General features: G+C 41.6%; 83 protein-coding genes, 2 tRNA genes, 1 other RNA gene and 1 riboswitch (1 of these 87 cut by a window edge). Of the genes, 38 read left to right on the top strand and 48 right to left on the bottom strand.

Annotated elements, in window-relative coordinates; all coding sequences use genetic code 11:
- Positions 1-1,715: 1,715 nt before the first annotated feature.
- The 4 genes from ACEN9X_RS27585 to ACEN9X_RS27600 form a co-directional block, all read right to left on the bottom strand.
- Positions 1,716-2,714 (bottom strand): hypothetical protein, encoded by a 999-nt coding sequence (locus ACEN9X_RS27585; protein WP_413668192.1) that lies wholly within the window; start codon positions 2,712-2,714, stop codon positions 1,716-1,718.
- A 107-nt stretch (positions 2,715-2,821) separates the two neighbouring features.
- Positions 2,822-3,013 (bottom strand): hypothetical protein, encoded by a 192-nt coding sequence (locus ACEN9X_RS27590; protein WP_413668193.1) that lies wholly within the window; start codon positions 3,011-3,013, stop codon positions 2,822-2,824.
- Positions 3,014-3,277: 264 nt separating this feature from the next.
- Complete coding sequence (locus ACEN9X_RS27595; RefSeq protein ID WP_413668194.1) at positions 3,278-4,033, bottom strand: SDR family oxidoreductase; 756 nt, start codon at positions 4,031-4,033, stop codon at positions 3,278-3,280.
- Between the two features lie 178 nt (positions 4,034-4,211).
- Positions 4,212-6,839, bottom strand: coding sequence for a sigma 54-interacting transcriptional regulator (locus ACEN9X_RS27600; RefSeq protein ID WP_413668195.1), 2,628 nt, complete (start codon positions 6,837-6,839; stop codon positions 4,212-4,214).
- A gap of 494 nt (positions 6,840-7,333) precedes the next feature.
- Here ACEN9X_RS27600 and ACEN9X_RS27605 point away from each other — a divergent pair, with 494 nt between their 5' ends.
- The 13 genes from ACEN9X_RS27605 (at position 7,334) to ACEN9X_RS27665 (ending at position 24,539) form a co-directional block, all read left to right on the top strand.
- Positions 7,334-9,007 carry a capsule assembly Wzi family protein gene (locus ACEN9X_RS27605; protein ID WP_413668196.1) on the top strand — a complete coding sequence of 558 codons (1,674 nt, stop codon included), beginning with the start codon at positions 7,334-7,336 and terminating at the stop codon, positions 9,005-9,007.
- Positions 9,008-9,171: 164 nt separating this feature from the next.
- Positions 9,172-11,655 carry an SLBB domain-containing protein gene (locus ACEN9X_RS27610; RefSeq protein WP_413668197.1) on the top strand — a complete coding sequence of 828 codons (2,484 nt, stop codon included), beginning with the start codon at positions 9,172-9,174 and terminating at the stop codon, positions 11,653-11,655.
- Between the two features lie 20 nt (positions 11,656-11,675).
- Entirely contained in the window at positions 11,676-12,770 is a 1,095-nt protein-coding gene (locus ACEN9X_RS27615) for a lipopolysaccharide biosynthesis protein (RefSeq protein ID WP_413668198.1), read from the top strand.
- Complete coding sequence (locus ACEN9X_RS27620) at positions 12,760-13,815, top strand: glycosyltransferase family 4 protein (protein WP_413668199.1); 1,056 nt, start codon at positions 12,760-12,762, stop codon at positions 13,813-13,815. The genes ACEN9X_RS27615 and ACEN9X_RS27620 overlap by 11 nt, the downstream gene beginning before the upstream one ends.
- A 78-nt stretch (positions 13,816-13,893) precedes the next feature.
- Entirely contained in the window at positions 13,894-15,450 is a 1,557-nt protein-coding gene (murJ, locus tag ACEN9X_RS27625) for a murein biosynthesis integral membrane protein MurJ (RefSeq protein WP_413668200.1), read from the top strand.
- 64 nt (positions 15,451-15,514) lie between these two features.
- On the top strand, positions 15,515-17,050 hold the full coding sequence (locus ACEN9X_RS27630; protein WP_413668201.1) for a hypothetical protein: 1,536 nt from the start codon (positions 15,515-15,517) through the stop codon (positions 17,048-17,050).
- Positions 17,043-18,059: a glycosyltransferase gene (locus ACEN9X_RS27635; RefSeq protein ID WP_413668202.1), complete on the top strand. Its 1,017-nt coding sequence runs from the start codon at positions 17,043-17,045 to the stop codon at positions 18,057-18,059. Before ACEN9X_RS27630 ends, ACEN9X_RS27635 begins: the two co-directional genes overlap by 8 nt.
- 39 nt (positions 18,060-18,098) lie before the next feature.
- The gene (locus ACEN9X_RS27640) at positions 18,099-19,361 is read left to right on the top strand and encodes an O-antigen polymerase (protein ID WP_413668203.1); all 1,263 of its coding nucleotides are present in this window, start codon (positions 18,099-18,101) and stop codon (positions 19,359-19,361) included.
- Positions 19,362-19,392: 31 nt separating this feature from the next.
- A complete protein-coding gene (locus ACEN9X_RS27645; RefSeq protein ID WP_413668204.1) occupies positions 19,393-20,436 on the top strand; it encodes a glycosyltransferase family 4 protein in 1,044 nt (347 codons plus the stop codon).
- Positions 20,423-20,956 (top strand): serine O-acetyltransferase, encoded by a 534-nt coding sequence (locus ACEN9X_RS27650; RefSeq protein ID WP_413668205.1) that lies wholly within the window; start codon positions 20,423-20,425, stop codon positions 20,954-20,956. The genes ACEN9X_RS27645 and ACEN9X_RS27650 overlap by 14 nt, the downstream gene beginning before the upstream one ends.
- 30 nt (positions 20,957-20,986) lie before the next feature.
- Positions 20,987-22,096 carry a glycosyltransferase family 4 protein gene (locus ACEN9X_RS27655; RefSeq protein WP_413668206.1) on the top strand — a complete coding sequence of 370 codons (1,110 nt, stop codon included), beginning with the start codon at positions 20,987-20,989 and terminating at the stop codon, positions 22,094-22,096.
- Positions 22,097-22,228: 132 nt separating this feature from the next.
- Entirely contained in the window at positions 22,229-23,572 is a 1,344-nt protein-coding gene (locus ACEN9X_RS27660) for a sugar transferase (RefSeq protein ID WP_413668207.1), read from the top strand.
- 328 nt (positions 23,573-23,900) lie between these two features.
- Complete coding sequence (locus tag ACEN9X_RS27665) at positions 23,901-24,539, top strand: MgtC/SapB family protein (protein WP_413668208.1); 639 nt, start codon at positions 23,901-23,903, stop codon at positions 24,537-24,539.
- A 48-nt stretch (positions 24,540-24,587) separates the two neighbouring features.
- Here the strand turns inward: ACEN9X_RS27665 and ACEN9X_RS27670 are convergent, their stop codons facing one another.
- From ACEN9X_RS27670 to kdsA, 8 genes are all read right to left on the bottom strand, one after another.
- Positions 24,588-25,985 carry an alpha/beta hydrolase-fold protein gene (locus ACEN9X_RS27670; protein WP_413668209.1) on the bottom strand — a complete coding sequence of 466 codons (1,398 nt, stop codon included), beginning with the start codon at positions 25,983-25,985 and terminating at the stop codon, positions 24,588-24,590.
- 78 nt (positions 25,986-26,063) lie between these two features.
- Positions 26,064-26,846 carry a helix-turn-helix transcriptional regulator gene (locus ACEN9X_RS27675; protein WP_413668210.1) on the bottom strand — a complete coding sequence of 261 codons (783 nt, stop codon included), beginning with the start codon at positions 26,844-26,846 and terminating at the stop codon, positions 26,064-26,066.
- A 349-nt stretch (positions 26,847-27,195) separates the two neighbouring features.
- Positions 27,196-27,277: transfer RNA gene (locus ACEN9X_RS27680), tRNA-Leu, on the bottom strand.
- A gap of 93 nt (positions 27,278-27,370) precedes the next feature.
- Positions 27,371-28,159: a helical backbone metal receptor gene (locus tag ACEN9X_RS27685; RefSeq protein WP_413668211.1), complete on the bottom strand. Its 789-nt coding sequence runs from the start codon at positions 28,157-28,159 to the stop codon at positions 27,371-27,373.
- Between the two features lies 1 nt (position 28,160).
- The gene (locus tag ACEN9X_RS27690) at positions 28,161-29,564 is read right to left on the bottom strand and encodes an undecaprenyl-phosphate glucose phosphotransferase (RefSeq protein ID WP_413668212.1); all 1,404 of its coding nucleotides are present in this window, start codon (positions 29,562-29,564) and stop codon (positions 28,161-28,163) included.
- A 209-nt stretch (positions 29,565-29,773) separates the two neighbouring features.
- A complete protein-coding gene (locus ACEN9X_RS27695) occupies positions 29,774-31,105 on the bottom strand; it encodes a nucleotide sugar dehydrogenase (RefSeq protein WP_413668213.1) in 1,332 nt (443 codons plus the stop codon).
- A gap of 110 nt (positions 31,106-31,215) precedes the next feature.
- Positions 31,216-32,151: a KpsF/GutQ family sugar-phosphate isomerase gene (locus ACEN9X_RS27700; RefSeq protein WP_413668214.1), complete on the bottom strand. Its 936-nt coding sequence runs from the start codon at positions 32,149-32,151 to the stop codon at positions 31,216-31,218.
- A gap of 24 nt (positions 32,152-32,175) precedes the next feature.
- On the bottom strand, positions 32,176-32,952 hold the full coding sequence (gene kdsA, locus ACEN9X_RS27705; protein WP_413668215.1) for a 3-deoxy-8-phosphooctulonate synthase: 777 nt from the start codon (positions 32,950-32,952) through the stop codon (positions 32,176-32,178).
- A gap of 344 nt (positions 32,953-33,296) precedes the next feature.
- Here kdsA and ACEN9X_RS27710 point away from each other — a divergent pair, with 344 nt between their 5' ends.
- The 4 genes from ACEN9X_RS27710 to ACEN9X_RS27725 all read left to right on the top strand — a co-directional run bounded on the left by ACEN9X_RS27710 (position 33,297) and on the right by ACEN9X_RS27725 (position 35,186).
- Positions 33,297-33,626 carry an ArsR/SmtB family transcription factor gene (locus tag ACEN9X_RS27710; protein ID WP_413668216.1) on the top strand — a complete coding sequence of 110 codons (330 nt, stop codon included), beginning with the start codon at positions 33,297-33,299 and terminating at the stop codon, positions 33,624-33,626.
- A 6-nt stretch (positions 33,627-33,632) separates the two neighbouring features.
- A complete protein-coding gene (locus ACEN9X_RS27715; RefSeq protein WP_413668217.1) occupies positions 33,633-34,052 on the top strand; it encodes a VOC family protein in 420 nt (139 codons plus the stop codon).
- 120 nt (positions 34,053-34,172) lie between these two features.
- A complete protein-coding gene (locus ACEN9X_RS27720; RefSeq protein WP_413668218.1) occupies positions 34,173-34,661 on the top strand; it encodes a VOC family protein in 489 nt (162 codons plus the stop codon).
- 24 nt (positions 34,662-34,685) lie between these two features.
- Positions 34,686-35,186, top strand: a complete 501-nt coding sequence (locus tag ACEN9X_RS27725) for an SRPBCC family protein (RefSeq protein ID WP_413668219.1) — start codon at positions 34,686-34,688, stop codon at positions 35,184-35,186.
- Between the two features lie 37 nt (positions 35,187-35,223).
- Here ACEN9X_RS27725 and ACEN9X_RS27730 read toward each other — a convergent pair whose 3' ends face one another.
- Both ACEN9X_RS27730 and metE read right to left on the bottom strand, forming a co-directional pair.
- A complete protein-coding gene (locus ACEN9X_RS27730; RefSeq protein ID WP_413668220.1) occupies positions 35,224-35,472 on the bottom strand; it encodes a cysteine-rich CWC family protein in 249 nt (82 codons plus the stop codon).
- A 53-nt stretch (positions 35,473-35,525) separates the two neighbouring features.
- Positions 35,526-37,850, bottom strand: a complete 2,325-nt coding sequence (metE, locus tag ACEN9X_RS27735; RefSeq protein ID WP_413668221.1) for a 5-methyltetrahydropteroyltriglutamate--homocysteine S-methyltransferase — start codon at positions 37,848-37,850, stop codon at positions 35,526-35,528.
- Between the two features lie 172 nt (positions 37,851-38,022).
- Positions 38,023-38,215, bottom strand: a riboswitch (cobalamin riboswitch).
- A 224-nt stretch (positions 38,216-38,439) separates the two neighbouring features.
- On the opposite strand from metE, the gene ACEN9X_RS27740 reads away from it, so the two are divergent.
- Positions 38,440-39,804, top strand: coding sequence for an MFS transporter (locus ACEN9X_RS27740; protein ID WP_413668222.1), 1,365 nt, complete (start codon positions 38,440-38,442; stop codon positions 39,802-39,804).
- A gap of 7 nt (positions 39,805-39,811) precedes the next feature.
- On the opposite strand, the gene ACEN9X_RS27745 is transcribed toward ACEN9X_RS27740, so the two are convergent.
- Positions 39,812-41,257: a TlpA family protein disulfide reductase gene (locus ACEN9X_RS27745; protein WP_413668223.1), complete on the bottom strand. Its 1,446-nt coding sequence runs from the start codon at positions 41,255-41,257 to the stop codon at positions 39,812-39,814.
- Between the two features lie 278 nt (positions 41,258-41,535).
- Between ACEN9X_RS27745 and ACEN9X_RS27750 the strand changes: the two genes are divergently transcribed.
- On the top strand, positions 41,536-43,899 hold the full coding sequence (locus ACEN9X_RS27750) for an alpha-L-rhamnosidase C-terminal domain-containing protein (protein WP_413668224.1): 2,364 nt from the start codon (positions 41,536-41,538) through the stop codon (positions 43,897-43,899).
- Between the two features lie 67 nt (positions 43,900-43,966).
- Here ACEN9X_RS27750 and ACEN9X_RS27755 read toward each other — a convergent pair whose 3' ends face one another.
- The 23 genes from ACEN9X_RS27755 to ACEN9X_RS27865 form a co-directional block, all read right to left on the bottom strand.
- A complete protein-coding gene (locus tag ACEN9X_RS27755) occupies positions 43,967-44,578 on the bottom strand; it encodes an MCP four helix bundle domain-containing protein (RefSeq protein ID WP_413668225.1) in 612 nt (203 codons plus the stop codon).
- Between the two features lie 107 nt (positions 44,579-44,685).
- Complete coding sequence (locus tag ACEN9X_RS27760; protein ID WP_413668226.1) at positions 44,686-45,708, bottom strand: LacI family DNA-binding transcriptional regulator; 1,023 nt, start codon at positions 45,706-45,708, stop codon at positions 44,686-44,688.
- Positions 45,709-45,818: 110 nt separating this feature from the next.
- Positions 45,819-47,054, bottom strand: a complete 1,236-nt coding sequence (gene fucP, locus ACEN9X_RS27765; protein ID WP_413668227.1) for an L-fucose:H+ symporter permease — start codon at positions 47,052-47,054, stop codon at positions 45,819-45,821.
- Positions 47,055-47,170: 116 nt separating this feature from the next.
- The gene (locus tag ACEN9X_RS27770) at positions 47,171-50,089 is read right to left on the bottom strand and encodes a discoidin domain-containing protein (RefSeq protein ID WP_413668228.1); all 2,919 of its coding nucleotides are present in this window, start codon (positions 50,087-50,089) and stop codon (positions 47,171-47,173) included.
- 140 nt (positions 50,090-50,229) lie between these two features.
- The gene (locus tag ACEN9X_RS27775) at positions 50,230-52,506 is read right to left on the bottom strand and encodes a GH92 family glycosyl hydrolase (RefSeq protein ID WP_413668229.1); all 2,277 of its coding nucleotides are present in this window, start codon (positions 52,504-52,506) and stop codon (positions 50,230-50,232) included.
- A gap of 142 nt (positions 52,507-52,648) precedes the next feature.
- Entirely contained in the window at positions 52,649-53,839 is a 1,191-nt protein-coding gene (locus ACEN9X_RS27780) for a hypothetical protein (protein ID WP_413668230.1), read from the bottom strand.
- An 8-nt stretch (positions 53,840-53,847) separates the two neighbouring features.
- The gene (locus ACEN9X_RS27785; RefSeq protein WP_413668231.1) at positions 53,848-55,023 is read right to left on the bottom strand and encodes a prolipoprotein diacylglyceryl transferase; all 1,176 of its coding nucleotides are present in this window, start codon (positions 55,021-55,023) and stop codon (positions 53,848-53,850) included.
- 85 nt (positions 55,024-55,108) lie between these two features.
- Positions 55,109-58,201, bottom strand: a complete 3,093-nt coding sequence (locus ACEN9X_RS27790; RefSeq protein WP_413668232.1) for a SusC/RagA family TonB-linked outer membrane protein — start codon at positions 58,199-58,201, stop codon at positions 55,109-55,111.
- A 40-nt stretch (positions 58,202-58,241) separates the two neighbouring features.
- Positions 58,242-59,948: a RagB/SusD family nutrient uptake outer membrane protein gene (locus ACEN9X_RS27795; RefSeq protein ID WP_413668233.1), complete on the bottom strand. Its 1,707-nt coding sequence runs from the start codon at positions 59,946-59,948 to the stop codon at positions 58,242-58,244.
- Between the two features lie 27 nt (positions 59,949-59,975).
- The gene (locus ACEN9X_RS27800; protein WP_413668234.1) at positions 59,976-63,074 is read right to left on the bottom strand and encodes a SusC/RagA family TonB-linked outer membrane protein; all 3,099 of its coding nucleotides are present in this window, start codon (positions 63,072-63,074) and stop codon (positions 59,976-59,978) included.
- 95 nt (positions 63,075-63,169) lie between these two features.
- A complete protein-coding gene (locus ACEN9X_RS27805; RefSeq protein WP_413668235.1) occupies positions 63,170-64,177 on the bottom strand; it encodes a DUF4961 domain-containing protein in 1,008 nt (335 codons plus the stop codon).
- Positions 64,178-64,201: 24 nt separating this feature from the next.
- Positions 64,202-64,645 carry a DUF5004 domain-containing protein gene (locus ACEN9X_RS27810; protein ID WP_413668236.1) on the bottom strand — a complete coding sequence of 148 codons (444 nt, stop codon included), beginning with the start codon at positions 64,643-64,645 and terminating at the stop codon, positions 64,202-64,204.
- A gap of 27 nt (positions 64,646-64,672) precedes the next feature.
- Positions 64,673-66,424, bottom strand: coding sequence for a RagB/SusD family nutrient uptake outer membrane protein (locus ACEN9X_RS27815; RefSeq protein ID WP_413668237.1), 1,752 nt, complete (start codon positions 66,422-66,424; stop codon positions 64,673-64,675).
- A gap of 285 nt (positions 66,425-66,709) precedes the next feature.
- Complete coding sequence (locus ACEN9X_RS27820; protein ID WP_413668238.1) at positions 66,710-67,540, bottom strand: alpha/beta hydrolase; 831 nt, start codon at positions 67,538-67,540, stop codon at positions 66,710-66,712.
- Positions 67,541-67,555: 15 nt separating this feature from the next.
- On the bottom strand, positions 67,556-68,941 hold the full coding sequence (locus tag ACEN9X_RS27825) for a GDSL-type esterase/lipase family protein (protein WP_413668239.1): 1,386 nt from the start codon (positions 68,939-68,941) through the stop codon (positions 67,556-67,558).
- A gap of 42 nt (positions 68,942-68,983) precedes the next feature.
- A complete protein-coding gene (locus tag ACEN9X_RS27830; RefSeq protein ID WP_413668240.1) occupies positions 68,984-70,678 on the bottom strand; it encodes an RICIN domain-containing protein in 1,695 nt (564 codons plus the stop codon).
- 126 nt (positions 70,679-70,804) lie between these two features.
- Entirely contained in the window at positions 70,805-73,144 is a 2,340-nt protein-coding gene (locus ACEN9X_RS27835; protein ID WP_413668241.1) for a GH92 family glycosyl hydrolase, read from the bottom strand.
- 254 nt (positions 73,145-73,398) lie between these two features.
- Positions 73,399-74,457, bottom strand: coding sequence for an alpha/beta fold hydrolase (locus ACEN9X_RS27840; RefSeq protein WP_413668242.1), 1,059 nt, complete (start codon positions 74,455-74,457; stop codon positions 73,399-73,401).
- Positions 74,458-74,617: 160 nt separating this feature from the next.
- Positions 74,618-75,031, bottom strand: coding sequence for an SRPBCC family protein (locus ACEN9X_RS27845; protein WP_413668243.1), 414 nt, complete (start codon positions 75,029-75,031; stop codon positions 74,618-74,620).
- A gap of 1 nt (position 75,032) precedes the next feature.
- Positions 75,033-75,536, bottom strand: coding sequence for an SRPBCC family protein (locus ACEN9X_RS27850; RefSeq protein WP_413668244.1), 504 nt, complete (start codon positions 75,534-75,536; stop codon positions 75,033-75,035).
- On the bottom strand, positions 75,533-75,853 hold the full coding sequence (locus tag ACEN9X_RS27855; RefSeq protein WP_413668245.1) for an ArsR/SmtB family transcription factor: 321 nt from the start codon (positions 75,851-75,853) through the stop codon (positions 75,533-75,535). Before ACEN9X_RS27855 ends, ACEN9X_RS27850 begins: the two co-directional genes overlap by 4 nt.
- A gap of 55 nt (positions 75,854-75,908) precedes the next feature.
- Positions 75,909-76,289: a DoxX family membrane protein gene (locus tag ACEN9X_RS27860; RefSeq protein ID WP_413668246.1), complete on the bottom strand. Its 381-nt coding sequence runs from the start codon at positions 76,287-76,289 to the stop codon at positions 75,909-75,911.
- Between the two features lie 148 nt (positions 76,290-76,437).
- A complete protein-coding gene (locus tag ACEN9X_RS27865; protein WP_413668247.1) occupies positions 76,438-80,094 on the bottom strand; it encodes an ABC transporter permease in 3,657 nt (1,218 codons plus the stop codon).
- Between the two features lie 361 nt (positions 80,095-80,455).
- Between ACEN9X_RS27865 and ACEN9X_RS27870 the strand changes: the two genes are divergently transcribed.
- Together ACEN9X_RS27870 and ACEN9X_RS27875 are read left to right on the top strand one after the other, a co-directional pair.
- On the top strand, positions 80,456-81,898 hold the full coding sequence (locus ACEN9X_RS27870) for a sensor histidine kinase (RefSeq protein ID WP_413668248.1): 1,443 nt from the start codon (positions 80,456-80,458) through the stop codon (positions 81,896-81,898).
- A 9-nt stretch (positions 81,899-81,907) separates the two neighbouring features.
- The gene (locus ACEN9X_RS27875; RefSeq protein ID WP_413668249.1) at positions 81,908-82,591 is read left to right on the top strand and encodes a LytR/AlgR family response regulator transcription factor; all 684 of its coding nucleotides are present in this window, start codon (positions 81,908-81,910) and stop codon (positions 82,589-82,591) included.
- Between the two features lie 202 nt (positions 82,592-82,793).
- On the opposite strand, the gene ACEN9X_RS27880 is transcribed toward ACEN9X_RS27875, so the two are convergent.
- Entirely contained in the window at positions 82,794-83,324 is a 531-nt protein-coding gene (locus tag ACEN9X_RS27880; protein ID WP_413668250.1) for a hypothetical protein, read from the bottom strand.
- A gap of 375 nt (positions 83,325-83,699) precedes the next feature.
- On the opposite strand from ACEN9X_RS27880, the gene ACEN9X_RS27885 reads away from it, so the two are divergent.
- Positions 83,700-84,524: a hypothetical protein gene (locus ACEN9X_RS27885; RefSeq protein WP_413668251.1), complete on the top strand. Its 825-nt coding sequence runs from the start codon at positions 83,700-83,702 to the stop codon at positions 84,522-84,524.
- A gap of 215 nt (positions 84,525-84,739) precedes the next feature.
- Here ACEN9X_RS27885 and ACEN9X_RS27890 read toward each other — a convergent pair.
- Positions 84,740-84,813 (bottom strand) — tRNA-Ile (locus ACEN9X_RS27890).
- A gap of 64 nt (positions 84,814-84,877) precedes the next feature.
- Here ACEN9X_RS27890 and ACEN9X_RS27895 point away from each other — a divergent pair.
- Positions 84,878-85,510, top strand: coding sequence for an HAD family hydrolase (locus tag ACEN9X_RS27895; protein WP_413668252.1), 633 nt, complete (start codon positions 84,878-84,880; stop codon positions 85,508-85,510).
- 29 nt (positions 85,511-85,539) lie between these two features.
- Here ACEN9X_RS27895 and ACEN9X_RS27900 read toward each other — a convergent pair whose 3' ends face one another.
- Entirely contained in the window at positions 85,540-86,742 is a 1,203-nt protein-coding gene (locus ACEN9X_RS27900) for a proline dehydrogenase family protein (protein WP_413668253.1), read from the bottom strand.
- 58 nt (positions 86,743-86,800) lie between these two features.
- On the opposite strand from ACEN9X_RS27900, the gene ACEN9X_RS27905 reads away from it, so the two are divergent.
- From ACEN9X_RS27905 to ACEN9X_RS27950, 10 genes are all read left to right on the top strand, one after another.
- On the top strand, positions 86,801-87,007 hold the full coding sequence (locus ACEN9X_RS27905) for an RNA-binding S4 domain-containing protein (protein WP_091207471.1): 207 nt from the start codon (positions 86,801-86,803) through the stop codon (positions 87,005-87,007).
- 2 nt (positions 87,008-87,009) lie between these two features.
- Positions 87,010-88,068 (top strand): 3-dehydroquinate synthase, encoded by a 1,059-nt coding sequence (gene aroB / locus ACEN9X_RS27910; protein WP_413668254.1) that lies wholly within the window; start codon positions 87,010-87,012, stop codon positions 88,066-88,068.
- 1 nt (position 88,069) lies between these two features.
- Complete coding sequence (locus tag ACEN9X_RS27915; RefSeq protein ID WP_413668255.1) at positions 88,070-88,996, top strand: sterol desaturase family protein; 927 nt, start codon at positions 88,070-88,072, stop codon at positions 88,994-88,996.
- Positions 88,997-89,038: 42 nt separating this feature from the next.
- Positions 89,039-89,896 (top strand): hypothetical protein, encoded by an 858-nt coding sequence (locus ACEN9X_RS27920; RefSeq protein WP_413668256.1) that lies wholly within the window; start codon positions 89,039-89,041, stop codon positions 89,894-89,896.
- A gap of 260 nt (positions 89,897-90,156) precedes the next feature.
- Complete coding sequence (locus ACEN9X_RS27925; protein ID WP_413668257.1) at positions 90,157-91,065, top strand: prephenate dehydratase; 909 nt, start codon at positions 90,157-90,159, stop codon at positions 91,063-91,065.
- 98 nt (positions 91,066-91,163) lie between these two features.
- Positions 91,164-92,294 (top strand): chorismate mutase, encoded by a 1,131-nt coding sequence (locus ACEN9X_RS27930; protein WP_413668258.1) that lies wholly within the window; start codon positions 91,164-91,166, stop codon positions 92,292-92,294.
- A 7-nt stretch (positions 92,295-92,301) separates the two neighbouring features.
- Positions 92,302-93,615, top strand: a complete 1,314-nt coding sequence (gene aroA / locus ACEN9X_RS27935; protein WP_413668259.1) for a 3-phosphoshikimate 1-carboxyvinyltransferase — start codon at positions 92,302-92,304, stop codon at positions 93,613-93,615.
- Between the two features lie 208 nt (positions 93,616-93,823).
- The gene (gene aroC / locus ACEN9X_RS27940) at positions 93,824-94,918 is read left to right on the top strand and encodes a chorismate synthase (RefSeq protein WP_413668260.1); all 1,095 of its coding nucleotides are present in this window, start codon (positions 93,824-93,826) and stop codon (positions 94,916-94,918) included.
- A gap of 104 nt (positions 94,919-95,022) precedes the next feature.
- Positions 95,023-96,255, top strand: a complete 1,233-nt coding sequence (locus ACEN9X_RS27945; RefSeq protein ID WP_413668261.1) for an MFS transporter — start codon at positions 95,023-95,025, stop codon at positions 96,253-96,255.
- Between the two features lie 11 nt (positions 96,256-96,266).
- Positions 96,267-96,896 (top strand): HAD family hydrolase, encoded by a 630-nt coding sequence (locus ACEN9X_RS27950; protein WP_413668262.1) that lies wholly within the window; start codon positions 96,267-96,269, stop codon positions 96,894-96,896.
- A gap of 77 nt (positions 96,897-96,973) precedes the next feature.
- Here ACEN9X_RS27950 and ACEN9X_RS27955 read toward each other — a convergent pair whose 3' ends face one another.
- Both ACEN9X_RS27955 and ACEN9X_RS27960 read right to left on the bottom strand, forming a co-directional pair.
- The gene (locus ACEN9X_RS27955; protein ID WP_413668263.1) at positions 96,974-97,492 is read right to left on the bottom strand and encodes a DinB family protein; all 519 of its coding nucleotides are present in this window, start codon (positions 97,490-97,492) and stop codon (positions 96,974-96,976) included.
- The gene (locus ACEN9X_RS27960; protein ID WP_413668264.1) at positions 97,492-98,502 is read right to left on the bottom strand and encodes a glycosyl hydrolase; all 1,011 of its coding nucleotides are present in this window, start codon (positions 98,500-98,502) and stop codon (positions 97,492-97,494) included. Before ACEN9X_RS27960 ends, ACEN9X_RS27955 begins: the two co-directional genes overlap by 1 nt.
- Before the next feature lie 226 nt (positions 98,503-98,728).
- Between ACEN9X_RS27960 and ACEN9X_RS27965 the strand changes: the two genes are divergently transcribed.
- A complete protein-coding gene (locus ACEN9X_RS27965) occupies positions 98,729-100,171 on the top strand; it encodes a L,D-transpeptidase family protein (RefSeq protein ID WP_413668265.1) in 1,443 nt (480 codons plus the stop codon).
- 69 nt (positions 100,172-100,240) lie between these two features.
- Here the strand turns inward: ACEN9X_RS27965 and ACEN9X_RS27970 are convergent, their stop codons facing one another.
- The 3 genes from ACEN9X_RS27970 to ACEN9X_RS27980 form a co-directional block, all read right to left on the bottom strand.
- The gene (locus tag ACEN9X_RS27970; RefSeq protein WP_413668266.1) at positions 100,241-100,942 is read right to left on the bottom strand and encodes a murein L,D-transpeptidase catalytic domain family protein; all 702 of its coding nucleotides are present in this window, start codon (positions 100,940-100,942) and stop codon (positions 100,241-100,243) included.
- Between the two features lie 313 nt (positions 100,943-101,255).
- Positions 101,256-101,834: a nitroreductase gene (locus ACEN9X_RS27975; protein WP_413668267.1), complete on the bottom strand. Its 579-nt coding sequence runs from the start codon at positions 101,832-101,834 to the stop codon at positions 101,256-101,258.
- A gap of 75 nt (positions 101,835-101,909) precedes the next feature.
- Positions 101,910-104,345: a thiamine pyrophosphate-dependent enzyme gene (locus ACEN9X_RS27980; protein WP_413668268.1), complete on the bottom strand. Its 2,436-nt coding sequence runs from the start codon at positions 104,343-104,345 to the stop codon at positions 101,910-101,912.
- 136 nt (positions 104,346-104,481) lie between these two features.
- On the opposite strand from ACEN9X_RS27980, the gene ACEN9X_RS27985 reads away from it, so the two are divergent.
- The 4 genes from ACEN9X_RS27985 (at position 104,482) to ssrA (ending at position 107,895) form a co-directional block, all read left to right on the top strand.
- Complete coding sequence (locus ACEN9X_RS27985) at positions 104,482-104,880, top strand: DUF1573 domain-containing protein (RefSeq protein WP_091207513.1); 399 nt, start codon at positions 104,482-104,484, stop codon at positions 104,878-104,880.
- 132 nt (positions 104,881-105,012) lie between these two features.
- On the top strand, positions 105,013-106,239 hold the full coding sequence (locus tag ACEN9X_RS27990) for a pyridoxal phosphate-dependent aminotransferase (protein ID WP_413668269.1): 1,227 nt from the start codon (positions 105,013-105,015) through the stop codon (positions 106,237-106,239).
- Between the two features lie 104 nt (positions 106,240-106,343).
- The gene (locus ACEN9X_RS27995; RefSeq protein WP_413668270.1) at positions 106,344-107,405 is read left to right on the top strand and encodes an acyltransferase; all 1,062 of its coding nucleotides are present in this window, start codon (positions 106,344-106,346) and stop codon (positions 107,403-107,405) included.
- Between the two features lie 121 nt (positions 107,406-107,526).
- Positions 107,527-107,895, top strand: a transfer-messenger RNA (tmRNA) gene (gene ssrA, locus ACEN9X_RS28000).
- A gap of 700 nt (positions 107,896-108,595) precedes the next feature.
- Here the strand turns inward: ssrA and purL are convergent.
- Positions 108,596-112,252 carry a phosphoribosylformylglycinamidine synthase gene (purL, locus tag ACEN9X_RS28005; protein WP_413668271.1) on the bottom strand — a complete coding sequence of 1,219 codons (3,657 nt, stop codon included), beginning with the start codon at positions 112,250-112,252 and terminating at the stop codon, positions 108,596-108,598.
- Between the two features lie 435 nt (positions 112,253-112,687).
- A protein-coding gene (locus ACEN9X_RS28010) for a glycosyl hydrolase (protein WP_413668272.1) crosses the window boundary here: on the bottom strand, positions 112,688-115,343 show its 3' portion. The gene runs 722 nt beyond the window's last position; 2,656 of the gene's 3,378 nt are visible here — the last part of the coding sequence; its start codon lies off the right edge, out of view; it ends in the stop codon at positions 112,688-112,690.

Consider the following 115,343-nt stretch of genomic DNA (forward strand, 5'->3'; position numbering starts at 1 on the left):
GATTTCATAAAGTATAAATTAGATAAATGATTAACAAATAGTTATCACGGAACAACCGGCATTATGAATAAGGAAATGCATCCTACTTTGCAAAGTGCTTTTTTCAAAATCGAATTCAAAAAAACTAAGGTCCTGAAATTGACATAACTAATAAATTCAATCTACCTAACCATATAATGAAAGACCTGATGTCCAAGATTACCATTTTCATCTATTCCCTCAATAGCAATTCTATATCTTCCTTCGCCGTCAGCGTTAAAATATCTAAAGCTTGCTTGGCCATCTCTATTCGTTTGCAATTCAGGTTCCCGGAAAATAGTACTACGCAGGTCCGGACGGCTGCCGCTCTGACCTGACGTCAAATAGAACGCATGCATAACAGCAGACCGGCGGTGGACCGCCCGTATCAATGCCTCCAATGCCACATGCTACATATGTAACACAGCCACCACCTCTACTACCAGCCATAATTTTTTCATCTCTGATCTACTCAGAAAATTGGCGATGTTTTTCAAACTTAGTTGCTGATTTTTCATAAAATTTCAATTAAGGTTTAAGCTAACTTAGCTATCACGTAGCAACTGGCAGGCAATAGGTGCATACAGCCTCTCTTTGCAAAGTATTTTTACGGGCGAGCAATAGTACCTATGAATCAATACCTGCGTGATAACTCATGATGTATACCATCAAAATCATCAACTGGTAAACACTCACCAGATCATTTCTTTATTCCAAAAATTTGTAATTTCAGTTCTTTAACCAGAACTAATGATAATTTTAGATATTTTCAATTCAGTGTAAGGTATTTGGTTTAAATAATTGGTTGTTATAAAAGTAAAGATTATTTTTTTATCATAAAAACTATCAATCAAAAAACAATAATAAATATCCATATCTTCTCTCAATTTTTAAACCAACAAGATAACAATCACTATCAAGTAACCTAAAACCGTTTTACTTGATCCGTTTATAGTTGCGCACGCTCTCCAGTTATGATCGTGTCCATGCTTGTATTGCCTTTTAACAGCCTTTTCCGGAAAATAGGCCCTGGTATAAAATTCCCCTCATAAAAAACAAAACGACAATTATAGGGAATCAATGTCGGCAGTGGGTTGATGACCTGCACATGGCCGAACAAGATATAGTACTCGATCATTGATTAGATACCCATCCGTGTGTAATAACTATTATCCAGGTAGCCCTCCCATGACGGGCGGATATCCAAAGCTGTTTATTCATTCATTAACATGAGCCCCGTGAGAGGACAGCATATCTACTTTCCTCGATCTCAGCTTTTTGCAAATTATCAAACAAATACACATACTAATATTTTTAGTACACATTATAAATATAAACAGAATAGCCGCGGGATACGAGATCATTGGAACGGGAGAGAAAACCCTAATCAGAGCGGCAGATATGCAGGTGAAGGTGAGCGTCGATCCCAGAAAACTCGGGGTCGGCTTGTGCATTGAGATATCAATACAGGGAGAGAGGCGAGTTATAGCGGAAATCAAACTGGTTATCGAATCCCTAACTCTCCGCCAGAAAAAGTTCGGTAGCACCAAAAACTACCGAACTTTTTTTATAAATTTCATATGTGATTTCATTCCTGTTCGTTTGATCTGCTTAAAAGAAGGAAAGAATACAATAATAAACCTGCCTTTTTTAAGCAAAGTTGCAGAACAGCATAAGCTTTGGTCCCAACGGAAATCCTATTGATATAAACTTATGATATCTTCCTGATTAAGGTCGCTGACCCACTTTTCAATGTAAGCGATCATGTCATCCTTATCAGGATTTGAATTATTTTCTCCGCGTGAGGCAAAAACAATTAATCCAAGGGCAATGCAATACCTGATGTCAAGCTGCAGTATCAGACCTATAGCAAAGCCGGCAACGAAATTGTCCCTGGCGTCATCCGTAACCTCAAGGTTTTTGTCTACTACCTTTCGTGTTAGCACAAATTGTTGCTCTTCGGAATATACTATCGCGTCATTTGCAGACCAGATTAGCAACCGGTCCACGGCCATTGTCCTGAATATGGAAAAGTATTTCCTTTTTAAATCTCCTGGTGTGAAAGTCCTTAATCCCGAACCTGGACTCTCCCCATTTAGAACCATCCACAATTTAACAGCTTCACTTTCGTCCAGGCAAAAGGTAACACGGCCATGTTTTGAAAACGCACTTATAATGTCGAGGATCTCATCCACCTGGAAAAACAGCTTTTTAGCAGGATCTCCGAGATAAAAAATAAAATCTAAATTCTTTTCCGTTAAAGGCCGGATAACATCTGAAAGTAAACCGCGCCATAAGTCAGAAGAATTGGCAATATTTGCCCAATCATCAAAAGCAATCGTACGACATCCCCGGAACAGTTCTGAAAGATCAGCAACCAGTTTTTCGCTTTTAATTTCAGACCATTTATCGCTTTTATTACCTGCCTCTTCAACATCAGAGAGGCACCTGGAAAGTACATCTTCGACATATGGCGAGCTCAAAGTTAAGCTACGGATGCCCAAATGGGTAAAAAAATCAGGCAATTTACGCTCTTTAATTCCAAATCCCTTTTTAAGGATTCCCGACTCAGGTGTGCTGTTATCATATGTACGGCTCAGGTAAATATTTTGAGGGGCATTAAAACTCCTGATGGTTTCAACCAGGTCCGTTAATATGAGAAGCACATTTTTGATTTCGATATCAAATACTTGCATGGCTTAATTTTTTAATTTTTCAATTCAACTTAGATTACATTACAAGGTGATATTATTCAGGCGTAAAAGGCAAAATAGCTTCATTTACTGCTCTGCCTTGGGGAGTACTACAATAAATTATGGTTGCGCCAGGTATCAATTTTATCTTCGCTAAACATTAACGGCAAATCTTTCATACGAAGCGCATCATCCAAAAACTCACCGCCTTCGCTAAGCGGAGCTCCGTCAATGGTTAAGTCGGGCTTATCTGATTGATCTTTCAGATCTTCATCAGCTGGATATAAAAAAGTGGGATTCATAATCTTACGTGTTAGTTTGTTTTTCTTTTAACACCAGCCGGTCTGGTTAACCAGACCGGCTGGATGATTGTTGTTAAAAAAATAGGTAAAAGCACAATCTGCTGCCTGCTGACTTGCCGTGTTGCTGACCGGTTTGCGTAAGGATAAATACGCCGGCGTAGGGATATCCTGGTGCACGAACTGGTGGAAAGTGCATTCCCGTTACAACAGCCTCGGCAAACTGCCACCCGTCATCTTCGTTTCAACAGGGTACAGATACTACTATCAGGCCTTTTGTAATTGGCTGCTCCACCATTGCTCAAAGTTAATGGTACCCAGTTCTGCCTGGCCAGCCGGCACCAGTGCTTTATGGCTGATTTCTCCACCGTAGTAAGAGGGCTTGCCGTCTGATAACACCTTGCGCTGATCATTTGCATGCCGCAGATAACGGGCCACTACTTCATATAAAGCAAAGCGTTCCGGCCCGGCTATTTCAGTTGTGCCATTAACAGGGGCCATCAGGGCGTACCTGGCCACAAAAGTAGCTACGTCTTCTGCGGCAATAGGCTGGAACCGAACATCTGAGAGGTGCACTTCATTGCCTACGGTAGCCTGATCAGCAATACCTTTCAGAAACTCAAAAAATTGGGTGCTCCTTACAATGGTATATGGCACTCCCGATTTTTTGATCAGATCTTCCTGAACTTTTTTAGCCCGCATATAACCGATGTTCTGCATAAGGTCGGTTCCAACAATGGAAAGTGCTACGTGATGTTTTACTCCTGCGTTAATTTCTGCTGCCAATAAATTGCGGCCGGCTGTCTGAAAGAATTCAAGGACTGCCTGGTCTTCAAAAGACGGAGAGTTTGCCAGGTCGATAACAATATCCGTATTGCTCATGGCTTCTGCAAGTCCTGCTCCGGTAATGGTGTTGATCCCAGTATCGGGCGAAGCGGCGATGACCTGATGTCCATGCTGACGAAGTTTTGCAACTACTTTAGATCCGATGAGGCCAGTGCCTCCAATAACTACGATTTTCATAATGTTGATTTTTTTAATGATTTGTTTCTAAAAAGGCAAAGCCGATGCCAAACATTGCAAATCACTAACAATCAACAAGATACATAATTACAGCAATAAAACTTTTCACTATATAAAGTGAAAGCACTATGTATCTCACTATATAAGAGGAACAATGAGAAAATACGTGGAGATATTATCAGACAAAATAATCCCTTTTTGCAATGCCTAATTTTTTTATTTTGGAGTGCAGGGTATTGCCGGGGATTTTCAAAATATCAGCAGCGCCACCCACACCTGAAATTTTACCGTCGCACCGTTTCAACGCTTCAATAATATAACTGCGTTCAACTTCTTCCAGCGACCGGTTAAAAAGATATGCCTGGTCCTGTTGTCCCTGGTTCGTTTTTTCGGGTATATATACATCTTGCAAGATATCACCGATTGTCAATATGATGCTGCGTTCCAGTAAGTGTTCTAACTCCCGTACATTACCAGGCCATGCGTAGGCGCGTAATTGCTGTATTACTTTTGTCGCAACCTTCCTGATTTTGCGGCCGGTGTTCCTGCTGTATTTCTGTACAAAGAAATGGGTAAGCGGCTCAATATCTTCCGGCCGCTCACGTAACGGAGGCAGGTTGATGGGAAATACATTCAGGCGAAAAAACAGGTCTGCACGAAAGCGGCCCGCATTTACTTCTTCTTCCAGGTTGCGATTGGTGGCTACAATCAGCCTTACATCAATCTTTATAGTCTGTTTACCGCCAATTCGCTCCAGTTCTCGCTCTTGTATCACACGTAACAACTTAGCCTGCGCTTCAAGTGGCAGTTCGCCCACTTCATCAAGAAAGAGCGTACTGTTGTTAGCCAGCTCAAATTTACCTATACGCCGGTCGATAGCCCCCGTAAATGCACCTTTTTCATGACCAAACAATTCGCTTTCGATAAGATTTGCCGGCAATGCAGCGCAATTAACTTTTACCATTAATTTATCTCTGCGGGGCGAAGCATTATGAATACCTCTCGCAATTAGTTCCTTTCCCGTGCCCGTTTCGCCGGAGATCAGCACGGTAGTATTGGAATCGGCTACCAATGACATCAGGCGATATACTTTTTGCATCTGCTCGCCCTTCCCTATTATTTCCGAGAAATTATAAATGGTTTTTATCTGTTCTTTCAGATAATCGTTTTCAACCTCCAGCTGTTTTTTATAGTCAAGCAATTTCTCGTTAGCTCTAATATTATCAACCGCTATAGATATTTGAGCACATATCCCTTTTAGCAGTAACGGGCTCAACCGGTTTGCGAGCAGCCAAATGGTGCCGATGTTTTTTTCCCCTACCCGTAGCGGCAGGGCATACATATTTTTCAGCCCTGTTGTTTTCCATAGCTTTGCGTAAGAATTACCGGTTTTTAATTCCTCTTCCACATTAAACACCAATCCATCCCTACTGGCAAGCACCTGTGCCGTATAGGTTTCATCAATGGTAATCCGGTCGCTCTGCTTTTTATCATAAGTTGTTTTGGCCTTATTAAACAATGTTTCGTCATACATAAATGAGGATAAGTGGACACCATCGTCATCTATCACGCGTAGCATTGCGAGCTTGGTATGCATTGTTTTATCCAATACCCTGAAAATCGCATTCTGCAAATCGAGCTTAGTTCTTGACCGTGAAATATCGTTACTGAAATCCAACAAAAAAGCTTGCTCTTCCTGTTTTTTATTGATTTTCTCGTGGGCGAAAATATTGGCCAGGGCTATGGATATTTGCGCACAGATACCCTGCAGCAGTTGAACGTTGATCTCTCCTATGTCTAAAAACAAAATTCCGTGGTTTGTTTCTGCATTGCGCAGCCGGATACCCACAATATCTTTAAATCCCATCTTCTTCCAATATTGCAGATAGGTGGAGGTGATACCCCGTTGTATTTCCCTGTCAACATTAAACAATAAAGGGATGGAGCTATTCAACACGCGGTTTTGAAGTCCGTCATTGATGGGGTACCGGGCATTCTCCAGCGCAATTACAACTTTTGGATCTTGTGCCTTGCTAAGATCATACACGTAGGGGCTCATGGTTGTTTTGTCTTCATTGATGCGGCGAATAACAAAACCGCCCGGTGGGTTTAACTTGCTTAAACCGGCGCGAACTGCACGGATAAGTTCATCTTTTGTTCTTACCGTTACAATATCACTGCTAAACTCCAGGAGAAATGATTTTTCATTTTCGTTATTAAGCAGATCCTCATTTTTGATAATGTTGGATACAGCACTCGACAATTGTGGCGCAATGCCTTTTATTATATTTCGAAATTCACTGCTAAAGCTGCCCTGTTTATCCGAATAAATATGAATAAACCCCATTGGCTTTCCCTCTTTCATCAGCCGGGTCATCAGGATTTCCTTTACACCTTTTTCGTAATTAACACGAAGAAAAGCCGGGCTTTGCGGCTTGTCCATTATATCTTTTAGCAAAAAAGATATAGGTTCTTCTGACTGCAATACCAACTGAATAAAGGGTTCATTTAACGAAAAATGTGATTTCACCATTTCGTCGTATCTTAGATGCGACCGGATTGGGGAGCCCTCATTGTCCAACAGGAAAGGAACATAGGTTTCGTCCTTATAATCAATCAGGGTAACAATTGTATGCGTGAAATAAAATAAGCTTTTAATCCTTTTTTTAAAAAGCGTGATAAGGTCGTTCTTATCCCGAACCCGGGTTATGTCATTTCCCAGGTCTAACAATATCTGCCTTTCCTGTTCAAGTGTAGCCAGCAAGGGAGATGACAGATCAGATCCGGAAATACCCTTTTTTTTCATGCTGGCAATTTATGGAAAATACGGGGGGATTGAAAGCCGGGTTTATGTCAGGCGGTCTTGTTGTTCTCATTTTCCTTTTTTAACGCCTACTCGATCTACTGCTAAAATGCCAAAGATGTTTTCGCATCCGTGAAATTTGCGGGCACCACGATTGTGAACTAACGGCCCACCAAACTTCAGGCATGGCATTACCGTTACATAGTCTTTGGCCAAACCGACTATCCCGCGCGCCAGGATACAAAAATTAAAATACCGTTGTAATGTTTTACTTCGTACTAACGTATGGTAATTAAATTGTAGTTTTTTTATTAAACTTTAAAAAACGTTTTGGAATTTTAAAAAAAACCCGATAATTGTTGTTATAAATATCAGTCAATTCAAAATATTGATCTAAGATTAGTACACAAGGACCTAAGCCTTTAATTAATATTAAAAAAATGATATTTTAATATTACCGTTGGGTTAATTATTAATTTCCTAAACCTTTCTTTTTGATGAGCATTAATATAACTATCCGATCCGTATATATCTTTGTTTTGCTAAGCCTAATTGCTTCGTTAAAAAGCTACAGTCAAACAGTGCCTGTTGGGAGTTATACTGAAGAATTATTGCGCCGCGAGCAGGTAGCAGGAAATAGTGATAATAAATCATCGTTTGTTATCCGGCCTTTAACTTCTATTGTGGCTGATTCTGCCCTTGAACCGCTAATTGCAAGCCGCGAATACGTTAAATTTAATTTCATGGGGATGCCTTCGGGCTTGCGTGTTCTTCCGGTTAACTGGTTAAACGAGTACAATGTAAAGCGCCCTTATGGTTACAATAATTCTTCATTATACCCTAACGCCGGTTATCAAAGTATGCTTAGCGGTGGTTTTTTATTAAAAGCTGGAATCCTTAACATACAAATAAAACCAGAGTTGGTTTATGCGCAAAACAAAAGCTTTTCGACTTTTGCCGATGTTCAGGCCCAAAATAACTCGCAGGCTTTAATGAGTGCCTACTTTACCCAAATCAACGGAATAGACGCACCCGAACGATTTGGCACATCATCATTGAAACATGTTTATCCGGGGCAATCAAAAATCACTTTGGCATATAAAAGCATAGAAGCAGGTGTATCTACCGAAAACCTATGGTGGGGGCCCGGAATAAGAAATTCTATCATGATGAGCAATTCGGCGCCGGGCTTCTTTCACTGGACATTCAATTCAACCAAGCCTGTTAATACAATAATTGGTTCGTTTGAATGGCAAATTATAGGCGGTAACCTGAAACAATCTGGTTTTGCTCCAGACGATGTAAGCAAACTTATATACGGAAGTAATCTATATATCCCGAAACCTAAAGTTTCGAGATATATTTCGGCTTATAGTATTAATTGGCAACCTAAATGGTTAAAAGGGTTGTATCTTGGCCTTTCTGCTTATGATTATCTTGACAAAGACTCTGTTTATCATAACAAAAATATTATCCGCAAAATAATCCCGGTTATTACCGGCTCTTCAAACAAGGCCAATAACATTAATAATGGGCAAAACGGAGATCAGCAAGACTTTGCGTACTCACTTAACATCCGGCAGCTTTTGCCCTTATACAAGGCTGAAATTTATTTTGAATGGGCTCGAAATGACCGCACCGGAAGCCTTTCTGATCTGTTAGAAGAACCTGAGCATTCAGCGGCATATACTCTTGGCGGGCGCAAATTATTTGAACTTAGCCGGGGAGGGTTTATACAGATCAAATCCGAAATAACGCAGTTACAACGATCGCCAACTTATTTACTTCGTGATGAACCTATATGGTATGTCCATTCGGAAAGCCCGAGAGACGGATATACTAATGATGGCAGGTACGTGGGTGCAGGTATTGGCCCCGGAAGCAATAGCTTTATTTTTGATATTAGCTACCTTAAAAACTACAATTCATACGGCCTTACATTGGAAAGGCTATTGCATAACAATGATTTGTATTACCAGGCTTTTACTGAAGCCCGGATAGGTAATTTACATTGGGTGGATATTGCAGGTACATTTTATGCTAATCATAAATTTGAAAACTATTTGATCTCGGCCGAGGTTACACCTGTTTACACACTGAATTATGAATACAGAAATGGCTCGAGTTTTAATTTGCATGCCAGGGTTAACTTTACTTATTTTTTTAATTAACGAACAATTTCAGACAGCTTTTTTCAGTTTATCGGTCATTACAACAGTTATACTACAAATTAAAAAAAAATACTTTATCCCCGACAACGGGAAATTGGTTTACTTTTGCAGAAAATAATATCATTTATTAGAGTGTTATTTTTATGCTCTGATAACTTTTACATATGAACAGACTTCGCTTTTTTATATTTTTAATTGCCGTGCTAAGCTTTGGAGCAGTTACTAATATCACCGCCCAAACCAACTTACAAAACATTTCTTCAATTAATGTTGACGATCTTTCGGATCAGCAGGTGATACAACTGCTGCAACAAGCTGAAAAGGCAAACTTAACCGATACGGATGTACTGCAACAGGCTCAAAGCCGCGGCATGTCGGCTGCACAAGTTCAAAAATTAGAGCTTCGCATAAAAAAGCTAAGGACCAAAAACAACGGATCATCCAATACTCAACCTGATTCAACACAAACACAACAGGGAAGGCAGTTAAACTATAAACGAGATACAACGGACACCGTTTACACCAACAAAGACCTTTTTGAAAGCCTAAAACCTAAAATTTTTGGTGCAGACATTTTTAAAAACAAAAACAGCTCATTTGAACCCAACCTTAAACTTGCAACCCCGCTGAATTATATTGTTGGTCCTAATGACCAGCTGAATATTAGTGTATATGGCAGCTCGTTAGTAAACTGGAAACTGGATGTATCACCCGAAGGAAATATAAACATTCCGGGCGTTGGTATTTTAAACGTAGGCAGTAAAACTATTGAACAAGCTACAGTATTAATAAAAAGCAAGCTTGCCGCAAACAATTACGCTATTGGCCGTGGCACAAGCGTGCAGGTTACGCTCGGCAACATCCGCAGTATCCAGGTAATTATTATAGGCCAGGTGGCTAAACCGGGCACCTATACCCTACCATCGCTTGCTACCGTCTTTAATGCTTTATATACAGCAGGTGGCCCTTCCGATAACGGAAGTTTAAGGCAGATTGAGATTATCAGAAACAATCGCATTATCAGGCACCTGGATGTTTATGACTTCTTACTAAAAGGCGATCAAAAAAATAACATCACCCTTCAGGATCAGGACATTGTGCGCGTACCAACGTACCGCACCAGGGTACAACTTGTTGGCGAGATTAAAATACCGGCACTATTTGAAGTTTTACCAGGGGAAAGCCTGGATAATATTATAACCTATGCCGGCGGCTTTACCGACAGCGCATATACCGCAAGGATCAAAGTATCGCAGGTAAGTGATCAACAGCGCAAAATAACCGATGTGCTGGAAGCCGACTATAAAAACTACATTCCCTTAAGAGGGGATAAATATACCATTGAACCTATCATTTATAGGTTTGAAAACCGGGTTGTAATAAAAGGAGCCGTTTTTAGACCTGGCGATTATGAACTTCAAAACGGGTTAACATTACTGCAATTAATTGACAAAGCAGCAGGACTAAAAGAAGATGCCTTTACGGAGCGCGGTACCATTACCCGCTTAAAACCTGACAACAGCACCGAAATAATAGGATTTAACGTTAAAGATGTTATTAATAAGACCCAGAACATACCGTTGCAGCGTGAAGATATCGTTAACATCTCATCTATATTTGATTTAAGGGATAAGTACACTGTTACCATTAATGGAAATGTCAGAAAACCGGGAAAGTTTGCATTTTCAGAAAACATGAAAGTGGAAGACCTGATTTTAAAAGCTGGTGGCTTTGCCGAAGGTGCCAGTACAAATCGTATTGAAGTGGCAAGAAGAGTGACAGACGCCGATCCATCGTCTAAAAACAGTTCGGTATCACAGGTTTTTAGTGTTAATATTGATGGGAACCTGAAACCTGCCGATGCAAACTTTGTGCTTACGCCTTTTGACATTGTTTCTGTTTATAGCCTCCCCGGATATGAAAAACAAAAAACTGTAAAAGTGGAGGGTGAAGTGTTGTATCCCGGATCCTATACAATTAAAAATAAGAACGAAAAAATATCGGACCTGATTACAAGAGCGGGCGGACTTACCGCATCTGCAGATGCCGCGGGTGGCTCGCTGAAACGTGACAATTTTGCGATACTTGGTATTGATAAAAATAAAACAGATACAGTATCAATTAATGCAGAACGTTCTGCACGGATCAACAGGCTGAAAAGGTCTTACAAAGACTCTACAAACACAACTACCGATACTACGCAGCTTAGAAATAACTATGTGGGCATTGAATTGGACAAGATCTTGAAATCGCCGGGTTCAAAAACGGATCTGCTTTTGGAGAACGGTGACGTTATCAGGGTGCCTAAGCAACAACAGGTTGTACGCGTTAACGGACAAGTGCTTTACCCTAGCGCTGTTGTGTATGACAAATCGAAATCATTTAATGATTTTGTTTCAAATGCCGGTGGTTATGGCCCTGATGCCTTAAGACGCGGAGCCTATGTGGTTTATCCAAACGGAACTGTAAAAGGCACACGCAAGTTCCTGTTCTTCAACAACCACCCTTCGGTTAAACCTGGTAGCGAAATATATGTTCCTAAAAAATCAGAAAGCAAGGGCAATACCGCCCAAACTATCTTAGGGTTTACAACGGGGTTAGCTTCCTTGGGGGCTATCATTTTAGGTATATTAAGTTTGAATAAATAAGTATAGCTTCAAACGTATCCATGACTCAGACAACCAAACATAGCCCCGATGAAATATCGGTAACCGATGTTTTAAATAAAATCCGTTCAAGGGTTTCTTATCTTAAAAGCAAGTTGGTCCTTCTATTAATCGTTAGTATTACAGGAGGAGCACTGGGATTAACATATGCAATAATTAAAAAACCACTTTATACAGCGTCATCTACTTTTGTATTGGATGATGGAAACAAATCTGGCGCGCTAAGTCAATATGCAGGTCTGGCATCCATCGCCGGAATAGATATTGGCGGCGGGAGTGGCGGCGGAATATTTCAGAATGATAATATTCTTGAATTGTACAAATCACGGTTAATGATTAAAAAAACGTTATTAAGCGAAGCTGTATTTAACGGAAAAAAACAATTGATAATCGATAGATATATTGAGTTCAACAACTTCAGGGAGGATTGGAAAGATGAAGGCGATGGTAGTAATATTTCGTTCAACGGCAATCCTGATAATTTTAGCCGCAAACAAGATAGCATTATTACCAAATTTGTTGAATTACTTAACAAACAGTCACTTACAGTTAGTAAGCCAGATAAAAAACTGAGCATTATAAGGGTTGATGTTACTAATAAAGATGAGTTATTTGCAAAAGAATTTAATTTAAAGCTTGTTGCAAACGTCAATGAATTTTACAAGGTAACTAAAACAAAAAAAAGCAATCAAAATATACAGATACTTCAATTTCAGGCAGATAGTGTCAAAAAAGTTTTGAATAATTCAATTAATGGAGTGGCATCAGCAATAGATGCTGCCCCTAATGCTAATCCGGGTTTACAAATATTAAGGGTTCCGTCGCAACGCAGGCAAATTGACGTTCAGGCAAGCACTGCTATTTATGGTGAAATTGTAAAAAATCTTGAGCTTTCAAAAATGTCGTTAAGGCAGGAAACACCTTTAATCCAGCTGATTGATAGTCCTGTACTACCGCTTGAAAAGACCAAACTCAATAAAGTGGCTGGATTTCTTGCCGGCTTTGCATTAGCATTCGTATCTATTGCGATAATACTTTTGTTATCCAGGCAAAAACAATCCGGAGTAGTTCTAAAATCCAACGGGTATGAAAATTAGCGTTATACTGCCCCATGTTATCCGGAAGCCGGGTGGTGGTACAAAAATCATGTATGAATTTGCTAATCAGTTACATACCCTTGGCCACGATGTAATTGTATATAATTGTATACAAACATCCCCTTTTAAATTATCGCCTTTCCGTTTGTTACTAAAACGATTATACCTTTTACTGTTTAAACACCCCGGATGGTATAAATTTAATAAAGGTATAAAGTCGATAATAATTAAAGAGATAAACAATGGTGATATAAATGATGCGGAGGTTATTTTTTTTACTGGCTGGTCGTTAACGTATGACCTTCAAAAACTTGATAATTCAAAAGGACAAAAATTTAACTTAATACAGGATTTAGAGTTTTGGACAGGTGATAAAAAAATGATTATTGACTCCTATCTGTTTAAAAACATTATTAAGTTAACCTATTCAAACCACATAAAAGATTATATCGGGCAGTTAGGCGAAGAGGTATATAAAGTTTCAATAAATGTTGACAGAGATTTCTTTAAAATAAATATGCCTATTGAAAGCAGGGAAAAAGGCAGTATTTGTATGATGTATTCCACAGAAGAAAGAAAGGGATCTAAATTTGGCCTGGAAGCACTGCTCAAGCTCAAAGAACAAAACAACAATCTGACAGTTCATTTATTTGGCACCTCAATAGGGCCATCAAACCTGCCAGAGGGATTTCATTATTATCAAACCCCTCAAAATTTGCCATACATAATGAACAGTTGTTCCATATTTTTAACGCCCAGTTTATGGGAAGGATATGGAATACCAGGTATAGAAGCAATGCACTGCGGCTGTGCCGTGGTTTGTTCAGACGCGGAAGGCCATATGATGTATGCTAAAGATAATGAAACGGCCATTGTTTTTAAAGCCGGTAATACCGAGTATATTATACAAGCCCTGTTAAAGCTGCTCAATAACGACTCTGAACGAATAAGAATAGCAAAAAACGGGAACCGTTTTATCCTAAACCAAAAGTCATGGGAGGATTGTGCGAGTGAATTGGTTGAAATTTTTGAACAAAACGTATAATTGGTTCAGAAGCATTTAACGGAATTATTTACCGTCCCTCTCCTATCACAAATTAATATGTATTAATTAAAAATCACATTGAAATTTAAGTCACAAATAAGCGAATATTTTAAAAGGTCAAGCATCGCTATTACCATAGGGCTGGGAGCATTAAAATTTATAAAGGCATTTCCCGCGCTTTTAATCATTATCTTATCAGCAAAATACTTTGGGATATCTCCTGAAAGGGATGCATGGCTTGTTGGTGTTTCTATCATTACGGTATCTATTCAGCTTTTATTCGGTCCGTTAAATGAAACATTTATCACCAAGTATATACATATAAGGGAAGAACAATCTTTAGAGGACGTTAACAAAGCAACAGATGCGCTTATTTCAACAATCATTATTATATCAATTTTTGTAAGCGCAGGGATATTCTTATTCTCGCACAATTTGGCCGACATATTTGCGCCGGGGTTCTCTGACAAACAGAAAAACACATTGGTTTTTATGCTCCGCATTTTGATACCGTCGCTGCTTATGCTGGAGATAACCAATATCTGGAGCTCGATTTTAAATGCATATAAATCATATTTTATCCCGGATCTGCTTTCTTCCATTTCACTGATCATCAACACCGTATTAATAGTAGTTTTATCTCCCATAATAGGTATTTACTCGCTTGTGGTATCAGCATATTTAGGCTATGCATTGCTTACAATTGTTCTGTATCGTGAATTGAGGTTTAAATTTAATTACAGGTTTAAATTTGTTATTCCTAAATACGATTTAATAAAACCGTTTTTTTTGTTTGCTCTGCCCTTATTTATCAATTATCTGTTTTCACAAACAGATTCCACTATCGAAAAAAGCCTGACTACAGAAATAGGCTCAGGAAGTGTGTCAGTACTTGACTACGCCCGAAAATTTTCAGAACTACCTTCAGGCCTGCTGATGGGAGTTGTTACAACAGTTTTAACCCCACTACTTTCACTTTTTTATGTTAAAAACACAGAAAAGGAACTGATAAATGAAACCCAGAAATACTTCAGGTTTATGATTTTGATAGTGCTGCCTATTGCTGTAACACTAATAGTTTTACCACATGAAATTGTAAAGATTGTTTTGGTACGCGGTAAATTTGGCGCGCAACTGATTGAACCAACAAGTATGCTGCTTAAGTGGTATGGAATAGGGTTATTTACCGTGATATTTTACCTGGTATATACACAACTTATTATAGCGCAAAAGAAAATTTACTTTTTTTCAAAAGTAGTTATCATTTCATTTATTGTAAAAATAGCATTCAACTTAGCTCTATATAAAAAACTTGGGCTCAATACGTTTCCAATGTCTTCTATGATTTCCAATTTTATAATGGGGCTAATTTTATTATATGTGAGTACAGGAAATTTTCGGAAAAAAGCAATTGCAGATGCTGCTTTTATGATTTTTTTCGGCGCGTTGTTAACAGCCATATGTTATGGTATGCATCTTCTGATAAGTAATTTTTTCAAATCAGATTACATTGTAGCATCGTTGGTTTTGATCGCCATTTTTGCTGTTGAACTAATGTTAGTTTTGATTTTCAGACTTGAGGAAGCCGCGGTTGTTAAACGTTTTTTTAAAAGATTCAGGCCAATACCCGGATAATTTTAAGTAATCAGAAAGCGTAAAATGTTAGTGGTCAAAATAAATTCGATATAATAAAGATTTGATGAAAATATTATTCATTAGTAATAGTAACCAGCCGGATTATCTTTGTGACTCCGTTTACCACGGATTAAAAAGCAGCTTTGGAAAAGAAGTGGAAGCCGCCAATGACATGTGGTATATGTATGATACGCTTTTGGAAAATGAAAGGAGCTATCTTTATGGAAGAGGATTTACTTTATATGGCCTTTTAAATAGCGATTTAAAAGTGGTTGTTTCTTTTACTGACATTCAAAAAAAAATAGCAGCAAATTATTACACCTATATCATATACGGTTCAATACAACAATGCAGCCTGTTTCTTGAAACTGTATCACAACATTATACTGCTGATAAGATTATATTTATTGATGGCGAAGACCGTATTGCCGTTCACCAAAAACTACTAAAAAAAGGTTTTTATTTTAAAAGGGAGCTGGCAAACAAACAGGCATCAGTATATCCTATAAGTTTCGCTATCCCCGCAGAAAAAATAGTTAATGCTATTCCCAAAAAAGAACGCGATTGGGCCATTAATTATCCGGGAAAATTGTACACATACGTACATCAAACAGAAGCGTCTTACTACAGTGATTATCAGGCTTCAAAATTTGCAGCAACATTTAAAAAAGAAGGATGGGACTGTTTGAGGCACTATGAGATTTTAGCTAATGGCTGCCTGCCATATTTTAAAGATATTGAGGAATGCCCGGCCGAAACGATGGTTAATTTCCCTAAACATATTGTATCGGATATAAAAAGAAAAATAGAGGGTAATACTCCAATACCAGAAACAGAATACCAGGAACTGGTTAATGTTTTGCTTGACTATACACGTACCCATTTAACAACCCAAGCACTAATCAAATATATATTCGGGATTGTTAAAAAGGACAGTATGCTGTTTAAAGACAACAGCGATAACGAATTACCTGTATTTAAACAAGACGAAGCCCTTTTTAAAGCATCACATATTGATGACGCCTTAAAAAGGATTAATAAACCAGATAAAACGCTTGTTCATTTCGGGATATCGTCGGTACAGCAACTCAGATATTTGCGAACAGGCGGGCTTACAGTATACGCTCATAGTATTTTTAAATCGGCATTGAACCTACAATGGCCTGCCGATATTAAATTCAATATCAACAGTGATTTTAACTTAAACGGTATTAAAGCCGATGTTTTAGTTCTGGATATGACGCTGTCTTATCAGGAAGATGTTATTACCTATATGCAAAACATATTAAAACTCATTCATCGCGATACCAAAGTTATTTTGATCATACCCAATTATAAGAGCCTAAGCACTGTAATAGGTTTCTTAAAAAATGACCTGAAATTTGGCCGGCTCACATTAGCTAAAGGTTCGCAGGTAAATTTTTACTCCAGGAAGTCTCTTATTAAGTTTATGAGTTCCTTTAATTTGATTTATAAAAACAGTGTACCTTATGATTTTGATGAAAGCCATATAGTAAAACGTACATTAAATAAATTAAGCAAGTTAAAGTACTTTACCTGCAAGAAAATATTGATGGAAGTGGGGTTAGAAGATGAATAAGGTATACATCGTTATAGTGAATTACACAAAGTATAAGGATACTATTGAATGCCTGGAGAGCGTATTAAAACTAACATATAGTAATTTTCAGATTTTATTAATAGATAATTCACCAGATTATCTATCATATGCCCAGCTTAAAGACTGGTCAGGCAATCAGCAATATGAAGTTGCTACCGAATTCAATACTATTGTATACCCATTAGTAGAAAAGCCTGTATCAACTATTTTTTTTGACAGTGAGAATGAATTTAGGGCTCATTTGGCAACTCTTGATGCTAAGATAGTTGTTATAAAAGCCCAAAACAGAGGTTTTGCCGCAGCCAATAATATCGCCTTAGCTTATATTAACGAAAAAGCAGAGAAATCGTCTTTCATCTGGATATTGAATAATGATGTTGTAGTTGAAAAAAACTGTTTGAAAAACCTTGTATCCTTTTTCGATAGTCATGACCTAAACCACATTGTTGGAAGCAAATTGCGGTTTTATTATAAGCCTCAACTATTACAAGCAGTTGCCGGCCGATATAATAAATGGCTGGGAAGTACCTACCATATTGGCGAAGGTGAAGTTGATGCCGGGCAATATGACGATTTTAAATTAGGTGAAAATAATTATATTGTTGGTGCCTCGATGTTTATACCCAAGCTGTTTTTAACCAAAGTTGGACTCATGACCGAAGACTTCTTTTTATATTATGAAGAGTTGGATTGGGTGCTGAGGGGCAAAAAACAAGGATTCGGCTGCGCTCTGCAATCTAATGCAATTGTTTATCATAAAGAAGGTACTTCAATAATAGGATCAGGCGATGCCCCAAAAAGGGATACCAGTATGGCTGAATTTTATTCAATAGTAAACAGAGTTAAGATCAGCAAAAAGTGGTTCAAAAAATGCCTCCCAACAGTGCTTTTAGGCGTTTTATTTGCGTTGACAAAAAGATTGACAACAGGAAAGGCGAAGCTTGCCAAAGAGGCTGGATCGACAGTATTAAATGTTCTTTTCTCGTAGTGTTGGTAAAATATGCTCATGTGTAAATTATAACCGGAAATGTTGACATCTGTAGCAATTTGCTTATCCTTATCGTTATTTACGCTTGGCACATATCTGGTGTGGCCGAGCAGGTATAATGTACCAGCACATTTGGGGGTAGGATTTATCCTGATTGCCTATGTAGTACCAACCTTTATTTTAGACATCCAGGACGATAGCCCCGCGGAGGTTGTTGATTTATATGTTAATATCCTGGTGGTAGGAACTATTTTTTATCTGATAGGATTATTTGCAGGCTTTTTAGCAAAGTTACCAACTGCCCGTTTCTCATTTAATGTGCTCTCGCTCGAGGAATACGAATCGAGAATTATTAAAATCACGAGGAACTTCCTGATATGCGGAATCGGGGGATTGATTTTAGGTTATTTAATGATGGGATTTGTGCCGATGTTTGCAGCAGATCCGGTATCTGCTAAATTTTTCAGAGGCCCCTACCAGGTTCCTTTCTATACATCCATCGTTTATCTATCTTCCTTTTTTATTCTTAGTAATATTACACCTATATCCTTCATGATATGGTACAAACATCGCAATAAATCAATATTCCTTTTTTTAACAATTATTGCAGTAATATTAATGATGCTTTCATTGTCGAGGGGCCCGGCCTTCACAGGCGTATTAACTGCCATAATTATAATCATGTCATTTAAGAGCCGTTCATCCTTTGCTATATTATTGTTATTGATTGTCTTTATTTATCTGTTCAGTTCCATTTTTTATTACTTGATTGGTATTAAAGATATCAATGATATAGCCGGCGGATTTGATAAAACTGATCATTTAATTTGGCGGGTAATGGCTGCCGGTACAAATGATATTTACGACCAGCTTAACTTTTTAACATATTTTGAAAATAAACCCGAATGGACTTATGGCAGAACGGTTTTTGGTGGTTTGGTTCCCAGTCATTACGAGTGGAATCCCTCTGTTTATACACTTAAAGTTGTAAATCCTGGAAAAGATTTGTCCGAATTAATATCTGGTGGCTTAAGGTTACCCGGGCCTGTGTGGGGCTACGTTTCGTTTCAATGGACAGGAGTAATCACGTTTTCTTTTTTATCTGGTTTTATTAAAGGGGCATTTTTAAAGTATTTAAAAACCTGGATGGAGAAACATAAGTCTATTTTAACGTCTACTGTACTGATAGTAATAAGTATGGCTATTTTTGAACCGTTGTCTTCATTTTACACCTTATCTATTTACCTGCTTCCTACCCTATTTTTGCTGATGTTTTACGCTTATAGGTTTAGGTTAAAATGATTTTAAAACGGCAGTAACCAACTATTATATTATGGTAATAATCAACGCCAGGTTCTTAACACAAAAGATTACAGGAGTGCAACGATTTGCTATTGAAATTTGCAGGGCACTTAAAAAACTCAATCCCGATGTTATTTTCGTATGCCCTCATAATATTTTAAATAAAGAGCTCGCAGCCGAATTAGACGCTGTGGTTATAGGAAAAAGAACAGGCAATATATGGGAACAAGTTGATTTGCGCAACTATCTTATTGCTAACAATAAACCGGTATTGATAAATTTATGCAACACCGGTTTATTGTTTTATCGCAATCAGATAGTTACCATACATGATATGTCGTACAAAGTAAATCCATCATGGTTCTCTAAGAAATTTTATTATTGGTACAATTTTTTGATTCCTCATATTGCAAACAACAGCCTCAAGATTTTAACCGTAAGTAATTCGTCTAAAGATGACATTATTAAATTTTTAAGATTGCCCGCTCATAAGATTAAGGTTATTTATAACGCTACGTCAATGAATATTCCTGAAAACCAGGATCCCTTTCCTGTTCAGGACAAATATTTGTTAACTATCTCATCATTGGACCCGCGAAAGAACCTCACTAATCTAATAACAGCTTTCAACGATTTAGATTCAAATGTTAAACTCGTAATTGTCGGCTTAAAAAGCGATAACTTCGCAGCCGCTTTTGATTCTAAACTAATCAATGAAAAAGTAATTATAAAGGGTTATGTTTCGGATAGAGACTTAGCGAATCTGATAAAACATGCCGAAGCTTTTATATATATAAGCCTATATGAAGGTTTCGGATTGCCGCCTCTGGAGGCAATGCAGCTTGAATGCCCTGTTATCCTATCAAACATACCGGTGCATAAAGAGATTTACAACGACTCGGCATTGTATGCGGATCCCAATAATGTGAAGGACATAAGAAATAAGATTACTAATTTACTGGGAGACGACAATCTTAAAAAACAACTTATATTAAAAGGGAATAACAATATAAAAAGATTTAGCTGGGATAATTCAGCAAAAGAACTACTAAGCATAATTAATGAACTGGTTTAAAGACAGCAAAGCAGACCTTGAAGCATCTCATCAATTTGGAAATGCAAATAAATGGGGGCTATTTTTTTTTAATCGTGGGTTCCATGCCCTTTTATTTTATCGGCTTGCGCATAGTGCAAGTAAAATGCATATCCCACTATTGCCTTTTGTATTAACCCGAATTATTCAGATATTATATGCTATTGATATTGATTACAAGGCTAAGATAGCAGGAGGTATTGTGATAGTTCACGGTGTTGGGCTTGTAATTGGTTCAGGAGCTCAAATTGAAAGTAATGTCATCCTTTTTCATGGTGTAACACTTGGTAGAAGAGGAATTGGCGCTGTCATAAGCGCAACGGATGGTTTTCCCATAGTTCAAAAAAACTGCACAATTTGCGCCGGTGCAAAGTTAATTGGGAAGATAGTAATAGGCCAGGCATCTATAATTGGCGCAAATTGTGTGGTAAGTGAAAGCATTGCACCGAATAGCATCTGTAAAATACGCAAAGACAACAATATAATATATCCTAAAAATTAACGGATTTTTTAATTTTTTATTTATAAATTCTTGAAAGTTGCATTAGTACACGAATGGCTTACCGTAATTGGAGGCTCTGAAAATGTTTTCAAAGAAATTGCAGCATTGTATCCCGATGCCGATATTTATACATTGGTGGCCCGCGATGAAACCATCGCGAAGCTTGGCCTTTCCAGCCATAAAGTTACAACTTCCTTTATTCAGAAATTGCCATTCGCCAAAACCAAATACAGAGCGTACCTACCTCTGTTTCCCTTAGCAATAGAACAATTTGATCTCTCGGGCTACGATTTGATTATATCATCTTCACATGCCGTTGCCAAAGGGGCTTTAACCAACTCCAACCAAATCCATGTTTGCTATTGCCATTCACCGATACGTTATGCCTGGGACTTGCACCACCAGTATTTGAAGGAATCGGGATTAGATAAAGGTTTGAAAGGGCTCATAGCAAAATATCTGCTGCACCGCATTAGAATATGGGATATAATAAGCACCAACCGTGTTGATCATTTTATTGCAAATTCAAATTATATAGCAAAGCGAATTAAAAAGGTTTATGGGCGCGAAAGTAAGGTCATATATCCAAATGTAGCAACCGAAGACTTTTTACCTGTTTATGAGAAAAAAAACTACTATGTTACTTGCTCGAGATTTGTTCCTTACAAAAAAATTGATCTGATTGTGCAGGCTTTTGCCCAAATGCCCGATAAAAAATTATATGTAATTGGCGAGGGGCCAGATTTAAAAAAGGTAAGCAAATTAGCCGCATCTAATACCGTCTTGCTCGGCTATCAACCCTTTGATGTACTCAAAAAATATCTCACCGAAGCTAAGGCCTTTGTATTTGCCGCCGAAGAAGATTTTGGTATTTTACCTGTTGAAGCCCAGGCTTGTGGCACCCCGGTGATTGCTTTTGGTAAAGGCGGCGCGTTGGAGAGCGTTGTCGAAAACAAAACAGGAATATTCTTTTATGAGCAGTCTGTAGAAGCTATTAAAGAAGCCGTCGAAACTTTCGAGGTTAACATATCATTATTTAATTATAAAGAAATCACCCGACACGCATCTTCTTTTTCAACAAATAGATTTAAAAATGAGCTAATTAGCTACATTAATCAAAAAATACAAAATAAAATATAAAATAATTAGTTTACAACTGTAGCGTTTCAGATGTAGTCCCCGTAATTAAGTTTAACAAACATTGATTTTATTTTAAAAAACAATTCGTTTTAGTAAAATTATTATATTTGCACAACTTAACCCTGATCGCAAATGCGCTACTCAAAATTACTTCAACCATTCACATTTTTATGTGACTTAATACTATTAAATATCGCACTTCAATGTGCTCATTTACTTATATTTACGTTTTATTCGTACGAAATACAGTCAACCGACTTTTTATTATTAGTTAATCTAACCTGGATCACTATTGCTTCGGTGACTAAAAACTACACTATAAAAAGGCCGCTCATATTAAGTGACAATTTAAGCAAATTCATGTCCTCTATAGTGTACCATCTTGTAATGGTTCTGGGCATAGTGTATTTCTTTAAACTTTATGAGGTAAGCAGGATGGTGATGTTTTGCACCTATCTTTTGTTTTTCATCTTCATAGTAGTACAACGATCTTTGATCTTTTTCACACTCGATTATATTCGAAAAAAAGGATATAACATTAAGCACGTTATAATTATTGGGAATGCAGACATCGTTAATAGGGTAAAAAAATCATTTTCACGGCATCCGGAATATGGATACAATTTCATCACCACTATACCTGAAGAAATGATTGAAAGCATGCCTCACGACGTATTATTCGATAAAATACTCGATGCCGGGCCTGATGAAGCATTTATATGCTACAAATTTATGGATCAGCTTTTATTGAATAAGCTGGTAAACCTGGGCGACCAGCATTCCATAAAAATCAAATTGGTATCGGATCTTGTGCTCGATAACAGCTATGCCAGCATTGTCAATTATGAAAACTTGCCGGTAATACAAATTACTTCATCTATTGAAATCAGCCTTAAAATTATTTTATTTAAACGTTGCTTTGATATTTTGTTCTCGCTTCTTGTAATGATCCCGGGACTTCCCGTGTTCATTGTATTAGCCATAATAACCAAGCTAACTTCAAAAGGCCCGGTTTTTTATCGCCAGGAAAGAATTGGCAGGAATCACAAACCTTTCAGCATGTATAAGTTCAGAAGCATGTACGTGAACTCTGAACAGGCTGTTCCCTTACTATCAAAAGATAAAGACCCAAGGATTACTAAATGGGGCTTGTTTTTACGTAAATCCCGCTTAGATGAATTGCCACAGTTTTGGAATGTTTTAAAAGGAGACATGTCTATTGTTGGGCCAAGGCCGGAGCGGCAGTATTTTATCGAGCAACTTATAGAAGAATCGCCTAATTATAAAAAGCTATTTAAGCTTAAGCCCGGTCTTACATCCATAGGTCAGGTAAACTACGGCTATGCAGAAAACGTTCAGGAGATGCGGGACAGAATTCGTTATGATCTTATTTATTTAAAGAACATTAACTTTAATAACGATTTAAGCATAATTTTCCAAACCATAAAGGTAATGGTGCAGCTTAAGGGCAAATAAAATACAATCTCAAACAGCTATTACGTAAATTCGGGAAAACGAATCCCGAAAACATACGAGGGTTAAAAATAAAGCAGGACGTTCCATGACATCCTGCTTTATTTTTTTAGATATGGATCAGACCTCACAAGATAAAAACCACATGTTCTATTAGGATTTATCGGAATAATGAAGTCTGCCTAAGCCATATCCCATATCGCCGCAAAACACCGTCTTGTATTACATCAGATGACATCCGCCTCTTACCTCATCACATACACAACGAAAATCCGCTGTTCAACTATTTATAAAAATCATATATTCGATTATAATCAGTGTAATTGAATTTATGACTTTTGATATAGAAATTCTGATCAGGTTTTTGCTGGCCTTGTTGTGGGGCGGACTTGTAGGCGCCGAAAGAGAATATCACGGCAAAGCGGCTGGTTTCCGTACCACCATTATGATATCTTTTGGCGCTTGTTTTTTCACATTGATGTCAACAGCTATTGGTGCGCCTAATAATGCAGACAGGATCGCTTCAAACGTTGTTACCGGTATTGGCTTCCTTGGTGCCGGTGTTATTTTCAGAGGCGAAAACCGGGTTAATGGCATAACCACGGCAGCTACTATATGGGCGGTTGCGGCAGTGGGGATGGGTATTGGCGCCGGTTACTATTTAGCGGCCGCGTGTGCCAGTATAATGATCTTGTTTATACTTGCCGTACTTCCTTTTTTTCAAAAGAAAATAGACTATTATAATCAATCCAAAACGTTTTACATTAAATGCCCGATCCCGGCAAATGGCATCATGTTATGCGAAAATATGATGAAAGCTCATAAATTGAAATTCAAGATGATTAAAAGAGTAAAAGACGGCGACTATATGTTTTTAACGTGGCAGCTTCAAGGACCTTCGGTAAAAATGGACGTATTTGTTAACTCAATTATTGATATTTCTTTTATCGAACATTTTGAGATTTCGTGATACAGTTTCTGTTTGAGGCACCCATCTGAAACCAAAGAGCAACCGCGTCTATTTTTCATGCTGCTTTAACCACTCCTGATATTTTTCCTCCAGCCATTCATCCTGATCGTGCCTGTACGCGGGAGTAGATACGGAAAAATGATCGCCCGGATAATACGCAAAGGCGATGGTGGCATTGATCTTTTTCATCTCATTTTCCAACAGATGCACAGGAAGATTTAAAGAGTAGGTATCCTCGTTACCCACCGATATCCGTATTTTATCCCGCAAGTCGTTCTTCAACCCATACCAGTTTTTTCTGAGATAAAGCGATATATCATACCGTTTCCAGTGTTCCAACACATCCAGTCGCATTTTACCTGTGGTATAGTCATATAAACGTTTTACCTGTCCATTTTTGTCGCGCGGTCCGTAAACCGCATCAAAAGAAATTCCCTGTTCGCCGCGATAAATCACTTCTTCATAATCGTATTTATAATTTTTCGTTGGCTCTCCTGCATACTTATTCACTTTTACGCATGATCGAAAATCGACTGGGTCGGGCGCACTGGCATTGATCCCGGCAAATAACTTAGGGTAATGTATTTGCAACCACAAGCATGCCCACCCGCCACTGCTATGGCCTTTAGCCAGGAAAGCGCCATTACAACGGTATTCTTTTTCGAGCAATGGAATAAATTCGCCTGTCAATGCGTCGGCCCAGGGTCCTGTATTCTCGCTGTTGGCATAAACACTATGGCCCAAACGGCAATTACCATCCAGAAACACCTTTATGCAGGCGATAGTATCAATAGGGAAAGCCGCAAGCGTGTCGCCATTTTCTTTGGAATAATGGTGGTAATCACTACCGTAACCGTTAATCATAAACACAACAGGAAATTTTCTTTCTTTTTCGCTGAAATATTGCTTAGGCAGAATGACAGCTCCGTCAACAGTCATCGATCTGTGACTGAATTTACTCAGCAACTTAGATGGAGCCTTAAGCTCCTTTACATAAGTGCTGTTCACAAAAACAAGTTGAGGTACCACCTGATCACATACCAAACGGATTATCTGAGTTCCATCATTGTCGAAATTAACCTGCACGCTTTTGCTATACAGATTACCCGGGCTTGTTCCAATATTTCGTCCGCCCAGGTCTCTGTCCCAAACAGCCTGTACATAATAAATACCACGCTCAAGCTTACTTAAAGGCACAGGGTGAGCAATAGCTATATCGTCAAAAATAACAGCTGCACCGGGTTTGATATCTTTTACAATCCGCCGGTAACAAGGTTCATATAGCTCATTCTTAGGCTCGGTTGCCTTTTTTGAAAGATACAATATAACACTACCGGTGAACGGTCCCTTGAATGCTGATGAGGAATAGCTCACTTTGAATTGTTGTGCAACTGCAAAACCAATTAGTTGATAAAACAAGAACAGTATGGTGATGATATACTTCATATTCAAATTAGTTTCTTCAAATGTAATTCTCAGAAAAGCGGGAAAATAGAACGAAATTTGCCTTATATAGCCCTGTGCTTAAAGTTTTCGGTAATGCTTTGGTATTAGTCCGGTATAATCTTTAAATTTTCGGATAAAATGGCTTTGATCCGAAAAATTGCAGGAATGTGCGACTTCAGTCAGAGAAATATTCTCATTCTTCATCATTGATAACGCACGTTCTACTCTTAGCTTACGCACATAGTTTCCAAGCGTGCATGCAAAATAATGAGGGAAATGCTTAGATATGGTGACAGGATTTACCCCGGAAATCTCCGACAATTGTTTTAGAGTATTATTTTCGTTCCATTTATCATTTAGCAATTCGTACACTATGGTAACCCATGTGGGTAGTGTCCTGGTATGGCCGGCTATCTGCGAAAGGGAAGCAAATTGTAAGAACAGCATCTTGATTGAGTTGGCTGAAAGATCATCCTGATATAATAACTCCGCATAAATCTTTAGCATCAGAAACTTAGCATCCGGAGATCTTTTGATGATATTTAAAACTGTATTCTCATCAATATTATTTTCCGCGAAAACCTCGGGTTTGATTTCAAGGGAAATATATCGTGTGGGGAAAGCGGTAAAAGTGGTCTCGTGCATCTCACCTGCATGCAAAAATGCTAAATCAGCAGCCCTTCGTTCAAAGCTTTGAAATTGTCTCTTTTCAAGGCATCTCCCCTCAAGTATAAAGACAAGGTTAGTGCACTCATGATAATGTTTTCCCGGGTTGCCGATTGCATCAACCTGTGTGGAAACACGCAGATCGAGATCCACTGCATGACTTGTAAGATCTTTAATATGTAAGGTGCTTTTCAATAATTTCAGCGTCAATATATATTACGTGAATTTAATCGTAACATCCATGCCAAAACTCTATAACATTAATAATGAGCAATATATCTTATCCTGAACGAATAATGGGCTGTTCCGCAAGCGTACACTAATAGTACGATTATGATATACTATGCTATTACTACCGTACAAAAACAAACTCATCATTATTTCAAACCAAATTATGATCCCGGCATGCAGTGGAAATCCGCCGAAAAAATATATTATGCAAGTATTTTAGGTTGGAAGACATAATTATCCATGAGCAAACATGGTATGTTTAAACAAAAACAAGCCCCTTTAAATTACTTTAAAGGGGCTTTTACCTTTTTAGTGCGGAAGAAGGGACTCGAACCCCCACGCCGTGAAGCGCCAGATCCTAAGTCTGGTGCGGCTACCAATTACGCCACTTCCGCGTTTCTGTTTTAACAGGCTGCAAAGATAGCGTTTAATATTATACTTAAAAACATAATTTTCATTTTTTTGCTATCATGCTCATTTAGTAGGGATTAATTTTTTATCACCTCATCCAACAGTTGCTTAAAGTACATTGGTGCATGCAAAAGTCTGCTGCCATACCAGGAAAACATTTCACCATCAACCAAAACCACCCTGGCATCCGGTAGCATTACCTTAAACTCCTCTATATGTTTTTGAACAAATGGATATGGCTCAGATGAAAGAAAAACAAGATCCGGCTTGGTAGCAATCAAGGTATCCGCATCAATTTCCGGATAACGCTCAGCATCGATTACATTATTCAGCCCGCATATTTGCAGCATGCAATCAATGAAGGTTCCTTTGCCGGCAAGCATATAGGGTTTACGCCAGATGAGGTAAGCAACCTTCAGCCTGATTGGAGTAAGCTGTATATCGTTAAAAAGATGACTTATTTCCTTACAGAGATCGTTTGCCAGCTCTGACCTGCCAGTAATGTCGCCAATGCTGCTAATCATTTGTAAGGCCGAATCCAGGTCAAAAATATCGCTGATCCATACCGGGCAAATATTCATTAATTCTTCTACCTGGAAGCGGTCATTCTCTTCCTTATTGGCAATTATTAAATCAGGTTTCAGCAACCGGATTTTTTCAATATCAAGTTGCTTGGTCCCTCCTATTTTGGTAACTGAATTAACCTTTTCTGCAGGATGAATGCAAAACTTAGTAACGCCAATTACCCTGGCATCTAAGCCAAGGTAAAAGAGCAATTCTGTTTGGGAGGGTACAATAGAAATGATCCGCTCAGGCACCCCGCGAAGTTTAACCTCGCGATGTAGCTGATCCCGGAATACCGGCATATTAAAACGCGTTCTTTTCGCCTTTAAACACGTTCCACACGGTTAAGAATATAATTTTCATATCCAACAGGAACGACCAGTTTTCAAGATACCAAACATCGGCTTCAACGCGTTCAAGCATAGCCTGCGTGGTTTGGGTTTCGCCCCTTAGGCCCGACACCTGCGCCCATCCGGTAATGCCCGGTTTAAGGAAATGCCTTACCATAAAGGTATCAATGAGCTGTGAATACTGTTGAGTGTGGCTTATCATATGCGGCCTTGGCCCAACAATAGACATATTGCCCAATATTACATTAAAAAACTGCGGCAGTTCGTCGATACTGGTTTTGCGGATAAAAGCCCCAGACTTAGTTATACGTGAATCGCCGCGTGTAGCCTGTTTCTTATCCGAATCATGATTAACCCTCATGCTGCGGAATTTATAGCATTTAAAAGGCTTGTTATCCCTGCCAGAACGCTCCTGAACGAAGAATATAGGACCTTTTGATTCAAGTTTTATAATAATGGCCAGAATAGGGAAAAGCCAGCTAAAAATAAACAGAATAACAAATATCGAAAAACAAATGTCAAATAAGCGTTTGATAGAACGGTTAAGCATATTCTCCAAAGGTTCGGGCCTTACGGATATAATGGGAATATGACCAAAACTTTGTATAAACGTTGGCTTTTTAGCATAATCGTAATACTCAGGTACAAACTTGAACCTGATCAGGTTTTTATCAGCATCAAGCATCAACTGCTCTATTTTATCTGCTTCGGAATTGGGAAGAGTACAAAATATTTCGTCAACCTTGTTGTTAAGTACATAGCTTATACAATCATTGGTGCCACCTAAATAAAGATTTTTATCCAAAACAGTATCAATCCCGTCATCAAAAAAACCTACAAGGTTGTAACCACGCTCAGGGTTTTGTTTAAAGAAGCTATAAAGATCCAATCCGATCCGGCCTCCGCCAATAATGATAACCGTACGTGTATCGATAAGTGAAGAACGGTCGCTTTTACGGATGGTAAGGAATATCAACTTCCATAAACCAAGCAAAAAGCCAAACAATGCCAGCGAATAAAAGAGATATTCACGCGTTATAAAATAAGCATTGGTTCCTATTAATATAATGATAGTGAAACAGATAAAGCTTACAAACAGCAAATAGGTTTTAATTACGCCGCGATAAGTTTTTATTGAATCTTTATTAAGTACATGTTCATACAAGCCGGTAATGTTTGCTGACAGCAGCCAGATAAGGTTAAAAACCAATACAATAGGCAGGTATTTCCTGTTGTTTATCCAAAAGATGTATGACCTGTCTTCGATGAAGTAAGAAATTACCATGCTCATATTAAGTATAATATAATCGATGGTAAGGTTCACTGCTTTAATAAAAGTAGCGTATCTGTGAATCATGTATATGTGCTTATGTAGTATGCAACCCTGCTAAAATTACTATAATTATTTATAAATAACAATGTCATAATTAAATGAAGACACCGTTACGAATGTATTATTGCCACAGCCACAAAATTAAAAATTAAGAAATTTATTCAAAATGAATTCTCTGTTAACAGAGAGAAAAATATGAATTTTGTGTGAAAAAATAACTGTAAAAACAACATTTACAACCGTCCATTTACAACATCCTTGTTTAAAATGCCTTTAATGTCATAAATTACGGATGATGGTGTATGCTTTAAACCATTATAGTCGATATTATAAAACTCCTGATGTGCCACAGCCATAACAATAGCATCATAATTACCGCTTAACTCCTGATAGTTTTTCAGCGTAGAAATACCGTATTCCCTTTTTACTTCACTTGGGTCGGCCCATGGATCGTATATTTCACAAACTGCGTCAAAGCCATCAAAACCTCTGATGATATCAATTACTCTTGTGTTGCGAACGTCAGGGCAATTTTCTTTAAAAGTAAACCCGAGTACCAGGATCCTTGAGTTTTTAACCGCGATATCATTCTTTACCATCAGCTTGATAACTTCAAGGGCCACATAACTACCCATACCATCATTAAGCCTTCGCCCTGCCAGGATAATTTCCGGGTGATATCCCATTTGCTGAGCTTTTGCTGCAAGGTAATATGGATCAACTCCTGTACAGTGCCCACCTACAAGGCCCGGTTTAAAGTTCAGAAAATTCCATTTGGTACCGGCAGCAGCTAATACAGCGTGGGTATCAATATTCATGATATTGAATATTTTAGCCAGTTCATTTACAAAGGCGATATTTATATCACGCTGTGAATTTTCTATCACCTTACAGGCTTCGGCAACTTTAATAGCTGGGGCTTTATGGGTCCCGGCTTTAACAATTGACTGATATAAACCATCAATAAAATCGGCCGCTTCGGGTGTTGAGCCCGAAGTAACTTTTAAAATATTGGTTAGCGTATGAACCTTGTCGCCGGGATTTATACGCTCTGGTGAGTAACCCACGAAAAAATCATTGTTATATTGTAAACCCGATTCTGCCTGCAAAACCGGCACACAAACTTCTTCGGTTACACCAGGGTAAACTGTCGATTCATAAATAACCACATCTCCCCTCTTTAATACACTGGCAATTGCTTTACTTGCCTTAATGAGCAGGCTCAGATCAGGTCGGTTGTGCTGATCAGTAGGTGTAGGCACCGAAACGATATAAACGTTGCACGAAGTAATATCGGTCACCCGGGATGTAAAAGTTAATCCCTTACCTTCCTCCTTTAAGCTTAAAACCAACGACAGCTCATCGGTACTGGTTTCAAGGGTGCGGTCAAACGCATTGTTCAGTTCATCAACCCTGCTTTGTTTAATATCAAAACCTTTTACAGGATATTTTTTGGCAAACTCAACCGCGAGGGGCAATCCCACATAGCCAAGACCTATTATTGCAATATGAATATTTGCAGGAGCCTGAAATTTATTAGTGATCGGATTTGATTGATCAGACATTTAATTTAACACGGTAGATATGATAGATACCGGTAAAGGTAATCAAATATTACCGAAATCTGATGCTTACAATGCAAACAGCAAGTGATCAAAACTAACTTGAAGCGATTTTAAGCCGTATAAATCTGGTAAACGCCTGTTATTGAACGATTACTTGCAGAGCCAACCAACAACGTGGTAATTTTCTTTTCAAGCATTAATTGCTCGGCATAACCTACAAATTCATTCTCATTAATAATGACAGGATTAACGGTCATAATTTCGGCTATGGTTAACGTTGAGGTATCCGGGTGTTTGAGCAGGGCCCTGCGAAGATCGCCATCTGTCACTACGCCTTTGATCCGGGATGAATCGCCAACCATAACCATACCCAATCTGCCTTCAGACATACGCAACAGCAGATCCATAAATGAAGCTTCTTCATTAATAAAAGGCAGCTTTTCAGTACGCATCAGGTCTTTTACCTTTACCAGCAATTTGCGACCGAGGCTTCCCCCGGGATGAAAACGGGCAAAATCATGTTGCTGAAAGTTTCGTGATTCCATTAATGCTATAGCCAGGGCATCGCCCATAACCAGCGCCGCGGTAGTTGACGATGTTGGCGCCAGTTCAAGCGGGCAAGCTTCCCGTTCAACTTTTATATTAAGATGATAGCTGCAATTTTTGGCAACCGTTGATAAAGGATTACCGGTAATGCCTATCATCACATTTTTATTCCATTTTAAATAAGGTATCAGTTTCAGTACCTCATCAGTTTCGCCCGAATAAGAAATCAGCAGCACAACATCATTGGCGCTTACCATACCCAAATCACCGTGAAACGCCTCGCCCGGGTGTAAAAAGAAACTCGGTGTCCCCGTGCTAGCCAGTGTTGCGGCTATCTTTTTACCGATAAGCCCCGATTTACCAATACCGATAACAACCAGCTTACCTGTTGATTTAAGCACGGCATCAACAACCCGCGCAAATTCGTCATCAATTAAACCGGCCACATACTGCAGCGATTCTATTTCAATATCAAAAACCTTTTTTGCAATGTCTTTCATAGATCCCAACACTCGTACAAAAACCTATCCTACCAACGGAGCTAAAACTTTATCCAGTTCATGTAATTTAACCATGTTAGGACCATCGCTCAGGGCATTATCAGGATCGGGATGTGTTTCTAAAAAGTAGCCATCAGCGCCAAAGGCTTTTGCGGCAAGCGCCATCATAGGCACAAATGTGCGGTCGCCACCGGTTTTGCCGCCTGCGCCGCCCGGACGCTGTACAGAATGGGTGCAATCCATACAAACCGGATGACCGAAAGCCTTCATATCGTAAATATTTCTGAAATCAACAGCCAAATTATTGTAACCATACATATTACCGCGTTCGGTTAATATTACCTGGTTATTGCCGGCTTCAATAACCTTTTGAGCAGGATAAAACATATCATGCCCGGAAAGGAACTGGGCCTTTTTTACATTGACAATTTTACCGGTTTGAGCTGCCGCAACCAATAAATCTGTTTGGCGGCATAAAAACGCAGGGATCTGTAATATATCAGCAACCTCGGCTACAATCGCTGCCTGGAAGGGTTCATGAATATCGGTAGTAACCGGCAAACCAAAACGCTGTTTAACATTCATCAGCATTTCCATGCCTTTTTCCAGACCCGGTCCGCGGTACGAGTGAATAGAAGTACGGTTAGCTTTATCAAACGATGATTTAAAAACCACCGGAACATTGTACTTCTGCCCTGCTTCGGCAACTTTTTCGGCAACAGTATATAGCAATTCCTGGTTTTCCATTACACAGGGCCCCAGAATAAAGAACGGCTTTTGGCTTATTTGTTCAAACAGCATATTGTTAGGATATATTTATCAGCCACAAAGATGATGATTTTTTTGAGAATCATGCAGGAGGGCTACTTCTCCCCCCCGGGCAAACGCGTATAAACAGGGGTTAACAGGGTTAACACTTTTCAAATAAGAAACTTGCAATATATTTATAATCAAATGTTTAATTTTAAACGGAGTTAACATTACGCTGATATTTTTGGACACTTGAGCAAGTCTGAATATTTAAATGTATTTGCCCTTCACTTCTCCCCTTCTTTATCTATAAAGAAAATATTCAGAAAAATTTGCGTAAGCGATCACTTACATATAAATTTGTAAGCAATTACTTACATATCATATCGATTTAGATGAGACGAGACGTTTTCCAGGCCATTGCCGATCCAACCCGCAGGGATATCATTAACCTGATAGCTTTTAAACCTATGAACCTGAACGCTATCGCGGATAATTTTGATGTAAGCCGTCCTGCTATATCTCAACATATAAAAATCCTGACCGAATGTGGCCTTATCGCCATAAAAAAACAGGGCCGCGAAAGATATTGTGAGCCGCGCCTGAAACAGCTTGACGAAGTAGCACGATGGGTAGAACGCTACCGCAAAGTTTGGGAAGAAAAATTTGAAGCCCTTGATGACCTGCTCGAAGAACTAAAAAACAATGATAAACCTTTAAAATAATCAATTATGACAAAGCAATTCTGGATCAACCTGCCTGTAAAAGATGTAAATGTATCAAAGGAGTTTTTCAGTAAACTCGGCTTCCGGTTTAATTCGCAATTCGGTAATGGCCCAAATTCCGCAGCCATGCAGATTGGCGAAAAGGATGTTACCGTTATGCTTTTTGATGAACCTACCTTTAAAGGCTTTGTTGAAAATTGCGGCCTTGCCGATACAGCCAAAGGAGTTGAGGTATTGTTATCTATAGATGCCGAAAGCAAGGAAGAAGTTGACCAGTTGGCACAAAAAGCTATAGAAGCAGGCGGCAAAAGCAACCATAGCCCCCGCGAAATGGATGGCTGGATGTATGGCTGCCTCTTTACTGACCCTGATGGCCACAGCTGGAATGTGCTGCACATGGATATGAGCAAAATGCCACGTGGATAAAAATCAATTTGTCGCTATCGCCCCCTTATCTCGTCGTTTTTGCACACTATTGGCCATTACCGGCGCTGGTAACTTTGAAATATCAAAAGCAACAAATTTTCACCAATAACAACAGAAACCATGGCAACATTTAAAGCAACCCAGAAAGTGACCCCTTTTTTATGGTTTAACGGAAACCTTGAAGAAGCATTGAAATTTTACACCTCGGTATTTAAAAACTCAGAAAGTGAGGTAAGCTCACTTACCGATCCAGGCAACGGTCGTAAAATGATAGTCGGCACGTTCCGGATAGAAGACCAGCAATTTTTAGCGTTAGATGGCGGACCGATGTTCAATTTTTCGCCCGCTACTTCGTTTTACATTAACTGCAAAACACAGGAAGAAATTGATTACCTATGGGAAGCCTTACCTGCCGGCGGCGGCAAAACCAATCAATGCGGCTGGCTTGACGATAAGTTTGGCGTTACCTGGCAAATTGTTCCTGAAGTTATGAGCGAACTACTTTACAACAATGAGAATCCTGAAAAAGCCAAAAGGGTTATGGCAGCAATGATGCAGATGACCAAAATGAATATCAAACTTTTACAGGAAGCTTACGATAACGATTAACCAATCACCTAAATAAAAAACACCATGATCACCACAAAAAATCAAACCGGCATTAAAGCAGAACCTGGCAAACAGGAGATTTTTATAACCCGCGAATTTGAAGCACCTCGTGAACTTGTTTTCAGAGCTTTTACTGATCCTGAGCTTATTGTTAGATGGCTTGGCCCGCGTGAGCTTAAAATGCGTATAGACAAATATGATTGCCGCAGCGGAGGCTCTTACCGCTATATTCATACCGATCCGGCCGGTAATGATTACGGCTTTCATGGTGTTATCCATGATGTAACCGCACCTGAACGCATCATCCAGACCTTTGAATTTGAAGGATTGCCGGAAAGCGGCCATGTTACACTTGAAACTGCCAGATTTGAGGCGTTACCCAACAACAGAACCAGGGTAACTGTTCAGTCGGTCTTTCAATCTGTGGCCGATCGTGATGGCATGCTACAATCGGGTATGGAGCGGGGCGTAAATGATTCGCACAACCGCTTGGATGAACTATTTGAAGCAGGGAAAATTGCATGAAAGCAAAAAGCATAAAACAAGCTTTTATAATATCTTGTTAATGCTTGCCCTTTTTGATTGCTTCAAGTATCGTTCTCATTTTTTTCTGAGCCGGAGTTGTACTGATCTCCCGTTTCATAACCATCAAACAATTGCGGCAAAGGCAATCAGGGTAGGTTAAACGGATATAGTCACGCTCCTGATCGGTAAAGTTGATACCCTGGCACTGACAAAGTAAAATACTGCCAACCTTGCATTCAAAAGGCATATTACACCGCGGGCAATGTTTATTTTCATGGTTTGCCATAACATATATAAAACTGCTGTGCACTTACAAATAAGGCACAGCAGTTTATTGTTTTAAGCAGTTACATTGTTAACTACGCTTTCGCGGATGGATTTTGCAGCCTCCACCATTTCTATTAAGGCCTTTTTAGTTTCATCCCAACCGCGGGTTTTTAAACCGCAATCGGGATTTACCCAAAGCTGGGCATCAGGAATTACAGCCTGCGCACGTTTAAGCAGATAAATCATCTCCTCCCTGTTGGGTACGCGGGGCGAATGAATATCATACACACCCGGGCCAATTTCATTAGGATATTTAAAATCGGCAAAAACATCCAGTAGTTCCATTTGCGAGCGCGAGGTTTCTATCGTGATAACATCAGCGTCCATATCCGCAATATTTTTAATGATATCATTAAACTCCGAATAGCACATGTGTGTATGGATCTGCGTGCTATCCTGAACGCCGCTTGCCGAAATCCGGAAAGCTTTAACCGCCCAGTCGAGGTAATTTGCCCTGTCATCCCTGCGAAGCGGTAAGCCTTCGCGAATAGCAGGTTCGTCTATCTGGATGATCTTGATGCCGGCACTTTCCAGGTCGCAAACTTCATCACGAATTGCTAAAGCTATCTGCGTACAGGTTTCAGAGCGTGGCTGGTCATTCCGCACAAACGACCATTGCAAAATGGTTACCGGGCCGGTTAACATGCCTTTCATCCACTGTGAAGTCAGGGACTGCGCATAAGCCGACCACTTTACGGTCATTGCCTCGGGCCTTGATACATCGCCATAAATAATAGGCGGCTTAACACAGCGACTGCCATAGCTTTGCACCCAGCCATTTTGTGTAAAGGTAAAACCAGCCAGTTGCTCGCCAAAATATTCAACCATGTCGTTACGTTCAAACTCGCCATGCACAAGCACATCCAAACCTATTTCCTCCTGCCATTTTACCGCCTTCTCGGTTTGCTTCGCTATCAGCTCATCATATTCAACCGCAGTTAGCTCCCCCTTTTTTAAACGCGCGCGCCAGCTGCGCACCTCGGTTGTTTGCGGGAATGAGCCGATGGTTGTGGTAGCAAAAAGCGGCAGATCAAGCAAAAGCTGCTGTTCCTTTTTCCGATTGGCGAAAGTGCTTATACGCCGTGCGTCGCTCTCGGTAATTGTGCTTACCCTGCGCTTAACAACCTCATCATGAATAAGCGGAGATATCCGGCGGGCCTCGTTTGCCTCCCGGTTTTTAGCCAGTTGGTGCAGGCTGCTGTCGCTGACAACTTCTTCCGATAACCGACTCAGCAGCACCACTTCATTAACTTTTTGACGGGCAAAGGCCAGCCATTGTTTAATTTCGGAGGTAAGTACCCCTTCGTTGGTTTCATTTTGCAGGTCGCATGGCGAATGGATCAATGAACATGAAGGAGCAACCCAAACGCGGTCGGCGCCCAGCTTATCTTTCGCATTGTTTATAATGCCTAGCGAGTTGATAAAGTCGTTCTTCCAGATGTTGCGGCCATCAACTACGCCCAAAGAGAGGATATTTTTTTTAGGAAGATGCGCAATTACATCATCCAACTGCTGTGGGGCACGAACCAGGTCGATATGTAAAGCATCAACCGGTAATGAAGTTGTTAAAGCCGTGTTATCTCCCAATCGTTCAAAATAAGTTGCCAGTACTATCTTCAGAAAAGGAAACTCTTTCCTGAGCTGAGCGTAGGTATCTTTAAATGCCTGCTGTTGTTTTTCGCTTAAATCAAGCGCTAAAAATGGTTCATCAAACTGAACCCATTCAACACCTAAAGCTTTAAGTTTATTCAGAATATCAAAGTAAACAGGCAGTAAATTTTTGACAAGGTCTATCCTGTCAAACCCTGCTTCCTTTTCTTTGCCTAACAACAGGTAAGATACCGGGCCAAGCAATACCGGCTTACTGATGATACCCAATTGCTTAGCCTCATAAAACTCATCAATAACCTTGGTTGAGAAAAGTTTAAACTGCTGATCTTTATAAAATTCGGGCACTATGTAATGGTAATTGGTATCAAACCATTTGGTCATTTCCATAGCCACAATATCCAAACCTTCTTTTTGATAGCCACGCGCCATAGCAAAATACAAATCGAGCTCTGTATTGCCTTTTTGTTGAATTACCTCGTGATAGCGTTTGGGAATAGCACCAAATGTTAAGGAATGATCAAGCACCTGGTCATAAAACGAAAAATCATTTGACGGGATCAGGTCAATCCCGGCTTCCTTTTGCAGCAACCAGTTTTCTTCCCTAATGTATTTACCAACAGTAAGCACATTTTTTAATCCTGTTTTGCCTGCCCAGTAGTTTTCGCAGACTTTTTTTAATTCGCGCCGGCTACCAATACGCGGGTAGCCTAAATTTTGCGTTAGCATTTCTTTTAATTGATTAAATGAATAAATCGGTTAAAAGCCCTTTCAGCTAAGCTTCGCAATGTTTTGTGATATGTAAAAATGGAGAGAATATATGAGTACGCGCCCTTATAACGGAATGATCCCGAACAGGCAAGCAATCATAACCCCGACCAGAGCTTCATACCGCGAAAGCACCGTCAATTCAGTATTAGGCAGGTCTCCTGACTTGTAACATTTTTGCCGCCCTTCCCATCCCGATTTATCGGAACAGTGGGCATTATTGGCAAAAACCTTTTGTGTTACTTACAGTTGCGCGACAGTTCGTGATTTGCACACGATTCCCTATTAATCTACAATTAAGTAAAACCTATACCGGTTGATGAAGTAAAGTAAAGAACTTATCGGGGCAAATATAAGGATATGCCACCTGAATATTCAGGTTATTTTATTTGTTAAAACAGGCTCCTTTAAAAAGCACACTAACTGGCCTTACATTTAGATATTCCTGTTTCGCTATAAGTCACACAACGGTCAATAAACAATTAACCCTTACAAACCGTTGAATTGTACCATTCCCGGTGAAAAGCGTTCCTTAACTTTGGCGGCTTCTATGAGTCAGCAAACACGTACAAATACTCCGGGTTTTGGCTGGGCGGTATTAACTACCAGCCTCGCCTTCGTGGTAGCCCAGCTTGATGTTTCTATTGTTAATATAGCTTTGCCCGAAATTGCAAAAGCGTACCATGCCGACATCAGCACTCTGCAATGGATAATTGACGCCTACACATTGGCCTTTGCCGTATTGATGCTGTCGGCAGGTAGCCTTAGCGATCTTTTGGGATCAAAAAAGATCTTCCAGATAGGCTTAATCGTTTTCGGCATCGCATCGGCGGGCTGCGGTTTGGCGCCGGATGCGCTTACGCTTATCATTTTCAGGATAGCCCAGGGAGTCGGCGCAGCTATGATGATTCCAAGCTCACTTGCACTGCTCAATCATCAATTTGCGCATACACCACAGCTACGCACACGCGCCGTAGGTTTATGGACTGCAGCCGGAAGCTCGGCCCTGGTAGCAGGTCCTACTATCGGCGGTTTATTAATAGCGTTTAGCAACTGGCGTTATATTTTTATTGTTAACATCCCCATTTGCATTATCGGCTATGTCCTGAGCTTTAAAATGGAGCAAACCGCAAAAACAAACAAAAAAAGCTTTGACGTAGCAGGGCAGCTCATCTGGATGCTATCGGTCACCACATTAATCAGCGTAATTATTGAAGTACCAAGACTCGGGTTCAGTAATGCTTTAATCTGGGGCGGACTCATATTAAGCGTGCTACTATTCGGTATTTTTTTATGGATCGAAAGCAGGGTCGCCCACCCCATGCTGCCGTTTCACCTGTTTAAATCCGGGCAATTTAATGCGCTATTGGTATTGGGTGCAGTTTTAAACGGTTCATATTACGGTACTGTTTTTATACTGAGCCTTTATTTGCAAAAGGTACTGAACTATCCCTCCCTTATTGCCGGGTTCGCATTCCTGCCGCTTACAGTAGGTTTTGTTATATCAAATGTAATCAGCAGTCGCATTATTAACCGCTACGGGATTCGCAAACCCATTGTTGCTGGGTTAATTATGTTTGCAGTGGGGTTTGCCGGCTTATTTATAGCCTATGAGCATACACCTTATATTCAGCTATTCCTACCTTTTCTGAGTATTCCGATGGGAATGGGGCTTGCTGTACCGGCCATGACCAACGGAATCTTATCAAGCGTAGATAAAACATTATCGGGCACGGCTTCTGCTATTTTAAATACTTCGAGACAAACAGCCGGCGCCATCGGTGTAGCCGTTTTTGGCGCGATGGCAGCGGGAGGCAGTGTATCTATTTTAGGAGCGGTATCTAAAAGCGCAACTATTTCCATCGGATTAACTGCTTTAGCCTTATTTTTGGTAACCAGGAGTGTGAAAAAGTAAAACCATGTTACTGCTTCGCTACGGCCTCATTGATCAGTTGTTCTGCCTGCGCGTTAGCCGGGCCGGGGGCATCAAAGCTCAACATTTTACCTTCTTTATCAATGAGTATATATTTTGGAATAGCATTGGCCACGTACGTCTGAGCCACGGTGCCCTCATTATCGTAAAGTTGCAGCCAATCAGGCTTTTCTTCTTTGAGGGCGTTCCTCCACTCCTTTTCTCCGTCATGTACGGCAATACTTACAAAAGCCACCTGCGGATTGGTTTTAAATTTGTCGCTCAGTTTTTTATATGCGGGCATTTCCTGGCGACATGGGCCGCACCAACTGGCCCAAAGATCAATATAGATAACTTTTCCTTTAAAATCGGCCAGGCTAAAAACCTTGCCCTGATCGCTGGGTAAAGTAAACGCCGGAGCCGGTTTACCAATTTGTACCTGCATTAACTGCTGCTTCTTCTCGATAAAATTATTGGTAAGATTAGTTTTTAAAGCGGCGCTGCTAATGGCATCGATAAATGCCTGCATTTCTTTTTTTACAGCATTTAACTGTTCAACAGAGTTGGAGCCCCCAATTCTCTTTTCAACATAGCGGTTAAGGTAAAAATCCCTGACTTTTCCGGTGAAAAGCTGTTCGATTTTTCCAAGCGTATAACCAGGTTTCTTTACAGCAGCCGAATCACGCAACAAATCCAGGCGTTGCTCATAAATGTAGTAAAGTGGCAATACCCATGATTTATAATCTTCAGATAATAAATACTCATCATGCGATATGCCATTTGAGAATGCAGGCGGCGTGTTTTTCGCCACCAGTTCACGCATCTGAGCAGCATTGTATTTAACCAAATCAAGATGCTGGAGCAGCATGTAAAAGTTTAAACTTTGGTTATCTAAATCAATCATTTTCTTAAACGTATTGGAGTATTTATCCCCCACTGCGGATTTCTTAAACACTACATTTAATACTGAATCTTCCAGCATTTTTGATTTTTTAAGGAACTGTATTAATTCATCTGTCTTCAAATCATACCATGCGGTCTTGTCATTCCGTGCTACCAGGATCGAATCTAATTTCACCCGGTATCGATTGACTTCGCCGCCTACGCCGCTGATCTTTTTAGTTTTTGACAGGCTGATATAATCGGCGGCATCGCCGGTTATATGGAGATCATAACCAGGAGCCACATAGATGCGATTGATCTGCGTATTATTTTGCTGGATACTGGTTCGTTGCGGCCAGGCTATTTTGTATGTTTTTAAATAAAATTCGCCCATATCATTGAGCCTGATCGTATCGATAACAAGTTTTCCGTTAGCGTCCTCAAAAAAGATCTTTAGCATCTTTTCAGCAGAATTGGTAAGCTTTCCCTGTATAATAAAGGGCTGGACAGCGTTTTGGGCTACCCCGTTGCTGATAAAATAAAAACTGAGCAGGAGCAGGATTATTTTTTTCATAGATGTAATTGGCAGGTTTAAACAAATATAACTTTCATGAGGTGATTTCAATAAAACATTAAGATTTAGTTTGTTTTACTATCAAAACCAGGAACAGAGTTACCCTCCGTTAGCTTCAAATAAAAACACAACCACATCAACTCCTTAAACATAAAAAAAGTAAAAATTATAATAAATTGCTAAATCGATTTAATTATATTAGTCGAACCAATTTTTATTATCAAACATAAACAGGAAAAACCAGCCTGGGCCATTACCAAATAACCTATTTAATCTGCATGAAACGTTTTCTACTTTCCATTTTATCGGCAACAATCATCCTTTTAAAACAAAACAGTAATGCACGAATCCTTCATCCGCCAGAAGAACGGGCATGGAACGCGCAATGGATCTCTGTACCTGGCATCACCGGGAATGAATACGGCATTTATTATTTTCGCAAAAGCATTCAGCTTGCTAATAAGCCGGCCAGCTTTATTATTAATGTATCGGCCGATAACCGGTATAAGCTCTATGTAAACGGTACATTAGTATCCCTTGGACCAGCGCGGGGCGATACCTTTTACTGGAACTACGAAACAGTAGATCTTGCACCTTACCTCACCGCCGGGAAAAACACTGTAGCCGCATTGGTATGGAACGAGGCCCAATATCGCCCGGAGGCGCAGATTAGCGTGCGTACTGCATTCATTATACAAGGTAACACAACAACCGAAGAAATCCTGAATACCAATAATACCTGGAAAAGCACACAGGACAAAGGGTATCAACCCATCTGGGGCTATTTTGCAGCCAGCACCGGCGAAATGGTAGACATGAATAAAAGCATTATGAACTGGTACTCACCCAATTTTGATGATACCACCTGGCCAAATGCAGCTAATCTTTTCGGTGGGCAATTGAAAGGACAATGGGATGGTTTCGGATGGCAATTGGTGCATTCATCAATTCCGCAACGGGAGTTGATCTATGAACGAATCCCAACCATACGTAAGGCTACCGGAATGGATGTTCCTCCAACCTTTCCGGGCAACAAAGCACCATTGACTATCCCTGCCAACACTACGGTTACCGTGCTGCTCGATCAAACGCATCTCACCAATGCCTACCCTACCATTAATTTCAGCGGCGGAAAAGATGCCGGCATTTCTCTAAGCTATGCAGAGTCTCTTTTTGATAGTTTAAGTAAATACAACATGCGAAAAGGTAACCGCAATGACGTGGAAGGAAAAGATTTTTCGGGCAGAAAGGATAGCCTGATCTCCAATGGTAGTACAGCGCAATCATATACAACACTCAATTTCCGGACTTTTCGTTACATCCGTTTAATTATACATACACAAAATGAGCCATTGGTTATCAACGATTTGTATGGCACCTTTACCGGGTATCCATTTAAACAAAGTGCTGTTTTTAATACCGATAACAAGGAGATAAAACAGATCCTTGACATTGGCTGGCGCACTGCCCGTTTGAATGCATTTGAAACTTATACCGATTGCCCTTATTACGAACAGTTACAATACATTGGCGATACCCGCATCCAGGCAATGATTTCCTATTACTACAGCGGCGATGACCGCCTTGCGCGTAATGCCATCAATCTGATGGACCATTCGCGTTTAGCCGAAGGTGTTACTCAAAGCCGCTATCCTACTCATGATACCCAAATCATTTCAACTTTTTCGTTATGGTATATAGGCATGCTGCATGACTATTGGATGTACCGGGGCGATAGTACTTTTATTAAAGATAAACTGGATGGCGAACGGGCTGTGTTAAAATTCTTCAGCCAATACCAACAAGCCGATGGTTCATTAAAAAACACCCCGTATTGGACATTTGTGGATTGGGCCAGCGGCAAAAACTGGGACGTTGGTTCGCCGCCAAAAGGTACAGATGGCAGTTCGGCCATTATTGATTTGCAGCTACTGTGGGCTTACCAATGGGCCGCCGCAATGGAAGCTAAAATGGGATTACCCGATTATGCAGCTTTGTACAATAGGCAAGCCGCTAAACTAAAACAAACCATTCAGCGTAAATATTGGGCCCCGGCGAAGATGTTGTATGCCGACACGAAGGATAAAGATCATTTTTCGCAGCATGCCAATTCATTGGCTATACTTACCGGCATGGTAAAAAACGCGGATCTAACTGCGTTATCTAAAAAATTATTAGCCGATACCTCCTTAACCCAATGTACCATCTATTTCAAATACTACCTGCACCAGGCATTGGTAAAGGGTGGTTTAGGAAACGACTATATGAATTGGCTTGGTATTTGGCGCGATAACATCAAAATGGGATTAACTACCTGGGCCGAATACTCCGACCTTAAATATAGCCGGTCGGACTGTCATGCATGGGGAAGCAGTCCCAATATTGAATTTTTCAGGACAGTTTTAGGCATCGACAGTTATGCCCCCGGATTTAGCAAAATAAAGATTGAACCCCGTTTAGGGACATTGACCAAAGCAGGCGGCGAGATTCCTCATCCCAATGGCAAGGTAACGGTGAGTTACGTTTTAGAAAACAACAGGTGGAAAATACGGATCAGTTTACCGCGGCACACATCAGGTGTTTTTGTATGGGAATCAAAAACATATATACTTAAAGGCGGTGAAAATGTTATGGTTATTTAAATACAAGCAGCTGAAGACTTACGAAGTTTTAAAAACTTCGTGAGTCTGGCTTCTATCATTTAAGCTTTTAATTAAGCAAATGCCGTTCGTCCTGCCTTAAAATCATTTGCTCCCGGGCGCTTAGCAGCACCATGATAAACAGTCCGAGCAAAATGCAAACAACAACACCGAAATTGGCAGTAACTATACTCGAACTTACATTTCTTTGTCCGCTTTGAAGCAAGCGGTTACTCTCGCCAACCTGTATTGCTATAAGCTGATCGAGCGATTTAAGGGCCTGGGTAAAAACATATTCGGCGTTGTTTTTGTCCGCCTCCTGTTTCCTAAGATTAGTCAGCTGAGTGCGGAAAGTCTTCCACTTTGCCGATTCTTCTTTCGTTAATTGAGTAGCTTCATATTTCTTTGCCAGTGTTTCTATAGCTGCATAATTACTGCTGATTTTGGCCTGGGCATCCGGACCTGAAGCCGCTGCAGTTAGTTTGTTTTCATAAAGCCTGTTGCTTATTTCATGTACAAAAGTAGCCGGCAGCAGGCGGTCGTTCATGATGGACGTCAGCGTTTTATCCAACGCTTTAACATTGTCCCGCCCATTCCAGTTAGCTAATAATAGCATAGCGGTAAGCACAGCTAAAGCCAAAACCATTCTCGCTTTATTTTTTATAATAAAAGCCCGTGTCATAACAGTAAATTTTTATTAAAGATAATAAAAGGATGCCCCGTTACAGAAAACCTGCCTCTGCAAGTGTATCACTTACGACTGCTAATATATGGTTCTTTTAAAATTAATCAACCTTTTAAACCGGACGATGAGCCTCTGATCTGCAGATTAGTTTTAAGAATTATAGAATGCGAAGCTGTACTAACTCCTTTTGTATTCAATTTTTTGAGCAAAACTGTGATCACATTATCTGCTATTTCATCAACCGGCTGGGCTATTGCGGTAACAGGTGGCGAATACAACTTAAAAACATCATAATCGTCAAATGATATCACAGCCATATCTTCCGGCACTTTAATACCAATTGTATTAAATACTTTTAATCCGCAGGTACCTACATGGTTGGTACCAAAAACTACCGCGTCGAGGTCTTTATGTTTTTTGAAAAACGCAGTCATTGGCTTAATGATCATTTCTTCATCCTGGTTAAAGACTATTTCTTTAATTACCGGAACAAAACGGCTTTCCTTCAATGCATCTTTGTAGCCCTGTACACGGGCCATCATTTGTGTTTGTGTAGAAGCAAACGTAACAAAGGCAATGTTTTTATAACCTTGCTGTATCAAATGCCGGGTGGCATTATAAGTACTGAAAAGATTATCGACTTCAACATAATCCGTATTTACCTTTGGTAAATGCCTGTCAAACATCACCACCGGTAATCCGGCCTTTAGCAGCTGTTCCACATCATCTTCAATACCTTCGGGCGGAGCGATAATATAACCATCCACGTGCCTGTCGCGGAACATATTGATCAACTCCTTGGTTTTTTGTGTATCATTATCGGTACTGCAATAAATTATCTTGTACCCGTTTTTATAAGCCCTGTCCTCAATAAGCCGGGCAATGCTGGCAAAAAATGGGTTTGAAATATCTTCAACCATTAAACCAATGGTATTTGACTTGCCGGTACGCAAACTCTTAGCCAGTGAGTTAGGTTTATACCCCACCTCTTCAACGTATTTGGTAACGCGCTCCACCAGGTCCTCACCTATCCGCTTTTCCTTGGCCCGGCCATTCAGTATAAACGATACCGTGGTTTTAGAAACCTTTAATTCATTGGCTATATCAACAATCGATAGTTTTTTCACTCGGCTAAAAATTGGCTAAAATCAAATATAAAATATAATAGCTCAATAACCATAGATTATTGAGCTATTATTGGCCAAAATATAAAAATAAATCGATTAAGCTACTTTGATTATATACCTTGCTTGTTAAGCTTCGGATAACTGATACCGAATAAAAATATCACCGCATAACAAATGATAGGCAGGTAATAAGCTGTAGCTACATTATGATTAGCGATTAACCCCATAATGGGCGGAAACAAGCCGCCTCCAACAACACCCATTACAATAAAAGAGGACGCGTTTTGAGTTTGCGCGCCTAAGTTTTTCAACCCAAGACTAAATATGGTTGGGAACATAATGCTGAAGAAGAAGTTGATAAACAGCAAAGCCACAAACGAAACCACGCCAAAACCTTGCGCCACAATGATACACATCAGGATATTGCCCAGCGCAAATATCGCCAGCAATTTATTAGGGGCTATATAGCGCATCAGGAAGGTGCCGATAAAACGGCCCGCCATCATCATCACCATACTTAATGAAAAATAATAACCTGCATGATCATTAGTCAAATGCATGATCTCATGGCCGTAGTTAATGAAGAACGCCCATGTGCCACCTTGTGCAGCTACGTTAAATAACTGAGCTATGGCCGCAAAAACAAAATGCTTTTTCTTAAACAGGCTCTCCTCAATATGCCCCTCACCGGCAACGGCATATGAATCGGTAGCCACTACATGCGGATCCTGCAATGGCGGAACTTTCAAAAATGAAAATGCCACCCCTACCAATGCTATTACCGCGCCTATTACAATATACAGGTGTTTTACCGATATCAGGTCATTGGAGTGCTCCTGCCCACCTTTTAAAACAAAATAACCACCTAACAGCGGACCGATAACCCCACCAACGCCATTGAAAGCCTGCGAAAAATTAATACGCTGGTCGCTGGTACGCTGATCACCGAGCGAAGCAACAAAGGGATGGGCTACCGTTTCGAGAGTTGCCAAGCCGCAGGCAAGTACAAATAACGCGATCCGGAAGAAGTCAAACGATTTAGCATCGGCTGCCGGAACAAACAGGAATGCGCCTGCAGCATAAAGTCCGAGCCCTAAAAGTACACCATTTTTATAGCCGAATTTTTTCATGAACATACCTGCCGGGATGCCCATTACGGCATAAGCGCCAAATAATGATAACTGCACATAGGCTGAGCGCGACTTTGAAACGTGCAAAACTCTTTGGAAATGTATGTTCAACGTATCGCCGAGGGTCATGGCTATCCCCCAGAGCATAAATAATGAGGTAACAAAAATAAGTACGACAAGGAACTTACGTTCGGTAAATTTAGGTTTGGTATCCATTGTGCAGGTTTGTATGTTAATTGGACCGGTAAATTAGTTTAAAACTTCAATGTACCAAAGGCTTATTATTTATTTTTCTGTGGTTAGCGGATCGTTATAAGGCTGTACCAATAATTTCAACTGATCCTTACCCAGCAATCCCCATCAAACTCTATCCTGATATCCTTTGATTCACCTTTCATAAGCGAAAAATAATTATCATTCATGATGGCCGGTAAAATCTGCGCGCCTGTACTTGACTTAGTTGCCTGCACACGGATAGCAAAAGCAACTGTTTTTGACGACGATGGATTACTGATCTTAACATATACATAGTACTTGCCATTAATTTGTTTTGTAGCCGATGACACTTTCAGGTTAACCTTTGGCAGTTGATTAAGAGCGGTAAAATCTGTCCGTTTATTCCCTCGCCAGTAAAAATTATCCGATACCAATTTCCCATTTTTATCGATCAGCTTCAGTTTGATGAAGTGAACATCGGTAAGGCCGCTGCTTTTGGGAGCACCGCCGTACACCTCAAAATCCCAAAGTGAGTAGCCCCAATCCGAGCCGCGCTGCAAACCGTACATACGCACATAGCGTCCTTTTACCTCATCGAAAGTGATTTGCTGCACGCCAACATGGCCGTCACGGCTTTCATAAACATCTTTCCAGCTTTTGGCATCATCAGATACCTGAATTTTGAAAGCTTTGCCATAAGCCTCTTCCCAATTCAATTTAGCGCCGTTTATTTCCAGCTCCTTCCCGAGATCAACATAAATCCACTCCGCATCGTTGGAATTACTGGCCCACCTACTGCCCGAATTACCATCAGTTACAGAACCGGCTTCGCCCGTAGTAGTTGATGACGCAAAAGCCGGTTTGTTTAATGCAAGGTTTTCGCGATTATTGGCAAAAGCCATGATAAAGCAATTTAAGGCGGTATTTGATGGTGCATCAATAGTTTTTGAGAGGCTGTATTGCTTTACGATTTGCCCGTCGCTGTTATAAACATCGGCATAAGCTGTCAACCCATTTTCATCGTTACGGGTTGTATTAATGACCTTAATGGCATTGTTTACCGGGTTCCATTGAATATGCAGCGGTTCACAGGCTTTCTTTGCCCCCCAGTAAGCACCGGTTAAATCATAATAGTAGTCATAGGTTTGCCACACCAATGATGGGTAGGCCGACTGGCTCATCCAGGTCATGATACCAGAAGCATCTTCCCAAATGTTATCTTCCCAACCCTCGTACATAGCCTTATTGGTTTCGATGTTTAATAGCTGGGCCTTTCGGCAATAATCTTCAATACCCGAAGCCGCACCATATCTGTTTTTAATGCCGTCATCATACCTGTCGGGCCCGGCATTACCTGCCGACGGGCCGAAGAAATGCAGGTTCCACATTTCATTACGGGGCCACCACTTATCCTTCGGCATAAACTTTTTAAAGCTATCAAAATTGGTAAATACCGCTGTGCCAATCTCGCTACGTAAGCCCCAACCCTGGTTTCCGCCAAAACCATTAGGAAAACGGCTAAAATACCAGCGCGGATCAAAGTTAGTCCACGGGCCGCTGCCTGTCAGGTTACCTGCATGCGAATTGGACTGGTAGTATCTATCGTTACCATCATAAGCGCTGATATCCTCCCGAAGCCAGTTATTAAGCGGCGGCAAAGGTTCACCCTCATTATCACCGCACCAAATGGCAATTGAAGGGTGGTTCCTGAACCGTTTTATTTTTTCGATGGCATTAGCGTTAAAAGTATTTACATCATTAGGAAGGTTAGGGATAGAATTAAGCCAGAAATCATCCCAAACCATAATACCATATTTGTCGCAGGCGTCATAAAACTCTTCATCGGTAGTTGATCCAATCCAGTTGCGGATAATGTTAAAATTCATCTCTTTATGCAAACGTACTTTGGTATCATATTCATCTCCCCTGCAACGAAGCATATATTCGGCCATGCCCCAGTTACCGCCTTTCAAAAACACTTTGGTGCCGTTCACATACAAATGCAAAACATGACCAACGGTATCATAACTGTACTTCTTAATGCCAAATTTGATCTGTTTGCTATCAGATACTTCATCGCCGAGCTTCAGGCTTAAGTTACAAGTATACAGATTGGCATCACCGTAGCCATTCGGCCACCAGAGTTTTGGGCCGTTTATTATCAATTGCGAAAAATGTTTAGGATCGATTTTGATCTCGGCATTACTGTTAGCCCCAACAAATACTTTTTGGGTAAACTGAATATTTCCAGGATTAATAATGCCTGTTAACACACCTGTTTGAAAAACATCAGTATTATTTTTCACGCCAAGTGAAACAGATACTTCGGCACGAGCTGTGGTAGGCACGTCTGTACGAATCCAGGGATCATTGATGATAAAGCTTCCGGTATTGGTCAGGTATACATCATCAGTGATGCCGCTATTAAGGCCTGGAACGTAAGGCATCCAATCCCAACTGGCGCTGGGAATATAGGTTGGACTGGCATAATTCACCAATGGGTTTAGCGGGCAATACACCAAAACAGCCAATGTATTGGCACTGGTTTTATTAACCAGTTTAGTTACATCATAAATCCCACGTTGCATAAAACCGTCTAAACTGCCAATCTTTTTCCCGTTAAGGTAGATCTCGGCTTTGCGGTTTATACCCTTAAAGTTGAGCCAGATCTTTTGTTTGGTAAAATTGGCGGGGATATTAAACTCTGTACGATACCAGAAATTGCGGTCGTATTTCTTTTTATCGACTTTATAAATATTATCTCCAAAATTGGGATCCTTTTCTAAACCGGCATCTACATATGATGAGAATACCGTACCAGGAACAATGGCCTTCACCCAATCTGCGGCCGCGTAGCCGTTTTTGTAGATGTCGAGGCTGTCGGCTCCGAGATCTGCCTGTGCCATTACTTTCCAGGTTATTTGTTTGTTGGTGTTGTTCAGGTAAAATATTTCCTGTGCCGATGCCGCATTAAACAACAGTAGCATGGTTGTAATTAGCAGGGCCAGTTTCTTTAATTTGTAAATATTGATCATAAAATCGTTTTAGCGAGTGTATATTTAAAAGACGTCATTGCGAGGAACGAAGCAATCCCAAACTATACAGAGCGGCTCTGCAAATCGGGGATTGCTTCGTTCCTCGCAATGACGATTTTCATTATTCTTCTTATTTCTTTTTACTGAGATTTCGAAAGCGAAAACGGCCTGTCTTCAGGCGCTATCCCGCGGTTTGTAGCCGGCTTATCCCCCATTTCAAAGTGCAATACTCCTCCGTTCATGATATCTGCCTGGGTAATCCAGTTATGGGTATATGGTTTGCCATTAAGTGTAGCCGATTGAATATACACATTCTCCTTGCTGTTATTATTAGCCTCAATCACGAACTTTTTGCCATTTTCCAAAGCAATAGTCATCTTTTTAAACAGCGGACTACCAATCACATATTGATCGGTGCCGGGGCAAACGCTGTAAAAGCCGGCTGCACTCAATACAAACCATGACGACATCTGACCTTCGTCCTCATCGCCGGGATAGCCGTTTTCGCCCGCGTTGTACATTTTATCCATCACGTTGCGCAGATGTTGCTGGGCTTTCCATGGCTGGCCAGCATAGTTGTACATGTAAAGCAAATGGTGAATAGGCTCGTTGCCTTGGGCGTATTGCCCCATTTTAAATTCGGCCATTTCCGTCATTTCGTGAATTACCTGTCCGTACCCTCCTACTTTGATGGTTCCCGGCTCGGTAAAAACGGAATCTATCTTGGCGGTAAAATTCTTCTCCCCGCCCATCAGGTTGATGAGCCCTTGCGTATCATGAAAAACCGACCATGTCCAGTGCCAGGCATTGCCTTCGGTATAAGGGCCGCCCCAATCCATCGGGTCAAAAGGCTCAATCCAGTTACCCTGTGCATCTTTCGAGCGCATAAAACGCGTTTTTGTGTCGAACAGATTTTTGTAGTTGTACATCTGCCTTTCAAAAACATCCTCATAAAATTTATTGCCGGTAAGCTTAGCTAATTGGTAGCCACAAAAATCGTCGTAAGCAAACTCCAGTGTCCAGGCGGTTGAACCAAGGGTTTGCGGTGTAAACGGCACATAACCATTGGTATAATATTCTTTCCAACCCGGGCGCCCGTTAGCACTACCCCATGGACCTTTGTTCGTTGCTTCGTGATAATAGGCTTCCAGGGCTTTTTTAGGATCGAAGGTGCGAATACCTTTTACCCATGCATCCGTTAACAAGGAAATAGAATGGTTGCCGAGCATACCACCGGTTTCAGCCGGAAATGACCACGCGGGAAGCCAGCCACACTGCTGTTGTGCATCAAGCAGCGCCTGTACCAACTGCCCCTCCATTTTAGGATGCAGTACTGTATTCAAAGGAAACTGGGCGCGGAAGGTATCCCAAAAACCATTATCGGTATACATATAACCGTCATGAATTTTACCATCATAAGGGCTGTAATAGTATGACTTACCATCTTTACCATATTCAAAAAACTGGTGCGAAAACAGGTTAGCATGGTACATACAGGAATAAAATGTAGCCTTTTGATCTTCAGTACCGCCCTCAACGGCCATACGGCCAAGCAACTGGTTCCATACCTTGTCTGCTGCTTTATGGGTATCGTCAAATGATTTAAACTTACCCAGTTCGGTATTTAGCGTAAGTTCAGCTTGTTCGGGACTGATATAGGACGAGGCTACTTTAGCCTGCACGGTTTCGCCATCTTTAAATTGGATATAAGCCCCAACACCCTCTCCCTCTGCAGTTTGATTTTTTGCGGCAAGGGTATTCTTTTTATTTTCCCAAGTGCCATAATTGACGAAAGGCTTATCAAAAATAATAACAAAGTAATTCCTGAAATCTTTTGGTGCCCAGCGGCAATTGTTCACATAACCGGTTATTTTACGTTCGGCGGGGATGATCTTCACTTCGCTCATTTTGGTGTAACCATCCAACACAAGGTATGAGGCTTTACCTTTCGGGAACGAAAACCGCAAATGTGCTCCCCTTTCGGTGGGCGACATTTCGGTGATGATATTGTTATCAAGCTTTACCTTGTAGTAACTGGGCTGAGCAATCTCGTTATCGTGACTAAATGATGCCGCTCTTTCATCTTCATTGACAACCAATTTACCGGCGACCGGCATCAGCGAAAACACCGCATAATCATTAACCCATGAGCTACATTGGTGGGATTGCTGAAAACCGCGGATGGTATGCTCAAAATACTGATACTTCCAGCCATCGCCATTTTTACCTGTCTGCGCAGTCCAGGTATTCATGCCGAAAGGTAATGAGGTAGCCGGGTAGGTATTACCGTACGAAAACTCATACTTAGTATTGGTACCCTGCCGGGTGTTCACATACTTTACAAGATTAGTTTCCTGGGCAAACAGGTTTCCGGCATAAATAAGCGCAACAGCGCAAATAAGCGAACGTATTTTCATTGGTTTATAATGGTATCGGTGGCCGATTTGTAGAATAATTAGCCTCTGAACAAAATTAACAATTAAATCGATTTAGCAAAATAACATTTTAAATAAGATTACGGCAGAAAGAATCTCCCTGAAAGTTCATTTAAAATATTGGCTATTCAAACTTTACCCTGATAAACCTTGGCCGGTACAGGTTGGGATATTTCTTCAGGTCGTTTAAAAAGTCAACGGAGTTTATGTTGTAACTGATCAGCAATTCACCGGGCTTTGATAAACTTGGATGTGCCTTGGCATTATAAACTACAAACGTTTTGGCGGTTAAATCCGGTTTGCAATCCCACAATTTAATGATCGGTCCGAATGGACCAACTGGACTTGCTCCTATCCGCATGCCTACAGATGTAGTCATCCCCCCTACCTGGAATATCAAGGCATAACGGCCATCGGGCAACGGGCTGAAGCTTAACTCATTTGATACACTGCTGGTTACATTAGCAACCTGTTCCATATCGCTTACCCAGGCTTTTCCGTCGTAGAAAGTCCACTTACTATAATTTTCAAAATCTTTGGGTAAAACACGGGCAACCATTAAGTGCTTGGCCATTCCTCTCACTCCATAAACATAAATGTAGCCATCGGGCTTGGGCGCGCCGGCCTCTTTAGTATTTACATAGATTCCTGCACCAAACGAACCACTTTCTCCCTTTTTGTCCATCAGGTAAAACGGCGTATCCATTTGCTTGAGGTCTTTGTAAGGCGGTTTGCTGTTTGCCGGAATCTTGATCAACGTATTACCAACCTCTCTGAAACCGAATGCTTCATTGCTTACATTATGAACCCGGTACCCAAAAATGTAGATATTGTTATTCAGCGCCTGGTCAACAAAGCCATCGCCAAGCCAATAGTAATCTGTAAGTCCGGTGTTAGGTGTATGCGGGATAAAAACCGACTCGGGTTCGCCTTTGGCATTCTTATCCCAATAAAATTTCATCTGCTTATCCAGAGGCTCGTTGCCTTTTAATTCGGCTACCGCATTATGGATCATTACAGCTCCGGGCGCTGTAGTATTGTCACGTACAGCGCCAATCATGCTGTCACTAAAAATAAAAAGCACTTTCTCATTGGCTTTTGCGTGGCCGGTCTCCCTGCCATTTAAGGGGATAGTATAAATACCGTCGCCGCCAAACCAGCCCGAATCACGTTTTAACAAAGCCGACCATTCAGGCGCGGCCTCAACTTTAAATTTAATATTGGTTATATCAACTGTATCAGCCTTCTGAGCAAAGGTTTTGTTTGTTAAGGTCAGGCTCAAAAAAGCTAAACAAGCAAGGATATTTTTTTTCATTTCGATATTTATAATACAGGTAAATGTTTGTGCTGATGGGTTCTGTGTTTAATAATCAGGGTAGCAAAACCTGTTAATCCCCCCAATAGCATTAAAAAGCCAATTAAGCCCGCCTGTGTAAACGGCAAGCCTAAAAAATGATACACCGGATTTATACGGATCTGCTCTACCAAAAAGCGTTCGGTACCGTTAAGCACAAGGTACAGGAAAAACATAAAGCCTGGTGTAATTATACGTTTACGAAAAGCCCACATGAGCAGGAACATCCCAATACACAATGTAGCCTCATAAAACGGTGTAGGATAAACAGGATTAGCCAGTTGATTGCAATAATTACCGATACACCCAGGTATCGGCATACCGGAATTTATAGCATTATGCGGATAGCTAAACGACCACATCCAATCGGGTAACCAATTCAACATACTGGGTTTTAAGTGCATATTAACCTTCCCCCAATCGCCATCACCGGAAAGCTGGCAACCAATACGGCCGATACAGTAAGCCAGCATCATGCCAGGCGAACCAATATCTGCAAGATGCACCAGTTTCATACGATGCCGGTAACCGATGTACAGATAAGTCAGCGCACCAAATATCAACCCGCCATAATAAGCAAACCCGTTGGCAGAAAATATAGCACCCAGCGGGTCATATCGCAACCTGCCAAAATGCTCCACAATGTCAAACAACTTAGCCCCAATAAAGCCGAAAAAGCCAACGCTAAAAACAATCAATCCCATTAATTGATAAGGATGTACCATGTACTCTGTTGTTTGCGGTTTGGGCAGCGCGAATTTCTTCCGGTCGTTATATATCCATAAAGCAAACGCTCCGCCGATAAGGATTCCGGCGGTTAAATTTCCCTGCAGCGAAAGAATATAAGCTCTTGGATTGGCTGCAAATGTCTGGTAGTTAAAAACAGCCCCGAAAAGCTTAAAACCAAATAAAAAGCCCGGCAAAAAATTAATGATCATTTCAGCAGCCGAAGCAGGCTTTCCAACAATCACCTTACGCTTAAACGCGTTGATTTTCCCAATGGCTTCAAAGCGTTTAAATTCAGAAGTAAAAACTATATAGGCAAACAAAAAGGCAAGCGCTATAAAAAAACCAAGCGTTTGGATAGGAAACCCGATCCGGATATGGAAGAGGTAAAATATCAAATCGCCGATGGTTGGAAACATATCCTAAATTAAAGTTTATCTGCCAAAACAAAAAGAGAACCGGCACCCGGGGCACCGGCCTCTCTTGTGGTTTATGTATTGGTTATTAAAAGCCTGCCTGGATACCCAGGTTAATTACACGCTGGTTAATGTACGCGTCGCCTGCTGTATTGGTGGCAATCTCCGGGTCCTGCTGGTATTTTTTATAGTTGTCAAACGTAAGCAAATTGTACGCGCTCATATAGATACGGGCATTATTGATCTTGAAAGGCAACAGTTTAGTTGGTAGCTGGTAGCCGATATCAACCGTTTTTAAACGAACGTAATGCGCGTTCAGCAACCAGTAATCAGAGAAATAGGCGGTCGGGCTGTTTACCGAAGTTGGATTGGTAGTTAACCTCGGAAAAGCCGCGTTAACCGCGTTTTCGGGCGTCCAGCGTTCCTGGTGTATCGGCTGAAACTGGCTTTGGAATGGTTCGATACCTGTACCAATAACCGCGAAACTGTAGTTGAATGATCCCTGCAAAAGCACGCTCACACTAAAACCTTTGTAAACTGCCTGTAATGACAGGCCAAGTATAGTGTTTGGCAGGTTGGGATTACCGATTGGTCTTTTATCAAATACGTTGATGACACCATCGCCATTTAAATCCTGGTATTTCAAATCGCCCGGCTGCAACGGGATCCCGTTATCAGGTACGGGAACCGATTTGCTTCCGGAATTGATCGCGGCAATATCAGCAGCGGTATAATATCCCATGAAATGATAACCATATTGCTGACCGATAGAATAGCCTGTTTGTGCCAGCCATGGATAAGCTGGTGTAGCCTCATCTTCAAACAAGATCTTGTTTTTGGCATAAGAAAACACGAAACCCACGTTGTATTGTACTTTGCCAAGGGTACTGTGGTAGCTGATCTGCCCGTCGAAGCCCTGGTTACGGGTTTTACCAATATTTATTGCCGGTAAGCCAACACCTAATATCTCAGGCACACTACCCGGGGTGATCAGCTGATTGTAACGGATATCATGGAAGTAATCGGCAGTGATGGAGATCTTATCGTTAAATAAGTTGGCATCCAAACCAATGTCAATTTTTTTGGCGCGCTCCCAAACAACCGTCGGGTTACCCAATGAACCTTCGTATATGGTAGTGTAGTTTTGGGCAGTTTCTCCAAAATTGTAGCCACCGCCCTGGTTATATACCTGGTTGTATACATAACGGTTACCCGGCGCTGCATCCGAACCAACCAAACCGTAACTTCCTCTCAGTTTCAGGAGACTGAAAACCGGCATAGCTTTTTCAAAAAACGACTCTTTTGCAATATTGTAGCCAAAACTCACAGCCGGGAAAATACCAAAGCGGTGATTGGCCGCAAAGCGGTCGGTACCGTTATAGGCTACGTTAAAATCAAACAGAAACTTCTGCTTAAAATCATAGCCAACCTTGCCCGATACGCCGCGGAATTTCTGCGGAACACCCACCTGCGCACCATCAAGCAGCGGATAGGTAAAATAGGTCTGTGACGTTTGGTTGAATAATACCAGTCCCGAAAAATGGTGCGAACCACGGAATGTCCTGTCGTAATTAGCGTAAAGCTGAAGGTTATAATTATTAGTGCTGATATCGGTACTTCCCGTTAGTGCATAAGTTTGATAAACATAAGTAGCACCCGGCCTTAATGTGTATTGGTTAGTTGCAAGGTCGTAATGATAAGCCGGGATCCCGCCGTTAAAAATTTGTTTGGTAAACTGCTCTATGCTGGAATATGCTACCCTACCTGTTACCGAAAGCCCATTGGTCAAATCATCCAATCGTTGAGTAGCGCCAAAAAGCACGTTAAAATCCGTACGGCGTGAGTGCTGATAACCACCTGTAGCCAGCCTTGCATTTAGCGTTGGCAGGTGATCGGGGTTAAATGATGAATAAGCGTATGAATAGCTTCCGTTTGGATTAAGATACGGCGCGGTAAAAGGCGTTTCCTTAGTAAAATTGTATACTTCACTAACAGCGTTCTCATTGTAGGGCTGGTTCAAATCGGAGAAACGGGTGGTGATATCCAAGCGTAAGTCAAGCGTTTTGTTGGCTTTCAAATCGAGGTTTGAGCGAAAATTGTAACGCTTAAAATAGTAATTGGTATTCACCAAACTTTGCGGGTCGGCAAAGTCACGCACTAAACCATTTTGATTTAAGGCACCTCCGGAGATAAAATATTTCACCCCTGTTGTACCACCTGAGATATCAAGGTTTGCATTGGTTTGATAGGTGTACTTTTTGAAGATTTTATTATACCAATCCACATTGGGGTGCCCGTATGGGTCCGATCCGTTTTTAAACAGGTCGAGGTCCTGCTGGGTAAAGCTAAGCGGAATGCCGTCATTGTGCTGCGCCTCGTTAATTAGTACTGCTGTATTATATGAATCTAAAAACTGCGGCGTTTTAGTTGGCTGCTGTATACCGCTTTCAACACGGAGGTTTACTTTAGGTGTACCGGCCTTGCCACGGCGTGTGGTAACCACCAATACACCGTTGGCTCCCTTAATACCGTAAATTGCAGTAGTGGAGGCATCTTTTAGGATAGAAATACTTTCTATCTCATTTACGTTGATTTGTTGTAGCTGGTCATAGCTATATTCGATATCATCCACAATAATAAGCGGCTGGTTGCCTGAAGGGTTCAATGAACTTACACCACGGATATAAAAATCAGATGCATCCTTACCCGGCTGACCGGAAGCCTGTTGTGAAAAGAAACCAGGAAGCTTACCTGTCAACGCGTTTTGCACGTTGGCTGTTGGCACTGTACGAATTTCACTGGCGGAAATAGAACTTACGGCACCTGTATTAGTGATACGTTTTCTTGTTCCGTAAGCCACAACCGCAACCTCGTCCAAACCATTGGTATTGGTTTGCAGGATGATATCCATCCGGCCGGCTTCTGATACCCGGAGTTCTCTTGGAATATAACCGATAAAACGGACTATAATAGTGTTCGATTTTCCTTTAAGTACAAGCCTGAATTTACCGCTCTGATCTGTAATGGCGCCGTTATTGGCAACGCTTTTTTCAATAACCGATACCCCCGGCAATACCCCGGTAATATCGCGCACAGTACCTGTTATGGTTCGGCTTTGCGCAAATGACACTGCCGGGAGCAGGATCATTAATATCTGGAAGAAAAGTATTATTTTTCTCATAAAGCTTAATTTTTTTGATTTAACTGAATCGGTTTTGAGATTACCATCCTGGATTTTGTTTCATATTCGGGTTTTTCAAAACCTCATCATAAGGTATCGGGTACAGGTACATCTTGGGCGATTCAAATTTGGTAGTGAGGGCCGTTACCACATTGTAAGTAAGACTTGAACCTATCTTCACAATGCTCATCCCCTTTTGGGCCTGGTTCATCACCGTACCGGCAATTTTCCAGCGGCGGATATCAAAATAGCGGTTCTCTTCAAAAGCCATTTCCACACGGCGCTCATTTTGAATAATGGTGCGCATCTCGTCTTTAGTCATGCCGGCTTTAAGTCCATAATTACCGGTACCCGCATCAATCCCGCCACGTTTCCTGATGCTGATCACCGCGTTATACACATCGGCAGTAGCCCCGGCCGATTCGTTAAGTGCTTCGGCGTAACCTAAAATCACATCGGCATAACGGAGTATCTGCCAGTCGATCACGTGGGCTGCGTAGGCATTGGTATTTTCGAAGTTGCCCATGAACTTGCGCATGTAGTAACCGGTTTTGGTTTGCTGTAACGAGCCGTTAGGTTTGCTGATGCCACCTTCAAACAATTGCAGATCGGAGTTAAGCCATCTTGTACCGTTGTAAAGCACAGTGTATGTTAAGCGGGGATCACGGTTTATGTAAGGGTTGTCCGGGTTATAACCTGATGCGGGATCGGTAATTGCCAAACCGTTTTGCATCGGGAAGGCATCAACCAATTGCTGGGTTGGACTGGTTTGTCCCTTACCTACCGCCCCTGTAAAGCCTATCGGTCCGTTGGTGGTTTCTATCGATGATGAATTATCAGTTTGGCGAATAAAGATATTTTCCGAACTATTCTGGGTCAGGAATACATCTTTGAAACTGGGTAGTAACGAATAAACATTCAGATCCATTACTGCTTTTTCAGCAGCGGCGGCCTGCGCCCATCTATCGGCACTGAAATCGGTATAACCAGTCAGCGGATTTGAAACATCAATATTTTGCCCGTTAAACAAAGGGCTTGCCGCGTACAGTAGCACCTTTGCTTTTAAAGCCATAGCCGCGCCTTTGGTTGGGCGGTGATAGTCGGCATTAGGGTTGCTCAGCGGGGCGGTCATCAGTGTGTCTTTGATAGCATCGCATTCGCTTACAATGTATTTGATACAATCGTCAAATGAATTTCGGGGCAGGGATACGTCATCGGTTATGGTAAATACTTTATTGCCCAATAATGGTACGCCGCCATAGCGTTTAACCAGCTCAAAGTAATACAGCGCCCTTAAAAAACGGGCTTCGCCTTTCCATACATATTTCATGGAGTAACCATTGTATTTAGCCATTACCGGCACTACATCTATGTTATTTACAAACTCGTTTGCCTTGCGAATACCGGCGTAATAATATGCCCACAGATTTTCGTCAGTAGGAACAGTATAAGAGTTGTAAGCCGCCGTTGACAGTACGGTAACCTCGTTTGACGCGCCTGCAGCCGATGATATGGCATCGTCACTCGCAGCATCAAGGTAATCACCACCAATCCTGCTATGGCCATTTTGTAATGATGCGTAAATCCCGTACAGGAACATCTGAGCATTAGTTCCCAGCGAGTCCTTTTTATCAAATACGTAGTTAATGGTCACCTTATCAACCGGGAATTGCTCGTATTTTTTACAGCCTGCCATTACAGAAATGATGCCCGCGGCCGCTAAAATTATTTTGTTGAAATTCTTCATGATCGTCATATTTTATGATGGCCAAAATCAAAGCTTAATGTTAACACCGGCATTTATCACCCTTTGAATCGGGTAAGCAGTGCCATATACTTCCGGATCGAAATCTTTATAGCCATAAAGCGTATACAGGTTTTCGCCGTTTACAAATACCCTCAAGCCAGAGAGCCTGAGTTTGTGCGCCCATTCATAAGGCAGGTTATAGCCGATCTCGGCATTTTTAAGCCTCACATAATTGCCTTTTCGTAAATACAGTGTTGAATTGGCAGTGTTATTGGCATTACCAAGTGATAACCTCGGCGCGGTCGCAGTCGCGGCGGTTTCAGGTGTCCAGCGACCTAAAATAGTCTCGTATCCCTGGCCACTGTAAGTAAGCCCCAGGAAGCCCACTCCGGCAAAACCATTCACCTGCGAATTGTTGAACATCAGCTCGCGGTTGGCCACACCCTGCAACAGGAAGCTCAGACTAAAGCCTTTGTAGTTAAAACCACTTGATAGCCCGTAATAAACCAGAGGCCGGTTACCACCGATGGCCGAAACATCAAACTGGTTAATGATATGATCGCCGTTGAGGTCTTTGTATTTTACGTCACCTGCCTGTGCCGTGTAGCCTGTAGTTGTTGCGCTGGTTGCTGCATCCTGAGCATCTTTGAAATAGCCAATGGCAGTGTAGCCATAAATAGCTGTAGTTGAACGACCAGTATGCCTCATCCAGGGATAAGGATATGGTTCCTCATCGCTAAAAATAATTTTTGACGATTGGATAGAAGCGTTACCTGAGATAAAATAATTAAAGTTTTGAATATGATTTTGATAGGTTAAAGTAAGTTCAGCGCCTTTATAAAGATTAATACCTAAATTTTCGTAAGGATATGAAGTACCTAACAATGCAATACTATTCCCTCTAACCTGTAGCAGATCGTAATACCTGTCCCTGTAAACATCAGCGGTAATATTGAAATGATCATTAAACAGTGAAATATCTGTACCTACATCCAGTTTGCGGGCTTTTTCCCAACGGATGTAAGGGTTGGCCAGCGTATTTTCATAAAATCCTTGTACCGGGCTTTTTGAGGTACCGGTACTATACGAATAGCCGTTTGTAGCACCGTAGGTTTGTAAAAAGTTATAATAGCCGAAATTATCTACATTGTTATTACCTGTTTTACCATAGGTTGCGCGCCATTTCCATGAGTTAATCCAGTTGAAATTATCCTTGATAAAACCTTCTTTCCCCATTTGCCAGCCGATACCACCTGCATAAAACAAGCCGTACTGGTTACCGGGAGGATAACGGTTATAACCACTGCTGTTGGCGGCAGCCTCAATAAAGTACTTACCGTCATAGTTATAACCGGCTTTTAGAGCGCGGTTCGTTGTTACCTGCGAAAGGTCATAGTTTAACACCACCGAGCGCACATCATATAAAGCCATACCTGTAAAATTGCTTTTACCGAAAGTCCTGTCGTAATTAACCGATGCCTGGGCAAATGAATAGCGGGCGCTCGATACGGTACTATATGAATTGCTTTGCGCAACCGATGATCCTACCGCCGAATAAGAGCTATCCGCATTAAACGAGTAAGCATTGTTCTGCAACGAGCGGTTTAAGAAGCTTTGCGATGAAAAAGCAAGATTCCCCTTTGCTTTGGCAGATAAACCCGGAGTAATACTATTCAGGTCATAATTGAGGTCGAGGTTGGCAAGTACGTCATTACTGTTGGTACGCTGATAGCCTGAAAACTCGGTTTGTGAAAGTAAGTTATTGGTATAAGTAGTTGTACCGCCAAATGATTTGTTTGGGTTGTATAATGGATAAGCATTATTTGGCAGGCTATAAAGCGTGTTCAATATGTTTCCATACCCTGCTCCCGGCTGTGTGCTTTGCTGAACGCGGCCAAACAATTGCAGATCAACCGTAAACTTTTTTGTTACGTTAACCGCCAGATCGGAGTTGATAATATACCTGTTAAGATCGTTATTGGTGTTGTAAGGCACAGACGGATCCTGGCGGAACATCCCTGCCTGATCGAGATAATTTAATGAAACACTATAACGCGCTACTTGTGTACCACCATTTACATTAAGCTTGTAACTGGTCATGGGCGAGTTATCGCGCAATATTGTTTTGAACCAGTTGATATCCGGATGCCTTACAAGATCGGTATGGTTGCGGTAAGCATTAAAATCAGCAGCACTATAAAGAGCAGGCTTACCATCGTTCTGCAAAGCTTCGTTATATAAATAAGCATATTGATAAGCGGGCAGCGGGTTGGGTAAACCCAAAGGCTGCTGAATACCGGTTTGTGCCGTGAACGAAATATGAGGCGTACCGGCTTGTCCGCGTTTGGTGGTGATCAGCAATGTTCCGCGCGAGCTATTGATACCCAGCATAATATTTGAAAGCGCATCTTTTAAAACTGAAACGGACTCAATACTTTCAGGATCAAGCGAAGCTATCTCACGTTGAACACCATCAATAATGGTTACCGGCGCCTGTCCTCTTAAAAACAGGCCAAACTCGCTATTATCATTAGCCGAATAGTTATTGTGCTGCACTACCGCGCCAATAAAATCGTTTACGGTCTGTACACCTGTTTGGGGAGCAGCGAAACCGTTATATTGTTGGGTATATAAACCTGGCAATTGTCCGGGCAAGGCGTAAGTATATAAAGTAGAAGGTGTTGTAGTTAGCTGATTGGTATAAATAGTTGATATGGCACCTACACTTTTTGCTGTGCTAACGGTATCATAAAGTACATTGATGGTTTTGGGCTTCTGTATATAAGTATCTAAAAGCCTTACCCTGATACCTGTAGTGTTTTTCACAGCAACCTGGCGGGCGTTATAATTTGCGGCGGTAAATACCAACATATCGCCTTTGGTAGCATTAATAGCGAAAGCGCCGTCTTTACCTGTAGTTTGGGTACTATTATTTCCTTTATTGGTTACCCTAACACCCTGCAGCGGGTTGTCGTACTCGTCAAGTACGATACCGCTTGCCTGACCGGGTTGTGCAGGCACCATGGCGGTAGTATCCTGCTGCGCAACTGCATAACCGGCCGTGGCCAGCATCAGTAACAACAGTGTAATACCTGTTAAGCATCTCTTTATGTAGCAATAAGCCATATTTTTCAGGTTTAAAATTGTTGGCAATAGGTTTAAATATCGTTTTAGCAAATACACATTGGTTAAATGCATTCGCTGTTTTGTTTATCTATGGATTAACCGCATTTAAATGTGTAAGTGAACGGGGCATCGGTATTACCGTAGCCAACTTTCGTTTTACCGGTTTTATCTGTCAAGAAGTACTCCATTCTGGTAATGGTTTGTGCATCTCCTACATTAAAGAATGATCGCGGCCAAAACGTAAGCTGATACTTTTTACTGGTGGCCGTGGTTTGCTTGAGCATAGTTTTAGTGGTTTGCTCACAAACATTTATGGTTTTGCCATCGCTGGTATAAGCCGTTGCGCACAGGTAAACTTCGCTTTCTCCCTTTAAATGAGTGTCGGTAACCGTACCATCAAAGGTGAGGGTCACGAAATCGTTATCCAGTGATTTTGGCGGATCTATGGTTGTAAGTTGCGGGTTGCAAAAGTCAACCAGGTCGCCGCTGCCGCCGGTTACTTCAAAACAATTCATACCGGTCAGCACGCTGTAATAAGTACCGTTACCATCGCTCGTAAAGCCGTTACCGCTATCTGTTATGGTATAGCCCAGTTTTACCAGCATGTTATTATTATCAGCTCCTACTTTTGTTTTGATATTTAAGTCAACAATAAACTCAACTCCGCCGGTATGACTATAGGCTTTATCTGTTTGGTAAGCCACCCATTCTACATCATCAATAAGGTTGCCGCCGTTGCCGAACATTTTTTTCATATAAGCCGGCCAGGTAAGCCCACCACCATTTTTAGGCAAAGTACCGTCAGGGATTAGTGTCATATTGCCATTGCCTTGTTTACTGGTATAAGTTATGGTAGTATTTTGTGCAGCTTTCCAACCTTTAGGTACCAGGAAACCGAAGATCAGGTAGTCTGGACCACCATCGCCCGCTGTTGGGATATCGCAATGCACAGTTATAGGCACTAAAGCGCCTACGGTAGCAGTAGCAGGCTGATCGACGCTGGTGATCTGCTCGCCGCAACAGGCCAGGGCAATGCCCAACACAACCAAAGCGCACAGCTTCCACAAATTTTTACCTTTTATATGTAGTAAATATGATCTCATAATTTATCTGTTACTTTTGGTTTATTAATTGGCTTTTTCAAGCACGTACACGTAGGTATTATTGGTGCAGCCGGGGCTAAAGGTTATGCTGAGCTGCCTTTTACCATTTACAATTGGATAGGTAAAAGGAGTTGAAACCGGCTTGTCGCCTGTTGCCGTAAAAGTGATCTTGTAAGGATACTTCGGATCATCAAGTGCAAAAGCGCCATCCTTGCTTACCAGGAAGGGCAGCTTGTTCACCAGCGTATAGCCTTTATCGGTAAAGTTGATCCTGAACTGACTAAAATCAATAATGGATGTCAGATCAGTACCGTTTCGGGTGGCTCTGATTACCCGCCAATTACCTGCGATGTCTTTTGGAGCCTCACTCCCGGGCACTATCTTTTCGGTTTTACATGATGTTGCCGCCAACATAACGACAGCCACAAGCACCAGGTAAATCCATTTTGCTTTGTAATTATATTTCATATCAATATTATTTATGCTGTCGGGTAATTAATAGCCTGGGTTCTGGATCAATTCGGGCGATTTAGCAACCTCACTTTGCGGAAAAGGCCACAGGTACATCGCTTTACGGAAATTGCGTTTGCGCACATCAAACTGTTTGTATGCTACCGCAGCGCCATCACGGTCAACCTCCATGCCTTTAGTAGTTATATTATCTGTTTGATCGGCGATCTTCCAGCGACGCACATCCCAGAAACGGTGCTCTTCAAAAGCCAGTTCAATGCGGCGCTCGTTTTGAATAACCGCACGCATTTCAGCCTGATTTAATCCGGTTGGCAATTGATAAGGATTTAAGCCTGCTCTTTGACGAATAGCTTCGACCGCCGAATAAACCGCTCCCGTAGGACCTTCATATTCATTAGCTGCTTCGGCATAGTTGAGCAGGATCTCGGCGTAGCGGATCAGCGGCAGACAACGATCGGTACGGTGCTCAAAATCATTTGCTACAGCAGCAGGATCAAGCATTTTATTGGTGTAATAGCCGGTAGTAGTGCCAACATGTACGGCATCAGGTCCGGTAGTGTTTCCGTTGTACTTACCTACAAAGATGTTTATTGGCGAAGTACCTGATGCGAGTCTGATTTGTAAAGGCGTTTGATCATGAATAATGCTGTAATTCAACCGTGGGTCGCGGTTGGCATATGGATCGTTGGGATTATAGCCTGATGAGGGATCAGTTATCAGCTTGCCGTTGCTCATGGGGAAGGCATCAACCAAGCCCTGCAAAGGGAATGCACCGTTTTTGCCTGTACGGGTTGGCGGCTGCCATAAGTTTTCAAGGTCAACATTGCCCGTTGGGCGCATCAGTTGAAAAATGTATTCGGTATTTACGCGCTTGGTGAAAAGCTTTTGAAAGCCGAAACCCGGAGCTGTGGCATTGTCCACATTCAAACTATACATCCCTGTTGATATCACAGCGGCAGCGGCCTGCTCCGCAAGTTGCCACCGTTTAGGATCGCTATCCGGATAGCCGGCCAAGCCAACCGTTTTACCCTCACCTATGGACTGACCATTAAATAACGGACTTGCCGCATAAAGCAACACCCTTGATTTTAAAGCCAGACAAGCCCCTTTTGAAGCCCTGCCGTAACTTACGCCCGATTGTACTGTCGGCAGATCTTGCCCGGCTGCATCGCATTCGGCAAGGATATAGTTCACACAATCCGCATAAGTATTACGGGCGGCCGGGATCTTGTCTGTATAAGTATAGATGCTGTCGCCCAATAAATGTACACCACCATAATGCTTTACCAATATGGAATAATACCAGGCACGTAAAAACCGGGCCTCTGCCTTCATTTGTGTTTTAACGAAGCTATTGATCGGTGCCTGGGGCAAGTTTTTAAGTAACTGGTTTACCGACCGGATATTGGTGTAGCAGTTTTTATAAGCATCATCCGTAACTACCGCAGCGTTAATAGTACCGGTTTCAAAAGCCAGTGCGGTTGAACCCGCTGATGCCGATACCTCAGCCTCGTCGGATGCAGCATCGAGGCCTCCATTAGGGGTTGGCGAAAGTATCGGCCCGTAAGTAAACCTGCCCGCGGCTGCACTGAAACCAACGTTGCTGTAAATATTGGCTAAAAATGATACGGTATTGGCACTATCAGTAAATACGGTGTTTTCGGTTAGGTTTGATGTTTGCGTTTGCCCCAGGAAGCCATCCTTTTTACACGAGGTAAAAAAAATAGAGCCCCCCAAAACCGAATAAGCAAGAACCTTGAAGTAAAGTTTTTTCATACTATAGGGTTAGTTAACATCAGGCATCGACAGAGAAAATATAAAATCGTTTTAGCAATTCTACATTATTAACCCGCGGAGCTAAAGTTTAAAAACTGTTTATTAATTGGTTTATAATTCAGATATCGAAATCTGTTACTAATATAGTTCATAAAAACGATTTAGCAAATTTTTTATTCGATTTTTCAATATTTTTCAAAATCGCAATTTCTTTGCTCAGATTTTAACAAATACAACATTTACAATCGGTTGAAAATGCTGTATTTGTAAGGTATGCTTTCTCCCCTATTTAATCCCGTTAAAAAAACGGCTAAAAAAAAGAGCCTGATAATTGATAGAATTGCCCCAGTACTCCCAAGTGTGCGCTCCTGGCCTCACAGTATAATCATGGGGCACCTTGCGCTCAAGCAGCTTTTTATGCAGTTCCTGGTTGGCCTGGTAAAGAAAATCATCATAACCAACATCAAATGTTATAGCAAGCGAGTTTGGTTTTAACAGATAAATCAGGTTTACAACGCTGTTTTGCTCCCATCTGTCGGGATGTTCGCTGTATTTACCCAGCACCCGTTCAATGCCGAAACTATCCGGGAAAGGCCTGATATCAACCGCACCGCTCATGCTGCCCGCCGCCCCAAACCTATCTAAATGCTTAAAAGCTAAATACAAGGCGCCATGCCCCCCCATACTCAAACCGGTTATGGCCCTCCCCTTCCTATCAGTTATAGTTGAGTAATGTTTATCAACCCAATTTACGAGTTCGGTACCCACATAGGTTTCATACTGTGATTCCTTAACGGTTGGACTATCAAAATACCAGCCCGCAAAATCGCCATCGGCACAAACTATAATAAACTGATAGGTGTCGGCAAGGTTGGCAACTGCCGGTACTTTTTTGATCCAATCACTATAATTACCGCTGAAACCGTGCAGCAGATACAATACAGGAAACTTTTTAGTATTCGAGTAGTCGGAAGGCTTAATTACTACTGCCTTGATATCCTTGTTCATCGCGGCGCTATGGGTCAGCACCGTATCAACCGTTGCAGCATTCGCTTTAAAGCAACAGACCGCAAGGCAGGTAAATAACGGAATAAATAATAGTTTTTTAATGTTCATCTGTATATAGTGATTTTATTTTGAGGCTATGATAGTAATACGATGATTCTGTGGTTTGTTTATAGCGTAGATCTGATCGGTAAGTACATCCATTTCCTTTTGCCATGCGTCGCGCAGGCTTTTGTAGCGGGCACGGGTGTAATTATCCTTGTTGCCGTTTACAAAAATGTCTTTTCTGGCATACTTGCTAATGGTATCCATGGCAGCATTGGTATCATGGAATAGCAAACCTTTACCCTTTAAAAAGTCGAACTGCATCCAAACGTACATACGGATGCGCCTTTCAATATCCCAGCGTTCCTCATTCAACTCCCGGATCTGGATAGCCTGCTGATATTGCGGCGTGGTGGTGATCTCGGCAAGGTTGATGCCAGCGCTCAATTGGTCGGCCGACCAGTTGCCCATTTTTTCGCCATCAATAAGCACATCATAATTGGCTGGTTTTAACTCTTTAATAGCAAGCAACTCCTGGTTCATCTCTTTGATAAACGGAATAACCTTAAGGGCATCAGCTTGCTTTTTGCGGTTGCCCCAGCCACGGGGAATAGTATCTATAGGATAAGGCAGTGAGTTTGCAAGATAATTGAACGATACTGAATCCATAGCAGATACTACATTGGTTATCTTGCAATTAACCGCTTTAATTGCCTTTTTACTTTTAGCATCTACAGTAACATCGGCCACCACTTTATTACTGAAACCCTGGGCTTTTAAAAACAGGTAAGCCATTACCAGGTGCCCATCATTATCGGGGTGCACCCTGTCATTAGGGGTTAAACTAAATGTTGAATCTTTGGCCTGTTCGTGCAGGTTGATCTCGGTCATAGGATGAAAAAAATCAACATACCCCCAATTATTCTTTTTAGCAGCATCGCGCTGGAAATCTATCACTTTTGAAAAAGCGGCACTTTTTTTTGGGTAGATATTCTTGGTAGTGAACTTGCTGGTTTCGTCATAAGGCGAACCGAGGATGAAGATCTTACGGATCTCCGGATGTTGCTTAAGTTTGTTTTCCAACAGTGCATAATTATCGTATGAACCCTGGATCTTTTTATCCATAAACTCCTGTGCGTCGGCACGGTACCATTCAAAATACCCTGTATCATTCATGCCCCAGGTAAGTGTTAAAACATTAGGTCTTTTAATGAACACATCATCTTCAAAACGATCGTTGATTTGACCAACTACGTCGCCACCAATCCCTGCGTTGTAACAGGTTATCCGCATGTTTGGGAAACGGGTCATGTAGTAGAGCCAGATGTATGAATGGTAGTGCCCCCCGTCGGTAATGCTGTTGCCAACAAAGACCACCCGGTCTCCGGCGCGAAAAGGCGCAATATTTTGGGCAATTACTGCTCCCCGCGCTGCTATTAGTACTAATAATAAAATCAACTTTTTCATTAACTGTTAATTATAATGTGTTCAGCAAAAAATAAATTCAAACTATAGGCCCACTAAACTATACGGAATCCTCACCGCTTTTACCTGGTAAAAGTTAGGATCCTGGTTATTGTTTACGCAGGTGGTTGTACTGCAACTGCCACCGTCACCATTATAATTTAGGCAATAGGTAACAAGCAGCTCATTATGTCCGTTAACAAATTCCGGGTGAATGGCCGGAGTATAATACTTAGCCAAATGCCCCTGATAAACATCATTAATGGTGAAAATCATTTTAGGCGCAGTGAAAGGCCCTTTCGGGCTATCGGCTGTCGAGATATAAATGTTATGACTTGCCGGGTCGCAAAAATAGCCCAGATCCATCTGCATCATCACGTATTTGTTATTCACTTTTGAGATGATCACATTTTGCTGAGTAGTATTGCCAGCACCCACAGTTATAGCTGCAGCTGAGGCAGTTGTACGGGTTGACGACCATGAAGAGCCCGTCCAAAACAACCAGTTAGCAGGATTACTTACAGGAAAACGGGCGAGGAACACGTTAGATGTATTGAAGTACACGCTCTTGCTTCCGTAAACATATACAGAATCATTGCTTACGTTTTTAACCATGCCGTTTGAAAAACCTGTTTCTGTTTGTCCTGACATGCCCGCAGGTGTGATACGGGCCGCTGTGCCCCAATTTAGTCCTGCTGTATTTTGCGTAAGATCATAAAGTACCTGGTTTTCGGGCGTAGATCCGTTGGCCGATTCAAATGTGTATAAGTAAACATGGTTGCCTGCCTCAATACCGGCTCCAGGCCAGCGGTAAGTTGAATTATGATCGCCGGGGCTTTCGATGATCTCCATACTGTTAACCGGCGAGTTATTGGTAGTGATATTGGGTGTTAGAGATTGGTCCCAACTGTGGCTGGCCGGCTGCAACAAGGCCGAATTATGATATTTAAAAAACTGGCAATATAACTGTCCGTTGCTTTGAAGTTGCGATGACTCATAGGCATCTTCGGTTATCCAAAGCACTTTTCCGTTATTGGCACCGTAGGTAAGCGGGATACTTTTTCCCTCGTCAAAGGCCACGGTGCCATTGGTACGGTGAAAAAAGTTCACCACATCATCATCGCGGTAAGCCTCAGCCGCAAGCCCGTTAAGCAGCCAGGTTTGTGCCGTATTACCGGCTACAAAAGTCTCCTGCGTTATAGGAGTGCCATTAGTGGTAGATGAACCGTGATTGGTAACAGCCAGGCCATTACCTACATTAATAATTTTATATACACCGGTGCTTACAGATTGAATATACCATTGCTGGGCGTTATTGGTATTAGCCTTATCCTGCCATAATCCTGTACCCGGATTAGTTGTTGCCAGGGGTACCTCCAGATACTTGCCACTGGCAACATTCATGATCTTGAACTTAGTGGTACTGGTTATAGCACCACTGCCTTGCTGTACAATTATCCATTTTTGATTAGGCGCTGTGGCAGTACCGCTTCCTGAGTATTGATTTTGCTGCGCGCCGGTACCGTCATTAAGCATGCCGCTGCTATTGATTTCAATAACTTTTCCGCTCAAAACATTGGTGATAAAAAAAGTACCGTAAGAACTTACCGGCGATCCGCTGGCCAATTGAATTGAATCAGTACGAACAAAGGGCTTGGGGTACTTAACGGCAGCCTGTTTGCTGCATGATGCCAGCAAGACCATAGCCGCAAAAGCACAGGTAAAAAGGTTTGTTTTCATAATTTGGTTTGGTTTATAATTTGGTTTGATGTTTGGTTAGTGTTGTAAAATCAATTATTTATAAAATCGATTTAGCAATTAAACATAAAAAATCACCCCCCTTACCTTTCTTTTTTTCTTAAATTATCAGATTCCCCAGTTTTTATTCGGCGCTGCGCCCATGCTTAACTCAAGCGTGCCGCCTGCAGCGATATCCTTATAATCGATATAGCATTTGTTATAGGTTTTGCCATTAAGCTTTGCCCCCTGTATGTAAATGTTTTTTGCCGAATTATTATTGGCGATAATGGTAAACATTTTACCCTTTGCATACTTTGGGTCGAGCCTCAAGGTTACTTTATTGAATACCGGACTGGTGATCTCTTGCCTGGTATCACCCGGACAAACAGGATGCAAACCACTGGCAGCCAACACATACCATGCCGACATTTGTCCTACATCTTCATTACCAACCAGGCCTTCTACCGAGTTTTTATAAGCCCGGCGGCAGATCTCGCGGGTCCATTTCTGGGTAAGCCACGGAGCGCCCAGTCGATTGTATAAAAATGGAACATGGTGTACAGGCTCGTTGGAATGATTGTAGTAATCGTTCCACATCATGTTATCAGGTGTTTTTTCAAAAAGATTATTCAGGTCGGTTATTACTTTCTCGCGCCCGCCCATCAGCTTGGCCATTCCGTTAACATCCTGCGGTACAAACCAGCCCTGCTGATAAGGATTACTCTCCACACAGCCATACCACTGTTTAATACGTCCTTCTGCAGGCCATGGCAGCCAGTTACCGGTACTATCTTTTGGGCGGAACCAACCTTTATCCGCGTCAAAGATGTTTTTAAAGGCTTCTCCCCTTTCGCCATATTTTTTCACATCTTGTGTTTTATTAAGCGCTTTTGCAAGCTGTGCAACGCACCAATCGTTATAGGCGTACTCAAGCGTATAACTTATGCCACCGCCGCCAGGAGTAAAGCCTTTATCGCCGTTACCAAATTTTTCAACGGTACTCACCGCTAATTTATAAGCATCGGGGATATTATAGTTGCGAATTCCTTTGGCATACGCATCGGCCATAACAGCTACCGCCGGGTTGCCAAGCATACAACCGCTATAAGCATTTAATAACTCCCAGCGTTCCAGGTAATCTTTATTTTTTTCGTTAGCAAGTGTCACCAGCGAATTAACCAGGTCGTTAACCAGCGAAGGATTAATAATGGTTTGTAAAGGCATCTGACTCCTGAAAACATCCCAGCCACTAAAAATAGTACGCTTTTTAAATGTTGTAGTATGATGAACCTTGCCATCGCCGCCCATATATTGCCCGGTAACATCGCTAACAATACGCGGATCGATCACGGTGTGATAGAGAGCTGTATAAAACACCGTCTTTTGCTCAGCGGTACCACCCTGGATACTTACTTTTGATAAGGCGCTATTCCACAGGTTAATAGTTTTTTGATGTACTGCGTCGAAATTCCAATCTTTAATTTCGGCTTGTAAATTGGCTTTGGCACCCGCTATGCTCACAAATGAAATACCTGATTTAAGCAATACCTGTTCATTGGCCTTAGTTGCAAATTCGGTATAAAAGCCAAGATGCTTGCCTTGCTTTTCTTTCACGCCTTTCAATATTTCGGCCTTAGCTACGCGTTCCTGGTATTTATCGCTGGTTACATCATCCAGCTTACGGCTCCAGTCGTCGGGGATATCGGCACTCCAAACGCCGTAGTTTTTTAGTGGTTTGTTAAATTGTGCATAGAAATATACTGCATAATCGGCCTTGCCATCACCATTGCCCCAACCACCGCCATCCGGCGTACATTTCATAAAGCCCTCAATGGTATGATCATCAACTACTTTAACATATTGCAGTGTTGAAGTTCCACCTACCCTCCGGGCCAGATCTACCTGGATACGTGATTGTTTATTTTGAGGAAAAGTAAAGCGCAGCATACCGCTGTGAGGAGCGGCTGTAGCCTCGGCTTTGATATTATTATCGGTTAACTGCACACTATAATAACCTGCAGATGCTTTTTCACTGCTTTTATCATAAGCCGAACGGTATCCCAATCCGGTAGTACCTATTTTACCGGCACTTGTTTTTAGCGTGCCCGTTGTCGGCATTACCAAAAAGTTTCCTAAATCGCCATACCAGCCAATGCCGCTCATTTGGGTGAAAGCAAAACCTTCAATGCTTTTATGCTCATAACTGTAACCGGAACCGTTATCACCGCCGGTTATAGTATTAGGACTAAGCTGCACCAGACCATAAGGTGTAGCTGCCCCCGGAAAAGTTTTACCTAAACCATGATAAACGCCTGCCCCATCGGCACTGGTGCTGGCACCTATAAACGGATTAACGTACGACGCCGCACTTTGAGCCTTCAGCAATGTTGCTGAACCAAGTGACAAACCCGCGGTAAATACGGTTATTAAATATTTTTTTAATACTGGAAACGTAGTTGCGTTCATAATAGTAGTACCAGTATCGTTGTTTAAGATCTGGAAGGCCGAAACTGTGATTTATTATCGGGAAAAAACTTTATTTAACGTAAGTTTTTTATGACAGATAAAGCTTCAGAGTTAAAAAACGTGACCGGTATTTGTTAATTGGTTATTACGCAACCAAATTATGTAATAAAATCGATTTAGCAAATTTTTGTTGATTTTTATTTTTTGGAATAAAAAAGGGTTCATTACTCATGCTAACAATTACAATACTATAACTACAGCCACCTGGTAAACCAGTCCAGCGTCATTTCAAAATGTGCGGGTGTAGAGGTATGAAATAGCTTTGGTGTTACATCGCGCATAATCTTATTGGTTGTCCCTTTCGATCTATATGCTTGTATGGCCGAAGCGTAAGCTATATTTGCTCCGGGCAGCGGACAATTAGGGTCATTTTCTGTACCCAAAATCAGCATGGCGCGCGGCGCTATCAATCGCAGCATCGACGGACAGTCGAACTCACCGGTGATACCTGGTAATAGTTTATCCCATACGGCTTGTACATTACACTTATTTAAAACCGAATCGCCAAGATCTTTGGCAGCCTGCAGATGAGCCTCCCGGATAGTGCCTGCCCGTCCCTGCCATTTATCATTATCCAATGACCATTTGAAGCTTTGCACCGCAATATCCAGTACAATTGCTTTTATCCGCTTGTCTACCGATGCCGCAAGCCATGTTTCCATCCCGCCCATAGATATACCGCCCATTCCAAGCCGGTTGGCGTCAATGTCGGGCCTGCTTACCAGGTAATCGGTTACCCTCCACAAATCAAAAGCTGTATCAAACAAAAATGGATGGGTTTGATGGGCCTGATCCATATTTTCCCAGGCAGCTGCAACCGCGGCTACATATTCCTTTGATCCATGCGCCCCTCCGGCAATGCGTTCGCCGTGAAAGCGGGCATCAATAGCCACACCCATGATTCCTCTTTTAACCAATTGGTACAGCATCTTTCTGTTATCTTCTTTTTTACCGCCGGTGCCATGCAAAAAAATTACAGCCGGATACGGTTTTGTGCCGGTAACCGGTTTGTAAATCAGGATAGGTACCCGTTCATCCTTTTCGCTGTAAATAAAACCATGTTCTATAATAACCGAATCTGTTTTAACTATCGTGAAAGAAGGACTTAACGGCACACGGGGCCTTTCCAGCAGCTTTTTAAAATCAGCTGCTACCCTGGCAACAGGTGGATAATTTATTTGCTGCGCAAATGAAAGCATTGAACATAACGACAAGACAATGCTAAAGCAGAGCACTTTGATTTTAAACAACATAATACAAAATAATTGACCAGTACAATTTATGAAACGGCCAGTGTACCTCGTGTAACAATACTGACATGAAATAGCAAACAAGAAGGCCTGATACATTCCGTATCAGGCCTTCTTGTTGCATAGCTCTCACGAACTTATAAAAAGCCTGGTGAGCTTTTCATTAGTTTTCTTCGGTATATTTTTTGAAGTTGTTCAATATAGCCTGCCAGCCGTTTTTTTGCATTTCAAGTGGATTTTGGTCTTCCGGGTCGAACGTCACTTCAACCTCAGTTTGATTGCCATGTGCTTTGAAAGCAACGGAGGCCTGCCTGCCGTTTGGCATGGTGTAGGTAAAATTTTCGCCATCGACAACTTCATCATACGTTGCTTCGAAATCAAAACCGAAACTTCCGTCTTTAGCCTCCATCCTTGCCGAATACTTGCCCCCTACCCGCATGTCATTTGATGCAGAAGGGCATTGCCATGAAGGATCGGCAAAATTCCATTTTGTAATATGCTCAGGATTGGTATAATAATCCCAAACTTTTTTTACACCGGCTTTTACCGTAGCGATAACCGTGATCTTGTTGCTCATTTTATTTTTTTAAGGTTAGTAATAATTGGTCCAATTTTTCGAGGGTTGCCATCATGCCTTGTTCCATACCCATCTGGATAACCGTTTCCAAATCCGAAAGCGATTTATAGGTAACAATGGTTTCCACCAAAGCGTTTTCTCCTTTATCGGTAAAGTTCACCAACCACTCGGCACGTGGCAAGTCTTTATTAATTTCTCCATCCGCATTACTAAAAGCATCTAATGCTGTATAATAATCAATTGGCTGTATTTTAACATATTCTGTTAAACCCCAGTACTCTGTACCATTGGGTTCAACCATGGCATAGTGCCAGTGACCACCCTCACTAAAATCCATCGATTTTGTTTTAGTGGTTAAAGGTGCAGGTGCAAACCATTGGTCGAGCAATTCACTTTTAGTATAACAGTCCCAAACCAGCGGTCTGTCAGCCAAAAACTCACGCTTAATGGTCAGCGTATTTTTTAACTTGTCGGCAATGAAGTCGAAATAAAGGTTGTTTTTCATTTATGTGTCTTTTTTAAGGTTGCTAAAAGATTATCGAGTTGCACAAACCGGGTTTCCCAAATCTTGCGGAATTGCTCCAGCCATTTGTCTATTTCTTTCATTTTGTCAATCTCCAATAGATAATAAATCTCCCGACCCTGATGCTCCTGTTTTACCAGTTCACATTCGGTTAAAACCTTCAGGTGCTTTGAAATCGCCTGCCGGGTAGTATCAAAATGTTCGGCTATAGCATTGGGCGTCATGGCCTGTAATGCAATTAAGGCAATAATAGCCCTCCGTGTAGGATCGGCAACAGCCTGAAAAATGTCCCTTCTCATGAGGTAGCTTTTACATACCGGTTAAATTTGGTTAACCGGTGTTTTAACAAAAAAATTATTTCCTGATCATGGGTAGGTACTTTTCCCAATTATCAATGATTACCCAAACAACAATTGCGGTCAATACCAATGCAATAGGTAAACCTGATGGGGCCATACTGATATTGGCTAACAGGATCCCCGTTAAAACAGGAACGAGCACAACAGCACCAAGTGCCCTTGTTCTTCCGAAGATCAGCAGCAAGCCACCGACGATTTCCGCGACGCCTACCAACGGCATAATCCATCCTATTTCCATATATGCCTGCATTACTTTCACCATATTTTGAGGCATATCCTTGGGCATCGGCATATAATTCAGGAATTTATTCAGGCCGGCGTTAATGAACATCAGCCCGGTTAACAGGCATAAAACAAAGAGGATTTTATTTTTCATGATTGGTTTATTTAATAATAAGAAACTGATTGGTTGCAAATATATACGCAACCAATCAGTTTCGCAAATTTATTTTGAAAAAACTCAGAATAGTAGCATCATTAAATTCAGGCCGTTAAAAATGTTTGACGGCCGGGGAAAAAGCCAATCATTCACTCCGTAAACTATCAACAGGATTTGCCAACGCTGCTCTTAGGGCCTTATAACCTACGGTGAACCAACCTATCAGGAGAGAAGTTATAATGGCGGCAACAAAAACCCAGACACCCGGCGAAATACGATAAGCGAAAGTTTGCAGCCAACCATTCATCAGGTACCATGCAAGAGGCGCCCCAATAACGAATGCCACTACGATGAGCACTAAAAACTCCTTCGAAAACAGATATACGATGCTGCCTGTTGATGCGCCTAAAATCTTCCGTATGCCCACCTCCCGGGTACGCTGCACAGCCATAAATGATACCAGGCCGTACAAGCCAAGGCAGGAGATAAAAATCGCGATAAGCGCAAATACTTTATAAATCAGTTCGAGCTGATTCTCCTGTTCATAAAATTTGGCAATACTATCGTCAACAAAAAAGCCGGTGTAAGCATATTCGGGATACTTTTTTTCCCAGGCACTTTGTACCAATGCTGCCGTTTTTGCAAGGTTTCGGCCTTCAATTTTTATCGCTATCTGCTGCTCCGATTGTTTTGAGGGATACATCACCAGCGGCTTAATCTCCTCACGCATGGAATTTGTTTTGAAGTCGGCAACAACACCTACTATAGGCAGGTTTCCGTAACTGTCGAAAGTAAGGGTTTTACCCAAAACATCGTTGGCGTTTTTAATACCGAGTTTGTGTACCATGTTTTCATTAATCACCAGTTCGCGTGCGGTATCACTGGGAGCATAACCTCTGCCTGCTATAAACCTGAGACCAAACGTTTTGAAATAGTCTGCATCGGCTATTTTCATGAAGATATCAAAGCCCGGATCTTTTTCTGAATGATTAAAATAGAAATTGCTTGAATTGTTATGCGATGACGATGGTGCATCAGCCGAAAAACTGGCTGCTTTTACACCCGGCAATACCAGCACTTGCTGTTTAAAGCTGTTCAATCGTGATAAACCAACGCTATCGGCAGGGCATGGTACAGCCAATATGGCTTCTTTATTAAATCCAAGGTCGGCACTGTTTACAAAATCCATTTGCTTAATAGCGATAGCCGTTCCGATAATCAGTAGTTGAGAAATAGCAAACTGGGTAATTACCAGCGCACGGCGGAGCGATATACCGCCGACCGCGGCAGAATTAATTTTGTTTTTGAGCGCCTGAACAGGTTTAAACCCGGATACGATAATTGCCGGGTATATCCCCGAAAGCAGGATCACGACAATTATTACGTAAGCCAGGCAAAGCAATGTACCAGGATTGAACAGACCAATGCTATCCGGAACGCTGGCGATATGTTTGAGTAATGGCAATGCAATTTCGGCCACACATATCGCAAGCCCCGCGGAAAACAATACGATAATGGCCGTCTCGCACATTACCAGACCTATTAATTGCCCACGGCTACTGCCCAGTACTTTGCGGATACCCACCTCTTTGGAGCGACCAACGGATTGAGCAGTAGAAAGATTAATAAAGTTGATGGATGCCATAATGATGATCAGTACAGCGATCAGCGACAGGGTGCGCAGCGTGGCCCTGCTGGTTACGTGATCGCCTAATGTACCGCCAAAGCTGGTATCAAAGTGGATTGTTGATAAGGGTTGTGCTACAGCAAATCTTTTCCTGGCAGTACGTTGATTGTTATTAAATTGTTTTTGGGAAAAACTGAGCATTTGACTTTCTACGGTGCTTTGCAATACATTCGCAGGAAATTTTATATATACCTGCCAGTCACTGCTGGTTTCATCCCAGGTATATGAATAATGATAGCTTTTTGCATTCTGCTTCCAGGTGATGTACGAAATAAGTACTTTAAATGGCAGGTCGGTATTTGGCGGCACATCCTCTATCACACCTGCAACCCTCAGCGTCAGCAGGTTATCCATGCGAAGCATTTTCCCTAACGCCGATTGCCAACTGCCAAAATATTTTATGGCACTGCTCTTATCTATTACCACCGTATTGGGGTCTTTTAAAGCCGATGCACCGCCGACGAGCCAGGTTGCCTGAAAAATATCAAAAAGCTGGGGCTCGGCAAACATGATACCGGTGTTCTCAACAAACTTTTTATCGCCTGCCGGGTTACCATTAGCCGCCGGCGCCAAAATCTGGCTTCCGTAAACGGCATTGATGCCTGTAACAACAGCGTGCGGAAAATAAAGGCGAAAAGCGTCTAAAGCAGGTGTTGAAATCCCGGAACTATACCTGATATTACCTTCCCTCTCCTTTTTTGTTACGATGCGATAGGTACTTTCATAACCGGGTTGATATGTATCAAAGCTCAACTCATATTGAACAACTACAAATATGAGCAAACAGGCCGCAACGCCCACTGCAAGACCGGCTACATTAATGGCCGAATAACTTTGGTGACGGGTGATATTACGCCACGCGATTTTAAAATAATTTTTAAACATATAGCTATGGTTTAATTTCGTGGAAGACCACATGGTTGTGGCTTCATGCTTCGAAATTATCCCTGCAAACTGCGTATGTCGTCTTAAGTTATAACTTGGGAACTCTTTTTTGGGGCCGTTTTTATATTCCGCAGGGCTTTTGCCTGTCATTTGTTTAAAAATGCGATTAAAGGTTGATTTTGAATTAAACCCACACTCCAATGCAATGCCGAGCAGGGTTAAATTGGCGAAAGCAGGGTCCTGCATTTTCCGGATTACATCTGCAACGCGATATTCATTAATAAAATCGTTAAAATTTTTTTTTAGTGCCCCATTGATAATCCGGGATAGCTCATGAACAGTAATCCCAAGTTTTTCTGCAAGTGAGGTCAAATTCAGCTCTGCATCCCGATAGTACCTGTTGGCCTCTGTAGCCTTCCTAAGCCAGGCTCCTTTTTGCCTGAGCTCTGCCGAAACCGGTGTTTTGAAAACCGGAGAGGCCTGCAACATAACTGGGGTTCCCGGTTTTGAATGAACTGTCGCCGCTATCCAAATCATCATTCCGGCTAACAGCAAATACAAGGGGTAGTAAGTGTCAATACCTAAACGGTAATGGAAATAAAAATAATCTACAGCAGTATATGGCAGCCATAATAACCATAAAAGGCTAAAAGCCCTGATCAATCGGCTCAGCCAGCGCATTTGGTTGCGATAGCGGTCATTTATATTATTGAATTTTAACTGCCGGTAATAGTTTTCAATCAGCCTGAAAGAAATATACAGGTAAGCAATCGTAGAAATGAACGCGGCTATATTCAATACCGGGCCCATTTGCCGAAAAATAGGTGTATAAAAAGTTGCCGCGCCAATGCTGGTACTTTGCCAAATCTCCAATACAAAAACGCCCTGTTGCAGCAACAAAGGGATAAAGTGCAGCAAATCCCTACCACTCAATATGTAAGCGGGCCGGGTTATCTTAAGTACGTAAAAATAGATGAGCGGGCCCAGTGCCAACGAAAATTGAAGCGGTAACCAGCTCCAATACTGAAAGTAGGCACCCAAGCCGATATTTTCCCCCAACACACAGGCCATCCATAAAACAATGGTTAGCACAGCAAGGGCAAGAAAACGGTTTGCAGTGATGTTAATGTTTTTGGTAAACCATAACAGCAGGCTAAGCGTAAGGCCGATAAATATCGCAGCCAAAAACGCAAGATCATAGAGGGTGATATGGAAGGTGTATGCGGCCAAGTTGCAATATTAGTTCAAAGGCTATTCCAATTTTATAACTCACTAATATACAACAGTCAAGACTTAACAAACAGAAATCATTGTAATAAAAACGAACATTTGGTTGTACCGATTTGAGTCAATTTCGGGTTTGGTGTGCATTACCCTTTTTGTTACACAATCAAGAGAGGTAAATAATGGAAGTTAGTGAAACGCATGCACTGAATTTGAATGATTCTCGTCACTTATAATCATGTCTGAATTTGTCTAAAACTCCTGTCCATCACATTTTTCAAATTGTTCATCACATTTTACTTTCAGAAGAAAACCAGGCTTTGTACCATTGTAATAGAAAGACATAAATCTTATTTCACTAAAGGCCATGTTAAAACAATTCAATTTAAAATTTAAGGATGATGCCGTCCGGATAGAGTTTTGGATAGCAACCGGTTTTATAGTTGCAGCGGTATTGATATCTATACTGGATCTGGGACATCAAAATCAATTAAGCTCGGAAACACTGATGCCGGTGTTGTTCAGTTACCTGATAACCTTTACAATATATCTTTTACTTTGCTTTTATATGGCGCCGGCTTTTGAAAGCGAAAGCAAAGCGCCCCTGCAGGGGTCCCTGTTCCTGCTCGTTTTCATGGCGCTTGGTTACCTGGTTGGGATCATCAATATTTATTTTACAGCCTTGCTCGCCCTCAAGCTCCTGTACATTTATTTCAACCGTAACCGGCAAAACAGCGATAGTGCTCTTTACAGTGAGGCAACCCTGCTTACCGCATCCTGGATCCTGATTACCGTAGGGCTGCTTTACCTCTCTACCCCACTAATGATGCGGTTTTATGTGCTCTTTGTAGTACCTGTCGCCATCTCCCTATACTTGTACGCTGTACATGTGGTTTTGCCCACTCTTAAATCAGGAAACAGGAATATCTTTTATTATTTCCTCCGCATGTTGGTATTTATTCCGCTGTCTTGCATAGCAGTATTTTTAATCAGTTTATCATTTAAGGGCGCTAACCATGTGTTGGTAAGACCCATGGCCAACGCGGTAATGATCATTGATACCGGGGACGATAACAATACTCAATTTCTGGTGGTCCTAAACTTTTTTACGCAACTGTTATTAGTAATGCCCCTTGCGCTCAGTACCTACAGGCGGCGCAATATGAAGAATCAGGAAGAAATTAAGATGTTGAAAACTGAACTTGGGCAATCAGATGCCAATCTCAATTTTTTAAAGTCGCAGATCAACCCTCACTTTTTGTTTAACGCTTTGAATACGCTGTACGGCACCGCACTGCAGGAACAGGCTGCGCGAACTGGAGAAGGCATCCAAAAATTAGGCGAAATGATGCGCTTTATGTTGGAGGAAAATATCAAAGACACCATTACGCTTTCGCGCGACATTGAATACCTGAAGAATTATATCCTGCTTCAAAAACTGCGTAGTGCTACATCGCCCTCTATAGTGATAGAAACTGATATCGAAGAATATCAGGGGCCACTAATCATCACCCCAATGTTGCTGATCCCATTTGTGGAGAACGCATTTAAACATGGTATCAGCCTGCAAAACTCCTCACACATTAAGGTAGCCCTGCAGGTTGAAGGCACAACAGTTTATTTTGATGTTCATAACAGTATCCACAGCCGCCAGGACAACGATCCTGAAAAAGAGCGGGGCGGCATTGGCCTGGAAAACGTAAAACAAAGGCTCAATTTGCTCTATCCCAACCGTCATGAACTGGTGATGCGCGAAAATGCCAGGGAGTTTTTCGTTCACCTCTCCATACAACTGGCCGCTAATCACTAATTTTAACGTATGATAGCCATCGCCATTGATGATGAACCCATAGCACTCGACGTAGTTAGAGCGCATGCAGCTATGGTACCTTTTATCGAGTTAAGAGAAACTTTTACGAATGCCTTTGAAGCAGCAAGTTATTTACAGAAGAATAAAGCTGATCTGATTTTCCTGGACATTAAAATGCCGGATATCAGCGGCATAGATTTTTTGAACAGTATTAACAATGCACCGATGGTTATTTTTACCACAGCGTATTCCGAACATGCGGTACAAAGCTTCGAGCTGGACGCGGTCGATTATCTGCTGAAACCCTTTTCCCTCCCACGGTTCCTGAAAGCCTGCAATAAAGTATACGAACTCTATAACTTGCGAAACAAATCTCAGGCCGACGAGCTGCATCAGTCCATCTTCATCAAAGACGGCTATGAACAAATCAAAGTAAAGCTTAACGACATCCTATTTATCGAAGCGGCCGGCAACTACGCCAAAATCTTCCTGCAAGACGATACTTCGCTAAGTACACGGATCACCATAACGGATATGCAGCTCATGCTTCCTGCAAATAAATTCATCCGCACTCACCGGGCATTTATAGTTGCACGCGATAAGGTTAGCAAATTTGATAAAACACAAGTTACCATCAATGAGCACATCATTCCTATCGGTGCAACTTATGCTCAATGCATGCAAATGTTATAGATCTGCGTTAAGCGTAACCTCTTAATTTTATTTTATGCACTAACACGCCGTCGATGTTTCTAACCCGCGTTGATAAAAACAAAACCCGATCTACATATGTAAAGAGCGGGCATTGCAGATCGGCCGCTCCATAATGAATTTCTTTAAAATATCAGGAACAAAGTATATACGGGTGTATATTTCATAATTTACTTACTTGTATTTAGCAACCACCTTTGCGGGGGGCATGCTTATAAATTGTTTTACTATCTCGTTCTGCATATTCGCCCGATATTATTGGATATACATACTTGGGCGCATATGATATGCTATGGCTTTTTATAATTATTTTGTCGTTAACTTTCAGGCTATTTAGCTGCTGAGGCTCATCGTCAAACCTAAGAATATAATCATCACCATTAATCCTGGCCATCACTCCGAAACCTAATAATGAGCCTGGCGGAAGAGAAAGAGAGGTTACAACAGCCTCCATATTGGTATAATCCCTAATATACTTCCTTATTTTAGCAGCGCCGGCATACACTTTTTTACCTTCCGGAGACGCTTCCCATTCTTTGTACTTTATACCATCAGGGCTCGCCTCCCATTTTTTCAATGCAGCTCCCCTTTCAGCAGCAGAGAGGGGCTTTGAGGTTGGCTTTTTAGAAGCATCATTTTTAATTTCACGATTTGCAAATACTACTCCGCTTACCACAACCAGCGGTAAGATCAGCACATAAATACCTTTTTTCATACTTTTTGTAGGTTTTAATTAAAATAGAACTGTCTCCTGATAACAGAAGCCTTTTAAGCCCTTTTTTTCATGCCCCTTAAAGTTGGGCGTAGCAAAATTACTTTGATGCCCTTCAGCACAAGGAATTTGGATTGTAAATAAAAATGTAAACTTTGTAAATAAAATACTGACACTATGCATCTTAGCTAAAATCCCCTTTCGGGAAGTACAAAAGGATTAGCAACTGAACGCCGGGAAATAAAAAACTTAACTGAAAGGCTGGAATAACTTAAAGGGTTGCCCCCATACCCTAATGGGTAACATCGGTACCGCCACGTATACAAAATCCACAAGGTTATTTATATTCACAAAATATTTACCAACCTTTTCCCATTAATGAAAAAGCTGTTTATAATAATTACCCTATTTATACTGGCGCAAAGCGTAACAGCACAACAAAATGCGCTCAGACATATTGCTGATAGCATTTATGCAGAGGGGGAAATGCTTTATCGTTCCGAATGGGCATCGGGGCATGGTACACAAATTTTCACCTCCAGATTCGGCGAGAAGAAGCTGTTATCTGGCGGGTATTTTTCTTATGAAACCCCAAAAGGGCTTACTACTATCTTTTTTTCTAAAAATGAGGATCCAGTAGCATTAGCCACAGTTAAATTCGACTATGGCTTAGATTCGTCTAAATACAGTATAGATACAACTACAAGAAAACTTACCGAAGATGAAAAGGGCTTTTATACCATACGGTCAAAAGCCGCACAAGCTGTTTTAGGCGACACGCTTTTTAAATTTTATGAGCATACCAGTTTAAATCTTGTTCCTATTGTAAAAAATGAGGCAAAAAGAGTATATGTCATTACCGCTCAAACCCTACAGGATGAAGTATTATTAGGAAATGATTACCTGATTATCTTTGACAAAGACGATAATATAATTAAAGAAACAAAGCTTCATAACAATCTTATTCCCCTGGGAACTGGCGGTAAAGATCCGATAAAAGCATCTTCCCATCAACATTTAGGTAAAACAAGTCCATTTATAACCGCAACAGATATCTGTGCATTTAAATTATGGAGGGCAAAAACAACTTGGGTGATCAGTTTTGTTGTCTCAGCTGGATATGTATCTGCATGGCACTTTCGCGATGAGTTTTTAGAAATTCTAACCCAAGACCAATGGCAAAAAATAATGAAAAACCAATAGCCTTATCGGGTAAAATGAAGAGCAAAATAATCACAAAAAAAACGGTGGGGAAAGCCTTTCCACTCTGGTTCTTGCGCACATTAAATCTCAAAGTCTCTTTCAGTGCAGAACCCTATATGGCTCGAACCAGAATGGGCTTCAATTCCTTTAAACGTAGCTTGTAAAAAGCTGCAAAACAAAAAAAGGGCCTTTACGATATCGTAAAGGCCCTTCAGTGCGCCCACCTGGGCTCGAACCAGGGACCAAAAGATTATGAGTCTTCTACTCTAACCGACTGAGCTATAGGCGCGGTTATTTGTTTTTGTTTGCGGGTGCAATTTTACATATTTGCGGCCATATCTCAAACTCTTTTTATGGAAAATATTAAAAATATCATCTTTGATTATGGCAATGTTATTTTCAGCCTTAGCTTCGCCAGTGTACAACAAGCATGGAATCAATTAGGTATAAGCAACCCTGAAACATTTTTTGGACACAAAACTCAGGATGAAATTTTTGATAAATTTGATCGCGGAGAGGTTACCGCAGACCAATTCAGGGAGTATGTAAGGGAAAAAACCAACAATCCATCACTCAGCGATGTGCAAATCGACGCTGCATGGAATAGTATTTTAGTTGGAATTGCCGATGGCAACCATGATCTGTTACTCAAATTAAAAGATAAATACCGCACATTTTTGTTGAGTAATATCAACGCAATCCACTATGATTATATCATGAACTACCTTAAAACCGATTTCGGTTTCGACGGGAATGATCATTTGTTCGAAAAAACATATTACTCACACCTTACCGGCAAGCGCAAGCCGGAACGCGCCATCTTTGAACAAGTATTAAAGGAGAATGATCTGAAACCGGAAGAGACTCTATTTATTGACGATAGTCCGCAGCATTTGGAAGCTGCTAAAAAACTGGGCATTCAAACCTTTTTAATGACGGCTCCCGATACTATACAGGCTTTTGCAAAAAGAGCGCATTTAATTTAATAAATGCGCTCTTTTAATAGCTCAATGAATTAAGCGCTTCGGCGCTTTCTTTCTTTTGTAATCAAGCTCAATTCGCGACTCATTTGACCGGCTATGGCCGTATTTTCCTGTGCACGACGGAACAAGTACGGCAGTACAGCTTTTACCGGCCCGTAAGGCACATATTTGGCTACATTATAATCAGCATCGGCCAGGTTAAAGCTCAAGTTATCGCTCATGCCCAGTAATTGCGAGAAATAAACATGCGGGTGCTTGTGATCGATACCTTTATTATCCAGTAACTCGGCCAGTAGGCGGCAACTTTCTTCGTTATGCGTGCCTGCTATAAATGCTATTTGATCAATATGGCTTGTGCAATAATCAAGCGCCGAATCATAATCAAGGTCAGCCGATTTTTTATCAGGCTGAATTGGCGATGGGTAACCTTTTTCTTCGGCGCGTCTACGTTCTTTTTCCATGTAAGCACCACGTACAATCTTTGCACCCAATATAAACCCTTCGCTTTGGGCAATCTCATGATCATTTAACATTGATGCCAATTTATCATGCCTGTACATTTGATAGGTATTATATACTATAGGCTTTTGCTTGTTAAACTGCGTCATCATGGTAAGCGCCAAAAGATCAATAGTATCCTGGATCCAGCTCTCTTCTGCATCTATCATTACCGGTACATTATTTTTATATGCCTTATCGCATATGGCCAGCACCCTGGCTTGTACCCTTCTCCACTCCTCCTCTTCAGCATCGTTTAGTTTAAGGCGCGCGTCAAGCTTCTCAAGCAAACCGAAACGGCCTACTCCTGTTATTTTAAATACGGTAAGCGGAATAGCATTATCTTTTGCAGCACGTTCAATGGTACGGATGATCTCATCACGGGTATTATCAAATACCGTTTCTTCTTCTTCACCTTCTACCGAGTAGTCTAAAATAGTACCTACCCTGCCACTATAAAGGTTTTTGATGGTATAATCACATTCGGCAATAGTTTCACCGCCACAAAAATGTTTAAATATGGTAGTTTTGATGATACTTTTTATCGGTAAGCCTATCTTCATAGCAAAGTTGGTAACCGACGGACCTATCTTTACTAAAAAGTTGACATTGATCATTCTGAACAGCCAATATGCCCGGTTCAGATCGGCGTTGGATGAATGGCGAAAAGCTATTTCTGTATTTTCGAACGAGGGCGTATTTCGTCCTTGGTTATTGTTAGTTTCAAAAGAGGTCATCTGCAAAATTATAAAATGATAACTCATAATTGCATGAATAGTTTATTTTTGCCATCCCATGATCGAATTTAAGTTAGAAGGGGACTTTATCCCCATGATCCAGCTACTCAAAGCTGCGAACTTAGTACAAACCGGCGGCGAAGCGCAAATAGTTGTAACTGAGGGACTCGTGAAGTATAACGGTGCAGTTGATTACCGTAAACGCCTTAAAGTTAAAAGAGGAGATACGGTTGAGTTCGATGGAAATAAAATTATAGTAATATAATAATGAACACTATTTTAAGCGATAATTACTCGGTTTATTTTGATAATAGCCTTGATGAGTTAGTTGATTTTATCAAAAAAGGCAACTATTCAAAATTTTTTATTTTAACCGACGAAAATACAGGCGAGCATTGCCTGCCCTTACTTACAAGCAAACTTACCGGCTTCAATAATTACGACCTGATCGAGATCTCTTCGGGTGAGGAAAGCAAAAACATTGACTTTTGCGTAGGCGTTTGGAAAATGCTGATTGATTTTGGTGCCGACCGCAAAAGTCTGATGATCAATTTAGGTGGTGGTGTCATAACAGATATGGGAGGCTTTGCTGCATCCACTTATAAAAGAGGGATTGATTTTGTGCAGGTGCCCACCACTCTCCTTTCGCAGGTTGACGCCTCTGTTGGCGGCAAAACAGGTATTGATGTTGATGGCATCAAAAACATTATTGGCACTTTCACCATGCCTAAAGCAGTATTTGTTGCACACGAGTTTTTACAAAGCCTGCCTCCGCGCCAGATCCTTTCAGGTTTGGCCGAAATGCTTAAACATGGTTTAATTGTTGATGCCGCCTACTGGAACAAGCTAAAAAACAGCGACCTTAAAAACCCATCAGTTGAATTGGTACATCGTTCAGTGGAGATCAAAAATGAAATTACCATCGAAGATCCGCACGAGAAAGGCATCCGCAAGGCGCTTAATTTTGGACACACCATTGGTCATGCTGTCGAGACATATTCATTACTTCATGACAAAGACAGCCTTTCGCACGGTGAAGCCGTAGCTATCGGCATGATCTGCGAATCATACCTCGCCCACAAAAAAGCAGGATTGTCTTCAGACGAACTTCATGAAATTGTAACGGTATTAACCGATCTTTACCCGGGATATACCATTAACGAGGACAGTTTTGATGAGCTGTTACTGAACATGAAAAAAGACAAAAAGAACGTGGGCGACGAAATTAATTGCACCTTATTGACACATATAGGCCAGTTTAGTATTGATAATGTGTGCACTGCCGACGAACTTTGTGAAAGTTTGAGATATTACATTAACCTGTAAAATGTTACAACATTTAGATCCGCGTAATCAGGCTGCTCTTGTATTAATGTGCTTACTGGTTGTTTTAACCCTGGTTGAAATGGCCTTAAGCTATTGGGAAGACCGCAAATATTATGAAACGCGCGACACACTCACTAATATTTATCTTACTTCGCTGGCCGTAGTCACCAACCTTTGCGTTAAGGTATTTACATTTTTTATACTCGACTATACTTATCAGCATTACAGGCTTTTTGAAATCCGGAACATTTTCTGGTATTGGTTTGTACTGGTCATAGTTCAGGACTTTTTGTACTGGGTACTGCATTACACCGGCCATTATTGCCGCATGTTTTGGGCTATGCATGTTACCCATCATTCGTCCGAACATTTCAATTTCACAACGGGTTTTAGGTCTACAGTTTTTGAACCGCTTTACAGGGTATTCTTTTATTTACCGCTGGCCGTAATGGGTTTTACTGCTTTAGACATTTTATACGCATATTTAATAACACAGCTTTACGGTAACCTGGTACACACGCAATATAAAATCCCGTTGCCAAAATGGTATGGCTGGATCTTTGTAACGCCCGCACATCACCGTGTACACCATGCATCAAACATCCCTTATCTCGACAAAAACATGGGCATGGTATTGATCATTTGGGACAGGATATTTGGAACCTTCCGTGATGAAGACTTGCCCGAGCCTGTTAAATATGGCTTAACCAAACAACCTGAAGACATGGGACCGGTAAATGTTTTATTTCATGAATGGAAAGCATTGCTGCATGACGTTAGAAATGCACCTGATTTTAAATCAAAAATCGGGTACTTTATTCACCCCCCTGGATGGAGCCATGATGGCAGCACCCAAACTGCACGCGTATTGCAACGGGAATATAAAGAAATGGAAGAGGTACATAAAAAACACGAAACTGCCGCTTAACAACATTATATTTGGCGTGACACTTTTGTGTCGCGCTAAACCATGTTACAATTAATATCTAAACTTCAGCATAACACTTACGAGAAGGGTGAATTTTCTGATGAGCAGCCTCGTGATTTAGAAGAAACTATTCAGTTTATAAAAGATTTTCCCTGGGATGCTGAAAGAGCACTTACAGATATCCAATTAACCGGGCCATCAATTACGATTCAGGACGATGACCTAAACTACCTTAAATTTGGGCTCTACTTTAATGGTAAATTTTGTGCTTATTATCTCGACAGGGATAATCATTTATATGAGTATCATGCAAAAACTGTTGATGAAGCCTGCGATTTAGTTGCAGATTTTTTTAATCAAAAGCTCAATTTAAGTTTATTTGAAAAACACTTCTTTAATATTGGCAATAAGCCTCACTTTATAACCAACGATTTTATATACCGGTTTAACTCCGCCAGGGTATTTGCAATTGGATTAGTAATTTCAGTTTACTTGTTATTTTTTTTCGGTGTACTGTTTTTTACAGCTATTGGAAAAGAGAAAGCTATGCCTGTGAGTGTATTTTTAACTATGATCGTGACTTTAGGAATATTGATTGGCTATATTGCTGCAACAACGATGAAGGGAAGGCATCAATATTTACAAATATCGAAGGGGAAAACTCAATTTTCATATGGATACGACGAAGAGCATATCGTAGTATACGATAAAGCAGATATTAAAGAGATTTCCTACACTCTTGGCAGTAAAGGATCAGTAAGTAATGTAAAAATAATGTTTAAGAATGGAGAATTTATTCAACCTGCTAATTTACTTGACGGAATGACATTGCTCGAAAAATTCCCCAAAACACCCAAAACTGTCTCGAATCAACGTTTTTTCTCTTTCAGCAGAAGGTAAAAAAGGCAATCTGCCCAAATTAAATTTGGTTGACTATTCTTTTTTTATAAAAAATAAAATTTTCTATTGACAAACTCTTTTTTTACCGTACATTTACGGCGTAATAAAAAACAACAAATGAAATTAACAGGTGCATACTTTTTTGGTTACTACTTTTACTTTACCAGTGAGAGCCGGGACTAATATGTACTAAACAAAACATATAAAAAACACAAAAAGTCCCGGCCCAACAGCCGGGACTTTTTGCTTTAACAGGGTTTATGAAAATAGAAAGACCAAAAGTTGCAATTCAGGGTATTCGGGCTTCCTTTCACGAGGAAGCTGCAATAAGGTACTTTGGCGAAAACATCGAAACCATTGAGTGCAACTCTTTTAAGCAAACATTCGAAAGCTTAAAAAAACGAGAAGCCGATTACGTAGTAATGGCGATAGAAAACAGTATCGCGGGCAGTATCCTGCCAAACTATACCTTGCTGCTTGATTACGGCTTCCCGGTGGTTGGCGAAATTTATCTGCCTATCCAACTGCACCTGATGGCTTTGCCCGGTGTAAAGTTTGAGGACATTAAATATGTGACCTCCCACCCTATTGCCCTGCGCCAGTGTGTTGATTTTTTTGACGAATACCCGCACCTTAAAATTGTGGAAAGTAGTGATACTGCCGCCTGCGCAAAACGCATTAGGGATGAGCAATTGACCGATACCGTTGCAGTTGCCAATGCGCTGGCAGCCCAGCTTTATGGTCTGGACGTGCTGGAACGCCGTATCGAATCAAACAAAAGGAATTTCACCCGTTTCCTGATCATGACCCAGCATGACAATGTTGAGAAGAAACCGGCTAACAAAGCTTCGTTATGTTTCCAGGTGAGTAACAAAGTTGGTGCATTAGCTAAAGTGCTTAACATATTTGCCGAAGAAGGTGTAAATATGAGCAAAATTCAGTCGATGCCGATTTTGGGTAAACGTAACGAGTACAATTTTTATGTAGATGTTGAATGGGATGAACAAAAGCAATATGATACTTCAATAAGGCAGATCCTGAAGTACACCCATAACTTCAATATTCTTGGCGAATACGAAAGGCATGACGACGAACCTGGCACTACCCCAAAACCGCACCGTGCTGAAAGGAGTATCCGCAAGTATATCAACATCAGGCGCAACGTTTAAGTTGAATGTCACGGATCAAACAGAAACCAAAAAAAATTAACATAATTAAATTTATTAACTAACATTCCCGGCCATCACCGGATAAATACAAAAACAAGATGAAACTAAATTTAAACATACAGCCGCTTAGCACCTGGATTAAAACAGGCAAGGAACCTCTGGTGATTTCAGGCCCTTGCAGCGCTGAAACCGAAGAACAATTAGTAGCCACAGCTCATTTATTAGCTCAAACAGGTAAAATCTCTGCATTGCGTGCAGGTATCTGGAAACCACGTACCCGTCCGGGCGAGTTTGAAGGTATTGGCAGCATCGGTTTGGAGTGGTTAAAACGCGCCAAAGAAGAAACCGGCTTACCAACCGCTGTTGAAGTTGCTACTGCAAAACACGTTGAAGAAGCTTTAAAAGCCGGCGTTGATATCCTTTGGGTTGGCGCACGTTCAACTGCAAATCCGTTCACCGTTCAGGAAATTGCTGATGCTTTAAAAGGTGTTGACGTTCCTGTAATGGTTAAAAACCCTGTAAACCCTGATCTTTCATTATGGGTTGGTGCATTAGAGCGTATCAATAACGCAGGTATTACCAAATTAGCTGCAATTCACCGTGGTTTCTCATCTTACGAAAAATCTGCTTTCCGTAACGAACCAATGTGGGATGTTGCTATCAGCTTAAAAACATTAGCTCCTGAGTTGCCTATCATCAACGATCCAAGCCACATTACAGGTAACCGTGATTTGATCGGCTACATTTCACAAAAAGCGTTAGACCTTGATATGCAAGGCTTAATGATCGAATCACACATCGATCCAAGTGTAGCATGGACAGATGCTAAACAACAAGTTACTCCTGCCGCACTTGCTGATATCATTGATCATTTAGCGTTACGTAAACCAGAAGTTAAAAATGCTGAAGTAAGCGATAAACTGGCTGAGCTACGTAACCAAATCGACAAAATCGATGACCTGGTGATCCAAAAAATTGCTGAGCGTATGCAGATTGCCGAAAAGATCGGTCAGTACAAAAAAGATAACAACATCACCATTTTGCAAGTTGGCCGTTGGGATGAGATCCTGCAAAAACGTACCACATACGGTAAAGCATTAAAATTAAGCGCCGAATTCACCGAAAAATTGCTTGAACTGGTTCACAACGAATCTATCCGCAGGCAAACAGAAGTAATGAACGCCGATGCCGCTCAGGGCCAGGCCGCAGAAAAACTTACACACGCTTAATTTGATAATGATGCAAAACATCATTCTTAAAAGAAACAACAAGATCGTTAACGGTACGGTTAACCTCACCGGTTCAAAAAGTGAGTGCAACCGTGCCCTGATCATCGAAGCAATAAGCGGAGGCAAGGTACATGTTGAAAACGTATCTGATGCTGCGGATGCTGTTTTACTGGCAGGTGTTTTAAGGAAGAATCAAGAGCCAAAAATCAAGAATCAAGAGATTTTGGCAGGCGATGTTTCTTCTAATTCCGAAATCGAAAATTGCAAATCCGATATCGTTGATATTGGTCCTGCAGGTACGGCTATGCGCTTTTTGACGGCTTACTATGCTATTCAGGAAGATGAAGTGATATTAACTGGTAGCAAACGCATGAAAGAGCGGCCAATAGGTATATTGGTTGATGCATTGCGTGTGCTGGGCGCCAATATTGATTATGAGGAAAATGACGGCTATCCTCCCATCAAACTAAAAGGTGGTTTTAAGCAACAAACAGGCAAAATCAGCATAAAAGGCAATATTAGCAGTCAGTACATTACCGCGCTGTTACTTATTGCCCCTGCCCTGCCTTTAGGCTTAGAGCTACATATTGAAGGTGAGTTAACGTCACGCCCCTATGTTGAAATGACTTTGGCCATGCTGGAAACTTCTGGTATCAAGCATACATGGGAAGAGAATGTTATAGCAATTGCAAACCAGGAATTTACAACAACATCATTGTACGTTGAACCTGACTGGAGCGCCGCCTCATACTGGTATGCCATTGCAGCTCTTGCTGATGAGGCCGAACTGTTTTTAACAGGATTGACACCTTATAGCTTACAGGGTGATAGCGTAATTACCGAGATCATGGCTAACTTTGGTATCACTTCGCAGTTTAAGGACGGCGGTGTTCATTTGAAGAAAGAGAACAAACCAATTTCGCGCCGCGAATTTGATCTGAAAGAATGTCCCGATCTGGCACAAACTGTAATTGTTGTTTGCGCAGCACTTGATCATGAAGCTTCATTCACCGGCTTGGAAACGTTGAAGATCAAGGAAACCGACCGCATCCTGGCACTGCAAACAGAGCTTGGCAAAATGGGTGTTAAGCTGATTGAAAAAGATGAGGTTTATACGCTTGATTGCAGCGGCAAATTCATCCCGGAGAATATCTTCATCAACACCTATCACGACCACCGCATGGCGATGGCCTTTGCGCCGCTTGCCCTCATCCTTCCTCAAATGGAGTTTGAGAACGGACCGGTAGTTGAAAAATCATATCCCGCTTTCTGGAACGATCTCGAAAAGCAAGGGTTTGAAGTGGAAGAGGTAGAAGCTTAAAGCAAAAGGCAGAAAGCCTAACGCAAAAAGCATACAAAAACTACGTTGTTGCGAGGTGCTAAGAATCTCAACCGAGGTTAAGACTTACGAAGTTTTAAAAACTTCGTAAGTCTGGATTGTAGCAACGGCAATAATATAAATAAACCAATTAAAGATATTCAGATAGGATTTTCTCATATCTCATATCTAACATCTCATATCTAAAACTATGGCAGGCAATTCATTCGGGCAATTATTCAGGATAACCACTTTTGGCGAATCACATGGCGAAGCTATCGGCGTAATTATTGACGGATGCCCGGCAGGTTTACAGGTTGACCTTGATTATATACAGGGCGAACTGGATAAACGCAAACCAGGCCAGTCAAAGATCACCACGCAACGTAAAGAAAGCGATACGGTAAAGATCCTTTCGGGCACGTTTGAAGGTAAAACCACAGGTACCCCTATTGCTATGCTGATCCCCAATGAAGATCAGCGCTCAAAAGATTACAGCCATAACGTGGATGTTTTCCGCCCTTCACATGCCGATTATACTTACCAAACCAAATACGGTATCCGTGACCATCGTGGCGGCGGCCGCTCATCAGCCCGTGAAACTGCTGCCCGCGTTGCTGCAGGCGCTTTAGCAAAACTATTGCTTAAAACCCAGGGCATCGAAATTGTTGCCCATGTTAGCAGTGTAGGCAAAATCAATGCTCCCAATGTATTCATTAGCGATCCGCTTGAGTTTATTGAAGAACGCGAAAAAAACATTGTACGCTGCGCCGATCCGGCAACAGCCGAAGAAATGATCGAGTTTATTGACAGCGTACGTAAAGATGGTGATACCGTTGGTGGTAAGATCAGCTGTTACGTAAAAAACTGCCCGGTTGGTCTTGGTGAACCAGTGTTTGATAAGTTACATGCAGATTTAGGTAAAGCAATGCTAAGCATTAACGCCGTTCACGGTTTTGAGTTTGGCTCTGGCTTTGAAGGCAGTGAAATGCGTGGATCTGAACACAACGACATTTTTGTAAAATCACATTTAGGTGATATACAAACCATCACCAACTTTTCAGGCGGAATCCAGGGTGGCATAAGCAATGGTATGCCTATTGAATTTAAGGTCGCTTTTAAACCGGTAGCTACCATCATGAAAAACCAGGCTACAATTGATAGCGAGGGCAACGCTGCCGAGATCTCGGGCAAAGGCCGTCATGACCCTTGTGTGGTTCCGCGTGCAGTACCTATTGTTGAAGCTATGGCAGCACTTGTTTTAGCCGATCACTGGCTCAGAAACAGAAACGCTAAGCTGATTTAATGATGTGCAAATATGCAGATGTGCAGATTATTATATAATTCGCACATCTGTATTGATTTCATAATTTGCACATTTGCATATCCGCACATTTGCACATCATCCTCATGCTTACCTCAATTATCCAATTATACAAACAAGCCTATAGCGGACTTTCAAAAAACAGCTGGTACCTGAGCATCGTAATGCTTATTAACCGGAGTGGTACCATGGTTGTACCATTTATGACCATTTATACCATCAGGCAGCTGCATTTTACCATCGAGCAGTCGGGTTATATTATGGCCATTTTTGGTGTGGGTGCGGTATCCGGCGGTTTTATTGGCGGTAAGCTGATCAATAAGATAGGCTTTTATGATTTACAGGTTGGTGCACTGCTTACCGGCGGGTTGCTGTTCCTGGTATTAGGCTATCAGCACAGTTTTATCAGCATGGCAATCTTTACTTTTGTACTAAGTATCTGTAACGAATCATTCAGGCCTGCTAACTCAACTGCTATTGCCCATTACAGTACCGAAGAAAATAAAACACGTTCCTATTCATTGAACCGGCTTGCTACCAACCTGGGCTGGGCTTTTGGCGGTGGTTTGGGTGGACTATTGGCCTCTATAAATTATCATTTGCTTTTTTGGGTAGATGGCTGTACCAATATTGCAGCAGGCATATTGTTGCTTACATTAATGCCTCGTTCAAAAGTGGCAAAAACAATTAAAGAAGCAGTGGCCGGTTTTGATGAAGTGGTTTCATCGGCGTATAAGGACGGCGTTTACCTGCTGTTTATCTTGTTAGCTACGCTGTTTGCAACTTGCTTCTTCCAGTTTTTTATTATGCAGCCTGTGTTTTACAAAATACAGTGGCATTTTAATGAGCGCTTTATCGGTTTCCTGCTGGCGTTAAACGGTATACTTATCGTTTTAATTGAAATGATACTGATTAACTGGCTTGAAGGCAAACGCCATGCTTTAACCTATATTATCTCTGGCATTTTAGTTACCGGAGCAGGCTTTGTATTACTTAACCTGATGCCTCATGTGCCTTTGGTAGCAATACTGATTGTATGTATGGTTACTTTGGGCGAAATGCTCTCTATGCCTTTTATGAATACCTTTTGGATTAGCCGCTCCAATGCGCGTAACCGGGGCGAGTATGCCGCTTTATACAGCATGTCGTGGTCGGGCGCACAAATTATCGCCCCATTTTTAGGGAGCCAGGTTATTGCTTATGGAGGATTTGAAATGCTTTGGTGGTTGCTGGGTGGTGTTTGCATGCTTGTTGCCTGCGGTTATTTCATCATGAAGCGATCGATCCACATCAATAAACGAGTGCCTGTTTTACCTTAATTTTTGTTACCATGAAAAAAGCTATCATATTAGATCTTGATAATACCATATATCCGGTTAGTTCCATCGCTGATCATTTGTTTAATGAACTGTTCAACTTTCTTGATCAGCATATTGCTGGTGAGGGTATCGATCATATCAACAAGGCAAAAGAAGATTTAAAACGGATCCCTTATCAAAAGGTAGCAGACAAGTACCAGTTTAGTGAAATCGTAAAAAACAAAGGGCTCGAACTGCTGAATAACATTGAGTATAAACTACCCATGCAGCCTTTCGACGATTACCAGGACATCCGCGAAGCAAACATCACCAAATTCCTGGTTACAACAGGTTTCACCAAGCTGCAATGGAGCAAGGTAAAAATGCTGAATATCGAAGCTGATTTTGAAGCCATCCACATTGTGGATCCCGAGCTTTCGTCACTAACCAAAAAGGACATTTTCACATCGATATTGGAACAATACGATTACAAACCCGAAGAAGTTCTTATTATTGGCGATGATCCAGAATCGGAGATAAAGGCCGCGAGCGAATTAGATATCGACACTTTCCTGTACGATCCCGAAAATAAACACCCTGATGCCAGGGTAACCCATCGTTCGCAAAATTTGAAAGATGCAGCGATTATTGCAAATCAGTAATTAGGAGGTGCCTACGGAGCCTTAATGTTGTTTTTTTTTAGGCTCCGTAGGTGCCTCCTTTCTCAAAGAAATTTCTACTATCGCCTGTGCTTAAGCACCTTTACAGTAACAATAAGCTGCCCCAAATGCCGCATGGTATGCTCCGCCGAATGAGTATACAAACCGATCACTGTTGACGGCAATTGCGCCCGTCCCACTCCTCTCCAATCGGTTAAGATAGATTCATCAGTAGCTTTTAGTTGATCAATGGCATTATCCACCTGAACATTAAACGCGTTTACCAAATCAGAAACAGCAATTTCATGCCCGCCCGGTTTGCCTTCCGCCGCCAGGTAACTTAGCTGTTCTTCGCTAAGCCCTTCTCCTTTAGCATAAGTAAAAAGTCTGTCCAATACGCCCGTTAAATGCCGCAAATGAAAACCTGGCGATGCCATCCCGGCAAGTTTTTCCCATAATAATGTTTCAGGAAAATCAGACATCAACTCATTGAGTTCTTCCCTCGCCTGTAAAAGCGCGTGTGCCACCGGTTGCAGCAAAGCGGGAACATCTGCCAGCGGGCCGCGAAGCCAAACTTCGGGTAATTTTGTTTCAGACATTAGTTTTTATTTAACAATGCTTTTACTTGTTCATGATTAAGCGTTTGAGGAAGACTATATATAGTCCTCACCCGCTCATGTGTATTATCAGTCCAAAGCCAGCTTGTCCACACCATAAACCAGGCCCATTCGGGTTGGGCTGCCAGAATTTCGGGTTTTGGCAGTTCACCGGTTTCTGTTAACGCTATGATTTTTCCATTAGCAACCTTAAGCAAATCGTTATAATCCCGCTGTTCATAGTCAAAATGATAAATATCAGCTCCTAAAACATCTACATAATCAGCCCCCGGATAAAAATCTTTATAATCGTAGGCTTCATCTAAGGGCAGGTCGCGTAAACCATTAGGTCCCCATACCCAAATCAGGTTGTTTAAATGATGGTAATTAGTATACCGGTCGTACATCATTTTCCAAAGTTTGATGATCCCTTCATTCCCTTTTTTATTTCCCCACCAAAACCATACACCGTTCATTTCATGATAAGGGCGCCATAAAACAGGTACATGTGCATCTCTGAGCTGTTTTAAATAACCTGCTACTACATCAACCTGCGCCAGCCATTTTTTATTCAGTTCGGTATTGGGGGTTGTCAACTCCTTCCATTGCGCATCAGTCAATTTCCCCTGGATGCTTTGCTTCCAATCATAGGGAGGATTATCAATTGGCCGGCCCTGGTGCCACATCAATGTTACGAGATAACCATCCTGCCATTTCTGTTTGGCTTCATTAACCAGGTCCTGCCCCAGGTCCTTATCTCCCCAAAGCATGAAATCTGAACCCCACACAGCGGGGTAATGTCCTGTAATAGCTTTGGCACTGTCTGAAAAAACGTCACGGTCACTGTTGTAATTCTGTTGGCCCGACAAAATTTGTTTGCCTTTTATACTATAAAGGAAAGCAAGCAATTTATTTACCTCAGGCGATGCTTCTTTATTTACTGGTTTAAAACTCTGTGCTAATGCCATGAAAGGCAATGATATGATTAAAGTAAGCGGGAGCAGTTTTTTCATTTTAATTAAAACAGATTATTCGGGTTATTGGTTATAGGGCGCTATGTTCAAAAATAAATAAAAAGCACAGCCCTTTATGGTATGGCTATTGCTATTCATACGCAATATTTAACTATCTTTCGTGTATATGATACCTATCCCCTTTAAAAAACACTTTATCCCAATTATACTTTCCACGTGTTTTATTTTGCTGCTTGCGTTTCAAAGCTGCAAAAAAAAGCACGAAATGATTGCTGAAGATATGTTCAGGATCACCCAAAATGAGATTTTCAAAAAGGCCGATACCGAAGAATACATTCCCGTTTTTAAGAGGGTGTTTGCTAAATACAGATCTAAAACAGCCAACCCGCTTGTTATTGAATCATTTTTTAAGAAGAACGAATACCAGCCTATTTTAGTAATAAACCACTTAAACAACGGCGACCTTGAGGCTTTACCCGAATACCTTGACAGGATCAATGAGCACGGCCTTGACCCTACTGTATACCCTTCAAACGAGATCAAAAGGCTTGTTGCAAAACTGAAGGACAAGACAGCAATAAAAACAATTGATGAGGCGTATGAAACTGTTGCCAAACTTGAAATTTTAACAGCCGGGGCACTGGTAAAATATTCAAATGCATTGCAATATGGGGTCATTAATCCTAAAAAGATCTACTCAAGGTACTTTATGGCGACCCGCCGCCCTGATAGTACAACCATGCTCGCTACTTTAGAAAGGGCCGATTATAAAACATTCCTGGACAGTATCCAACCCAAAAACCCGCAATATTTAGCCTTACAAAAGGCTTACAGGGACAGCGCCACTATAGAAGGGCTATCAAGAGAAGAAAGCAAACGCTATTTATTGGTTAGCCTTGAACGCCTACGCTGGAGAAATAAACCTTACGAGCCCAAATATGTTATCGTAAATATTCCCGATTTCAGGCTTGATGTTATGGATAGCGGCAAATCGGTTTTAAACATGAAGGTGTGTGTTGGCCAGGGACGTAACATGGAAAATCAAAACACATTGGAGCATTTTGACGATACCGCCCGGGCAGATAAACCGTTCCCGCGCGAAACGCCGATATTGAACAGTGTGATTCATAGCGTTGAAGTAAACCCGGTTTGGAACATTCCGCGCAGTATCGCTACCAAAGAAATCATTGTTGAAGCTGCAGAAGACCGTTTTTACCTGGCGAATAAAAATATCGATGTGTTTAAAGATGGCAAAAGGATAGCCGATCCGGAAACGATAGATTGGACACAGGTAACCCCTGATAACCTCGAGTACGAATTTAAACAGCGCCCCGGCGAAGATAACTCATTAGGTAAGATCAAATTCCTGTTCAAAAACCGCAGCAGCGTTTACCTGCACGATACACCTAACAAAGCTGCATTCCGTAAAACGATGAGAGCAGTGAGCCATGGCTGCGTGCGCCTGGGCGATCCCCTCGGCCTGGCAAAGAATTTATTTGGCGAAGGAGCTGATATCGACACCATCGCAAATGATATGATAGTGAATAAACCGGAGCCTACTAATATTGGCCTGCCTAAAAAAACACCTATTTACATTACCTACGTAACTTGCTGGGCCGATGAAAATGGCACTATCCAATATCGCCCTGATGTTTACGGTTTGGATATTGTGCTTTATGCGCACCTTCAAAGTTTTTTGGCAAAATAACAAAAAAATAGCCCGGCGAACTTGATAGTAAGCCGGGCCTCATGATTTGGTTTATAGTTGGGATTGGATTTAAAACTTAGCAAAGTTGAACGAAGTGTCGGCACTCGCCATTAAATTAAGCGGCCCTGCTTCATCCAGATATTTTGAATAATACGAATCGTCGTTTCCGCTAATAAATATAACAGTTTTTCCGGCAATTGTATTAATTACTTTATTAATTACTTTTGGCGATACAGCCGGGCAACCAAAACTTCTTCCTATGTATCCTTGCTCATTAATAGCAGCCGGACCAACATAATTTGCACCGTGCACAACAATGCTACGCATACGGGCATTGCCATTAAAACCTTCATCCATACCATCAAGATATAACGATCGGCCGTGTTTGCCGTTATAAACTTTATCAGTAACATAAAAACCGAGACTGCTTTCATGCGAGTCGTTAGCATCTGAAAAATGGCTGGCCATTTCTTCGCCACTGCCCGAACCATGGGCTACCCAGGTATTGAGTACCAGTTGTTTGCTCAACAAATTAACGATCCACATACGCTTTTCACGGCTCGATTTGCTAAAATCAACCACTGTAAGCACATCGCTGCTTTGGGGCACCATATGCGCGAGCTTTAAATTGGTGTAACCTGTAACAGCTTTTTCAAATACATTAAAAGCTAAACCAGTTTCACTAAGATGCGCTGATTCGTATAAATTATTGACGTATTGCTCAAATAGTTCTTTTGTTGTAAACGCTGCATTTTTTTTTCTTACGCTCACTGATCTGTTTGCACCATCCGATTTCCAGCTTAAGATTGTTGCTGACAGAAAAAAAATCGACATAGTGACCCACAAAAAATGTTTCCTCATACGCTTGCCTGAGTTTAAATTAATTTTAAATAATTAGGGTATAGTAACAGGTTCTGGACGGTGTGTTAACCTGCTGTTAACAGGCCAACACAAAAATATACTTTAAAACGTAAATTCCAAATTAGTAAAACAATAATTTTTTACTTAAATGAAAATAAGTTTAAAACTAAGCAATATTTTAGGCTATTATACGAAGCAAAAAAGGAAAGGTTATGGGTTAATTTTACTTAACCCATTTAATTTTATCTTTAAGTGGAACGGTGCGCTTCCCTTCGGGATACTGGTCGGCGTAACCAATGTACAATACGCCCATAACGTTATCCTCATCACGCAGATTCAAAAACTCCTTGAAAGCCGGTTTCAGGATAGCGCCACCTGTACTCCAGAATGAGGCCATATTTAAAGCGGTAGCACCCAGCAAAATATTTTGAATAGCACTTGATACAGCAGCAACTTCCTCAAATGGCGGTATTTTAGGCAGATCGCCACGTTGCATAACAGCAATGATCACGTGCGAGACTTTGTTGCCAAGCGTTTTCAGGTTATTGTAGGTAGCTTCGTTAAAATCTTCGGCAGATACGCTGTTTTTATAAACTTCGGCATGTTCAGCACAAAACTGATCGGGATTTTCATAAACAATGAAGCGCCATGGTTCAGTAAAACCATGAGTTGGAGCCCAATCGGCAAGTTCAAGTAACGCGGCAATATGCCCGTTTGGTGCTTTATGACCATTCATCATGGCCGGTTTTACAGTACGGCGGGTTTTGATATTTTCGGCGACGGTTAAAAAAGTATTATCCATAGTAGATTAAAAAAACAGTTGGTGAAATTAGCAATTTATGAATTGCTAATTTCACCAGCCTGTAATTATGAGTTATTAATAAATAGCAGGGTATTTTGAAGGATTAGCCTCGTTCATCATGGCATAAACGGTTTCAACTACGTCATCAACAGACGGCTTACTGAAGTAATCGCCATCTGAGCCATAAGGTGGCCTGTGTTCTTTAGCGGTTAGCGTTTTAGGCTGTGCATCGAGTGCGTAATATCCATTTTGTGCTTCCAGTATCTTTTGCAGGATGTAGGCAGATCCGGCACCGGGCAAGTCTTCATCAACAACCAGCAACTTACTGGTTTTCTTTAACGAAGTACCACAAACATTCTCTGTATCAAATGGATACAGCGTTTGAGGATCTATTACTTCGATATGAATCCCCATACTTTCAAGCTCAACCGCAGCCTCTTGCACAACCCTCAATGTTGATCCGTATGAAACCACAGTGATATCGTCGCCTTCTTTTAAAACTTCAGCCTTGCCAAGCGGCACAGTAAAATCACCAACATTGGCCGGCAATTTTTCCTTTAAACGATAGCCATTGAGGCATTCAATTACCAAAGCAGGTTCATCACCCCTTAGCAGCGTATTGTACATACCGGCTGCCTGGGTCATGTTACGGGGCACACAAATATGGAAACCGCGCATCGACCCCAAAATAACACTCATCGGTGAGCCCGAATGCCAGATGCCCTCTAACCTGTGACCACGAGTACGAATAATAAGCGGTGCTTTTTGCCCGCCCATGGTGCGATAACTTAAACTGGCAATGTCATCACTGATGATGGTTATTGCATATATCAGGTAATCGAGATACTGGATCTCTGCAATCGGCCTTAAACCGCGCATGGCCAGCCCCATACCCTGCCCTATAATACTTGTTTCACGGATCCCGGTATCGCTGATACGTATCTCGCCATATTTAGCCTGCAAACCGGCAAATCCCTGGTTAACATCGCCTATAGCACCAAGATCTTCACCAAAGGCAACAATGCTTTTATCCCGGGCAAAGTTAGCATCGAATGCGGCATTCAGCACTTCCCTGCCATCCATTACCTTTGCATCATCACTATAAATAGCAGCTACAACAGGCACATAAAGAGGCGATTCTGGTGTTCCCGTAAACAACTTTGAGTTGTAGCGCTCGGCATTTTTCACGCCTTCCGTTTTCAGCCACGCTGATAATGCTCTTCGCTCAGCATTATCCTCATGAACGGTTAACCGTAACGCTTTACGGATAGCGGTAAAAATCTCGCGCCTGCCAGCGTCAAAACTTGTATGTAAGCTTGCTGATAAGCCCGATATTGCCTCTTTGTGCGAAGGTAATGATTCGGCAAACGCGTCTATCAGATCAGCCGCTTCCTCTATTTCGGCCTTTATAACAATGGCCAGTTCATTGGCCGCTTCCCGCTGGCATTCGCGTACATATCTTTTTGCCTCAGCCTCAAGCTCCTCCAGCTCAATTTCAGTAGTGATAGCGGAGGCAATCATCCATTCGCGCATTTTAAGCAGGCAGTCGTGTTCATCCTCCCAGGTCAGGCGCTCTTTACTTTTATAGCGCTCGTGTGAACCTGAGGTAGAGTGGCCCTGTGGTTGGGTCATTTCGGTAACGTGGATCAATACAGGTACATGTTCTTCACGGCAAATATTGATAGCCCGTTCATAAGTTTCGCAAAGGGCAATATAATCCCAGCCACGAACTTTAAAAATCTCATAACCGTTACTTCCATTTTCACGCTGAAAGCCTTTTAATACTTCCGAGATATCTTCTTTAGTAGTTTGCAAGCTGGCCGGAACCGAGATAGCATAAGCATCATCCCAAATTGAAATAGCCATAGGCACCTGCAGCACGCCTGCGGCATTAAAAGTCTCAAAAAACGATCCTTCGGAAGTTGCACCGTTACCTACGCTGCCAAAAGCTACTTCGTTACCGTTAATTGAAAACTGTTTCAGATAATCAAGTTCTTTATTTTGACGATATAGTTTTGAAGCATAGGCTAAACCTAATAAACGCGGAATCTGACCGGCAGTTGTTGAAATGTCCGACGAACTGTTCATCGTTTCAACCTGGTTAACCCAGCTTCCATCAGTGTTTACAAAACGGGTAGCGTAGTGACAGTTCATTTGCCTGCCGCCAGATGCGGGATCTTTTTCAATATCAGGATTAGCATATAGTTGAGCAAAAAACTCTTTCATATTGCTCATGCCTGTAGCAAACATAAAAGTTTGATCACGATAGTAACCCGCGCGCCAGTCGCCCGCACGAAAAGCTTTGGCCATTGCCAGCTGTGCAACCTCTTTGCCATCGCCAAAAATACCGAACTTTGCCTTGCCCGTTAGTACTTCCCTGCGGCCTATCAAACTGGCCTGGCGACTCTCATAACCAATACGATAATCATCAATAACAATCTTCTTGAAATCATCAAAACTGAGCTCGGCAGTATTAAATTTACTGGTAGCGCGTGTTGTAGTTTCAGGCATATAAAATTTTGTTTAGACGGTAAAAGTATAAAATTCTATTCTGTATTAGGCAAACTAACAGATAAAACCCGGAGTTTGAGTAATAGTTTTGTAATTACATTAAACCTTTTATATTTGTAATAATCAAATATAACGTATGAAAAAGATATTAATGATTTGCGCGGTAATATTAGGCTTTGCCTTCACCGCATCAGCACAAGATAGCGGAAAAGCTGAGTTTAAATTTAACGAAGAAAAGCATGACTTTGGTAAAATACCACAAGGCACTCCCGTTACTACCGTGTTTGAATTTACCAACGTTGGCAAAGAACCGCTTATTTTAACAGAAGTAAGGCCAACCTGCGGCTGTACAATTGCCGATTACACTAAAACTCCTGTAAAAAGCGGCGATAAAGGCACAATCAAAATCACTTACAATGCTGCTGCTGCTGCGCCATTTAACAAAACTATTGTTGTTAAATCAAACGCTGTAACACCCGAAAAATATTTGAACATTGTTGGTGAAGTTGTAGCTAAACCCGCGGCGAGCAAGTAATTATTACATGCTTGATATATCCCGTATATCAACCGGGATATTTAAAATAATATTTAAAAGACCCGAAACCGGGTCTTTTTTCGTTTACAAAGGTTTTACAAACTATAATTTTCATTTTAGTAATTTTGCAGAATGCCAAAAATATCTGAAAAGGGCCAGCGAATGCCCGCGTCACCGATACGTAAATTAACACCTTACGCTGATAAAGCTAAGCAGGATGGGAAAAAGGTGTATCATCTTAACATCGGCCAACCCGATATTGCTACGCCCGATGGCATGCTGAATGCCATTAAAAAAATTGATTTTAAAGTTTGGGCTTATACCCCAAGCGAGGGTACATTGAGCTACCGTAAAAAGCTTACTGAGTACTACAATAAACTGAGCTATAATATAACGCCCGAAGATATTATTGTTACTACCGGAGGTTCGGAAGCTATTAGTATTGCATTAATGGCATGCCTTGACCCCGGCGATGAAGTGATTATCCCGGAACCTTTTTATGCCAACTATAACGGCTTTACCAGCCAAAGCGATATTGTGGTTAAGCCTATATTATCGTACATAGACAATGGTTTTGCACTTCCTCCTATAAGCGAATTCGAAAAACTGATAACGGATAAAACCAAAGCCATCATGATTTGCAATCCAAATAACCCAACCGGGTATTTGTATTCGAAAGAAGAGATGGAGGCGCTGAAACAGTTGGTTTTAAAGCATGACCTGTACCTGTTTTCGGACGAGGCATATCGTGAGTTTTGCTATGATGGCCGTTCGTTTATATCGCCAATGCATATGAACGGACTTGAAGAAAACGTTGTGATAATGGATACGGTAAGCAAGCGCTACAGTGCCTGCGGTGCCCGTTTGGGTTGCATGATCACTAAAAACAAGGAATTACGCAACACAGCCTTGAAGTTTGCCCAGGCCCGTTTAAGTGCAGGTATGGTTGAACAAATTGCCGGCGAAGCAGCCGTTGATACGCCGGACAGCTACTTTGAAGCAGTAAATAAAGAATATACAAGCAGGCGCAATACGCTGGTAAGTGCACTGAATAAAATAGATGGTGTTTATTGTCCTAACCCCGGCGGCGCGTTTTATGTGGTTGCCAAACTGCCTATTGATAATGCCGACAAGTTTTGCCAGTGGATGCTCGAAATTTTTAGCCTCAATAACGAAACAGTAATGATGGCCCCCGCCACCGGCTTTTATAGCACGCCCGGAGCCGGATTAAATGAAGTGCGCATGGCCTATGTTTTAAACAACAACGACCTTACAAAAGCGATGACCTGCCTGGAAGAAGCATTGAAAGTTTATCCGGGCAGGACAGTCGCCAGTGAGCAGTTAGCAGTTGGCAATTAATTCATTTTACTTATTTTATCCAACACAAAGCCCGGTTCAAAAAACGGGCTTTGTTGTTTTACCCAAACTGATCAATCGCCCATAAAAAACCTTAAGTTTATTCAATGAAATTTAGCCAGACTATTAGCCTTCACAAACATCAGAATATTAACTGGATAAATAATTTAAGGCTGATAACTATGTTCGCCGTTGTGGTGCTGCACACAGCGTCTCCATTGTTGTTCCGCGTTAAAGGGGTACCTATTAACGACTGGCTTGCTGCCGATATTTACAATGCTGTGGTGCGATTTTCCGTTCCCGTTTTTGTTATGATAACAGGAGCTTTACTATTACAACGGGAGTATGAACTTAAAGATTTCTTAAAAAAGCGATTTGGCAGACTTATCCCCCCTTTTATTTTTTGGAGTTTGATTTATATCGGTTATAAACTTTACAACGAAGAGATAGAGTTATCAGACAATATATGGCTCAATATAAAACTTGTATTACAGCAACTTCAAACCGGCAGCTACTATCATTTATGGTATGTTTATCTTTTAATGGGGCTTTACCTGTTTATACCCGTAATAAGCAAATTTGTGCGTAACGCAACAGAAAAAGAGATATTGTACTTTTTAGGTATCTGGTTTTTGACAGTAATTTTAAGCCGGCCTTATTTAACTATGCTCGATCCGGGCATTGATCTCCACAACTTTACCGGCTATATTGGGTACCTTGTACTTGGCTATTACCTTGCTTATAGGCCATTAAAATTTAAAAACATAGCTTTAATTGCGGTGTTGGTATTTGTATTATGTACCCTATCAATAACTTTAGGTACGTATTTTATATCACTGAAAACCAAAAACTTAAACACTTTCTTTTACGAACCAATTAGTCCTTTTATAGCTATACTATCGTCGAGCGCGTTTTTAATGGCTAGATTTATTAAAGTCAATTTAAATCCGGTTGTAAATAACATTATAAGCAATATAGGCAAGTATACCTTAGGCTTATACCTTAGTCATGCTTTAATTTTAAACTTCCTTGAACTTAATGATATTACATATAAGATATTCAACCCGGTCTTCAGTATTCCATTAGTCGCGCTATTAACTTTTTCGTTATCCAGTCTTGTGATATTTGTGATGAGCAAACTACCGCTGCTAAAGCATGTTGCCGGATAAAATTTCGGCGCAATGACAATTAAAATCCATGAACTATTCGTCGCAACTGCAAACTAAATCCGTATATTTGTAACCGCTTATAACTGCAAACTGCCCACCGGCAACTGCGAACTCAAAAAATGGGGTCGACCGGAATTGACAGGATGGAGATAAGTAGGTAAGCATGCAGCGCGTTGGGTGAATTAGCGCTTTAATCTGAACGCTCAAACTTACAAATGGCGAAAATAACTACGCCTTAGCTGCCTAATTTAGAATTAGCATAGCTTTTGTCCCGCCGGTTTTCCGTTTCATCGGATCGGCAATCGGGGCATCGAAAGATGAAACTGGCCTGCTTAGGGTGTGATAAGCGGGTAAGATAAAGCACCTAAGGAAGACGGTACAGGTAAGCGACTGACCTTCCCCTTCCCTACAATTAAACAGAAGCTAAGCATGTAGAAAGCTTACCTTATACCATGTTTGGACGAGGGTTCGAATCCCTCCGGCTCCACCAGGGGAGATACTAAACTAAAAGTATCTCCTTTTTTTATTTTATCAACCATCTGATTAAAAGCCATTTACCAAAAAAATCACACATCCAAAATAAGTATTCGAAAATTTCTTGTTAAACTCCTGCCGGTGTTTGAAAATCGCATCTGAATAATTAGTTCGATGGTCTTGGCATTCAATATCCACTTAAGTGATAAGTAATTTAACAATTTTTGCAACCATTTAGTAAAAAGAAGCTTTGTTTTGGAAAAAGAATGCTTTTAGCAATTTGCGTGATTGTTAGAAATAAAAGCACCAGGTAAAAAGAGGATAATATACGTTTCGCGCGATGTGCAAGTTCGCGTTCTAAACTATCAAATGTCAACACATTAACTTTTATCAAATGATAATTCGATCTTTCAATAACAAAACTTATCCGTATCAATTAACGACAAGCGGGCGTTATTTCTGCCAATGCTGACAATTCTAATGCTATTACTACAGTAGTTATTAAAAGACCGGAACCACAACCCGCAGGAATTTGGCGCTGTACGATACGCACAATGGCGATATCGCAAAAGAAAGATAGAACCCGCTGATCTGCTCTTTTTAACCAATTTATTAACAGTGTTTTTAATGTGGAGATATATCATATAAACCCTCACTTGCTTCACACAAAAGAGCCCCAACCAAAGTTGAGGCTCTTTAAAAACAAGTTACTTTTTCTATTTCTCCAACCAAACCCTTGCGTTCACAAATGCTTCCATCCATGGCGATACTTCGTCTTTACGCCCGGTTGGATAGTTAGCCCAGTGCCATTGGAAAAGGGAGCGCTCAATGTGTGGCATCATCACCAGGTGACGGCCGGTCTTATCGCACATCATGGCAGTGTTGTAGTCTGAGCCATTGGGGTTGGCGGGGTAGCTTTCATAGCCGTATTTGGCTACGATGCCGTACTGGTCTTCGGCATATGGTAACCGGAACTGTCCTTCACCGTGCGAGATCCAAACGCCAAGCGTTGAGCCGGCCAGCGTAGACAGCATCACCGAGTTATTTGGTTGTATGGTTAGCGAAGTAAAGCCGCTTTCGTGTTTATGGCTTTGGTTGTGCAGCATCTTCGGCTTTTCGGCATGGTCAGGGTTGATCATGCCCAACTCAATAAACAGCTGGCAACCGTTACAGATACCTACCGACAGCGTATCGTCGCGTTCAAAGAAGTTTTGAAGGGCTACCCGGGCCTTTTCATTATACATGAAAGCACCGGCCCAGCCTTTGGCTGATCCCAATACATCTGAGTTAGAGAAGCCGCCTACAGCTCCGATAAACCGGATATCTTCCAGTGTTTCCCGGCCCGAGATCAGGTCAGTCATGTGGACATCCTTCACATCGAAACCGGCGAGGTACATAGCATTAGCCAACTCGCGCTCGGAGTTACTGCCTTTCTCGCGGATTATGGCCGCTTTTGGTCGTGGCTTGCCTGCGTCTATAACCGGTTTCTTTCCAGCAAAGCCTGCCGGGAATTTATATTTTAAAACATGGTTCTTGTAATTATCAAAACGCTCCCTGGCTTTCACCGCACCGCTTTGTTTCTGATCAAGCAGGTAAGATGTTTTAGTCCACACGTCCCTCAGGTGATCAATATCAAACGACCAGCTACCGTTAGCGTTTTTCACGGTAAGCGTAGCTGCCGTTTCAACAGTACCAATCTTGCAGAAGGCAACACCATTGCGTTCCAACACCGCTTCCGCTGTTGCATCGGCCTGGAAAACGATTCCGATGTTTTCAGCAAACAGCGTTTCGATGATATCCTGATTGCCTAATGCGGAAAGGTCGATTGTTGCGCCTAAATCGCGGTCAGCGAAGCAAAGTTCTAACAAGGTAGTGATCAAGCCGCCGCTGCCGATATCATGCCCGGCCTGGATGTGGCCTGCTTTGATCAGTTGCTGCAGGGTATTAAACGTATTTTTGAAAGTGCCGGCGTCTAATACGTCAGGTGTTTCAGAACCTATTTTATTTAAAATTTGAGCAAATGATGAACCGCCCAGTTTATAGGTATCGCCCGATAGGTTGATATAATAGATCGCGCCTCCGTCTTTTTGCAGCACAGGCTCTATCACCCCGGTAATATCGTCACAATGCCCGGCTGCCGAAATGATCACAGTACCAGGGGCAATCACCTCGCCATCCTTATACTTTTGCTTCATGGAAAGCGAATCCTTCCCTGTTGGGATATTGATCCCCAGTTCAATTGCAAACTCAGAACAGGCCTTTACAGCGGCATATAAACGCGCATCCTCTCCCGCATTTTTACAAGCCCACATCCAGTTGGCCGAAAGAGACACACTCTGTAAGCCATCCTTCAAGGGAGCCCAAACAATATTAGAAAGCGATTCGGCAATGGCGTTACGACTCCCTGATGCCGGGTTAATCAACGCCGAAAGCGGCGCATGACCAATTGAGGTAGCAATACCATCCTTGCCCTGAAAATCCAGCGCCATAACACCGCAATTGTTAAGCGGCAATTGCAGTGGGCCGGCACATTGCTGTTTCGCCACGCGGCCACCTACGCAACGGTCTACTTTGTTAACCAGCCAGTCTTTAGACGCCACTGCTTCCAGTTGCAGTACCTGCATGAGGTAAGCCTGTAATTGAGATACGTCATAGGTTACCGGGCTATACTTTCGTTCGATTGTCTTATCCTGCATCACCACTTTCGGTGAACTGCCAAACATATCACCCATGTCAAGGTCCATTGGCCTGGCACCCGTAGTGGCTGATTCAAATGTGAAACGATGGTCGCCGGTTACTTCGCCCACCGTATACATCGGAGAGCGCTCGCGGTCGGCAATCTTTTGCAGGATCTCTATGTTTTCCTGCCCGATCACCAGCCCCATACGTTCCTGGGATTCGTTTCCGATAATTTCTTTAGCTGAAAGGGTTGGGTCGCCAACAGGCAGTTTATCCAGGTCGATCTTGCCCCCGGTTTCCTCTACCAGTTCCGAAAGGCAGTTTAAATGACCGCCTGCACCATGATCGTGAATAGAAACAATCGAATTAACATCACTTTCTACCATCCCGCGCACTGCATTTGATACTCGTTTCTGCATTTCCGGGTTTGAGCGCTGGATAGCATTCAGCTCTATGCCCGAACCTAATGCGCCGGTATCTGCCGACGAAACGGCTGCACCACCCATACCTATCCGGTAATTATCACCACCCAAAATCACCACCTTATCGCTTACCTGCGGACTGTGTTTTTTGGCTTGCGACAGCTTGCCATAACCGATACCGCCAGCCTGCATAATTACCTTATCATAACCCAGGGTGCGTGAATCTTCCTCATGCTCGAAAGTGAGCAGCGAACCCGTGATCAGCGGCTGACCGAACTTGTTACCAAAATCCGATGCTCCGTTTGAGGCTTTAATTAAAATATCAACCGGCGATTGATAAAGCCATTTGCGCTCGGCAACGCCATTTTCCCAGGGACGGTCGGCTGCTAAGCGCGAAAGGGCCGTCATGTATACCGCCGTACCGGCCAACGGAATAGAACCCTGGCCACCGGCCATCCTGTCCCTGATCTCACCACCCGATCCTGTAGCTGCACCGTTAAAAGGCTCAACAGTGGTAGGAAAGTTATGGGTTTCGGCTTTCAGGGAAATTACAGATTCAAAATCTTTGATCTCGTAGAATTCAGGTACATCCGGACGTTTGGGTGCGAATTGCTGAACTACAGGGCCCTTTAAAAAGGCTACGTTATCTTTATAAGCCGAGACAATCCCGTTCGGGTTAGCCTCAGACGTTTTGCGGATTAGCTTAAACAATGAAACAGGTTGCTCTTGTCCATCAATCACAAAAGTGCCGTTAAAAATTTTGTGACGGCAGTGCTCCGAATTCACCTGAGAAAAACCAAATACTTCGGAGTCGGTCAACTTACGACCTAATTTTTCAGAAAGACCGTTTAAGTATTGAATCTCTTCGTCACTTAAAGAGAGTCCCTCCTGCTTGTTATATTGTGCGATATCTTCAATTTCCAGAATCGGTTCCGGTTTTATGTTAATGGTGAAGATTTCCTGATTAAGCGTTGAATATTTTTGAAACAGCATCGGGTCGAAAGCCGAAAAATCAGGATCAACCGCCGCAAATTCCTCGATGCGGATAATACCTTCAATGCCCATGTTCTGTGTAATTTCAACCGCGTTGGTACTCCATGGAGTAACCATCGCCGCCCGGGGACCAACAAAAAAACCGGTCACAATTGTATCCCGGTTTAATTCCGCGCCTGCAAAAAGCCAGCTTAGTTTTGAAATATCTGTCGGATGGAGCGTTTGATTATGTTGTACGGCAAACACCGTATTTGCTTTATTAAAGAAAAAGTAAATCATATCCTTGTTTCAAGGTGCAAAGGTAGCTTTTTTAAAAAAAACAGTCAACATTAAAAAAGAACCGTTTCGGATTACAACTATACTAATTACTCAAAAAGGTCACCAGAAGTTAAAAGCGTCCCCACAGTGGTGTTTTTTCGAACCAATTTGTTGAAAAATTAAGACGAATTGGAAATATTGGAGAAGATCCTTTAAAAAATATCACTTAAAGATTAAATAATTATGAAATTCAAAATTTCAAACTAAGATGTATAGTTTGGGTGCTCGATAGTGGGCACTTCTCTATATAAATAGGAGAAAGGTGATTCCCTCAGGTTTTCTCTTTCTCTATTCGTCTGATTCAATGAATTGATATGTTCAAAGTGTTGCAGAACTAACGGTTCGCTATTCCGGAAGGGTGAGATCAATTGCCCCGGAATATCCAAAGAGCCACATCTATTTCTTTATCTTCACCCATACCAACTTTACTGGCCCCAACAAACCAGATGACAGCAATTTTGAATTTGCATTATAAAATGGCATGGTAGTATAGGTTACTTTTTGCTTTACATCAGGCTGTTGGTCTCCGATTAACCTGTTTACCCAAAGGTTAGTGACTTTTATTTCCAGCCTATTCTCTCCTGGTTTCAATGCGGAGTTTACATTCACGCTGAAAGGCTTTTTCCAAACAGTACCTAATAACTTTCCGTTCACCACTACCTCAGCCAAATTCTTTACATCCCCCAGATCTAAACGTATCTGGGCACCTTTCACCAATGTATTTACAGGGATATTAATTGACTTTGTATAGGTGGCTGTACCTGAGAAGTATTTAATGCCAGGATCGGTATGCTCAGTATATGAAACCAAATTTTCAAATGAAGCTTGTAGTGGTGCGCCACGATCCGGCTGGAAAGTAACGTTCCAGGGCCCTTTAACCGTAATTATGTCTTGATCGGTTTTTGCAGGAAGGATAACCATGCTTTTTTTCGCAGGCGACAGAAACACTATAAATAATGCATCATTTGGTGTAAAGTTCAAGGAAACATTTGTATGGTTGTTTTCTATTTTATAAGAAACAGGTTCTGTTTTTCCCGTCTCGGGATGCCAGATCTGCGGAGTCTTTCCAATGACACGAAATGTCGCATCAACAACTTCATTCCGGTCGTTACGGTTATTTACCCAATAAATGTCGCCACCTGCAACTTTGCGGTGTACATAGCGTAACTGTGTATCATCGTATGGTTTGCTATATTCAAAATCAGGCCGGATGCTCAAAGAAGAAAGCACTTCAGCAATTGTCTTTCCCGTGAATACATTTTTTCTATCGGAGTTCCATACCTCATTTACCAGGCGCTGAAATTCCAGAGGGTCATCATTTAAACTTGCTGCCATTTCAGGCTTTATACCAGTGATAACAGCTCCCTCTTTTACAAGCTGAGCTATTTTACGAAGAACAGGTAAGGACATCTTCCGGGCAATACTGTCTATCACTAACATCTTGTATTTAATCCCGGAAGGTGTCACCAGTTTGCCTCCTTGTGTATACAAAAGGTTGATGAGTGCATGAGGATTAATAAAATCATAGCTGTATCCTGTTGGAACATCGGGTAGTTTGTTTCCGAACAATCCGGTAATGTTATTGTCTTCCCCGTAATAATATACAATATCAGCAACAAACTTTCCTTGCTGTAACATATAGGAACTACGGGCCAGGTAATCAGTCCACACCTTTGCCTGATTTGCCCAGGTATCATGACGGTTAAACCATTGGCCAAATACGCTTAGTCCAAGACCAGGGATCTTGTCATCAACCGGCTGATGAACGGAGGTATGGATCACAAAACGATTTACACCGCTGGCCAGCTCCAGATCGGCCGTAGGTTTTAATTTTTCAGGTGAATATGACCAGGCTCCATTAATACCAAAACCGATGGCGGTAAACGATTCAGCAGCGACCAGGTTTTGCCCGTAGATGTGTGCAACCGAAGCAGATTCAAGAATATCGGCCTGGGCCATGTTTGGCGGAGAGCCGCCGAGCCCAGGTGTCCACATAGCCGACATCGGAATAGCTGCTGTACGTTTTACATCCATGCCATCAACAATGAACAACCGACCATTCTCATGCGATTCAGAATAACGCTTCATCCCATAGTCTGTAAGAATACCGGTAAGCTGGTTATAATGATTTTCAGTTATTAATTCTGAAATGGTTTTTCGCCAGTCCCAGAGAAATTGCTCGCTGGCTTCTGCACTTTTGATAACTTGTCCGGTCAGCACCGGCATCCAGGGCAATAAACTATAACCCCGACGCTTTTGGAATTCCTCCATCATACCGGGTGTCCAAGTTTCCTGCCCCGCTTCGTAACTATCAGTTATCATGTATTGCAATCCTTTACTTCCCATCAGGCCACCAGTTGCATCTTTGTATTGGTTCAGGTAAGTCGTAAAATATTCTTTCACTGCCCTTGCGTCCATTTTGTCTACTTCCAATCCTGTTGCTTCCACTGATGCGGGATGGTTCTGTTTCCCGGTTAACGAATAGCCAAACCGTACTATTTTCCATTCTCCGCCGGTGGCTGGAGGTGTCCAGTTCAGGCTGCCCGTTGCATCCATCTTCCAGGTTAAATCAACCACATCGGCTTGTGCAATCACATCCGGGGTATTTGGTGTAGGATATTTCAATAAATCGGCAGAGGCTACAAAACCAGCCTTTTCTTCAAAGTGATTAATACGTGTAGCCGGGTATAAAACCAGTTCTGCAATGTCATTTCCAGCAGGTGGTTTGGAAGTCACTCCACCTCCAAGCATCGTTGCAATAAGGTTGGGATGTGCCTCCGGATTGTTAAATCTTAACCGAAAATACCTGGCAGTGGTTGGCGGAATGGTAATGGTTTGCTGTGAAATAACACTATGCGGAATAAAAGCCACCCTACGAAAATTAATTCCATCATCACTTACTTCCAGACTGCGCTCTTCAGACGGCCCCGGTAAGCCAAAAGGTGACCTGCTTCCGCCTCCTGTCACGGAAACTGCCTTGATGGTTTGAGCCTGTGCAAATTCATATTGAATCCAGGAATATCCTTTTGCCGGATCAGAAGGTAGCAGGTTA

Origin of the sequence: Mucilaginibacter sp. Mucisp86, assembly GCF_047324315.1 — a bacterium.
Lineage (GTDB): Bacteria > Bacteroidota > Bacteroidia > Sphingobacteriales > Sphingobacteriaceae > Mucilaginibacter.

Coding starts and splice junctions, on each gene's coding strand:
- aroC (WP_413668260.1), top strand. CDS start 93,824: ATGGCAGGCAATTCATTCGGGCAATTATTCAGGATAACCACTTTTGGC.
- ACEN9X_RS27960 (WP_413668264.1), bottom strand. CDS start 98,502: ATGAAAAAACTGCTCCCGCTTACTTTAATCATATCATTGCCTTTCATG.
- ACEN9X_RS27660 (WP_413668207.1), top strand. CDS start 22,229: ATGCGCTACTCAAAATTACTTCAACCATTCACATTTTTATGTGACTTA.
- ACEN9X_RS27845 (WP_413668243.1), bottom strand. CDS start 75,031: ATGAGCAACAAGATCACGGTTATCGCTACGGTAAAAGCCGGTGTAAAA.
- ACEN9X_RS27615 (WP_413668198.1), top strand. CDS start 11,676: ATGACTCAGACAACCAAACATAGCCCCGATGAAATATCGGTAACCGAT.
- ACEN9X_RS27885 (WP_413668251.1), top strand. CDS start 83,700: ATGAAAAAGCTGTTTATAATAATTACCCTATTTATACTGGCGCAAAGC.
- ACEN9X_RS27830 (WP_413668240.1), bottom strand. CDS start 70,678: ATGAAAACAAACCTTTTTACCTGTGCTTTTGCGGCTATGGTCTTGCTG.
- ACEN9X_RS27745 (WP_413668223.1), bottom strand. CDS start 41,257: ATGAAAAAAATAATCCTGCTCCTGCTCAGTTTTTATTTTATCAGCAAC.
- ACEN9X_RS27610 (WP_413668197.1), top strand. CDS start 9,172: ATGAACAGACTTCGCTTTTTTATATTTTTAATTGCCGTGCTAAGCTTT.
- ACEN9X_RS27780 (WP_413668230.1), bottom strand. CDS start 53,839: ATGAAAAAAAATATCCTTGCTTGTTTAGCTTTTTTGAGCCTGACCTTA.
- ACEN9X_RS27945 (WP_413668261.1), top strand. CDS start 95,023: ATGCTTACCTCAATTATCCAATTATACAAACAAGCCTATAGCGGACTT.
- ACEN9X_RS27850 (WP_413668244.1), bottom strand. CDS start 75,536: ATGAAAAACAACCTTTATTTCGACTTCATTGCCGACAAGTTAAAAAAT.
- ACEN9X_RS27630 (WP_413668201.1), top strand. CDS start 15,515: ATGAAAATATTATTCATTAGTAATAGTAACCAGCCGGATTATCTTTGT.
- ACEN9X_RS27810 (WP_413668236.1), bottom strand. CDS start 64,645: ATGAAATATAATTACAAAGCAAAATGGATTTACCTGGTGCTTGTGGCT.
- ACEN9X_RS27820 (WP_413668238.1), bottom strand. CDS start 67,540: ATGAACATTAAAAAACTATTATTTATTCCGTTATTTACCTGCCTTGCG.
- ACEN9X_RS27690 (WP_413668212.1), bottom strand. CDS start 29,564: ATGATTCACAGATACGCTACTTTTATTAAAGCAGTGAACCTTACCATC.
- ACEN9X_RS27915 (WP_413668255.1), top strand. CDS start 88,070: ATGTTACAACATTTAGATCCGCGTAATCAGGCTGCTCTTGTATTAATG.
- ACEN9X_RS27775 (WP_413668229.1), bottom strand. CDS start 52,506: ATGAAAATACGTTCGCTTATTTGCGCTGTTGCGCTTATTTATGCCGGA.
- metE (WP_413668221.1), bottom strand. CDS start 37,850: ATGCTAACGCAAAATTTAGGCTACCCGCGTATTGGTAGCCGGCGCGAA.
- ACEN9X_RS27840 (WP_413668242.1), bottom strand. CDS start 74,457: ATGTTGTTTAAAATCAAAGTGCTCTGCTTTAGCATTGTCTTGTCGTTA.
- ACEN9X_RS27805 (WP_413668235.1), bottom strand. CDS start 64,177: ATGAGATCATATTTACTACATATAAAAGGTAAAAATTTGTGGAAGCTG.
- ACEN9X_RS27785 (WP_413668231.1), bottom strand. CDS start 55,023: ATGTTTCCAACCATCGGCGATTTGATATTTTACCTCTTCCATATCCGG.
- ACEN9X_RS27645 (WP_413668204.1), top strand. CDS start 19,393: ATGGTAATAATCAACGCCAGGTTCTTAACACAAAAGATTACAGGAGTG.
- ACEN9X_RS27770 (WP_413668228.1), bottom strand. CDS start 50,089: ATGATCAATATTTACAAATTAAAGAAACTGGCCCTGCTAATTACAACC.
- ACEN9X_RS27905 (WP_091207471.1), top strand. CDS start 86,801: ATGATCGAATTTAAGTTAGAAGGGGACTTTATCCCCATGATCCAGCTA.
- ACEN9X_RS27995 (WP_413668270.1), top strand. CDS start 106,344: ATGAAATTTAGCCAGACTATTAGCCTTCACAAACATCAGAATATTAAC.
- ACEN9X_RS27640 (WP_413668203.1), top strand. CDS start 18,099: ATGTTGACATCTGTAGCAATTTGCTTATCCTTATCGTTATTTACGCTT.
- ACEN9X_RS27990 (WP_413668269.1), top strand. CDS start 105,013: ATGCCAAAAATATCTGAAAAGGGCCAGCGAATGCCCGCGTCACCGATA.
- ACEN9X_RS27790 (WP_413668232.1), bottom strand. CDS start 58,201: ATGAGAAAAATAATACTTTTCTTCCAGATATTAATGATCCTGCTCCCG.
- ACEN9X_RS27700 (WP_413668214.1), bottom strand. CDS start 32,151: ATGAAAGACATTGCAAAAAAGGTTTTTGATATTGAAATAGAATCGCTG.
- ACEN9X_RS27710 (WP_413668216.1), top strand. CDS start 33,297: ATGAGACGAGACGTTTTCCAGGCCATTGCCGATCCAACCCGCAGGGAT.
- ACEN9X_RS27750 (WP_413668224.1), top strand. CDS start 41,536: ATGAAACGTTTTCTACTTTCCATTTTATCGGCAACAATCATCCTTTTA.
- ACEN9X_RS27815 (WP_413668237.1), bottom strand. CDS start 66,424: ATGAAAAAACTTTACTTCAAGGTTCTTGCTTATTCGGTTTTGGGGGGC.
- ACEN9X_RS27920 (WP_413668256.1), top strand. CDS start 89,039: ATGTTACAATTAATATCTAAACTTCAGCATAACACTTACGAGAAGGGT.
- aroA (WP_413668259.1), top strand. CDS start 92,302: ATGATGCAAAACATCATTCTTAAAAGAAACAACAAGATCGTTAACGGT.
- ACEN9X_RS27870 (WP_413668248.1), top strand. CDS start 80,456: ATGTTAAAACAATTCAATTTAAAATTTAAGGATGATGCCGTCCGGATA.
- ACEN9X_RS27600 (WP_413668195.1), bottom strand. CDS start 6,839: ATGAAAAAAAAGGGTATTTCCGGATCTGATCTGTCATCTCCCTTGCTG.
- ACEN9X_RS27635 (WP_413668202.1), top strand. CDS start 17,043: ATGAATAAGGTATACATCGTTATAGTGAATTACACAAAGTATAAGGAT.
- ACEN9X_RS27835 (WP_413668241.1), bottom strand. CDS start 73,144: ATGAACGCAACTACGTTTCCAGTATTAAAAAAATATTTAATAACCGTA.
- ACEN9X_RS27900 (WP_413668253.1), bottom strand. CDS start 86,742: ATGACCTCTTTTGAAACTAACAATAACCAAGGACGAAATACGCCCTCG.
- ACEN9X_RS27800 (WP_413668234.1), bottom strand. CDS start 63,074: ATGGCTTATTGCTACATAAAGAGATGCTTAACAGGTATTACACTGTTG.
- ACEN9X_RS27860 (WP_413668246.1), bottom strand. CDS start 76,289: ATGAAAAATAAAATCCTCTTTGTTTTATGCCTGTTAACCGGGCTGATG.
- ACEN9X_RS27795 (WP_413668233.1), bottom strand. CDS start 59,948: ATGAAGAATTTCAACAAAATAATTTTAGCGGCCGCGGGCATCATTTCT.
- aroB (WP_413668254.1), top strand. CDS start 87,010: ATGAACACTATTTTAAGCGATAATTACTCGGTTTATTTTGATAATAGC.
- kdsA (WP_413668215.1), bottom strand. CDS start 32,952: ATGCTGTTTGAACAAATAAGCCAAAAGCCGTTCTTTATTCTGGGGCCC.
- ACEN9X_RS27685 (WP_413668211.1), bottom strand. CDS start 28,159: ATGCCGGTATTCCGGGATCAGCTACATCGCGAGGTTAAACTTCGCGGG.
- ACEN9X_RS27670 (WP_413668209.1), bottom strand. CDS start 25,985: ATGAAGTATATCATCACCATACTGTTCTTGTTTTATCAACTAATTGGT.
- ACEN9X_RS27825 (WP_413668239.1), bottom strand. CDS start 68,941: ATGAAAAAGTTGATTTTATTATTAGTACTAATAGCAGCGCGGGGAGCA.
- ACEN9X_RS27695 (WP_413668213.1), bottom strand. CDS start 31,105: ATGTCTGATCAATCAAATCCGATCACTAATAAATTTCAGGCTCCTGCA.
- fucP (WP_413668227.1), bottom strand. CDS start 47,054: ATGGATACCAAACCTAAATTTACCGAACGTAAGTTCCTTGTCGTACTT.
- ACEN9X_RS27895 (WP_413668252.1), top strand. CDS start 84,878: ATGGAAAATATTAAAAATATCATCTTTGATTATGGCAATGTTATTTTC.
- purL (WP_413668271.1), bottom strand. CDS start 112,252: ATGATTTACTTTTTCTTTAATAAAGCAAATACGGTGTTTGCCGTACAA.
- ACEN9X_RS27930 (WP_413668258.1), top strand. CDS start 91,164: ATGAAACTAAATTTAAACATACAGCCGCTTAGCACCTGGATTAAAACA.
- ACEN9X_RS27950 (WP_413668262.1), top strand. CDS start 96,267: ATGAAAAAAGCTATCATATTAGATCTTGATAATACCATATATCCGGTT.
- ACEN9X_RS27730 (WP_413668220.1), bottom strand. CDS start 35,472: ATGGCAAACCATGAAAATAAACATTGCCCGCGGTGTAATATGCCTTTT.
- ACEN9X_RS27925 (WP_413668257.1), top strand. CDS start 90,157: ATGAAAATAGAAAGACCAAAAGTTGCAATTCAGGGTATTCGGGCTTCC.
- ACEN9X_RS27620 (WP_413668199.1), top strand. CDS start 12,760: ATGAAAATTAGCGTTATACTGCCCCATGTTATCCGGAAGCCGGGTGGT.
- ACEN9X_RS27880 (WP_413668250.1), bottom strand. CDS start 83,324: ATGAAAAAAGGTATTTATGTGCTGATCTTACCGCTGGTTGTGGTAAGC.
- ACEN9X_RS27715 (WP_413668217.1), top strand. CDS start 33,633: ATGACAAAGCAATTCTGGATCAACCTGCCTGTAAAAGATGTAAATGTA.
- ACEN9X_RS27720 (WP_413668218.1), top strand. CDS start 34,173: ATGGCAACATTTAAAGCAACCCAGAAAGTGACCCCTTTTTTATGGTTT.
- ACEN9X_RS27985 (WP_091207513.1), top strand. CDS start 104,482: ATGAAAAAGATATTAATGATTTGCGCGGTAATATTAGGCTTTGCCTTC.
- ACEN9X_RS27755 (WP_413668225.1), bottom strand. CDS start 44,578: ATGACACGGGCTTTTATTATAAAAAATAAAGCGAGAATGGTTTTGGCT.
- ACEN9X_RS27740 (WP_413668222.1), top strand. CDS start 38,440: ATGAGTCAGCAAACACGTACAAATACTCCGGGTTTTGGCTGGGCGGTA.
- ACEN9X_RS27855 (WP_413668245.1), bottom strand. CDS start 75,853: ATGAGAAGGGACATTTTTCAGGCTGTTGCCGATCCTACACGGAGGGCT.
- ACEN9X_RS27965 (WP_413668265.1), top strand. CDS start 98,729: ATGATTGCTGAAGATATGTTCAGGATCACCCAAAATGAGATTTTCAAA.
- ACEN9X_RS27605 (WP_413668196.1), top strand. CDS start 7,334: ATGAGCATTAATATAACTATCCGATCCGTATATATCTTTGTTTTGCTA.
- ACEN9X_RS27595 (WP_413668194.1), bottom strand. CDS start 4,033: ATGAAAATCGTAGTTATTGGAGGCACTGGCCTCATCGGATCTAAAGTA.
- ACEN9X_RS27725 (WP_413668219.1), top strand. CDS start 34,686: ATGATCACCACAAAAAATCAAACCGGCATTAAAGCAGAACCTGGCAAA.
- ACEN9X_RS27590 (WP_413668193.1), bottom strand. CDS start 3,013: ATGAATCCCACTTTTTTATATCCAGCTGATGAAGATCTGAAAGATCAA.
- ACEN9X_RS27665 (WP_413668208.1), top strand. CDS start 23,901: ATGACTTTTGATATAGAAATTCTGATCAGGTTTTTGCTGGCCTTGTTG.
- ACEN9X_RS27585 (WP_413668192.1), bottom strand. CDS start 2,714: ATGCAAGTATTTGATATCGAAATCAAAAATGTGCTTCTCATATTAACG.
- ACEN9X_RS27975 (WP_413668267.1), bottom strand. CDS start 101,834: ATGGATAATACTTTTTTAACCGTCGCCGAAAATATCAAAACCCGCCGT.
- ACEN9X_RS27650 (WP_413668205.1), top strand. CDS start 20,423: ATGAACTGGTTTAAAGACAGCAAAGCAGACCTTGAAGCATCTCATCAA.
- ACEN9X_RS27875 (WP_413668249.1), top strand. CDS start 81,908: ATGATAGCCATCGCCATTGATGATGAACCCATAGCACTCGACGTAGTT.
- ACEN9X_RS27980 (WP_413668268.1), bottom strand. CDS start 104,345: ATGCCTGAAACTACAACACGCGCTACCAGTAAATTTAATACTGCCGAG.
- ACEN9X_RS27955 (WP_413668263.1), bottom strand. CDS start 97,492: ATGTCTGAAACAAAATTACCCGAAGTTTGGCTTCGCGGCCCGCTGGCA.